We start from the raw sequence: 115,343 nt of genomic DNA on the forward strand, positions 1-115,343 counted from the left end.
GCATAGTGGCAGAAGCCGCTTAGCCAATATGTTGAATTTTTAACGGACTATTATTCTATTCTCCATTACAAATAAGCCAGATGAATTTGTCTATAACAATCAAGTCAAATAAAAGCCTTTAAGTAGACTTGTATTAAAAGCGACATTACTTCATACTCATGTTAATATTTACGTTAAATAAACTCACATCAATATCAGTAATGATAACGTCTGTAAGTTTGTTGCCAACAAGAAATCCCATATATAGCGGAATGGTAAGTATATCTCTATCACGTCCTACATTATATTGTCCCAACTTTATTGCTTTATTGACATGGTACAATCTTATTCTTCAACGATAAAATTACACTTTTTTGAGCAAATAAACCAATGTTTAATATATGTTATCAAGTATCTATGCTTGATAACATATAATTTAACACTGCTGTCCACTAAAAAATGTGGACGATAATATAAAGTTTAACAATTAAAATAAAGTTGATTCACTAGAACCATCAAGTTCATTGACAATATTGTAGTTAGGTTTAGCGAAAAGGTCTATTAAGTCAGTTGTATCTGTAAGTGAGATACTTACAATCTGTAGCATCTCGTAGATTGAGCGTTCGACTCCCATCTTTTTCTGCACGATAGCCATCATACAATAGGCTGTTATTGCAGAGTAAATCTGGATTCTGACGGCATTCTCGGTCTTACCCCAGAATTTTTTAATCCGCAGATGTTGCTTCAACCACTTAAAAAACAGTTCTATCTGCCATCTGTTGTGATATAGCTCGGCTACCATTACAGGATTGATATCAAGTGCATTAGTGAAGAAGATGAATCGACGTTTGTTCTCATCGTCCCAGTAAATGACTCTTCTGATCTTGTCTGGATATTTTTCCATGGTAAACTGTCCTGCCATATATCCTACCGCATCAGAAAGGATACCTGAGTCTTGAGGGAATCGTCTTTTCCATTTCATCGGCTTGAAGTCATTGTTCCGCTTGCCTCTTACGACAAAGTATGCTCCGACACATTCGATGTTATGCAATCGTTTGAAGTCGTTGTAGCCTCTATCAAAGATGTAGAACGAACTTTCTTCGTATGGAATAGCATCCATTGCGTTGCTGTCATGCACTCTCGCAGGAGTGATGTGAAAGAATGTAGGTATTTGTGTTTCAATATCATACAATGTATGAACCTTGACACCTCCTTTCTTCTTTCTGAACAAAGCCCATTCAAATGCACTCAGACACAGGTCTATCGTGGTTGAATCAAAGGCATATACATTTCCTCCAAGCTTGAATATCTCCATTGCTCTGCATTTCCGTGCTTCAGCGACCACTTGATACGCAAACTCTTCGAAGATGTGATAGTCCCTGTTCGTGTTGGCTTTTGAGAGGTTGCTTTTAGTTGCAGACTTACCGAATCCGAGATGATAAGCTTTAGATGCATGTGCCTGGGTCGCAAGTACAAGGTCTCTCAGGCTTTCACGGTTGGAAAGTTGTCCGAACATCAGAACACAAAGTTGATTCCAGCAGGTGAACTGCTTTACGTATTTGTCACCATCATATTTCCTTGCGAGATAGTTGAAATCATTGCGGTCAAGGAAGTCTAAAAGCTGTGAGAACACGTATTTTCCTTTATGCATATGCCATTCTATGTTAGTCTGGCAAAGATAAATTCAAATCGGTTGACTCAAAAAATCTTTGTAACCATCTAACTTTCAATATTTTCAAAGAACTTTTATGATTTTTTAGCGGACACTAATGAAAGCGAAACTCATTATGATTGTACAACTTTTACCCTGATATTTATATAAAAACAACACTAATCAGCAGAATACCATACAAAGAACGTATATACACTTTTCGTTGCAACGATTTTTGCAATCACATTTTATGTATTATATTTGTGTTGGAAATCAAAAAATAGAACGCTATGGAAACTCCATTTATATTTGGAAAGATTGCTACCGAGAAGAATTTTACCGACCGAGAAAAGGAGACAACCGATCTGGTTCAGAACTTTACGTCGTTAATCAATACAATTATTATATCTCCTCGTCGCTGGGGGAAGAGTTCGCTTGTAAATAAGGCCGCAAAGTTAGCAATGGCACAGGAGAGCAACCTCCGGATTTGCCATATCGACCTTTTTAATGTGCGCAGCGAGGAACATTTCTATTCGTTGCTTGCCCAGAAGGTTATTGCCGCCACTTCCACAAAGTGGGAGGAGGCAATCGATAGCGCGAGGAGTTTCTTTTCGCATCTTATTCCCAAGATTTCAATCGGTGCGGATCCAACTAACGAGGTTTCAATCGACTTTGATTGGGAAGAGGTAAAGCGTAACCCCGATGAAGTGCTCGATCTTGCCGAAAAGATTGCCAGGAAAAAAGGACTGAAATTCGTAATTTGCGTAGATGAGTTCCAAAATATCGCGGAATTTACCGATCCAGACTACTTCCAGAAAAAGTTGCGTTCACATTGGCAACTGCACCAAAGTGTAGCCTATTGTCTCTATGGCAGCAAGCGCCACATGATGATGGAAGTGTTTACCGACTCATCCAAACCCTTCTACAAGTTTGGCAATCTGATGTTTCTCAATAAAATTGAGACACCTTGCCTTGTGGAATTTTTCAAGAGTCGTTTCTATGATACCGGCAAGAACATCGACGATGAAGCAAGCCATTTGATTGCAAAGCTCGTAGATAACCATCCATACTACGCACAGCAGCTGGCACAGCTTTCATGGCTCAGAACAAAGGATGTATGCACCGTTGAGATCGTACGTGAGGCGCACACAGCGTTGGTGGAGCAGTTAAGTCTGTTGTTCGTAACAATCACCGAAACATTGACCACACAGCAACTGAACTATCTCAAAGCACTTATTGCCGGCGAAAAAGCCATTAGTTCAACAGAAGTCATGCATCGCTATCAAATCTCTTCAACAACCTCAATATCCCGTTCAAAAGCAGCTCTTATCAAGAATGATATATTGGATAATAAAGCTGGTGAAATCTCGTTCCAAGACCCGATTTATGCCTACTGGTTGAAGACTGAGTACTTTGCAAAATAATAAGACTATGAATAAGAGTAACCGTACATGGATTGCCTTCGCCAATAAGAAAAGATGCAGGCATGCTGATGCTATAAATACCTTAGGGTTTATTTCTTGGAGAATGGGGAGAGCTCGTTTCTCCATAGGCGATATAGTATATCTATTTATGTCCGATGAACGCTATGTTCGTTTCAAAATGATTGTCACAGCAGAGAACTGCAAACGTGAGGATAAAGAGTTTTGGATAGAAAAGGCTCCTGATGATAAAACTTATAAATTAGAATTGCTTGCAGAATCAAATCGTGTTCAATTGACAGAACCCGATTTATTGCAACATGGATTTAAAGGAGGCAAGAGTTTAGAAATTCCCAATTGCAACAATATGGAATTGATAAACTATATTAAATCTGTATTTTGATATTACAACGAATATTATAAAAAATATATCTGCAACAAAATTTTGCATGAATGTCTTTCATGGCTGCATCAAGACATTTTTTATAATATGTTTTGATCCAAGAGGAGGGGCGAAATCTACAGATGAAGCCACTTCCCATAGACATAGATATTCCGCTCAAGATAGAGCGTGTGCAGGTCATATGAGATGACCCACAGACATAACGATCGGTCTCCTCGAAGGCTGAATGTCAAATCACGGAAAGCAGCTATCGGAAAGCGGACGTCCTGCGTGTAGAAGCGGCCCTTGTAACCCGCAGGCATCGCTTCACACAAGTAGACATTAAAAGTGCGAAACAACCAGCGGAGAATCCTCCGCCGGTTCTTGGGGTACAGGCTCTCGACATAAAAGCGATGGTAGTAAATCATCTTCTGCTGCTATCAACGTAAACGACACCTTCGGGCAAAACAGGCGACAACTCCCGGAATGTGCTTTTTGTAATAGGGCTGATTCTCCCGGCACCACGTGGCTAGTTCCTGCTTCGTGGTAAAGGAACGACGCCAGCTGCGTCCCGACATAATACGATCTAACTCGGGAGCCAAGCGCTCGACAAAGTCTCCGACGGTCCAGCCTTCCCGGATGTGTTTCTGAAGGTCAATCATACCAAATCCATTTTGAAGTTTGACATACGTTTTTGGGACCGGCCCATCCAGAAGAGGAAGTGCCGGCCACGGGCCGATACACAGCGGCGGGACCAACCGGAGGCCCTTTTCGGACGATAGAACCCCGACGGGAGGAGATCGTGCGAAAAGGAGGTTCAAGGTGCAGGCACGCCGCTATCTTGGCCCGAGGCCGGCACTTGTGGAGTATCCTCCTACCCCACTGTCAACCATTTTGCTCATCCACTCCGATCACAATCCTGGGAGTACGCCGCAGCGCATTTTGCAGATTGCGCTGGTTGATCCGGTAAACGAGCATCAGCAGATCATAGGCGCTGTACAGGAATTGTCGCCGATAGATCTTGGGGCGGATCAGCCGTTTTTGACGGTAACGGGTCAGCGTTTCGGGGCGAATGCCGAGGACTTCACAGGCCGCATCAGCTGTCAGGAAGAACGGCTCGTCGCTTCGACTGCACAGGTATTCAAAAAGCAGCAGACCTTTACTCAACAGAAAATTCGTCTTGATGAGGCGTTCGAGTTGTTCGGAGGGTACAAGCCGATAGATCCGGGGATTTTGTTTGGTTTCCATGGGTAACAGATTTATTGATTCAACAATTCGAATTTTCCGCGGCGGCGCATCTTGCGGATGAACTCCTGCACTTCGGAAAGCAGGTACATGCGCCGGGTGCCGATGTTGAAGCCGACGAGCAGCCCCTGTTCGCGAAAGCGGCGCACCTGGCGTTCGCTCTGGCGGAGCAACTGGCAGACCTCCGCAAAATCGAGGATCGGATCACCTTCGAGCTGGCTCCGGTGATCCTTCATGAAGTGTACGATCTCGAGGATCTCTTCGACCGTCCGCAAGATGCGGGACAGGTCATCCGTGTGTTGATTTTCCATCTTTGTCGGGTTTGGTTTCCTCGGCAAAAATGGGACAACCCCGGAACTCGTTTATCAGTGTTTGAATCAATTATATGTTTTTCCAGATCCGAAAGCCGGACAACACTTGTCTCCGGCAGTCCATCAGATAGCAGGACCAAAACCTCCACAACTTGCCGATATCGGCAAAAATCATCATTCCGGGTTGAGAATCACCCCTTAACTTGCCGATAAGAAATAGCTTTTTAGGTTCGGTTCTTACTGCAAATTCGGCAAGGACACCATCTGAAGGCTCATGCTATTTAAAGAAAGCATGGCGAGCGGCATTGCTTCCAACATCATCGACAACAAAACGATGTTCTGTGACCAACTGTTCAGACAAAAAATAGTCTTCCAAAATCAGAAAAATACAATAAATTTGCAAACAAATCCGTTTGCGTTTCGTATATTTGCAGATGAAGCCATGAAAAGCAGAATTGACATATTGAAAGGCATCCATCCGGGCAAGATAATCGGCAGGGATTTGAAGAAACGCAATCTCAGCCAACGGTCGTTTGCTGCCTCCATCGGAGAACACAGTCAAACACTCAATGCTGTCATTACGGGGCGACGCAATCTGACGGTCGAGATGGCGTTGAAGATCGAGCAGGCATTCGGATACGAAGAGGGATTCCTGCTGTTGCTTCAGACATACTACGAGATCGCAGAATATAAAAATGGTCAAAAGAGCCGTGCCATATCCGGGACACCGGCAATTCGTCGGTCCCTGTTCTGGGATACCGACTTCGACACACTGGACTGGGGGCGATACCACGAGTCGGTCATTGCCCGCGTCCTGGAGCGAGGTAATGACGCAGAAAAAGCGGAGATTGCCCGATTCTACGGCACCACACTCACGGCCCTCGAAACCGATTCTCCGAAAAACTCATACCGTATAAACACAACATCGCAAAATGGCCGACAATAGCTACCTGCACTATGAAACGGTAACGCCGCTGTTGAAAGAGACACTCGGAATACTGATGAGCGAGGAATCGTTTGCACCCTTCCGTCTGGTCGGAGGTACAAACCTGAGCCTTCGCTACGGGCACAGAAAATCGGTCGACATTGACTTGTTTACCGATGCCGAGTATCGCAGTCTCGATTTTCTGGTATTCGAACGCTTGCTGCAATCTCATTTTCCATATTATGATTGCAGCGACACAACCTCTATTATTGGATTCGGCCGCGGATACTACATCGGACCGTCGGAACAAGAGGCCATCAAACTTGATTTGATGTATACCGATCCGTTTCTCAAAGTTGCAGACTGTATTGATGGTGTTCGGATGGCGAGCATCGAGGACATGATTGCCATAAAGATGAATGTTGTATCGCGAGGTGGACGCAAAAAGGATTTCTGGGATCTGCACATGTTGCTGACCGAATATCCGCTGGCGGAGATGTTTGCACTACACGCCCGCAGACACGAATGGGAGCACAACGCAGACGAACTTCTGGAGCGTCTGACCGACTTTCGCATGGCTGATGAGGATCCTGATCCGGTTTGCCTGCGGGGACTGGACTGGAGCGACATCAAACTCGATCTGGTCGATGCCGTGGAGGTTTTTGCCGAAAACCGATAATCAGTCTCTCAATCTCAATACAACTGCCTACAGAACGAAAACCCAGCAAACAGCTGAAATTAGTACACTCGTCTGAAGGAATGAACCACTTATGCAGCATCACCTATTGTGCTCCACAAAATGACACAAAAGGTCCTCGGTAACCGAAAAGATGGCAAGCATGATGTTCGCTTGTTTGAAAAGCGCAGGATCACTTGATTTGGAAATATCAGATTGGGATCCAGGACCGAATAAGAATATAATCTATTGACTTATTTATATTTACGTAATGTATACCACTCACAAAAATCGGCAAAAAATCCGCAGGTTCGTTTCCAATTTGGTTGCAAAATCAGGGAATTTTTCGTAACTTTGTAACAACCAAGTGAATACAAGGGAAAACAGCGAAAAAAGGTTGTGGCCTATTCGGTGTATCTAAAATTTTTCACAATCATAACACGTTGATATATTGGCGATTACGATATGGGTTCAGTTATCGTCCTACTCCGCCAAGAAACAGCGCAAAAGATTGCAAACCCATGTAAATCACGAATTTACAGGGATTTTTTTATTTTGGCCCAAATGCAGAAAAAGGCATCAAAAAGCAGGTTATCTGTGGCCTATTCGGTGTACTTTTTTCCGGGCCGAAAAAGTACACCGAATTGCTCGTAACAGATTGGTTTACATGCGGTTTATCCATCTTCCATTTCGTGCGACAAGCCAAACAGTTCACTGGAGAGTGCTTCGAGTAACAGTTTCACGAATGGGTCCAGATTCTCTACTTTCTTGATTCCTCAGTAGTTCATCGCATGGCGATACATACGGGTTTTTATGGCTTCTTTGCTGTAATTCTGGGTATTCATTAAAAGACAATTTCAAGTTTATCACTACCTTTACGCATTCCTAAAAAGAATGGTAATGGCCATATATCATCACCTCCATCATCTAATCTAAATGCATATGTACAATCAATTTTACTATATAAAAGGATTAATTTTTTATCGCCATAAAATTTTATTTCATAATCTTGTATTGGTGCTACATGTTCATATAATTTTTTCATTGTGTTGATTTGATCTTCCATTTCCCTGTCACACCCTCCATCTTTGTAATAGTTTGAAAGTCCAATACTTTCATTTCGAATGAAAAATTCTTCTTTAAATGAAGAAAAATCTTTTCTTTCATACATACTTTTTAATTCATTATATTTTTGTACTGCCATTTCTTCTATGTTACTTATCGAATCTAATCTGATGCATTCATCTAAAATAGATATGTTATAAGGAACTTCAGCATCAAATGTACATTCGTATTCATAGTAAGGTATTCCTTTCTTGATTTTAGGTATTGGATTTGTTAAGACAGCTACATAATCATCCAGTGTTTGTCCATCAAGACGTTTTTTTATTTCAATATATAACGGTTCTTCACTGTTTATTCCTAAATCTTCATGTGTATATGCAGGATATAATTCTACTTTTAATTTTTGCGTTCCACTTTTCATAATAAAATGGTTTATAGGATATGAACCAGAATATGCCCCTTCGTCCCAAAAGCCCCAAATAGGAATATCATTTATAAGTATCCTAAAATTACATCCATTACTTGACATAGTCAATAAATAATAATTTTTAGGCTGCTTTTCATCTATAGTAAATGAATTAACTATCTCGTTCTTTTTCTGTGCATTTACACATCCGCAGATATTAATACCCAAAAATCCTAATAAACTCATGATAATAATTCTTTTTATATTCATACTATTTTACTTTGATATAATGTTTTTTTTCTTTTTATTATTTGCGATGTTATCTCCCCAAGTTTTTTCAGGAATTAGCCTTATTCTATGCATATACCATTATCATCCATGCCAAAATACATATTACAAAAATTAGAGGAGTATTTATAACTATCTGTTCCTTGATCGTGATCTATATTGAGACATGATGGAACCGATGCTCATTCTCCTGCCGTTTCATTAGGCCCAATGTATAAATCCGAGGTAAAACATCAGTGCGACATTCACCACGGTCAGGGCGATGGCGATAAGGACTATTTTGGCGAGCTTCCTGCCGGGATGTTTCATCTTTCCGTAATGTTCTCGGAGCGCTTCACGCCGCCCGGCCGTGTAGCGGAACCGGCAGAACACACCGGGAAGAAAGCAGAGTATCATTACTACGGCAAAAGCAACAATCCAGCTGAAACAGCGAAACATCAACGGTGCCCCAAGCGGTATGAGTATCACAAAGAGCCAACACTGGAAGAGCAGCATAGTCCCATTGAGATTGTTATGCTCCCTTTCGCTCCATGTCTCGGCTACAGACCAGATATAGTCGATGAAGCAGATCCGGCATTTGCGATTGTTCTTATCCATCTTGTTACAAAGATAATGTTTTCTACCCACTTAACCATTACTCCATGCTGAAAAACACCATACCCGATATAAAGGACCTCGCCGGCTTGTTCCTGCCAATGGCGCGACTTTACGAAACCCGGAGCCACTGAAAACAAGTCCAAGCAGGGAGTTCCGCCGGAAGAGAAAGCGCCCGAAAATTAGTTAGCGTAAAAAATACCTCAAATACCCGCTCGCCGAAAAGTCCGGATATACCAGATACTTAGACTCAAAAATACGGTATCAGGGGCCTCCAAAAACAACTCAGACATATTTTCGCGAGCCGCGCGGCATCCGGTGTTATGGGTCTAAAACCGCATGTGTGTGCGCACACACGGTGTTTTTTCACAAAAAATTATATAACTTTGCCTTGAACCCGTCTCCCCAAGGCGAACGGAAACAGCACGAACACGACAAGCATTCACAACATAAAACCAACTAACTAATTACAATCATGAAGAAACTATTGACGAAAGTTCATTGGCTGTGTGCCGTTCTGCTGGCGGCAACGCTGCTGCAACCAGGACTAAGCGTCGCCCAGCAAAGTGGGGGGGGGAGAGGATTCACCCTCTCGGGCATTGTCATAGGTGACGGCCAACCCCTCGTCGGCGCGACCATAGTCGAGCCAGGCACGACGAACGGCACGGTGACCGGTGCAGACGGCAAATTTTCGCTTTCGCTTTCGAAACGCGGGGCGTCCATCCAGGTATCCTTTATCGGATATGTGACCAAAACGCTCTCCGCAAACGCCGATTTCCTGAAGGTCACACTCGACTTCGACGCCCAGAAGATCGACGACGTGATGGTCGTTGCCTACGGCACAATGCGCAAACGAGACGTGACGGGCGCCATCACCTCCATCTCGTCGGAGTCCATCGAACGCCGCGCCCCCGCGAACGTCTTCGAAGCCCTGCAGGGACAGGTTGCCGGCGTACAAATTTCCGCAGGTTCGGGACAGCCGGGCGAAGGCTCGCAGATCAACATCCGCGGTATCTCGACCTTCTCTGCCGAAGGCGTGAAGCCGCTCTATGTGGTGGACGGAATCCCGATGGAGGACATCGACGGCATCAACCCCGGCGACATCACCTCGATCGAGGTCCTCAAGGACGCCGCATCAGCCGCCATGTACGGTTCGCGTTCAGCCAACGGCGTCATCCTCATCACAACCAAAGGAGGTCAGGAGGGAGCTCCCCGCATCGACGTGAAATACCTCCACACCTGGGGCAAACTCTCCCACAAACTCGCACAGGCCACGCGCGCCGACCGCCGCAAGTTCGACATCCTGCGCGACATCTATCATCAGGACAATGCGACAGGCTATGTCGACAACGCCAGCAACCAGTTGATCACCGACTCGCTGAACGCTGCGTTCAACGTAGACAACGACTACCAGGATCTGCTCTTCCAATGGGCCCAGAAGGATCAAGTGGACCTGAGCGTTGCCGGCGGCACGAAGAAGATGAAATACTTCGGATCGACGGGCTACTACAACGAGCGCGGTATTGTCCCCAACACGAATTTCCAGCGTCTGACGGCCCGCATCAACGCCGACTACACGGCCAACAGTTGGCTGACACTTCACAGCCGCGTTTCGCTGGGCTACTCCCAAAAGAACGGTATCAACGAAGGCCAACTGATGACCGCGATGCTCTCGCGCCGTCCCTATTTCAACCTCTATTATCCCGACGGCACGCTGGCTGGCGTATTCCAGGGTCAGAAGAGCCCGCTGGCACAGGTGAAATACACCACCGACCGCACGGAGTACTATCAGGGCAACCTCTACCAAGGCTTCGAGTTGAAGCTCGCCAAGGGGCTGACGTTCCAGACCAGCATCAATGCCAACATCTATCTCAACAAGCGCCAGCGCGTCTACCCGAGCATGATCACCGACGAGTGGCAAAAGAGCAACAGCGGCTACGCCGCCGACAACCTCAACTGGAACTGGCTCAACGAGAACGTTATAACCTATAAGAACAAGTGGGGAAACCACAACTTCTCGGCCCTCGTGGGTTTCAGCGAGCAGCGGTGGCGCACCGACCAGAACACTCTGTCGGGCATCAACTCCTCGACGGACTTCATCCCCACGATGAACGCATTTGCCGCCAACCTCACCCTGAACGAGACCGGCACCTGGCAGTCGAATCACTCGATGGCATCGCTCTTCGCCCGCGTGACCTACGACTTCAAATCGAAATACCTGATCCAGGCCACCTTCCGCCGCGACGGTTCGTCGCGCTTCTCGAAAGGCAACCGCTGGGGCAACTTCCCTTCGGTATCGGCCGCATGGCGCTTCTCGGACGAGAAATTCATGAGTTTCTCGCGCCGGGCACTCGACGATGCCAAGATCCGCGTCAGCTGGGGTATCACCGGCAACGAACAGATCGGCAACTACGACTACCTCTATTCCTACGCCACGGGCGACATCTACGATGGCGTGGGCGGAGTCTATCCCGCACGCCTCGCCGTGGACAACCTGCGCTGGGAAGAGACCCGCCAGGTGGACGTGGGTCTCGACCTGAGCTTCTTCAACAGCCGTCTGACCATCACGGCCGACTACTACGACAAGTACACCGACGGACTACTGGCCAACCGTGAGCTCCCGAAGGAGTCCGGATTCCCATCCATGCGCACGAACGTCGGCGAGGTCAGCAACCGCGGTTTCGAGTTCTCGATCGCCGGCGACCTCATCCGCACGAAGGATTTCCGCTGGAATGCCTCGTTCAACATCTCACGCAACTGGAACACCATCGAGAAACTCGCCGAGGGCGAACCTTATCTGGAAAAGGACCTCTGGTGGATGGCCGAAGGCGGTTCGATCGGCGATTTCTACGGCTACAAACAGATCAACATCTTCCCCTACAACGAATCAAACGCCTTCACTCCCGACACATGGCAGCAACTCACACCCGTCTTCGAAAACGGATCGTTCAGCCACTACACGCTCAACGGCCAGGTTTACAACGGCAGTTACGTGCAGAAGAAACTGCCCAACGGCAAACCCTTCCGCGGCGGTGATGTCAACTGGGAGGAATCCGCGGGCTCGCGCAACGGCGTGATCGACGAGAGCGACCGCATGATTATCGGCAACGCGCTGCCGACCTATACCGGCGGTCTGAGTACGAACTTCACCTACAAGAACTTCGGCCTTCTCATTTCGTTCTACTACTCGTTCGGCGGGCAGATCTACAATTACGCCGAGCACCAGCGCAACATGTTCAAATACTCCTCGACGACCCCTTCACCCCACGTAATCAACAACATGTGGATACACCAGGGAGATCAGGCACTCTACCCGCGCCCCTACAACGACGAATACAACAACGCGCGTTACGCCAACTCGTTCTACGTCGAGGATGCCGACTACATCCGCCTGTCGAACGTGCGTCTGTCCTACGACCTGCCGGAGCAATGGCTCAAATCGCTTCGCATCAAGGCGCTGCAGGTCTACATTTTCGGCAACAACCTGATGACGTGGACCTCCTACAAGGGATACGACCCCGAATTTTCGTCGTCCAATCCGCTGCAAATCGGCCGCGACACCTACCGTTACCCCATGAAACGCGAATTCGGCGCAGGTATAAACGTTAAATTCTAAAGGCTTACAACAATGAAAAAGATCAAATACATACTTGCAGCCCTCCTGCTGGCCTCGGGGTTCAGTTCCTGCGAGTCGTTCCTCGACGAACAGCCCGTGAGCGAACTCCCCGCCGACCAGATGTGGGTCTCCTCGCGCGAGGCCAAGGCCGGCGTGAGCCAGATCTACGGATTCTTCCGCTCGGCCATGCGCGAGAACTACTTCTACTGGGGCGAATTCCGCTCAGACGACTTCGCACCCGGAGCCTCGACGGCAGCCGTCCAGCAGCGCGTCATCGACAACCAGCTGACCACCGATCTCAACTGCACCAAGTGGACCGCCCTCTATAAGGTCATCAATCAGGCCAACCTTTGCATCAAATACCTGCCGGGCGTCGATATGCCGTCGGTATCGGACCGCAACGACCTGCTGGGACAGGCTTACGGCATGCGTGCGCTGGCCTATCTCTATGCCGTGCGCGTCTGGGGCGATGTGCCCCTGTTCACCGACCCCAACGAAGAGTACAGTCCGGGGATCTACCGCGAGCGCACCGACATGACCCGCATCCTCCGCGAGGTGGTTCTCGAAGATGCCAAAAAGGCCGAGTCGCTGATCGACCGCACGAAGAACAAGGAGCGCAAGCGCATTTCGGTCTACGGAACGTGGGCGATCATGGCCGACACCTACATGTGGCTCAAAGAGTACAGCCTGGCCGATCAGACCATCGAAAAGATGAAGAATGACGCATCGTTCATGGCTCTCGAAACCGACATCAGTTCCTGGAAGAAGATGTTCGCCGAAGAGCTGAACAACAAGGCCGGCGACAACACCCCCGAGAACGACGAATACAGTACCAAGGAGTTCATCTTCGTCGTGCATTTCAACATGGACGAGGTGGGCACCCACGGTTACAGCTACATGTACCAATGGTTCACGGGCTCGGGCAACCGCGCCGCCGTAATGTCACCGACGCTGCTGGCCAAATACGACCAGGAGAAGGACCTGCGCTTCCCGCTGGTAACGAAGAACTATCAATCGGGCTGGGAAATGCGCAAATTCATCTCAGGCGACATCTCCTCGACGCTCAACAAAACCTGCGAAGTGGGCTACCCCATCTACCGCTATTCGGACATGATTCTGCTGCAGGCCGAGGCGCAGGCCCGCCAAAGCAAGTGGGAAGAGGCCCTCGATCTGGTGAAACCGATCCGCACGCGCGCAGGTCTGGAGACCCCCTCTGCCACTGATTTTGCCGACGAGCAGGCCCTTGTGGATTTCATCCTCGACGAACGCCAGCGCGAACTGGTCGGCGAAGGCCGTCGATGGTTTGACCTCGTGCGCACGGGACGCTGGAAGAGCGTCATGGGACCGATCAACGGCTGTCAGGAGGATGGCAACGAGCTCTTCCCGATTCATTTCTCCCACCTGGACCAGAACAAGAAACTGGAGCAGAACAGCTACTATGCAACGAGTAAATAATTTCTAAAACGACCTGTACCATGAAACATATAATCAAGAAATTGTCGTTGCTTCTGGCGGTTGCGCTGACCGCGGCCTGCGGCGACATGAAACTGCAAACCGACGCCGACTACGACCATTCGGTGCTCGACCCCCACATCCCGATGACGGCGTGGGAGTATTTCGAAACCCGTTCGGATATTTTCAGCGAGTTCATGTCGGCCATCGAATACGCCGGCATGAAGGAATACTACACCCAAACCGGCCACGAATACACCTTCCTGGTGCTGACCAACACGGCCGTCAAAGAGTTCGTGAGCACCTATCCCGACAAGTCGAAGATCACCGACTGCCCGAAGGAAGATGTGCAGAACCTGCTGCGCTACCACATAATCAACGGTTTTTACAGCGGCTACGGAGAGCTTCCCGTGGAAGCGATCTTCGTGCTGACGCTGCGCCGCGGCGAAGAGGGTCTGATGACCATGCTCACCCGCAAGAACCCCTGGATGGCCGACGCCGGAGCGATCATTGTGAACGACACGGGCACGAACGGCAACTCTCCCATGCGCAAGTCAGTGAGTTGCAACATCATGCCGACCAACGGCGTGATTCACGTCTTCGACTCCTACTGCTACTACAAGAAATAGGACATGAAGAACTTCAAAACACCGAAAACCATGAACAAGAGATTATTCACAATACTGGCCGGGGTTTTCGCCGTCATGTCGTTTGCAGCCTGCAACGACGACGAGGGAATCGACCCTTCGACTGCCGAACCGACCATCACCTACGCCTACGACACGCTGGAAGCCAACCTCAACGTGGTGGACAACCTGCCTATCGTCGCCATCGTCAAATCGGAAGCCGGACTCAAAAGCGTCTCGCTCAGCATCAACACCTCAAACGGGGAGATGATTCCCGTGACCACCGTCACCGAGTTCTTCAACGCCAAGAGCTACAGCCTCGCCGAGAAGATCAACTACGAGCCGGAATACACCGAGGCCGTGATCGAGGCCGTGGACCGGCTGGATCGCAAGGCCGAGGCGAAGATGCCGATTTCGATCATCGACGTCGTAGAAGCCCCCTCGATCGTCTTCACGCCCGCAAAGTGGCAGTACGACGAAACCGTCGGCGGCGAGAAGCCCCGCACGCACATCGAAGTGAACACCTCGGCTCTATTGCAGTTGATCGAGATCTCCCGTGTGAAGGACTCGGGGCAGGAGCCCTATACGAGTCTGACATTCACCAACGAAGATCAGCAGAAATCTTGGTCTTTCGACGAAATGATCGAGTTCGACGAATTTGACAGAGGCTTCCGGGTCAAGGCTGTCGACAACTACGGACAGATGCGCATCGAGACAATGCAGATCCTGTACAAAACCGTTCCGCCTCCCGTCGTGACCTTCGCCCAGACAACGATCACAGCCGACAAGGACGAGGAAAAAGCTGTCGAGATAGCCATCGAATCGCAGGCCGGCATCGTCAAGGTCGAGTTGTTCCGCATGGAGGGCACGACCGAAACGTCGGTGAAGACCACAACCTACGAGAAGCTCAACAAGCTGAACTATGCCGAGAAGATGCTCTTCACCAACTCCACGTCGGGCGTCAAGGTGATCATCACGGACAATGTGGGCCGCACAACCACAGCGACGACCAAAGCCTCGGTCAACATGTACTATGTCGAGGAGATTCCGGTCACTACGGCCCCGGCGGGCGACGGAGCTTCGGCTGCCGGTGGTGCGAAACGCCTGCTTTCGCTGGGCGGACAGAAAACCTATTCTGTGAAGGAGTGTCTGGAAAACACCGACTTACAGTCACACGCCGACGTCAAGGTCTACTACATGAACGGCAATGCCCAGTCGGTACGCATCTACTCGATGAAAGAAGCCGACGGCAAAAACAAAGAGTATGCATATGACGGAAAGAATATCAATGATTTCAATATCATCAACGACACTCGGTTCCTGAATCTCGGCGATAAATTTGATTTCGAAAACGCCACGGCCGCCGATATTACCGCGATCGACGCCGGAACCATCCAGTCCGTGAACATCAAGGGCAAAGAGGAGCTGATTGGCACCACGATCGCCTTCAAGACGGGTTCAAAATCCTCAGCCGGAAACGGCAAAGTGGGGCTTATGAAGCTCATTTCGATCAGCGAGAAGATCGGCACCAACGCCAACGCCCGCGTATTCACCTTCGCGGTCAAACTCCCCAAGGAGTAGCCAAATTTTCAGAATCGGAAATTCCTCCGGAGCCATTCTCTGGAGGGGTTTCCGTTCTTCGATAAACCGAACAGTTTGAAACGATGACCCCGTTACGCATTTCACTCGCAACTGCGGTGCTGCTTCTGCTTCCAATGGCAGTTCCGGCGCAGAACGGCAAGAAAATCTACGCCGACTACCACGGCGTCCGCTACACGCGCGCCCACGACGGCAAATTAGGCCGCTGGGAGATGCACGCCGAAACCTCCCGGTCGAAAACCGGACGCAAGAGGCTCTGCTACAACGCCGATTTCATGGACACAGAAGGGCGCCACGATATCGCCGCCGCGGCCTATCCGCAGGCAGGCATGCAGTCGAACCTCGACCCCGACTACATCGAATACCAGATTCTCACGGCCAAGGCCGCCGGCATCGACGGATTCTTCATCGAATGGGGTTTCATGGACCATGAAAATGACAAACTGCTGAAAGCCATGCAGCCCATGGCCGCGAAATACGGTTTCGAAATCGGCGTCAACTGGTGCGACGGCTGGCTCTACTACGACTGGATCACCCGCATGCATCCCGAAATCGACACCCGCGAAGCCAAGACCGAGCATTACGCCCGCTGCTATCAGTATCTGGTGGACAACGTGCTGTCGGGCCCGACAGCCCCGACCGTCAGTGGACATCCGGTCTTCTACCTCTTCGGCCCGGGTGCCAAGCCCGCGGAATACGCCTATGCCGCCTCGAAAGTCCGCCTGCCCGAAGGCATGCCGCAGCCCGCCGTGTTGCGTCGTTGGGCCGAGTGGGGCACGCTCGAAGAGAACCGCTACGTCCCCGTGCGATGGAGCCCCGAGATCCAGTCCTGGAAAGAGTTGGGGATGATCCCCACGGCATGGCTGCCGGCCCGCGTGCGCCCGATGGATGCCACACACCCCCACTGGGACCACTACGCCCAACCGGATGACCTCATCGAATTCATGAAGCCGTTCCGCGACTCGGTGTGGATGAGCGCCAATCCGGCCTACACCGTCAAGTCGGGATTCGTCATGCCAGGCATGGACAACCGCGGCTGCGCCGGCTGGGGCGGACAGCATTTCTACTACATTCCACGGGACGAAGGTCGCACCTACGAACGCATGTGGGAGTTCAACATGGCCTCGCGCGACAGCCTCGACATGGTATTCATTGCCTCGTGGAGCGACTACACCGAAGGGCACGAGATCGAGCCCACGGTGGAGAACGGCGACCGCGAACTGCGCACGACGCTGCATTACGCCGCGCAGTTCAAGGAGATGCCGGAGGACGCCTCGGGTATAGCGCTTGCCGCCCGGCTCTTCGGCCTGCGCAAACGAAGCGAATACCTCGCTGCGGCACGCCGCAAGACGACCGAGGCCAACACCCGGATCGATGCCGCCGCCGCGGCGCTCGCCAAGGGAGCCTATGCCGAAGCCACGGAACAGCTCTCGGCGGTGGAAACGGCTGTCGACGCACTCGAAAAGACTCTCAAAAACCGCACACTGGATGTTCCGGAATCGGAACTGCGTTTCAGCAGCGACGCCGTGTATGGCGTCCGGTACGCTTCGCCCGAGCTGAAAGTCTACCTACCCGAGACGGCTATCCGCTCGCTGATCGCCGCGCGCACCCACATGGGATATGTCGAATTCGAATACTTCGACGACGCCCCGACGGGAGATTTCATCTTCCTCTACTCACGCACCGAACGCCAGCCCAAGAACCTCTTCGCCACAGTTGCCAAATTCAAGACCGACGGTTCGGGCACATGGAAACGAGTGCGGGTCGAACTGGCCCCCGAAAACGTACTTTATGCCACGACGCCTGGCTTTACGCTGCTATTCAAAGGCAAACTAAAACTGCGCAACGTGAGCTTCCATTACACCCTCAGCCGATGATGCGCCGTCTCACCACCCTGCTGCTGACCGCCGTCTGCGCCGCGTGCAGCGGCCCCTCGCGCGACGGCAATGCCTTCACGTTCGACGAGGCGGGTATGACCTACCGCGTCGAGTTCCGCACGGAAAACATCGTGCGCATCCTCGCCCGACCGGCCGGATCGCCCCTCGAGACGCGACGGCTGGTCGTAGATTCCCCGCCGGCAGCTCCCGTCGCGGTGCACCGCGAGGCCATCGATCACGGCCATGCATTCAGCACGCGGCAACTCCGGGTGGTCTTCGACCGCACGCGGGGTCTCTTCTCGTTCCGCGACGCCCGTACGGGAGTCCTGATACTCGAGGAGACCGCCCGTTCGCTCCGTCCCGACACCGTAGGCGGCGAGGCGTGCCATGCCGTGACCCAGCAGTTCGCCGGAACCGACGACGAAGCGTTGTACGGACTGGGCCAATATCAGACGGGAATACTGAACTACAAACGCGACACGGTCTTGCTGTTGCAGGCCAATAAGGACATCGTCAACCCCTACCTGGTCTCCACGCGTGGCTTCGGCCTGCTGTGGGACAACTACTCGGCCTCGGAGTTTCGCGACGGAGGCAACACGTTCGAATTCGCGTCGGAGGTGGGCGACGCCATCGACTATTGGTTCGTCTATGGGGGCGATCCCGCAGGATGCGTGCGCGGCTACCGCACGCTGACAGGTGAGGCGTCAATGCTTCCGAAATGGGCCTTCGGATTCTGGCAGTCGCGCGAACGCTACAAGACCGCCGACGAACTGACCCGCGTGGTCAGCGAATACCGTCGCCGGCACATCCCGATCGACGTCATCGTACAGGACTGGGAGTACTGGGGCGAAAAACCCCGGTGGAATGCCCTCCAATGGGACTCCGTGCGCTACCCTAACCCCAAAGCCGCCATCGCCCGGCTGCACGAGGAGTACGGAGTGCGGCTGCTGGTGTCGGTCTGGCCGGGATTCGGTCCCGAAACTGCCGTATTCCGCGATCTGGAGGCTGCCGGAGCATTGTTCAACGAACGGACGTGGGCCGGGTACAAGGTCTTCGACGCCTACAACCCCGCAGCACGCGACATCTTCTGGCGCCACTTCCGCACGGGACTCTTCGACACCGGCATCGACGGCTGGTGGATGGACGCCACCGAACCCTCGTTCCGCGAGGGATTCACCCAGCGCAAACAGGAGGCCCGGACCAAATCGGCCGGGAAGACCCATTGGGGTGCTTTTCACCGCTATCTGAACACCTATTCGCTGGTGTGGACGGGAGACCTCTACGGCCGCCTGCGCGCTGCGGCTCCCGAACGGCGTCCGCTACTCTTCACCCGCTCGGCATTCGCCGGGCAGCAACGTTATGGAACGGCCGTGTGGTCGGGCGACATCATCGCCTCGTGGGAAACAATGAAACGCCAGCTGGCCGCGGGTGTCAACCTCGCAGCGTCGGGATTCCCCTACTGGACCTTCGACACAGGCGGATTCTACGTCACCGACAACGGCGGCATCTACCCCCGCGGACTGGCTGACCCAGCCTACAAGGAGCTCTACGCCCGGTGGTTCCAGTTCGGGGCCTTCCTGCCGATCTTCCGTGCCCACGGGACCAACGTTCCGCGCGAGGTGTGGCAGTTCGGCGACGAAGGCAGCATCTGGTACCGCAACCAGATCGAATACATCAACCTGCGCTACCGACTGACGCCCTACATCTACTCCACGGCTTACGATGTCGCCACGAACGGCTGTTCGTTCATCGCAGCCGCAGGCATGTCTTTCCCCGAAGACCGCACCGTCGCGGCCTACGAAGAAGCCTATCTGTTCGGTCCCGCACTGCTCGTGCGCCCAGTCTTTGAGCCGATGTCCGCCGGGGCCCGGACCCAGTCGGTCGCAACGCTGCTGCCGCGCCACGACGGCACATGGTGGTACGACTTCTTCACGGGCGAGGCTTTCCGCGGCGGGAAACATGTCACCCGGACGTGCAGCCTCACGGAACTTCCGATCTATGCCCGGGGCGGCTCGATCGTGCCAATGGGCGTGGTGAAGGAGTCGGTTATGGCCGGTCCCGACCGGGAGCTCGAAATCTGTATCTATACCGGGGCCGACGCCCGCTTCACACTCTACGACGACACCGGAGACGGTTACGGCTACGAGCAGGGCGAATACGCCCGCTGCACCCTCCACTGGTCCGAGACGGATGCTGCGCTGCGCATCTCCACACGTGAAGGCTCCTACCCCGGCATGGCGCAGGAGCAGAGGCTCCGCATCCGGGTCTTCCGCCCCGGAGCAAAACCCGCAGAACAGACAGCCCGCTACACGGGCGAACCCCTCGAATGCAAATTCCAATCAACCGAAAACCGATGAAACACATCCGAATCATTCTCAGCCTGACGCTGTTTCTGACCGCCGCTTCGGTCGCGGCACGGGTCAAATACACGATCAACGACGCCTGGCGCTTCACGCAAGGATCACCCTACAACGCCTTCCAACCCACGGTCGACGATTCGGCGTGGGAGGTGGTGAATATACCCCACACGTGGAACGCCGAGGACGCCACAGACGATGTTCCGGGATTCTACCGTGGCCCGGCGTGGTACCGGAAACGAATTGTCCTCCCGGACGGCGCCACCGACAAACAGGTCTACCTCTGCTTCGAAGGGGCCAATCAGGTCGTGCGGCTCTACGTCAACGGCCACTACGTAGGGAAGCACACGGGCGGCTACACGCGCTTCGTGTTCGACATCACGAAATATATCGTCCCGGGCTGCGAAAACCTCTTTGCCATCGAGGTGGACAACGCCCACAACCCCGATATCCCGCCCCTGTCTGCCGACTTCACCTTCTTTGGCGGCATCTACCGCGACGTGAGCCTGCTTCTGACTGACAAGGTGCACGTGGCGCCAACCGACTTCGGGTCGCCGGGTGTCTACCTCTCGACCCCCAAAGTCTCGGCCGAACAAGCCACGGTCGAGGTGCGGACATTGGTGGCCAACGACGGCCTGGAAACCGTCCGGGTGCGCATCAAGCACCGCATCGTCAGCCCCGACGGCCACGAGGTCGCCCACACGGAGGACATGGCGGAAATCGCTGCCGGAAGCAGCTCCGAACAGTTCCGCCGTGACATCACGATCGCCTCGCCCCGGCTGTGGGACATCGACGATCCAAAGCTCTACCGCGTGCTGACGCGCATCGAGACCGAGGACGGGCGCATACTGGACGAGGTTTCCAACCCACTGGGCCTGCGGTGGTTCTCGTTCGATCCAGACAAGGGATTCTCGCTCAACGGCCGACCACGCAAACTCGTCGGCACATGCCGCCACCAAGACTATCTGGGGCGCGGATGGGCGCTGCCCGACGAGATGCACGAACGCGACATACGTCTCATCAAGGAGATGGGCGGCAACTTTCTGCGCGTGTCGCATTACCCTCAGGACCCCGTGGTGATGGAGATGTGCGACCGACTGGGCATCATCACCTCGGTCGAAATTCCGGTGGTCAACGCCGTCACCGAGAGCAAGGAGTTTCTCGAAAACTCGGTACAGATGGTCCGCGAGATGATCCGTCAGGACTTCAACCATCCCTCGGTGATGATCTGGGCCTACATGAACGAAACGCTGCTGCGCCCGCCCTACACTGATGAAGCTCGCACGCAGGAGTATTACGAGGCTATCGAACACGTGGCCCGCACGCTGGAGGAGACCATACGCCACGAGGATCCCTCGCGCTACACGATGATAGCCTTCCACAACGCCCCGGAGCGGTACGCCGCTGCCCACCTGACGCAAATTCCGATGATCCAGGGCTGGAACCTCTACCAGGGGTGGTATGAAAAGGACATCACGAGATTCGAACGTATCCTCGACCGGCTCCATGCGCAGTATCCGAACAAAGTGCTCCTCGTAACCGAATACGGCGCCGACGTCGATCCGCGCCTGCACTCGTTTTCGCCCGAACAGTTCGACTTCTCACAGGAGTATGGACTGCTCTACAACCGCCATTATCTGGAACAGATAAACAAACGTCCCTTCATCGCGGGGTCGTCGCTCTGGAACCTCAACGCCTTCTACTCCGAGCCGCGCGCCGATGTCGTGCCCCACGTCAACAACAAGGGCATCACGGGCCTCGATCGCGAGCTGAAAGACACCTATCTTTTCTACAAGACCGTACTCAACCGCACCCCGCAGCTCATCATCGGCAACCGCGAGTGGCGAAACCGCAGCGGCGCAGACGACGGCACGGGCCGCTGCACACAGCCCGTTCCGGTCTTCTGCAACCAACCGTCGGTGACCCTCACACTCAACGGCCGCAAGATCGGCACCAAGCGTCCGGAGCAAGGTGTGGCGATGTTCAACGTGCCGTTCACCGACGGCGAGAACCGCCTCGTAGCCCGGGCCGGAGCGCTCACCGACGTCCTGACCATCGGATTCCGACTGGCGCAGGCGTCGCCCGAACGATTCACCCAACTGAACGTCATGCTCGGCTCGCCGCGCTATTTCGACGACCGCGAAGCGGGTCTGGCGTGGATTCCCGAACAGCCCTACACCCCGGGCGGGTGGGGATATGTCGGCGGCGAAGTGTTGCGGCGCTCCAAAGCCGGATGGCTCGGCAGCGCATTCGACATCCTCGGCACGAAGAATGACCCCGTGTTCCAGACCCAGCGCGTCGGCATCGAATCGTTCCGCGCCGACGTGCCCGACGGCACCTACTCGGTCTACCTCTACTGGGCCGAACTCGAAGCCGTCCGGCAACGCGAAGCTCTGGCCTACAATCTCGGGGCCGACGGCGCCCAGCAACAGTACACGGAACGCCGCTTCGACGTCACGGTGAACGGCCGAAAAGTGCTCGAAAACTTCTCGATCGCCGCCGAAGCCGGCTTCTCGCGGGCGATGGTCCGCAAAGTGGAGGTTATCGTGTGCGACGGCCAGGGCCTGAGCGTCGATTTCGGACGCATCGAGGGCGAACCCGTACTGAACGCCATCCGCATCTACCGCAAGTACTGACGCCCATGAAACGCACTCTCCTGCTGGCACTGGCCCTGTGTCTCGCCACCGCAGCCTGCGCCCATCCCGACACGGTCTACGTAGCCCACGGAGCCGCACACACCCCGCGCGTCAAACTCGCGAACGGAGATGCCGTAGAACCCCGCTCCATGCCGGGCGATACGCTCACTACCGACGGCGTTTGCTTCGTGCGGCTGCCGCGCCTGCGGCTCGTACTCTGCATCGGGCAATCGAACATGGCGGGCCGGGGGTCGATGGATGCCGAGGCCGCCGCCACGCTCCACGGAGTCTATCTCTTCAACGACTCCGCCCGCTTCGAACGCGCCGCGGAGCCGATGAACCGCTACTCCACCATCCGCAAGGAACTCGGCATGCAGCGTATCGGCCCCGTCGGGAGCTTCGCTGCTCGCTATGCAAAGGCCACGGACGCCCCGGTGGGCGTCGTGGTCAACGCCCGCGGCGGCTCGTCGATCGACAAGTGGCTGCCCGGCTCCGACACGAACTATCTGGCCAAAGCCGTCGAACGCATCCGCGCCGCAGGCGACTGGGGCGACGTCGTGGCCGTACTGTGGCATCAGGGCGAGGCCGACTCGGCACACCCCGAACGTTATGGAGCCAAGTTCTGCCGCCTCGTCACAATCCTGCGCACGGAGCTCGACAACCCCTCGCTACCGGTGATCTTCGGCGAGATCGCCCACTGGAACTGGACGAACCGCGCCGCGGGAACGGCTCCCTTCAACGCCATGCTCCGCAGCCTGCGCATCCCGCACACAGCATGCGTATCAACCGAAGGACTTGCGCCGATGAAGGACGAAACAGACCCGCACTTCTCGGCCGCCAGCCAGCGCGAACTGGGACGCCGCTACGCCGAGGCTCTGCTGAAAATCCGATAAACCAATATCCTAACCTACACTTGCAATGAACAGAATTTTCAGAATCTTCCTTTTCGCGGCCGGAAGCCTCGCGGCGGCCGCATCCTGCACCGACGACACAACCGGAGACAAATCATCCGGAAAGCCCGATCACGACGACCAACCCGAATACAGCTACACGACGGTCGAATATCGCAAGATCCAGAGCGGCAGTTTCAAGCCATGGACCACGGCTGACGCCACGGAGACCCGCACGGTCAAAGGCATGAACTGGTTCTCGCCGGTGGACGGGCACGTCGAAACGGCATGGGGCGGGCGTCTCGACTACGACGAACCCGTCTCCATAACAGGCTCCGAGGGCTATTTTCGCGTGGGCAAGGCCGGCGGCCGCTGGTATTTCCTCGATCCGGACGGTGGAGCCGTCATCCTGCACGGCACGCAGCACGTGCGCCCCGACACCTCGGCCGAGCATGCGGCGGCATTCGGCAGCAAATTCGGCAGCAATGCCAAATGGAGCGCTGAGACGGGCGCAATGCTCGCCTCCTACGGTTTCAACTATATCTCCTACGGCTCGAACCGTATCGAACGCTTCCCGGACGACATGCGCGAAAACCTGCTCAACCCCGGCCAGCGCAAGATGGCCTATGCCGAAAACCTCTACCTGCTGCGCACCTTCATGTGGGACATGAGCGCCAACCTGGGCTACGCCTTCGAGGACGGCACCTACAATCGCCTCGTGCTGGCGTTCGAACCCACATTTCAGGACTACGTCGAGAACGTCGCCCGCGAGAAATGCGCCCTGTTTGCCGGAGACAAACACTTCGTGGGCTACTACCTCGACAACGAGCTGCCTTTCGTGGCCTACGAGAATGCCAACGCGGTGAAAGGTGTCGAGCTGAAGCACTTTCTCGCCCTGCCCGACAGGTACAAAGGCGCTCGAGACTTCGCCAAAACCTTCATGGCACAGGAGGGTATCGCCTCGGCGGAGGCCATCACCGAGGCTGACCGCGAGAAATTCCGCTCGGCCGTCGCCGACCACTACTTCAAGATCACGAGCCAGGCCGTCCGCAAGGCCGATCCTCAGCATCTGATCCTTGGCTCACGCCTCCACGACTGGAGCAAGTACACGCAGGGAATCGTCGAAGCCTGCGCCCGCTACTGCGACGTGGTGTCGGTCAACTATTACGCCCGCTGGCAGCCCGAACCCGACTTCATGGCCAACCTCGCCGTGTGGTGCGCCAACAAGCCCTTCATCATCACGGAGTTCTATGTCAAAGGCGCCGATGCCAACTACAAGGGTCACACCTACACGAACACCAACGGAGGCGGATGGCTCGTGCGCACGCAGAGAAATCGCGGGGAGTTCTACCAGAACTTCTGCCTGCGGCTGCTCGAAACGCGCAACTGCGCCGGATGGATGCACTTCGAATACAACGACGGCTACGGCGGCTCGACGGATTCGAACAAGGGTCTCGTGTCGGTGGAGTACACCCCCTATGCCGACTACCTGAACCTGGCCCGGGAACTTCACACGAACCTCTACCCGCTGGCCTCCTACTACGACGCGGAACGCTGATTCATGCCCGGGGTGCAAACGCATGCGCCGGCCGGAATTTCGCGGCCCGATACGCGGGATTCCGGTTAGCGTAATTCCGGACCTAACACTACTGCCCCGCAATCGCCCCTCAGCTCCTCTGACAGGCACTTTGCAGCGGTATGGTTAGCGTACAAAAGACAATAAGTTTGGATTTACCTTTCCGAATGGATAATTTTACCATTGTAACCTAAACCTGCGACCATCATGTCCATCCAGATGAATCAATCTCTGTCGGTAGACTGCGCCGTCTTCGGCTTCAACGGGAAATCGCTCAAAGTGCTGCTCATCGAGCGGCGCTACTACAAGCCCGACACCCGCCTCGACAAGCTCAAACTACCGGGGGCCATGATCCTCGAAAACGAGACGTTGCCCGAAGCCGCCTACCGCGTCCTCGAAGAGGCCACGGGGCTCAAAAACGTCTACTTGAAACAGATGGACATCTTCTCCGACCCCAAGCGTGTGGCCGGCGAGGAACTGGAGTGGATCAACCGCTACCACGGTATCCAGACCGACCGGGTGGTCACCGTCGGCTACTACGCGCTGGTGAAACTCGACAACTGCACCATTGCCTATACGACGGCTAAAGGGGCACAATGGGTCGATGTAGACTCGATTCAGCGGCTGGCCATGGACCACAAGGCAATCCTTTCGGCGGCCCTCACGATGCTATGCCGCGAGATGTTGCAATCGCCGGTGGCCTTCGAACTGCTGCCGCGCAAATTCACGATCCGGGCGTTGCAGAACCTTTACAGCGCCGTATTGGGCATTGAAATCGACAACCGCAACTTCCGAAAGAAGATTCTGGCCTCGGGATTCCTGACCCCCACCGCCGAAAAGGAGCAGGGCGTGGCCCACAAACCCGCACAATACTACACGTTTAACAAAAATGCCTACAAAAAGGCTCTGAAAGACAAGCTGAAACTAGGATTCATAAACAACTGGAGATATTGACATGAAAACTTTAGGCATAGACATAGGTTCATCTTCGATCAAGGTGTCACTGCTGGACGTCCCGACGGGCGAATGCGTGGCATCGGCCACCAATCCCGCGGCGGAGATGCCCATCGAGGCGCTCCGAAGCGGCTGGGCCGAACAAGAGCCCGAAATGTGGTGGCAATACGTCCGCGAAGGCATCCGCCAAATCGCGGAGAAACACCCCATGCGCGAGGTGGCGGCCATCGGCATCACCTACCAGATGCACGGCCTTGTGGCGCTCTCCGAAGAGGGGGAACCACTGCGCAAGTCGATCATCTGGTGCGACTCCCGAGCCGTCGGGATCGGCGCTGAGGCCCTCAAAGAGATCGGCCGGAAGTTCTGCCTGGAGCACACCCTCAATTCGCCGGGCAACTTCACGGCATCGAAACTGGCGTGGGTAAAGCGCAACGAACCCGAGATCTTTGCGAAGATCCACAAATTCATGCTCCCCGGCGACTACATCGCCTACCGCCTTTCGGGGCGGATGTCCACCTCCGTCAGCGGACTTTCGGAGCAGATTCTCTGGGATTTCAAGGAGGAGCACCGCGCGGACTTCGTGGCCGACCTATACGGCATTCCCCATGCAATGATCCCCGAAGCCGATGTCTCGGTCGGCATTCAGACACACACCAACGCCGAAACGGAGCGCGAGCTGGGCATCCCGGCCGGCACGCCCATCTCCTACCGTGCGGGCGACCAGCCCAACAACGCCTTTTCGCTCAACGTCATGGAGGCGGGCGAGATCGCTGCGACAGGAGGCACGAGCGGCGTGGTCTACGGCGTCACGGACATCCCGAAGGCCGACCCGCAGTCGCGCGTCAATACGTTCGTCCACGTCAATCACACGCCCGAGAACCCGCGTTACGGCATTCTGCTCTGCATCAACGGCACGGGCATCATGAACTCGTGGATACACCGCAATGTCACGCAGCAGACGATGGACTACGCCGCGATGAACCGTCTGGCCGCAAGCGCCCCGGCAGGTTCCGAAGGAGTGCTGGTCGTCCCGTTCGGCAACGGCGCCGAGCGCGTACTCGGAAACCGCTGCACGGGGGCCAGGATCGTCAACATCGACCTCAACCGCCACACCACGGCTCACATCCTGCGCGCCGCGCAGGAAGGCATTGCCTACTCGTTCCGCTACGGCATCGACATCATGCGGGGGCTGGGCCTCTCGCCCGATGTCATCCGTGCCGGACAGGCCAACCTGTTCCTCTCGCCGCTATTCCGGCAGACGCTGGCGACGCTCACCGGGGCCCGCATCGAACTGTTCAACACCGACGGAGCGCTGGGTGCGGCACGCGGTGCGGCGCTGGGAGCCGGGCTTTACAAAACCCGCGAAGAGGCTTTCGCCTCGCTCCGCCGCCTGGAGGTTGTGGAACCCATCAAGACCGACCGAGAGGCTCTCGAAGCGGGCTACAGCGCTTGGGTCGCAGAAGTCGAACGAAAAATTCAAAATTCATAATTCAAAATCATCTACTACTATGGCAACGACAAGCTACTTCCCCACGGTGGAAAAGATCAAGTTCGAAGGCAAGGCTTCGAAAAACCCTATGGCATTCCGCTACTACGATCCCGAGAAGGTCGTGAAGGGCAAAAAAATGAAGGATTGGTTCAAGTTCTCGATGGCATGGTGGCACACCCTCTGCGCCGAGGGAGGCGACCAGTTCGGTGGCGGGACCAAGACCTTCCCGTGGAACGTGGCGGCATGCCCCGTCGAGCGTGCCAAGGCCAAGATGGACGCCGGATTCGAGTTCATGCAGAAGATAGGTATCGAATACTACTGCTTCCACGATGTGGACCTGGTGGACGAGGCTGCCACGACCGAGGAGTATGAGAAAAACCTCCGGGAGATCGTCGCCTATGCCAAACAGAAGCAGGCCGAGACCGGAATCAAACTGCTGTGGGGCACGGCCAACGTCTTCGGACACGCCCGCTATATGAACGGCGCCTCGACCAACCCCGACTTCGATGCTGCGGCCCGCGCCATGTTGCAGATCAAGAACGCCATCGACGCCACGATCGAGCTGGGCGGCGAGAACTACGTCTTTTGGGGCGGGCGCGAAGGCTACATGTCGCTGCTGAACACCGACATGAAGCGCGAAAAGGAGCACATGGCCACGATGCTTCGCATGGCCCGCGATTATGCCCGCTCGAAGGGCTTCAAGGGCAACTTCCTGATTGAGCCCAAACCGATGGAGCCGATGAAACACCAGTACGACGTAGACACGGAGACCGTGATCGGATTCCTGCGCGCCCACGGGCTCGACAAGGATTTCAAGGTCAACATCGAGGTTAACCACGCCACGCTGGCCGGCCACACCTTCGAACACGAGTTGCAATGCGCTGTGGACGCCGGGATGCTGGGATCAATCGACGCCAACCGCGGCGACTACCAGAACGGCTGGGACACCGACCAGTTCCCGATCGACCTCTACGAAATGGTTCAGGCCATGATGGTCATCGTCCGCGGCGGCGGCCTTCTGGGCGGCGGCACGAACTTCGACGCCAAAACCCGCCGCAACTCGACGGACCTCGAAGACATCTTCATCGCCCACATCGCCGCGATGGACGTAATGGCCCGAGCGCTGCTGATCGCCGCCGATGTCCTCGACAATTCTCCCTACGAGAAGATGCTCGCCGAGCGTTATGCCTCCTACGACAAGGGCGAAGGTAAAGCCTTCGAGGAGGGCAGACTTACGCTCGAACAGGTCGCCGACTACGCCCGCAGACACGAACCCGTGCAGCAGAGCGGCAAGCAGGAACTCTACGAAGCGATCGTGAACATGTATATCTAACCGTTCCGGGGGCGCGGCCGCAATGCCGCCCCCCGGAATTTCTGAAAACCCTACGAACCTATGACTTCAAACCAACAAACCGGCAGTCGCCCCTACCTCTTCTCCATCGTTCTGGTGGCGATCATCGGCGGACTGCTCTTCGGTTACGACACGGCCGTCGTGTCGGGCGCCGAACAGGCCCTCGACCGGTTCTTCCGAAGCGCCGCGGACTTCACCTACACGTCGTGGATGCACGGATTCACCGCCTCGAGCGCGCTGATCGGCTGTGTCATCGGCGGCACCCTGTCGGGCCTGCTGGCCTCGCGCTTCGGCCGCAAACGATCGCTCGTCATGGCGGCGGGACTCTTCTTCATCTCGGCCGTCGGATCGTGGTGGCCCGAGAGCGGCATCCTGCCCTACGGCGAGGCCTCGCTTCCGCTGCTGGTGTCGTTCAACATCTACCGCATCATCGGCGGGATCGGCGTCGGGCTGGCTTCAGCCGTCTGCCCGATGTACATCGCCGAGATCTCCCCGGCGAAGATCCGCGGCACGCTCGTCTCGTGCAACCAGTTTGCCATCATCTTCGGCATGCTGGTCGTCTATTTCGTCAACTACCTGATCCGCAACAGTCTTGGCGACACGTCCGAAGCCATACAGACCGCCATGGTCCAGATCGGCTGGCGGCGAATGTTCCTCTCTGAGGCGTTCCCGGCAGGCGCCTTCTTCCTGCTGATCATGCTCGTACCCGAAACCCCTCGGTTCCTCGCCTTGAAGGGTTGCGACGTCAAAGCTTTTGCCGTGCTCGAACGCATCAACGGCACGGTCGAAGCTCGCTCGATACTCAATGAAATCAAGGTCACGGTGCACGAAAAGCGAGAGAAACTCTTCGCCTACGGCACGGCCGTGATCCTGATCGGCATTCTGCTGTCGTTCTTCCAACAGGCCATAGGCATCAACGTCGTGCTCTACTATGCCCCGCGCATCTTCGAGAACATGGGCGCTTCGGGCGACACCTCGATGCTCCAGACCGTCGTCATGGGCATCGTCAACATCATCTTCACCGTCGTGGCGATCTTCTCCGTTGACAAGGTTGGCCGCAAGCCGCTGCTCATCATCGGGTCCACAGGCATGATGATCGGCATGGCGGCCCTTGCGGCACTGTCGTTCACCGACACGATCGGCATCGCGGCGCTGGTGTTCATCATCATCTACACCGCATCGTTCATGATGTCGTGGGGACCGATCTGCTGGGTGCTCATCTCGGAGATCTTCCCCAACACCATCCGGTCGCAGGCCGTGGCCATCGCCGTGGCGGCACAGTGGATCTCAAACTTCCTCGTGTCGGCGACCTTCCCGTCGCTGAGTGCCTGGAGCATCGGCAGCACCTACTGCATCTATGCCCTGATGTCGCTTGTCTCGGCCCTCTTCGTCTGGCGATGGGTCCCCGAAACCAAGGAAAAGACCCTCGAAGAGATGTCCTCCCTGTGGAAGAGCGATGGCACTTCGCGGTAAACACACCCCGCATCGGAAAGCCCCTTCCTTTTTCAGACGACGCTGCAACCTATCCGGTTGCAGCGTCGTCTCTATTTACACCCCCAAATGCAATGTCGGGAGTTTCGGTATTATTCAGTATCGGCATTGAGGATTTGATCAGATGCAAGGGATCTCCAGTAGCAAGGCAATAAGATTCATTCTCTATTCAATTCATTTACCATTAAAAACCCATCCTCTGTTTCCTTTTTACTTTGATATAATGTTTAATGTATTGTTTATAACCTATTAGTTTTTTATATAAAAAGATTTTTAATTTTAGATGTGGAAACATTAGTGTCCAATAAAAATGGACGAGTTAAAAATTTAATCCAAAAGTCCTTCGAAAAGTGGACAATCGAGTTCTTTGACATCATTGAAATTAGTCTTATCGAACAGGTCCCGCAAGTGAGTTTTGTCCGTGAGAGAGATGCTTAAAATCTGTAAGACTTCATAGGTCGAGCGTTTCAATTGCATATCGTGTTGGACAATAGCCACAAGACAGTAAGTGATAATCGCTACACTGATTTGAATACGGATAGCATTTTCCGTTGTACCCCAGAATCTTTTTATCTTAAGATGCTGCTTCAGCCATTTGAAAAATAGCTCGACCAACCATCTTTTCTTATAGAGATTGGCAACGTCCAATGCAGAAATCTGTTTTGCATTCGTCAGGAAAGTGAACTCACAGTCATCCTCTTCATCGTAGTAACGAATGAGTCGGAATGACTCAGGAGACTTCTTCTCCGAGAGATAACCAGTCAGTTTCACCTGAGCATCGATCAGTACATTCTTAGGCACTCTTCGCTTCCACTTAACCATTGCGCAATTCAAGTTCATCTTAGCTCTGACTACGAAAAAGGAACCTGTAAGGTGTATTCTATATAGTTCCTTAAAAGAGTCATAGGCTCTGTCGAATATATAATAAGCATTTGGTTCATAATGGATTGAACACATCGCTGTAGAGGCGTGCTTTGATGCTGTGGTTACAGTATAGAAGGCGGGGACTTGTGCTTCAATGTCATATAAGACATGAGCTTTGACTCCTCCTTTCTTCTTTCGGAACTTCGCCCATGGAAATGTGGCCAGACATAACGGAATGGTTGTTGAATCAAAAGCATACTTCCTTCCTGGAATTTCCAAAATGTTGGTTGCCCGCTTTTCACAAGCTTCCTTCATCGTATAGAATGCGAAGTCTTCGAAGATTCTGTAATCACGATTCTGATTAGCATAAGCGAGAGTGGCTTTGGCAATAGGATTTCGTCACAAACCAAGATGATATTGTTTGGCTCGATGCGCTTCAAAAGCAACAATTAAGTCACGAAGACTCTCGCGATTGCTCAATTGTCCGAACATCATAGCAAGTAACTGATTCCAGCAAGTGAATTGTTTCACGTAACGATTTCCATCATACTTGCGAACGAAGTTGTTGAACTGAGTTCTGTTCAGAAAAGCGGTAAGTTGAGCGAATACGTATTTGTCTTGATTCATAAGCGGCCTTCAATTTGACCGTAAAACTACAAATTCAAATCCGTTTCATTTCAAAATACCGCTTAAAAGACTGTATTTCAATTATTCCAAAGACATATTGGCCAACTTTTATTGGACAGTAGTGAATTCTTTTATTTTATTCTCTCTGTTTTCTGTAAAACTTTGATGTCTATCTCTTGTTGTATTATCTATATCAAATGAATAAATTTTATTTCCTCTGTTTGTTGCAGATATTTTTTCATTTATAATACCAGTTTTTGTCCCATAGTATTCAATATATGCTTGAATATTTGTTCGCCGTATCCAGGATTTGGCCATAATAAACCGAGTCGCGCCTGTTTCCAAACCTCTTGGTGCAGTCCAATCCAACTGCAATATAAGTATAATTTATGACGATGCCAATAGGATGAGCCCTATCGTTTCAAGAAACGGGAAAAACAGCTTTCTGTCGGCGGCAAGTGCCTGCACTCCCGGCGACGGGCAGGCGGTCTTCGTGGCGGGTCCGTGGCGGTCATTGCCCTGTCCTCGGCCGGTGCGGACCAGCCGCCGCGCATCGGGTGCATCGGGTGCATCGCATCGGCTCCGCGGATGTCCGTGAGGCAGACATTGCAGACCAACGCCCGGGACCGCACGCTCGGGCCGATGAAGGCCGCCGCACGCAAAAGGCATCCACGCGTCGTTGTCGCCCGAAAGGCGATCCCCCGATTGGCGACCGGCACAAGCCCGGAAAAATCTGTTTTTTATGAAAACAGTATGAAATAATGAAGAATTTTGCGTATGTTTGTGTAGTGCGTCTCTGAAGAAAATCGGTTCCTCAATTTTTCTTCAGAAAAAACCGTACTTTTCCACAGGCAATACGCCGGCAAAGAGCTGAAAAACAGCCAACTGCAAACATTTTACCATTAAGAAGCCCCAAACCCCCGGTGTATAAAAACAAAATTGACCCCGTATGAAAGAAGCAGCAAACAAAATAGCAGGCGCAACACTGATTCTTGGTATAATCATCACCGTCGGTTACATATCATACTATTATTTTTCGTACTGGGATACCCTCAGTGCCAAGGAAGCCAACACCTCGCTGCTGCAACTGCCGGCCAATCATCCCGACATCACCGATATGAAACCCGAGAAATTCCCGGCCGAGGATGCCTATTGTCTGGCCTGCCATCAGGGAATTGAGCCGGCGCGTCCTCTGGGATCGGCCATGATGAAGCAGATCCTTGAAAAAGGGGAAGCCCTGGGCGATCCGAACGGATGTGTGGTCTGCCATGGGGGGAATCCGAAGGAAACCGCAAACGAGGATGCGGCACACAGCGGAGCGCCTGCAGGCAGCGCCATCAGGGAGTTCACTCCGACTCCGGGGGCATTGCAGGTAAACGCGAACACATGCGGACTATGTCATCAGGACCATACCTACAATGTCCATCGTTCGATAATGAACACGGATGCCGGCAAAATGAAGGCCATAACCTGGAGTTTCGGAATAGATACGGAAAACAGGGACCACATCTATGGCGACCATGATATTGACGACCCGGACGGAGACGAACCCCGATTCGGATCGGAGGCATATAAAGCCTACATGAAGGAAATGGCAGCCCGATTTCCGGGACAATATCCGAAGGAGCTGAAAAAGATTCCGGAAGTTTCGATGGAAGAGCTAAGTCAGATGCCGGAGCAGGCAGCCTTCACCTACCTGCGCAACTGCAATGCCTGCCACCTCAGCAATAAAGGCAAGCAGGGACGGGGATATTACCGCGGATCGGGATGCGCGGCGTGCCACAGCATATACAGCAACGAAGGTTTTTATGAGGGGAGCGATCCGTCCATAAGCACAGACCGACCGGGGCATGTTCTGGTACATGCGATGCAGGGAACACGGAAATCGGGCGTCGTGATCAACGGACACCAGCTCTCGGGCGTGCAGGTATCGACCTGTGCAGCCTGTCATTCGGCCGGACGACGGATAGGACATGCCTATCAGGGGCTGATGGCTTTAGGTCACGGTGAGAACCGGGGTCCGTTCGACTCGCGGGGACTTCCGCAGGAAAGCAATGCCGGATATGTGTTCAAATACATAAAGAATGACGCCCACCACCGGCTGGAAAAGGATGGCAAAACGGTAACAGGACTACTTTGCCAGGATTGTCACACGACAAATGCCATGCACGGAAACGGCAATATCGGGGCGACAACGCTGGCTACGATCGAGATCGAATGCGCCGACTGTCATGGAACCCCGACACATTATCCGTGGGAGCTGCCTCTGGGATTCGGCGACGAGTTCGGCAAGGAGCTTGATGCGAACCGGCCCCGCGGTCTGGCGGAAGAGCCCATGCAGGTGACGCAGCAGTTCGGGACCGTGTATCCGAAGGAAGACGGATACATACTTTCCGCCAGGGGCAACGCCTTGGGCAATGCGGTTCGCCGCGGAGACAAGGTGATCGTCCATTCGGACGGCGGACACGATTTTGAGGTGCCGGTATTGAAGACGCTGGCCCGGCACGATGCGTGGCGGAACCCCGTCAAGGCAAAGACGGCAATGGTGGGAATCCCCAAGCACATGGAAAGTCTGGAGTGTTACGCATGCCACTCGACATGGGCCGCCCAGTATTACGGCTACAAGTATGTCATAGACTATACCCGATCCTCCATCGACTGGCTCGAATCGGCCGAAAAGACGGCCGCAGACGGAACTACGGCCGATTACAACAACAGGCATGTCATGCAGAAGGGCGCCCCGACCTATGGCGACTACAGTCACGTGCGATGGGAGAACCCGCCTCTGGGAATCAACGGCGAAGGAAGGGTCGCTCCGCTGGTGGGAGTAATACAGACCGTCAGCACCGTCATCGGTCCTGACGGAGAGACCATTGTCCATAACCGAGTGGCCAAAACGGCCGAAGGATACAATGCCATGGAACTGGCCCCGCTCAACCCGCATACGACGTCCCTGACTTCCAGAGAATGCAGCGACTGCCATGGAAATTCCGTGGCCAGCGGTTACGGCATGAATCACGGGAAATACGATGCCGAGCCCGAGATCGCAAGATATGCCGATGTGGTCGATGCAAACGGAGGGAACGTAAGCCGCTTCACAAAGGCACAGATAAATGCCATCAAACAGCTGCACGGCGATTTCATGCAGCTCATCGACACAGACGGCAATCAGGTGCAGACGATAGACTCACACTGGCCGACGTCCATGCCGCTGACCGAACAACAGCGCCATGTACTGAACAGGGAGGGGACGTGTCTGGCCTGCCATCAGGATATTCCGGACGGTTCCATCCCGATCCGCATGCTGGGCAAGATCGCAGAGATCGTCAACCTCGATTTTGCATCGGATGAGGCGCACGCAAAACTGCTGCGCGAAAACAACACTCTGATTTCATGGATCAAGGCAGGCGGCATCGTCGCACTGATTCTGATGATACCGTTCGGGGTTGTAATTTATGTCAAGCGCAAAAAAATTATCGGAATAATCAAGCGAATAAAAGGATGAAAATAAAGGTGATTCAGATTTTGGCTTCTTACAGAACCACCCTCTTTCTCTTGGCAACATATGCCCTGCTAATGGCTGCGGCCACGATCATCGAAAAGCAATACGGGACTCCCGTGGCAAAGGGAATCGTATACTATTCGCCCCTGTTTTTCCTCATCCAGATATTGCTGTGCGCCGCCTTTGTGTGCACCAGCATGCGCAGGCGTCTTTTCACGGCAGACAAGTGGCACTACTCGCTGCTCCACGGAGCCTTTATCGTCATCCTTGCCGGAGCCGGCGTCACCCATCTCTGGGGCCGGGAGGGAATCATACACCTCCGCGAGGGAGAAAAAACCCGATTGTTCCGCCTTAAGGGCAGCGAGGCCCATGCGGAATTGCCGTTCGAGCTGGAGCTGCGGAAATTCAACCTCATCCGCTATCCGGGCTCGCTGAGTCCCTCGTCGTATGAGAGTTATCTGACGATACATACGCCGGAAGGGGCGCATGAGGTAAAGATCTGCATGAATCACATCCAGGACATGGACGGATACCGTCTTTTTCAGGCTTCGTACGACGAGGATGAACGGGGAAGCATCCTGTCCGTGAGCGACGACAGCACGGGACGAAGCATCACTTATATCGGATATCTGCTGCTTTTCATAGGGCTGGCGGGGAGTATTTTCGCGCCAAAGTCCCGTCTCATGAGTGCACGCAGGCGCTTGAACAAGCTAACCGGAACCATCCTTCCGGCCGTGATCCTGTGTTTCGGATCCTCGCTGGACTGCCATGCGGGCAATATGCCGCAGGATCACCTCCGGGAATTCGGCAGACTGCCCATGCAGTCGGTAAGCGGTCGCATTATCCCGATAAACACGTTCGCAGAAGAACTTTTGCAAAAAACGGGAATGCAGGATCAGCTATCCATCCCTGCGGAACAGTGGCTGCTGGAGATGATGACATTTGCCCCCAAATGGGCGAATATTCCGATCGTCGCCGTAGAAAACAAGAGCATCAGGCACAAATACGGTTGGGAAAAAGAGCGTATTTCCTACCGGGATGCCTTCACCGGGGAAGGTAAATATCTGTTGGCCGACGAGATTGCCGCGATATACCACAAATCGCCCGAGAAGCGCAACCAGCTGGACAAGGACCTGATAAAACTGGATGAGCGAATAAACATCATACACCAACTGTTCAACTTCCAGCTTCTCCGGATCTTTCCCCTCCCTGACGGCATGTCGAACAACCATTGGGCTGCCGCGGGGGATGACCTGGGTATGATTGCCAAAGAGGCGGCAGCGCAGATCGGACAAATGTTTGCCGATTACCGGCAAGCCGTACGAAACGCATCGGAGAGCGGCAGCTGGGAAGAAGCCGACCGGGCCTTGCAAACGATAAGCAGATACCAGAAAACGCACGCCGCGCATCTTATAAATGACCTGAAGCTGAAAGCAGAGGTAAGCTACAACCACTACAACCTTTCAAACAGCTGCAAGAAAATCTATCTCATAAGCGGCGGCCTGCTGCTATTACTGACTTTCTACTTTTGGTTCAGGCCGGAAAACAGAGCCGGCAAAAAAGGGCGGAATGTATTAATAGCCTGTGTGGCTTGCGGATTTCTGGCACACAGCTACACGATCATTTTACGATGGTATATCTCGGGATATGCCCCCTGGAGCAATTCGTACGAGACAATGGTCACCATGGCCTGGGTCGCCGTAGCGGGAGGACTCTTGTTTGCCCGGCGCGACAGCATGACATGTGCCCTGGCGACACTGTTCGGAGGCATCGCCCTGTTTGTCTCCGAGCTGAACTGGATGGATCCGCAGATAACGCCCCTTGCCCCCGTTTTGAAATCCCCATGGCTGATGTTTCATGTGGCAACGCTGATGGCGGCATATGGATTTTTCGGTATTTGCTGCTTTATCGGAGGGGTGAATCTCCTGCTCTCCGGATGCAGCAAACAATACGAGAAGATAGCAATGCAGATAAAACGCCTGACACTTATAAACGAAATACTGATGATCATCGGGATGGCACTGATGGGAATCGGTATTTTCCTGGGAGCCGTATGGGCCAATGAGTCGTGGGGAAGATATTGGGGATGGGACCCGAAAGAGACATGGGCTCTGATCTCCTTCGTCCTATATGCCCTCGTACTGCATGCGCACTGGTTCTACCCTACTGCGGATCACAAACGATTCAACCTGCTCGCGCAATTGAGTTTCCTGTCGGTCTTAATGACCTATTTTGGCGTAAACTATCTCTTGAGCGGCATGCACTCCTACGGGAATACATCGGGACTGACCGATATAAGCATGGCTATATGGCTTCCCGCAATTCTATTCTTCACCATACCCGCCGTCACGGCCTACACCAGAATCAGCCGCAAATAAGACAGAATCAATTTGCCTTGCAGAAGTTACCCCACCACATGGAGGGTAAATCGCGGCTGTCGGTCAAAGCGCGAGGCTGCATCCGGGATTCCCCGGCCGACAGCCCGCTGGGAAGAGCCTGATCCGGGAAAAAGGTCGGGCTACGGCCCATTACGGCCCGCAAGGGCAGATCATGACGATGCCACAAGGCACAGGCGGGGTGCGGATTCATTTTTCAGGGCGGGGGACGTCACGGACAACAGCCGGAATCGGTCCTTCGCTCCCGGAACGGAGCGGCCCGGAGATAAGCACTGCCCGGAGATGACCGCCGCCCGGAGATAACCGCCCGGAGAAAAGCACTGCCCAGCAGATGACCGCCCGGAGATAACTGCCGCCCGGAGATGACTGCCGCCCGGAGATAAGCACCGTCCGGCAGATAAGCACGGCCCAGAGAAAAGCGCTGTCCGGATAAAAGGCAAGGCCCGGGACGTCGGTATACGTCCGGGCCTCAGCCATCTATTTCCCAGGTCGGCTCAGGAAACGAGACCTTTGCGGGAGCAGTAGCGTTTGCACTGGCCTGTGATGTCGTAGCCGAGCATGGCGCCGAGCATGAAGTCCTCCTCCGGAGAGAGCTCGTTGAGCGGTTTGTGGATGAAGGTCCGCACGGCGTCGAGGCAGAGTCGATTCCCGAAATAGAGATTCACCTTGCTCTCGGTAACGGGTTGCGTCAGGTGGGCAATACCCAGCCGGTCGAGCCGATCGCAGAGCAGTGCGGCACAGGTGCGGCACATGGTGCAGAGAACCAGATGACGAACGCCCTTCTGATATTCGTAGATATTATGCAGAAAGAGCTTCATCGACCCGAAACGGTCGAAATCTTCGGCGCTCATGGATCAACTGTTTTTGAGTTGCTCGCACCATGCGGCAATCCGGGAGTCGGTTTTTTCGGGGGCGCTTTCGTCGACGGCCAGTCCGAGGAATTGCCCCTCGTTGCAGATCAGCGAATTGGTCGCCTCATAACCTTCGGAAGCGCAACTGCCCACGAACGTGCATCCGGTCGCCTGCAGTGCCTCGAAGATCAACCCCACGGCATCGCAAAAAGTGTCGGGATAGGAGCCGCTGTCACCGCATCCGAACAAAGCGACACGTTTGCCGGAGAGGTTCTGCGTCTTCAGGTTTTCGAGGAATCCGTACCAGTCGTCCTGCAACTCCCCGCAGCCCCAGGTCGAACTGCCGAGAATCAGAAGGTCATAGGGCGCAACAGCCTCGGGGGAGACGTCAGCGACATTGTGGATGTCGGATGCGGAGATTCCCATCAGGCGGGCGATGTCTTGAGCGACGGCTTCGGTCGTGCCCGTCGTGCTTCCAAAAAAAATTCCGGTCATAATCGTCTTATTTTCTTAATTTGAAGTTTTGTACAAAGAAACGGTTTTTCGGAAGTCGGGGCAATACCTATTTTTTTGGTTTTTGAGGGTTTCGCCATCCCCTCGTATGGGGATAAGGAAGATGCTTCGGGGAAGATCCGGATGGGAGACGGCCTGAAAAACCGCGAATTGAGGTACAAGCAGGAAAAATATCGCCCAATTGCCCGATGAAACGAAGCGTGGGACCCGCAGGGGTCCCACGCTCGGCACATGTCGGTATTTCTCAGGGAATCAATGGCTCTTCAGGCGGTTCCGGGTCTTCAGGGCCTCTTTCCGGAGTTCCTCGGGTTGCTCCCGCGACGAGAGGATTCTTCCGCACATGGACTCGATGGCCGGCCGCTGCCACGAAATCGGGAACCATCCGAGTGCCTCGACGGCCGCAACGCGCAACTCGAGTTCGAGCGAAGGATCCTCGGCCAGGGCAATCAACCGCGGGACCTCGTCGTGGTGGGGATAGTTGCGGAAATAGGTAATTTCGCCCTTGCGGCGCGCGAACTTGTTCTTCGCATCGGCGATGAAGGCGAACGACTCCCGGAGCTCCTCCTGCGTCGACTCGATGCGGCGCAGAAGAGCCTCCAGACGTTTGTCACCCTCATGGAGGTAGGGCTTCGCCGCAAATCCACGCTTCAGGGCCGCGGAGAGTTGCCCGGGATTGAAGAAGTCGAGCGAATTCTCCAGCTGGAACCGGACGCGAGCCGACAGGTCATCGTCGGTCAGCAGCTCCACCGCGGCCGTGAGCAACGCCTCGTCGCCACTATCGCCGATCAGAATTGCCGCAATCCGGCGAATCAACTCGTAGGAATCGCCCGACGCAACGCGCAGCGCCTCGACCAAACGCGGGTCGTGTCTGGTCGAGAAAAGAAGCAGCGCCTCGAGCCGCACGCTGCCATACGGGGAGTTGCAGATCCGCTCGTAGAGCAGATCGCCGATCTTCGCATATCCGTTCTCGCTCAGACGCCGCAGGGCGATCGCCTCGACATCGGCCGGCATGCCGCCGTCGGCCAGACGCAGCCAGAAGCGGTTGTCGCCACGGCGTGTGGTCAGGGCCGTGCCGAGATCCAGCGACGGCAGGGCACGATTTACGAAGCGGTAGGTCGGGTCGCCGATCAGGTGCGTTTCGAGGTAGTGCACGTGGCGGCCCCACTGGCCGATGCGCAGGCCGCAGTCGAGCAGGCCGATGTAACGCCCGGGCCACTTGTCCTGCAGGGCATTGACCGTATTGCCCTGGGTCACGATCGTCCGTCCCGGGCCGAAGATATAGCCCGACGCGATGCAGTCGTCCTTATGGAACGATCCGTTGAAGCAGGCGTCAAACATTACGAAACGCGGGTTCATCGCCCGGTCGCGGAGGTCTTCCACATGAATATCCATCATGTGGTTGAAGATCGAATCGGCGACAAGCAGCGAGTCGCTGACCGCGCACCACGCCTCGGGAACCCCATAGCGCTCGACGAAATACTTCGTCCGCTCCCGGGGATCCTTGCTCCCGGCGATCTTGCTGCGCAGGTACAGGCGGATGTTCTCGATCGAGGTGTTGATGTCCGATCCACTGCGGTAGCCGGTAATATACTGCAAGGTCGGGGAGCCGTGGTGATGGCACAGCGCAACGTCGACATCGGGCTGGGACATCTTCTCCAGAAGGTAGGGCTTCATCGGCCAACGGCTCTGGAAATCGTAGAAACGCACCTTGTTTCCGGGAGCGAAAAGCCCCGGAAGCTGTTCGCGCAGCGACACCTGCTCGCCCGACCAGGCCTCAAGCGCCTCGGAGTTGTAGCCGTGACCGCGGAAGACGAAGAGGTTGTCCAGCGCATTGGCCTCGCGGTGAGCGGCCACCACCTTGCGCAGGTAGGCACGCAGCAGGTCGACGGAATCGACGCCCGCGCGCTTCGGCGGACGGATCCGCGCCGTATAGATCTGCGATGCGATGTATTGCGGAGACTCGGGCGAAAGCGAATAGTAGAACAGGAGCGGGTTCGCCTCGTCGCGGCGCAGGAATTCGAACTTCAGCGCCGGATCGTCGTAGTAGCGGTCCGAAGGGACGGACGAAGAGGCCCAGTCGCGGGCCTGGTTGGCCTTGAACGCCGACGTGAGGTGTTGTGCGTCGCGGATCATCGGGATGGGGATCTCGCCGATGAAAACCGCCCCTTCGAGCGGCGCCCGGCCTCCGATCATCGCCTCGATCTGCTCACGGATCGGCTCGGGCGAAGCCCATGCGTCAACCAGCAGATAAGTCCCAAGACCCTCGGTCTCGAGAACCGCCCGGTAGGCGTCGATCTCCCGGGCTGCCCCGGCATAGCTGCGACTGTCGACAAAGATGGCGAAAGTCGTGGCGCTCTTTACCCCCGGAGGGGTGATTTGCGGCGCGGCAACCGTCAGCAACGGGAGAACCAGCGCCAAGCATAAAATGCGGAATCGCTTCATATCGCTTGCATTATTTTGAGGTGTTCGGAACCGAGACGGTGCTCTCGAGACGCAAGGCCGTCTGCAGGAGTTCGGCCTTCAGCGACGGCTCGCCGGTGCGGGCGGCAAGGCGGCGGCACGTGTCGATGATCTCGCGACGTCGGGGCGTATGCACGAACCATCCGAGGCATTCGGCCACCTGGACACGCAGTTCGAGCGGTTCGGACGGCGCGGCAAGGAGCTGCAACAGGTCGGGGACATATTCATGGTAGGTATTGTTACGCATGGAGCGCAGGGCCGAAATCCGCGCGGCAAGCGTCTTGCCGTCGTGCAGTTGCTTCCGGTCGTGCTCCTTCATCCGGAAATTCCGGTCGAGGCTCGCCCGCAGCACGCCCTGGATGGAATCCCGGTCCTCCACCGTCGAGGCCGCAACGACCTCCCGCAGCACCGGGTCGACGGACTCCCGGGGTGACAGCAGCAGCCCCTTCCAGGCCAGATAGCAGACCCGCTGCGACTCATCGCCATTGACCAGCGTCCCGACCAGGTCCGGCAGCAGGCCCGGGCGCCCCAGTTGCCAGGCATAGGTCGCTGCATTGCGGCGCAGCAATTCGTAGCGATCGTTCAGTCCCAGCCGGACGCCCTCTTCGAAAGTCGCCTCGTCGCCGAAACGTCCGAGCAGCTTCAGGGCCTCCATGCGCGTGGTGGCACACGGCTCCGCACGCACGATCTCCAGCAGTTCGCCGGGAGTTATCTTGCCCAGATCGGCGAGCATGCGCAGCGACAGGCTCTTCAGATCGGCATGGGGTGTGCTTTCGAGCAGCGCACGCCAGTAGGAGGCATCGTTCCGCCACAGGGTGATCGCCTGCGAGATGTCGTTCTCCACCACAGGACAGAAACGGAAGGCGGGATCGCCCAGCACATGGCCCTCGAGCGTGGCGATCAGGCGGTTGTACTGCCCCACACGAACGGCGTGGGAGAGCAGGCCCACCATCTCGCAGGTCCAGCGGTCCTGCAGCACGTTGACCGTATTGCCCTGTGCAACGACCGTGCGCCCCGGACCGAAGAGGTAGTAGCCGGCGACATTGCCCGGCTTGTGGAACGAGCCGTTGTAGCAGGCATTGAACAGTACCAAGCGCGGCTGGACCGGAAGATCCGCCAGGTCCTCCAGTTCGATGTCGCGAGGGAGTGTTCCCGCGGGCCGTGAGGACTCGGAATCGGTCTGCTCCAGTTTCTCGAAAAAGGCGTCGGTGAGGTGATACTCCTTTTTGAATGACTCGCGGAGCCCCTCCGGATCGGCCTTCCCGCCCCGACGCTTCTCCATGATCCGGGCCCACGAATACGCATCCCGGATGTGTCCGTATATGCCTTCGAACGAGTCGGGATCCGTCACATGGGAGCCCACGTGCTGGGCATCGGGCGACCCGTGCTCGTTGAAGAGGAAGAGATCGACCTCGGGGCGCACCAGTTCGTCGAAAAGGCGGTATTTCATGTAGCCGTCCATCCGGAAATTCAGCTGCCGCAGGCGTGAGGCCTCGCGCGTGTTCGTCAGCGGGAAGTTCTCGTCCATGGCAATGCGCTCGTCCATCCAGCAGATCAGGCAGTCGGAATTGTATCCGTCGCCGGCATAGGTCACCACGTGGTCCAGGCAATCGACGCGCCGGCGCTCGGCGACGACCTTCTCCAGATAACGGGCAATCCCCTCGTATTTGTCGCCGCCCAACTGTTCGGGATAGCGGATGCGTCCCGAATAGAAGGCCGGAGCGAGGCGCTGCACAGAGGTCGGGGACAGCCTGCGGTAGAACCACAGCCCGTTGACCGAGTCACGGGCAATGGGTTCGAACTCCAGATCCGGACAGTCGTAATAGCGGTCCGAGGGCACCGACGACTCGTTGATCGGGAACTTCTCCTCGTCCATCTTGAAAGCCGTGGTCAGGTGTTGGGCGTTGCGGACCAGCACGATCGGAATGTCGCCGACAAAGACCGCACCCTCCAACGGGGCGCGTCTGGAGGTTCTGCGCATCAGGCCGTACAACTCGCCGCGCACCTCCTCGGGCGACTGCCAGTCGTCGCAAAGGATATAGGTTGCCAGCCCGTCGGCCTCCAGCGCATCGCGGTAGGCGTGGAGCTGCGGCAGGGTTTTCCCGTAAGTCGTGCGGTCCACGACGATGACAAAGGAGGTCGGATGACGCCGGAGCGGCTTCTCGACAAGCGGTTTCGCCCGGAGGATGCCGGGCAGCATCAGCACGGCGAGAATGAGACAGTTCAATGTTTTCATGGCGACTTATTTTTTCGATTCCAAACGATTGACCATACGCACGAGCTCCTTGCGGAAAGCCGGCGACAGATCCTCCTGCGACAACAGCTCGCGGCCCGCCTGTGCGATCCGCTCCCTGTGCACCGAGAGGTCGAACCACGCCAGCGACTCGGCCAGACGCGTCCGCAGGGTTTCGGACCGGGACGGATCACGGAGCAGGGCAAGCAGTTCGTCGGTTATCTGATTGTAGGGACGGTTCTTCAGGAAGGCGATGCGCATGAGCTTTATCCGCTCCGGGGTCTTCGGGTCGCGAAGTTCGGCGAGCGTCTCCTCCGCCGGCGAAACCCCTTCGGAGTTCTCGACCTTGCGCAGCAGTTCCTGTTTCAGCGAATCGACATGAAAGAAGGTCTTGTCGGCGAAATAACGCTCGATGGTCTGTTTCGTCTTCGTCTTGTCGAAGCACCGAACCGACTCGCCGATATTGAACACGATGCGCGCGGCATTGCGGTCCCGGGTGTAAACGTCGGTCAGGATGGGGATAAACCGCTCGTCGCCGACGCGCCCCATGCGGGTGACGGCCACGCGGCGGAGGAACTCGAAGCGATCGTAAGCCGCCAGGCACAACGCCTCCCGGTAGGCCTCCCCGCCGAGTGTCTCCAGCAACCGGAAGGCATTGTAGCGGACAATGGCGTAGGGCGACTGCCTCATCTTGTCGAGCAGGCGGCCGGCCAGATCCGGGCAGTCGTTCTCCCAGAGGCGGATCATGGCGAGGTTCTGCACGTCGGGAACCGTGTGATCCAGCTGCGCCAGCCAGAAACCGACGTCGCGATTTGCCGCCATGGCGTTGATATCCAGTGCGGGATGTGCGGCAGCGAACCGATAGGTCGGGTCGCCGATGATGTGCGACTCGAGGATGTGGATGTTCCGGGCCCACGCTCCGAGCCGGAGGCCCTCGCCGAGCAGTCCCAGCAGGTCGAAGGCCGATTTGTCCTGGAGGACGTTGACGCTGTTGGCGAAGGTCGCCACGCAGCGCCCTCCGGAGAAGATATAGTGCCCGGCGATGAAATCGTCCTCCCGGTAATCCCCGTTGTAGCAGGCATCGAAGATCACGAAACGGGCGTTGGGTGCGATATGGGGCACCTCCTCAAGAACGATTCCGCTCCGCAGATCGGCAATCGAGTCGGCACGGAGCTGCTCCGGAGTGTCGGGGGCACAGTACCATGTCGTGTCGAGCCCCAGTTCCGCGGCCTGACGAAGTGCCGAACGGCGGGCCGAATCCGAACGGCGCGCCCGCGCCCGCAGCATGAAGCCGATCTCGGAAACGGCCTCCTCCGCCGAGGAGACATAGGGCGTTCCCGAGAGGTACTGCCGGTCGGGCATGCCGTGCTCGTGGAAAACCATCATGTCGAGGTCGTCGCGCCGCAGCTCGCGGATCACCGTACTCTTCATGAAGGGCTGCATCGAGTAGCGCAGGAACTTGGCGCCGTACGTGCGGCGGAACGTATCGCCGAACTGCTCGTCGAGCAGCATCTGCTCGTCACGCCATGCCACCAGCGAGTTGGAGTAGGAGCCATGGCCCGTGTAGGAGACGAAACGGTCGAACGCCGTAGCGGCCCGATGTTCGCGGACGGCCTTTTCCAGATAGCGGGCGATCTGCGCATAGGGGTCGCCGAATGCCTTCTGCGCCTTGATGCGCCCCGAATAGATGTCGCAACCGATATATTGCGGCGAATCGGGAGCCAGTTCGTAGTAGTGGAACAGCCCGTCGGCCGGAGCTCCCTGAGCCACGAATTTCAGGTCGAAGTCGTCGTAGAAGCGGTCCGAGGGGACCGAGACCTCGTGGATGTCGTATGCATACTCGTTCATCTTGAAGGCCGAGGTGAGGTGCTGCGCCCGGGTGATCATGGCGATCGGAATGTCGCCCACGAAGACGCATCCCTCAAGCCCGTTGCGGGCGTGGAGATCGACAAGGACCCGGCGGACCTGCTCGGGAGAGTTCCAGTGGGCCGAGGCGACGAAGACGGGGAGGCCCTCCTCCTCGAGCACTTGTTTGTAGGCATCGACCTGAGGGCGGCAGCGCTCCAGTGTGGCGGCGTCGATCACAACGACGAACGAGCGCTGTCCCCCGATGGTCGGGGCCTCGAGCGTTTGCGACCGGCCCGCCCCGGCAAACAGCAGCAGGACGATCGCCAAAATGATTCGGTTAAGCGGTTTGTGCATGTGAATGAATGTTATACGGGGATAAAAACAGCACCGGAGAAGAGCCCTTCGGGACCCTTCTCCTGGCACTGCAAGAGCATACGGATATGATTCACGGACATATCAGAAGAGCAATCCTATCTTGAAGCCGGCCAGCAGCCGGTCGTTGAACAGATCCTTGTGGTCCGAAGCCTTGTGATAGCCGGCCATCGCCGAGACGAAGAACGCCCCCCGGTCGCCGAAGAGGCCCGACAGCGAATAGGTCACCTCTCCGCCGCAGGAGGCATATCCCGTGCCGAGACTGTAGAAGTCCCGCAGCGTGAAGTCCCTGTAACACTCCGTATCGGCCTTGTAGCCGTTGTAGTCGATGGCATTGTCCCGGTTCGTCTTCAGCGCCGCATGCACGCCGGCGAGGATGGCGTGGCGGGTGCCGATCCGGAAATTCTTGCGCCCGAAGAGGTTCAGCCGGAAGTTGTCGACACGCTGCGTACTGCGCGGGAAGTAGTAGATGTTGTCCAGCTGCTCGAAATCGAAGCCCAGACCGACCGTCCAGTCGTAGGCATCACGTCCCGTCGTGCGCATGTACTGCAACGATCCCCGCAGGTTGGACGACGTCGTATTCGAGCGGATGTTCTTCGCCTTGACGACCCACTTGGCCACCTCGAACGAGTTGTCGTACTCCTGCACATACTGGATGCCGTCGATGCTGCGATGGTCGTACGAGAGATTGAAGTAGAGCGCATTGGCCTGCGAGAGCGAGAAGCGGGCATTCAACGCCGCGCAATAACGTTCGTCGACCGTCGTGCCGGCCATCTTCGGCTGCGAGTAGCTGTCGGTCACATCCTCCACCTCCTGCGTATAGCTGCCCGACACGAGCAGGTGGACGCGCTGCGTGCGGAAGGTGTACTCACCGCCGACGCCCATGCAGTTGGCATTGTAGATCCGCTGGTTGTCGGCATTCAGCGAGCCGATTTCGGTTTTGATGAAGAATCCCGGGTAGTTCATCACATAGACGGGCTGGTTGACCAGCGTCACGGAGTTTGAGGCCGCACCGTCCTCGCGGCGCGAGTAGTAGTGGTAATAGGCACCCAGGGCATGGTTCTGCCCCAGCAGCACGGTGAAACCCGGATTGATCTCAAACTTCGACAGCGAAGTCAGCGGACGCGGGTCAAGCTGCTTGGCCGCCTGACCGCTCTGATAGGCAAGGTCGACACCCACGACCAGGTGGCGCCACAGCACGGGCGTGGCGGCCTTCACCTCCATGTCGAAGAGCTGATTGATCCAGTCGCTCTTGTTGGGATCGGCCAGGTAGAAGGGCGTGCCCCGCAGCGGATCGAAGAGCGTTGCGTTGTACTCGGCATCCCCGAGGTTTTCACGCGTGTAGGAGAAGCGGCCCCAGACGTAGGTGTCGCGCAGGCCGGCAATGCGTCCGCCGCCGTCCGTCGAGAAGCGGTAGGCGGTGTTGTCGGCACCCTCCTGAACCCGTTTCAACGATCCCTTCTCGCGGTCGAGGCCCAGCATCACCTGGCTGTAATAGTCGATCGGGTCGAGCTGGATGCCCGAAGCGTTTTTCGAATGGCTGAAGTGCAGGTTCTCGATCTTCAGCCGTTCGATGGAGGCCGGAGAATTGTTGCGGGACACGACGTATCCCGCCGCATCTTCCGCCGTCGCGGATTCCGCCACCGGCTCTTGAGCCGACGCCCCGATCGAGATGCAGGAGGCGATCAGCAGACTTCCGGTCAGTTTGAGGTAGTTGTATCTTGTCATAACTCGTCTCGTCTTAGGGTTATTGAATCTTTGCCTGGTTCCATGCCGGCATTTTTTCTCCGTTGCGGCGGAGCATGGGAGGCATCATCACCTCAAAATCGGCCGAAGAGTCGTTCGTATCCTGATAGATCGGGGTTCCGTCGCTCCGATGGTCGATCACCTTGCGGCACACGCTCTTGTTGACATAGGCCTCCTCCACTGAAGCGGCCCCGGCATCCACAAATCCCGGGATGCGTTTCATGTTGAGCGCCGTCGAAGTGGGGATCAACTCCACACCGTCGAGAATCTGCTCGGCAGGGATGCGGGCATATTCGGTCGAACTGCCCACGGGGTGCTGCGTCGTCTCGCCGAGCTTCCAGTAGTTCTTATCCCCGTAGGTGAGTTTACGCCCCGGCTGGTAGAGGCAGAAAGCTCCCCCGAAGACCGACGTCAGCCACTGCGTCGTATTGACGCGGCCCGACCAATAGACATATTTAAGGTTCGGAACGTCGGCGTTGTCGCGCTGTGCATTGCCCGACCAGGCCTCGAACTCCACCTTCGAGTTGTCCATCAGGGCATACTCGCCCGTACCTCCCTTGTTGTTCGTATGATTAGCGGCCTCCTGCGCCACGATGACCGACTCGCCCGGGTGGAGCGGATAATCCTGTCCCTTGCCGGGGAATTGCCAAACGACCATGCCGTAGACGTAGTTGTTCTGTCCGTCCTCGGCCGGCCACTCCGGCAGCGTCGACGTCGCGACATTGGGATGCAGCTGCGCGAAGCAGAGGTTGTCGAGGTAATAGACTTCGTCGCCGTTGTTGTATATCTCGTAGAACTGGTTGCGGAAATAGTATCCCGGGCTACCGCAGTAGAAGATCTCGCGGAAGCAGAGGCTCCCCACCTGGGCCGGGCGGATCGACAGCGAATAGTCCTTCGATGCGGCGGCCTGCTCGGGGGTGACATCGTCGATCAGCGCCTTATTCTGCAACGCCCCGTTGAGGTAGTAGGTGCGCCCCTTGAAGTCGACGCTGCCGGTCACCGAGATCGTGTAGTTGCCCGGCGTTATTTCGGCGACGGCGATTCCGTTGTCGTCGGTCGTCGTCCCGATGACGGCATCCTCATCGTAGTTCACAAAACGGACGTTCAGTCCCGAGGTTTTGAAGTTGGGGTCGATCTGGCCGTTCCCCTCCGAATCGACGAAGCCCGTAACGGCATTGACCTTGACGGCGACACGGATCGGATCGACGATCGCGGCATCGCGTGCGTCCTCCATCATATCGACGCACGAACTCATCCCGAATGCCGCGCCGACCAGGGCTGCAAGGTGAAATATGGATCTTTTTTTCATGATATGGCTCTCTTTGGGATTTATTTTATCTTGATCGACAGGGCTGCTCCGAAGAAGAACGTATTGGAATTCCGACGGATGTACCGCCCCGGATTCTTCCGGCTCTCCCAGATCGGCGTGCTGCGGAACATGTTGTTGGCGAAGAACGAGATGCGCATGAAGTCGCGGATCTCCTTCGTCACATTGACGTTCATGCAGAGGATCGGCGGCATCGCCCCTTCGCGCACGAGACGGCGGGAGTCGAGCGACGGGCGTATGTCGATGCGCTGGAACTCCGGCTCGTCGATCCGTGCCGGGTCGAAGTCGTGGACCCGGCCGTCGAGACGCGAGATGTACTTCACGGGGATCGAGTCATTGCCATAGGCGGTGTAGCTGCGCTCGTGCCACGTGATGCTGGCCGTGAGCGTCACGACGAAACCGATGCGCGGGATATTGTGCGTCGCACGCAGGTTGGTCGCCGTGCGTGTCGCATGGTCGACCCGCGAGCCCGGTTCGAAGACTCCCATGTGGGGATAGCGCTCCTCGACTGTGCTGCCGCCCGGGCGGTTGTCGAACGTGTAGTAGTTCTTCCACGACTTGTACTTCGTCCACGAACCGTTGAGTCCGAACGAGGTGCGGATGGCGTCGATACGCCCGAAGTCGATGTCCAGTTCGACACCTTCGGACGCATAGGCCGAGAAGTTGGTCGGGATGCGATAGTTGAGCAGAATCTTGTCCGAAGACTTGACGCTCAGCACCGGCATGTCGGTAGCATTCTCCGGTTTGGCCGCCTCGTACTGGATGTAGTCGACGCTCTTGAAGGTGTCGAAGGTCTGGCTCAGCATGTAGCCGTTCTCGCAACGGTCGCGGAAATAGGTGACCGATCCGCGGACCTGACCGATCCGGAAGTCGGTGCCCACCTCCCACTTGCGGGTCTTCGAAAGCTCCAGATCGGGATTCTCGGCCGAATAGACGCGCGTCGTGGCGATCTGGAACTTTTGCGCGTCGGAGAAGCCGCTCTGCGCGCTGTTGTCGAAATTCAGGATGTCGAAATAGGCATTGTCGGAATGGAGATAGGCCAGCGAGGGCGTCTTGAAGGTGATGCCGTAGCCGCCGCGAATGCTCCAGTGGTCGGGAATCAGTTCGTAGGAGGCATTCAAGCGCGGAGCGAGGCCGCCTTTCTTCATGCCGAAGACCTTGTCGTAGCGGACACCGGCCGAGACGTCGAAGCGCCGCGCGAGGATCTCCATCGCAAAGTTCTCCTCGAGGAACAGGCCCAGGTGATTCATGAACGGAACATCGCGGAAGGCGCGCTCACGCTGCGTGGCGAAGTTCTCGCCCAGCGCACGGTAGGGAGGATACTCCGGATCGAAGACCTTGCCCCGTCCGAGGTTGCCCGACGAACGGAAGTCGGCTCCGACGCTCAGCGAGTGACGCGTGGGCCCCAGGTCGCCCGAGAAGAGCGCCGAGACCTGGGCGTAGGTCGTGAGCTCCTTGCCGTAGAGGTTGTAGACTTCGGTATAGCTCGACGGAAGACGCCAGGCCTTGCCGCCGGCATCGGCTTCGGGAATATGGGTGATCTTCGTCCCGTCCGCGAGGTAAATGTCCCGGCCCGGGAAGCTCGAAAGGACCGCCCCGTCGGTCTTCGACGAGGAATAGGTCCAGTCGGCGTTCGAGCGCATGTCCTCGAAATAGGTCTTTTTATTGGTATAGTCGACCGAAACCGCATAGCGGAGCGCCTTGAACCAGCCGTTGTTGGCGTTGAAACTTCCGTTGGTGTTGAAGCGCAGACCCAGGTCGCGCTGGTTGGTCGTGCGCAGGTCGTTCTCGTCATCGGGGTTCGGCTCGCCCTTGTCCTTCGTGTAGAAGAAGTTCAGCGACGTATTGGTCGACCATTTCCCGATGAGGTTCGAGTAAGCCAGACGGCCCGTCACCCGGTTGTAGGTGTCGTATCCTTCGGTCATATCCTTCTGCGAGAAGGTGTAGTCCACGCCGTAGTTCAGGACCCCACCCCGAGACCCGAGTTTCACACCGTGGGACACGGAAGCCATGTAGACGTTGGGATTCAGGTCCATCTGGACCGAGAGCGGCGCGTGTCCGGCCGTGCTGTTGACGATCACGGCTCCCGAGGAGATGTCGCCGTAGCGCGCCGAGGCGATACCGCGGATTACCTCCACGGACTCGATGTTGCTGGTGGTGATCGTTCGCATGTCGATGCCCGAATTGGGGGTTGCGATGCTTGTGGCGGCAGCGGATCCGAGCGCCGTGGACATGGTCTGCATGTTGGCGTTGTTCGAAACGGGGGCTCCGTCCATAATGACGGCCGTACCGAAGCTCGAACCGTTGCGCACGGCGAAGGTGCTGGCGTTCTGGAGCGTGATCTCCGAAGAGGTCCGGGTTTCGGCACCCGGAAGCAGCGACATGACGTCGGCCAGCGAGGTGGCCTGGATGTGATCCATGGCCGATTTGGAGATCTTCGAGGCCGTGGAGGCGCCGGTCTTGGTCGACTCGGCCGAGACAACGACGTTTTTCAGGTAGAAAGAGGTGGCTTCGAGCTGGAATTCGAACTCTTCTTCAGCGGGGAGTGTGATCTCCTGCGAGAGGGTCTCGTAGCCCAGCGAGGAGATTTCGACCCGATAGTTTCCGGCATCGATCGACTTGATTTCGAATTGACCATTCACATCGGTGGCGGTAGCCAGGCCGACTTCGGGCAGCGAGACTACGGCATAGGCTAGGGGTACTTTCTCGGATTTGCCCCTCCCGTCGACGGATTCCATCGAATAGATCGTGCCGCGGAAGGTGGTCTTGGTCCGGTTCTGTGCCGACGCGGAGACCGCCCAGCAGAGCAGCAGGAACGATACAACTCTCAATCGGAAAAAATCCTTCATAAGCGGAATGTTTTGGGTTAATTACTGTTATTGGTATATGCTTCTTGTCGATTTGCGGTCCGAACGGACTTCGCCAAAAGGGGCAAGCTGGAGCAAATCGGCGTCGAAGTTAAAAAGATTTCAAAGAAAAAAAATCGGCACCCCCTCAAATTACCTACTTTTAGGTATGCCTCCCGGGAAGGAGGGGCCGTGGCTCCCCCCCCCTCCCCGGGCATCCCGGCGCATTCAGGCGCCCTGCAAAACCCGCAGAATCCGTCGGCTTGTGTGCCGATCGCTTCGTCGGCCTCGCTTTTTGAGACGGTTCATATCAAGGGAGGCGGATTACCAACAGATCCGGGCAGACAACATCCATGTTTTATGCATGACCGAGTGCCGGGATGCCAGCAGATAGCCCAGATCAAAGGCAAAATAGCGCCATTGCAGACCGGTACCGACGGAACCGTAGCGCAGGTCGCTCCAACGATAGCCTCCGCGAAAAGCGAGTGCTCTGAAAAGCTCGTACTCCAGCCCCACGCATCCGCCCAACGACTGGAATTTCGTACTGACCAGATCGGCCGTTACCGTGATCCGATGATTCCCGGACGGGGAAAAATCCATATTTCCTCCCACCCGCAACTCCCACGGCAGGCTGACCTTTTCAGAATTCCAGCACCCGAGGTTCGAAACCTGCATGCCTGCCGCCAAAACAACGCTCCCGGAACAGGCGTGCCGATACAACAGGCCGGCATCCAGAACAACGGAGTGCATCGCATGACCGGAACCGGGATACGAAGACAGATAACGGCACGTAACGGATCCGGAGAAATTGCGGACAATGACCCGGGCGTAAGAGAGATCAAAAGCCATATCGCGAGGATCCAAAGAGCCCAACACGTTGCCTTGATCATCGATCCATTCCGATTCGGGATGCGAAAGATAGCGATACGATACAGCCAGGGCCTGTTTGCGGTCCAGATTCAGGCAAGCCGTCGCAACATGCAAATTCTGACCGGATTGCAAGGACGCCATCCAGGGCATATAGCCGTAGCCGATCCCGACCCGGCCATCGAGAAAGACAAGCTGGGCCGGGTTGCGCAAGGCCGAGAAGGAATCGCCCGGGAGCGCCGCCTTCGCGCCGCCAAGCGCCAGACTGCGGGCATCCGAAGGGATCGTCACGAACAAGGCCGAAGACTGCGACCTGACGACAATCGGGAAAAACAGGAGAATCACCAAAACCGGAATTCTCGAAAAGAAAGCTTTCATCCTGCCTACTGCTTAACGATGGAACGAACAAAAGAGAGATTGCCGGAGCGAATCCGGATGGTGTAAGTGCCTTTGCCGAGCGACGAAAGATTCAGTTCGGCAGGACGCGTCGGAGCAATTTCCGCCTTGCAGGCAAGCACCTCAACTCCCGTCACGTCGTAAACGGACACCTGGATTTCGCCCTCCACATCCCGGCCCATACGGATCTTCAGCAGATCTTTCACCGGATTGGGATACAGATCCAGTTCGCGCGAGTCGTCCCGACACAAGACCGTAAACGAATCCTGCGCTCCGAGCCCGTCCTCATCCATTGCCCGGACGGTGATTTGCGAAACCCCATAACGCAGCGGCATGATCCGGTAACCGCCGTTCCACGGCCGGAGGTGGAGCATATCGCGGTCGTAGTCGATCCGGTATTCAAGCGTCTCGGGAATCTCGTCGGCAAATCCCGCCGAAGGCATGAAATCCGTCACCTCATCAAGCGAACCCAGATAGACCGGCGTAAAGCCTTGTACGAGCCGAGGGGGCTGATTGGGCTGCAGCTCAAACCGAAAGTCGGCACAGGCCGACGCTCCGAAACTGTCCGAGACCGTGATCTTCGCCGTGTATGTACCCGGATTGCGTTTATAGTTGAAGACCGACAACAACAGGCGGTTCCCGTCCTTCGACGGAGTGATGCTCCCCGACGGATCTTCCAATTCGAACGTAAAGCCGAAGCTGTCCGGATCGTTTACCAGAAACGAGACCACCCGGGTCGTATTGTAGGGTATCCGGGGATCCTGCGCATCTTCGGCCTCAAGGACAGGGGGCTGGTTGGCAGGGGTGCCGAACGATATCGACTTGACTTCGGAGCGGTTGCCCCACGGATCCACGGCAAAGATCGCCACCGTATAGCGGGTCTGCTCGGCAATCCCGGTCAGGGTATGCGACATGGGATCCCCCTTCGTCTTTCCCCGTGCCGGGACCTCAACCAGGAAGGTATCGTCGGACAGGTGATCGGGATCGGGATGATTCAGAGTTCCCACACGCCACAGGATGATGAAAGATGTCGCGGAGCCGTCATCCTCATCGGCCGGAACGCTCCATTTCAACTCCACTTCGCCGACCGTATTGCTGTGCGTAAGGTCCGATACGGGATCGGGGGCAATCCCGTGATCCGTGGACAAGGTCAGATAGGCATCGATGAGTCCCGATCCAAGCATCCCCTCATAACCCGGATTGCAGGTCTCGACCGGCCGGGCCTTCCGCTCCAGATAGGCGCGCAGCTTATCCGGAGTGAACCCCGCTCCCCCATGTTTCGAGACGGCCAGGGCCGCAACCCCCGAAACATGCGGACATGCCATGGAAGTACCCTGCATATAGCCGTATGCATTGCCGGGCAGCGTGCTGTATACCGCACATTCGTCGGAATAGCGCCCTTTGTCGCGAAAAGTCCCGCCCGGGGCCGCCACATCCACCCAGTCCGCATAATTCGAGTACCAGCTCTTCCTGTAATCCGGAGCAAGCGCACATACGGCCACGACTTTTTCATAACAGGCCGGATAACTCTTGTAATTCCGATTGTCATTCCCGGCTGCGAAGATCACGATTCCACCCTTCATCGGGCCGACCTGGTTCCCCGCCTCATCGACTCCCGCATATTTGATAAAATAATCGATCGCATCCCTGGTAACCTCCGGCATCTGGAACACATTCAAATAGCCCCAGCTGTTCTGACTGATGACTGCCCCGGCATCCGCTCCGTATTTTATCGCCGCAACCTCGTCCCCGTTGTCATTCCGGTTCTCCGAGAACATCTGGCAACTGATCAATCGGACTCCCGAATGGTCTCCGCGCCCTCCGGCAATCCCGCAGACGCCGATCCCATTGTTGTTTTCAGCACCGATGGTCCCGGCCACATGCGTCCCGTGCTCAACGGGAGTAATCCGGGCGGTACCGTAGGGCGCATCGAAGGTATGAATGAAATTCCACCCATACAGGTCATCGACATATCCATTGTCGTCGTCATCCACCCCCTCGACGCCGTTCAGTTCGGCCCAATTGCCGACATTCCCGGCCAAATCCTCATGTTTGTAGTCAATTCCGCCATCCACCACGGCAACAACGACCTCATTGCTTCCCGTCGTGACCTCCCAGGCCCGAAACAGATCGATATCGGCTCCGGGCAGGGCATCCTCCAACGATCCGTCGTTATAATAGTGCCACTGCCTGGCAAGACCCGGATCATTGACGGGAAACGGTCCGCTCCCCAGAACGGGATTCCGGGGCGCAGCCGCCACAACCGACACGTCACAATCGATGTGACGGGCCGCATACACCGGTTCGACCTTATCAATACAGGGCAAATCGACCAGACCGGACGAGGCTCTCGTAAGCGGAGTTTTGTCGGAGAAACGGATATCGTACCACAGATGGAGTCCCTCCCGACGTGTCCGTTCCTCAAAACGTCCGGCAGGAGGAAACACCCGCTGCATCTGCTCGACTCCAAGGTCGTGAAGCGCCGCATCCAGCACCGAATCGCCCGTATGAAGGCCGCTGCGCGTCGCAAGAATCCGCTCCGGCTCCATGTCCGGGCGGAACTTGATGCGCAACCGTCCCGAATGGCTGTTCGTTGTTGCAGGAGGTTCGATCGCAACCTCGCTCTGCGTAAAATCTTCGGCCGTACATGCCGCAAAAAGCGACAAGGCGCAAAGAATGGCAATGAAACGAAACATAAAAGTTCAGATTTAAGGCCTCAAAGTTAAGTCTTCCAGATCGAAATAAAACCCCAACAAATAGGTATATTTCGCAATTGTCGATTCAGTATTTTTGGCGATTGAAACGCACGGCCGACCAAACTATCTTTGCCGCAAAATTTTTCTCGCACATGCTACGTGCCAACATGGGGATGGAGGGATTATTGCGTAAAACAGGCTGCTTCCTGCTTGTTCTGTCGGTCATCCTGTCCGTCGTACAGACTACCGCCCAAACACCGGGAAAACAGTTCAAACTCGGCGGCCAGGTCCTCGACGAGTCGGACCATCCGGTCGCCGGAGCCAACATCGTCGCCTGCGACCGAAGCGGAACCCCTCATGGAACAATAGCCGATGCACAAGGAAACTTCACGTTTGACTGCCCCCAGGGAGCCACGGAATTTCAGGTCCGCATGTTGGGCTACCAGCCGTTTCGGCAGACGATCGACCGGGCGAAGAACCATTATGAAATAAGGTTGAAGCCCGCCGTGGAGCAGGTGTCCGATGTGGTTGTAACCGGCTATATCGACAAGAAGAAAGAGAGCTATACGGGATCAAGCCATACGGTCAGACGTCAGGAGATCGAGGAAATGGTCCACACGAACGTCTTGAACATCATCCAGCTGCGCACCCCGGGTTTCGGACTCTTCGACGACATCGCCAACGGCTCCGATCCCAACCACATCCCCGACATGGTCCTGCGGGGACGAAGCAGCTTTATCGAAGGCGACCAGACCAACGTCCCGCTGTTCATCCTCGACGGTACGGAGGTCGACATCGGATATGTTTTCGACATACCGGCCGATGACATCGAATCCATAACGGTTTTGAAAGACGCTGCCGCAACCTCGTTTTACGGCTCCAAAGCCGCCAACGGCGTAGTGGTGATCACGACGCGCCCCACGCAGTTCGGACGCCTGCAGGTCAATTACACGGGGAATTTCCAGGTCAGCGTTCCCGACCTGTCGGACTACCGTCTGCTCGATGCGGGCGAGAAACTCGAATACGAACGTCTGGCCGGTCTGTACGGCGACTTTTCGGGAAGTTCAAGCAGCGACGTCGACAAGCAGAAGACCTATTATGAACGGCTCGAAAGGGTCAACGCCGGAGTCAATACCGACTGGATGCGACAAGCCCTGCGAACCGGGCTGAACCACATTCACAGTCTGAACCTCTCGGGCGGAAGCCGGGATTTCCGATACAACGTATCGGGCAGCTACAACGCCACGACCGGAGTCATGGACAAATCCGACAAAACCACGGCGTCCCTGCGCATCAACCTGACCTACGGCAATCTGGAAAAGTTGTTTTTTCAGAACATCATGTCGGTGAGCCGCAACGCCTCGAACGATGTGCCTTACGGCAGCTTCTCGGACTATGCCAGACTGAATCCCTACGATGCACCCTATCTCGAAGACCGGTCGCTGAACAACAACCTGGCCTTCAACGCCGCCAACCCGCTCTACGAGAAGCGGCTGAACAGCTATATCCGAAATGCCTCGGGATATTTCATCGACACGTTCCGCATCCGCTGGAACATACGCCCCTCCCTGCGGGTGGAAACCTCGATCTCGTATGTCAGATCGACCACCGAGGGCGAAACCTTCCATTCGCCGCTATCCAAGCGATTCTACGATCGGGATGCGGCCAAACGGGGCAGTTTCAGCGTGGCCAACGGAACAAACAACACCCTGTCCGGCAATGCATTCATCGTATGGAACATTCCGTGCGGCGCGTCGGACGACGGACTGCTGTCCATGACCGCCGGGGTCAACATCGAATCGTCGCGGTCTGAAAGTCATTCGTTCGAGGCCCTGGGCGTCCTTTCCGACAAACTGGAACATCCGTCCATGGCAATCGGCTATGCGGAAAGCGGACGCCCCGGCGGAAGCGAGGAGCTTTCCCGGATGTTAGGCGGATTTTTCAGCGCCAATTACAGTTGGAAAAACCGCTACTTCATCGATGCTTCATTCCGATACGAAGGGTCCTCGAAATTCGGGGCCGACAACAAATTTGCCCCGTTCGGTGCGATCGGCATCGGATGGAACCTCCATCGCGAGCGTTTTTTCGAATCATCCCCCTTCTCGCTGTTCAAACTCAGAGCCAGCATCGGACTGGTGGGCAACGCGGGCTTCAATGCCTATCAGGCACAACTGGCCTATCGCTACGACGCCGGACTGCTCTACAACGGCAGCATAGGGGCCGTCCCCGTATCGATGGTGAATCCGAGGCTGAAGTGGGAGCGGAGCATCAAACGGAACATAGGTCTGGATATCGGCTTGTGGCAGGATCGCATCAACGGAAGCATCGACATCTATTACGACACGACCAACAATCTGGTCATGGCCATCGCAAAACCCGACCACATCGGATTCCCCAATGCCATGGAGAACCTCGGCAAGATCCGCAACAGCGGTATTGAAATCTCCGTGAGAGGCAATCTGTTCCGGAAAAAAGACGCGAGTCTGAATCTCTATGCCAACATGAGCCACAACCGGAACCGCATCGTGGCCATCAGCGATTATTTGAAAAACAAGAATAAGGAAAACGAGGCGAATGCCACTTCGTCGCTGCCCGCAGCCTTTTACGAAGAAGGCGAATCCATGACGGCACTGAAGGTCATGCGCTCGGCAGGAATCAATCCGGCCAACGGTCGGGAAGTCTTCATCACCCGCGAGGGCCGGCTGACCTACGAGTACGACTATCGGGACAAGCAGGTTGTCGGGGATACGGCTCCCAAAGTCCAGGGTGCGATAGGCCTCTCGTTCGATCTCTACGCCTTCAATCTCTCCGTAAGTCTGGGATACAGACTCGGCGCAACGGTATACAATCAGACCCTGGCCACCAAAGTCGAGGGAGCGGATCCGACGGCCAATGCGGACCGGAGGGTTTTTCACGACCGATGGAAGGCCCCCGGAGACCGCGCCCGCTACAAAAACATAGCCAACCGGGAGACGACTCCCCCAACCGACCGCTTCATTGCGACCGAATATGCTCTCGAAGGCTCTTCAATGAAGTTGTCGTATCTCCTCCCGAAGCATTTTTGCCGCCGAATCGGCCTGCGGCAAATACGCATCGCCGCCTCCGTAGGCGATCTCTTCAACCTGTCAACGGTCAGGCGGGAACGGGGTCTCGACTATCCGTTTGCCCGGGTATTTCAAATGTCTCTCACCGTGAATATCTGAGTTATGAAGCACTTTTGCCTTGGTTACGCCTGCTGGAAGGGTTGGATGATCGGATGCGTCTGGATGTTATCGGGATGCGGATTTCTCGACATCGAAACTCCGGGAATCGTCAACAACGACAAGATGTTCGAAAACGAGCAGGGATTCATCGACGCCATGAACGGCGTATACGCATCGTTGGCCGACGGAAGTCTCTACGGGAAACAGCTATCATTCGGATTCGTGGATCAGATCGCGCAACTGTACTACAACGATTACGAAACGAGCGAGACGACGCTGACCCGCACCTACGACCTGAAATACAGGGACGAAGACGTGCGGGCGCAGATCGACGCCATATGGTCCAAGGCCTACAACACGATCGCAGCCGCAAACAGCATCCTGGACAACATGCCGGGACGGAACTTTCCGAACCTGCCCCGCATGAAGGGCGAAGCGCTGGCCATACGGGCTTTCGTCCATTTCGATCTGCTGCGACTCTTCGCCCCCGGGTTTGAACGAAAAGAGGAGGCGGCCATCCCCTATGTCAAACACTTTTCGATCACTCCGGTAGCCCGAAGCACCGTTTTTGAGACATACCGAGAGATCGTCGCCGATCTCACGGAAGCGCATGCGCTGTTGCGCGAGGCTGCGCCCATGAGCGGCCGTACTCCCCGCGAACTCTACATCACGAGCCATGCGACGGCGGCCTTGCTGGCCCGGGTTTACAATTGGGCCGGAGATCATGCGGCCGCTGCACGCTACGCCCGCGAAGCGTTATCCGGCGACTTCTCGCTGGTGAGGGAGGAGCAGGTCAAAAATCTGTTCATGGGCTACACGGCCCAAACCGAGTGTCTGTGGGGATTGCATGCCCCCAGAGCCTATCTGGATGTCCGCACCTGTTTGTGTCCGCCCCGGCTGACCGGAAAATTCGGCATGGTGCGCAATAATTACCAGTCCATCTTCCGGGTGGGATCGTTTACCGCAACCCATAACGACTACCGCTACCAGGCGTATTTCACCCGCACGAAATGGGAGCGCTCGGTGGTTCTGCTGACCAAGCTCTACGACAAGCATTACGATGACGAACAGGCCATCCCGGCCGGACGCACCCCCGGCATCAATCTGATACGGATTCCCGAGCTCTACTATATTTTAGCCGAATCGACATACGGTCAGGATCCGGCCCGGGCTCTGGATTTCCTGAACGAGGTGGTGACCGCACGGGGTCTGCATCCGCTGCATCCGACGGATATCGCCACCCCGAACGCATTCCGCGAAATCCTGATCAACGAGATCGTCAAGGAGTACTGGGGCGAGGGACAAATATTTTTCACATACAAACGCTTCGGGTTGCCCCTGGACGGAGTCAACGGCAACGATCATCCGGCTACGGATGCAACCTATGTTTTACCCCTGCCCGAAAGCGAACAAGCCGACGGAATCAATTGATCGATCATGAAAACAACCCTGCGCATACTCCTCGCCCTGCTTACCGCGGCATCGGCCTTTTCGTGCAATCGGTCCGAGAGTTTCACCTACACCGACACGGCAAGAATCAACTTCACGTCCGATTCCCTCTATTTCTCATTCGGCGCAGAGCCCTTCTCGATAACCGACACGACCTTGCGGATCGGGGTTGAGATCATCGGAACGCCCGTCGGCTACGACCGCGAATTCCGGATCGGGATCGATGCCTCGCGGACAACCGCCCAGGCCGGGATACATTATGACCCGCTGCCGTCCGATCCGGTATTGCCGGCAGGGGCTTCGGCCATGTCGCTTCCGATTCGGATCCACCGCCTCCGTCTGGAAGACGACAAGGTCCATACGCTCTCGATATACATGGAGGAATGCGCCAACTTCAAGCTCGGAGTATCGGAATACACAAGCCTCAGGGTTTGTTTCACCAATCGCCTCGACTGCCCCAACTGGTGGAACGAACTGTCCCGATGGATCGGGGAGTACGACATACGCAAATACCAAAAATTCATCGAGTTGTACGGCAGGCCCGTTTCGGACCAGGACATCCGGGAAAACAAATTCGCCATCCTCCGGGTTTTCAAGGAGGTACGGGAGTATTTCGCCCGTCACCCCGAATATGGCGTCCTTTTTCCCGACACGGAATGGCCCGTATGAGCATGGACTTCAGAAACGCATTATAAAAATCTAAACCCATGAGAAAAAATTATCTATTATTGCTGCTCGGAGCCTTCATCAGCCTGGGCCTGACAGCCTGCAGCAAAGACTCGGACGAAAAGCACGTTCCCACACAGGTCGAAGCCGTAACGGGACTCGAGACCTCCTATTCCCGGGGATTGCACGAATACCTGCAGATAAAGCCGGAGGTGCGGCTTTCTTCAGAAACAGCGTCGGATGTGACCTACGAATGGAACATCGGCTATAAAACCGTGAGCACGGAGAAGGAGCTTTCGTTCAAGTGCGATGAGCTGGGCGAATTCAACGGCTATTTCAAGGCCAGCAGCCCGACCGGTGCCAAAATCGTCGACTTCACATTGCGGGTTTCGTCCCCCTACGACCGCGGCCTGTTGCTTCTGAGCGAAACGACCCGGGGAGCGATGCTCTCATTCAAACGGCTCGATATCATGGAGACACCCGTCAGCCCCCATGCCTTCAAGGATAACAATCCCACCCTCGCCCTGGGTCAGAATGCGCTTGCATTGTGTTGGAAAGGCGAAGGTATCACACAGCCGACCGCGGCATCGGTCGAAAACGGAGATTTTGATGTGGTGATCAGTTCGTCCAATCCGACCAAAGTCTATACGCTCAACACGAACGACATGAAAGTCAAGACCGAGATCACATACGACGGAAACGGGGAGTTTCATCCCAACAGGATCCACTGCCCGCTGGGTGTGCAGGAGGCTCTGTGGCAGGGCGAACTCTATTTTACGGGTGCCGGCCAAGAGTATATCATGTCATCCGAAAAGACGTTTGTACGGCCCGGGGAGTACGAAAAGTTGCCCGACGGAGCCCGAATCGCGGATTATACCTGCTCGATGATCACCGAATACGACGATCGGGTGCGTGTCTATTTCGATTTGGAAAAGAAAAAACTGCTCTATGTCCCGATCGTGCTGGGCTCGGCCGTGCTGGAGAGCGAAACGACATGCAACGGAGACGCAATCGGCTTATTCGCATGCGACGGCCTGTATTACAACGGACGCTATGACCCGGGACATGTCATGGCCATTACGGCCAACGGGAATCAGGTCACGGTATATCGTTTTTCCGCTCCGGCCGATCTTATGGGGGTCGAGGAAGAGACTCTCGGCACGATCGATGCTTCGGGGCACATATTGCCGACCTCGGCTTTGGGCGTGAACCCCATCAAACCCATTCTCTACTATTCCAGGGGAAATGCCATCTACCGGCTCAACTACGACGGCCAAAATTTCGACACGGCACCCTACATTGCCATCGAAGGGAATTATGAGATCAAACAGATCGTCTTCAATCGGTATGATGTCAACACGCTCTATGTGGCCGCAGAGAATGCCGATGAACCCGGCGAGATGAAAGCGTCGCTCTTCATTTACGACATTTCGGACAATTCGTCGGCCCGCCTGCTTTTCGAAGACCACCGCGTCGGAGGTTCCGTCAGGCAGTTGCTCTACAAGGGAAATGGCAAGGAATACGAATCGGTCATGAAGGAAAAGTCACTTTTGCACAAATTCATCCAATAACCCGAAACGGGACGGATTTTTATCCGTCCCGTTTTTTTATCGACGGATGCCATGCCTTGCGGCCGGAATCCCACACTCCGCATCGAAGAGAGACAGATCCGCGAAAATCCGGAGTCCCTAAAGCCGGCTTGCGTCAGCGGGGATCACACGGCCGATCGGTTGAATCGGCCCCGGAAAAGATAAAGGCTCTTTGCAAAAAAACAGGCCCGACGATCGGATTTTCGCAAAAAAGCAGTACCTTCGATCAAAATTATCCGCCCGAAGGCCCGCAGAAAAGGCCCGCAGGCGGCATCAACGACGCAAGACAATGAAAGGTATCGTACTGGCCGGAGGCTCGGGCACACGCCTGTATCCCATCACGAAAGGCGTGAGCAAGCAGTTGCTGCCCATTTATGACAAGCCCATGATCTATTATCCGATTTCGGCGTTGATGCTGGCCGGCATCCGCGAGATACTCGTGATCTCGACACCGGCCGACCTCCCGGGATTCCGGCGGCTGCTGGGCGACGGCTCGGACTTCGGCATAAGCATCGAGTATGCCGAGCAACCCTCGCCCGACGGACTGGCCCAGGCGTTTCTGATCGGCGAGGAGTTCATCGGCAGCGATTCGGTCTGCCTAGTGCTGGGCGACAACATCTTCCACGGGGCGGGTTTCACGGGCATGCTCCGGGAGGCCGTGCGCAACGCCGAGGAGGCGGACAAGGCGACGATCTTCGGCTACCGGGTCGAGAACCCCGAGCGGTACGGTGTCGCTGCGTTCGACGAGGCGGGCAACTGTCTCTCGATCGAGGAGAAACCCGCCGTTCCCAAGTCGAACTACGCCGTGGTGGGGCTGTACTTCTACCCCAATAAGGTCGTGGAGGTCGCCAAAACGATCAGACCTTCGGCACGCGGCGAGTTGGAGATCACCTCGGTGAACCAGGCCTTTCTCGCCGACGGAGCTCTGAAAGTGCAGCTCCTCCAGCGGGGATTCGCATGGCTCGACACGGGCACGCACGACTCGCTGGCCGAAGCCTCGATCTTCGTGGAGGTGATCGAGAAGCGGCAGGGGCTGAAGATCGCCTGTCTCGAAGGCATCGCCTTCCGCAACGGCTGGATCACGGAGGAGAAGTTGCGCGCACTGGCCGGGCCGATGCTCAAGAACCAATACGGGCAGTATCTGTTGAAGGTAATCGAAGAATCGAAACGATGAAAGCGATCAAAACGGAGATCCCCGGCGTGGTACTCCTCGAACCGGAGGTGTTCGGCGATGCAAGGGGCTATTTTATGGAGCGCTTCTCGCAGCGGCGCTTCGACGAACTGGTCGGCCCCGTGCGCTTCGTGCAGGACAACGAGTCGAAATCGCACTACGGAGTGGTCCGGGGCCTGCATTTCCAGAAGGGGGAACATGCCCAGGCGAAGCTGGTGAGCGTGGTCCGGGGGCGGGTGCTCGATGTGGCGGTGGACATCCGCCGCGGATCGCCGACCTTCGGGCGGCACGTCGCCGCACTGCTCGACGAGGAGAACAAGCGCCAGCTGTTCATCCCCCGCGGATTTGCCCACGGATTCGCCGTATTGAGCACCGAGGCCGTCTTCCAGTACAAATGCGACAACTACTATGCCCCCGGCAGCGAGGGCGGCATCGCGTGGAACGACCCCACACTTGCGATCGACTGGCAGCTTCCGTCCGGCGAAATTCTCCTCTCGGAGAAGGACCGCCGGCACCCGCAGCTGGCCGACGCACAGGAACTTTTCGAATACGACAGACCATGAACATACTCGTAACGGGCGCCAACGGCCAATTGGGCCGTGAAATGCAGCGGCTGAGTGCCGTATCGCCCAACAACTACACCTTTACCGACGTGGCGGAACTCGACGTCACCGATGCCGGAGCCGTCCGGCAGGCCGTGGCGCAGCTCCGCGCCGAAGTGATCGTAAACTGTGCGGCCTACACCAACGTGGAGCGCGCCGAGGAGGACGAGCAGGCGGCCGACCTTCTGAACCGCGGGGCGGCGGAGAACCTCGCCCGGGCCGCCGCAGCCAACGGCGCAACGCTGATCCACGTATCGACGGACTACGTCTTCGACGGCACGGCCCATCGCCCCTACACCGAAGAGGCCCCGACAGCTCCGCTGAACGCCTACGGACGCACGAAACTCGCCGGAGAGCGGGCCGTCGCGGAGTCGGGATGCAAATACCTGATCTTCCGCACGGCGTGGCTCTATTCCGAATACGGAAGCAACTTCCTGAAAACGATGCTCCGGCTGACAGCCGAAAAGGAGCACCTGAGTGTGGTTTTCGACCAGACGGGAACGCCGACCTATGCCGGGGACCTGGCCATGACGATCTTCTCGATCGTCGAAGGGGGCTATTTCGCCGGGAACGAGGGTCTCTACCACTTCACGAACGAGGGAGTGGCCTCGTGGTACGACTTCGCCGCGGAGATTGCCGCAGCCGTCGGGCACGACAAATGCCGCATCCGCCCCTGCCGCACGTCGGAATTCCCGACCAAGGCCGCCCGTCCGGCCTACTCGGTGCTGGACAAAAGCAAAATCAGGGAGACATTCGGACTGGAAATCCCCCACTGGCGGGAGTCGATGCTCTACTGTCTGAAAAACATGCTGTGATGAAGAACAACACCCCAATCCCCAAGACCATCCATTGGTGCTGGCTGAGCGGCGAGGACGTTCCGCCGTTTTTACAGGAGTGTATGGCAAGCTGGAAGCGCCGCATGCCGGAATACACGCTCAAATGCTGGACACACGAGAATTTCGACATCCATGCCGTCAAATGGGTCGAAGAGGCCGTCGCCGAACGCAAATGGGCCTTCGCGGCCGACTACATCCGCCTCTATGCCCTCTACACCGAGGGCGGCATCTACCTCGATTCGGACGTGGAGGTACTCCGATCGTTCGACAGCCTGCTGGGCTACGACTTTTTCACCGGAAGCGAATACAATCCCAGCGAATACAAATATGCGGATGTTCCGGTCGATGCGCAGGGCGTTCCCGTCGACCGCGACGCCTTCGTCCCGGGATACGGACTCCAGGCAGCCATCATGGGCGCGGCAAAAGGCTCCGGGTTCATCCGCGAATGCATGGACTTCTACGAGGGGCACCATTTCCGCGAGGAGGACGGCACGTTGCACACCGAGCTGACCATGCCGCTGGTCATCGCCAAGGTCGCCGAACGCCACGGATTCCGCTATCTGGACAAGGAGCAGGTGCTCGACGGGGGGGGGATCTACATCGGCGGCAACAGCCTGCTGCCAAGCAGCATCTGTCTGCTCCGATTCCGGACCAGGGCCTTCCACCACTGTGCCGGGAGCTGGCTCGACCCGAAATACCGTCTCAAACGGGAATTGATCGGCTGCCGACGCATTCCCCTGATCCTGAAATACACCGCCAAAATGTACTGGTGGCGCCGACGGAAAAAACGCATGGCACGAAAACGACTGAATCAACAAAAAGCCCCGAGATGAAACGCAATATCCTGATCACCGGCGGCGCCGGATTCATCGGCTCGCACGTCGTGCGGCTCTTCGTCGCGAAGTACCCCGACTACCGGATCGTCAACCTCGACCGCCTGACCTACGCCGGCAATCTCGCAAACCTGCGGGACATCGAAAAGCAGCCGAACTACACGTTCGTCAAAGGCGACATCTGCGACTACGACGCCATGCGTAGCCTCTTTGCGGAGTACGACATAGACGGGGTCATCCACCTCGCGGCCGAAAGCCATGTCGACCGCTCGATCCGCGATCCGTTCACCTTCGCGCGAACCAACGTGATGGGGACGCTGACACTACTGCAGGCCGCGCGGGAGCATTGGGACGGAGCCTGGGAGGGCCGACGCTTCCACCACATCTCGACCGACGAAGTCTACGGGGCCCTGCCCTTCGACGACACGCTCTTCACCGAGCAGACCCGCTACGCCCCCCACTCGCCCTACTCGGCATCGAAAGCCTCGTCGGACCACTTCGTACGGGCGTTCCACGACACGTATGGCTTCCCGACCGTGGTGACGAACTGTTCGAACAACTACGGGCCCTATCAGTTTCCGGAGAAACTCATACCGCTGTTTATAAACAACATACGCCATAAAAAGCCGCTACCGGTCTACGGCCGGGGTGAAAACGTCCGCGACTGGCTCTATGTCGAGGATCATGCCCGGGCCATCGACCTCGTCTTCCACAAGGGGCGCGACGGCGAGACCTACAACATCGGCGGCTTCAACGAGTGGCGGAACATCGATCTGATCCGGGTGATCATCCGGACGGTGGACCGCCTGCTGGGGCGGCCCGAAGGGGCTTCGGAGAGGCTGATCACCTATGTCACCGACCGGGCCGGACACGACCTGCGCTACGCCATCGACTCGCGCAAGCTCAAGGAGGAACTGGGCTGGGAGCCTTCGCTGCAGTTCGAGGAGGGCATCGAAAAGACCGTGCGGTGGTACCTTGCCAACCAGGAGTGGATGGACGACATCACCTCGGGAGAATACGAGCGCTATTATCGGGAAATGTACGCCGGAAGGTAGCCGGCAGCAGAAGGCGCCGCGCAGCATGGTCGGCCGCAGACAGGACCCGGAGCCAAGGCGGCGAGCCGGGCAACAGGGCCGGCCGGGATTGCCGACCCGCCAAGCCCAAGAAGCATGATCCGATTAGGCGGATGCCCCGATTATTCTTTGCGGCTGATCGGGACGAATGTCGCCCGGACGCAGGCCGCCAGATCCGAAGGGGCAATCCGGAGCTGCAGCCCCCGCACCCCCGCACTGATATAGATAAAAGGCAGATCGGCGGCCGAAGTATGGATGTAGGTCGGAAAGGCCTTTTTCATGCCGATCGGCGAACAGCCCCCGCGGATGTAGCCCGTCACGGGCAGCAGTTCCTTCATCGGAATCAGATCGACCTTCTTGTTGGCGGAGATCTTCGCGGCGGCCTTCAGGTCCACTTCGTGGTCGCCGGGCACGACGCAGACGAAATAGCCCGTGCGGTCGCCCTTCAGAACGAGGGTCTTGAAAACGGTCGCGATGTCCTCGCCCAGCTGTTCGGCGACGTGCGTGGCGGCAAGGTGCTCTTCATCCACGCGGTATGGAACCAGTTGGTAGGCGATCTTCGCGCGGTCGAGCAGCCGCGCGGCATTCGTCTTTTCGACTTTTACGTGTGCCATATTGTTCTCTTCGTCTTCTTATCTGCCGCAAAGGTAGTTTAAATTACACGAATACATTCATTTTTTGCTAAATTTGTCTGATCATGCTGCAACGGACACTCATATTGCTCGCCGGACTTCTCTGGGCCGCAGGCGCTTCGGCGCAGACTACGCGTGTTCGTGGACGGGTGACCGATGCCGCGGACGGAAAGCCCCTGCAATTCGTCAGCATCGTATTCCCCGGAACCACCACCGGAATCACCACCGACGAGCAGGGAATCTACGCCCTCGAAACCCGCGACACCGTCAGCCGCGTGCAGGCCTCGATAGTCGGCTACGCCACACGGACCCTGCCGCTGACAAGGGGAGCCTTCAACCACGTGGATTTCGTCCTCGAAGCCGTGGAGTTCGGCATCGGGCAGGTGGTCATCACCCCCGGAGAAAACCCCGCCTACCCCATTCTCGACGGTGTGATCCGCAACAAGCCGCGGAACGACCCCGACCGCTACGACACCTACAGCTGCCGCACCTACACCAAGATGGAGCTGGACCTCACGAACATCAAACCGCAGTTCCGGAGCCGCCGCCTCCAGCGCAACTTCGGCTTCGTCTTCGACTATGTCGACACCTCGGCGCTCACGGGCCAGGCCTACCTCCCGGCGATGATCTCCGAATCCACGGCCGACCTCTACCACAGCAGCCGTCCGGCCTTCAAGCGCGAGGTGATCCGCGCCAGCCGCATCTCGGGGGTCGAGAACAGTTTCGGCGTGGCCCAGTTCACGGGAGGCATGCATGGCGACGTGAATTTCTACGACAACTTCATCGACATCTTCAACGTGCGCTTCGCCAGCCCGCTTGCCGACGGAGGGCGCGCGTTCTACAACTATTTTCTGGTCGACAGCATGATGACCGACGGGCGCAAGGTCTACAAAATCCGCTTCCATCCCAAGCGCCTCACCACCCCGGTGCTCGACGGAGAGATCAACATCGACTCGGCGTCCTACGCCCTCCAGTCGGCCTCGGCGCGCATGCCCAAGGGTGTGAACGTCAACTGGATCAAGCACCTGATGCTCGACAACGAGAACCGACCGTCGGACAAGGGCCGCTGGTTTCGCGACCGCGACCGCGTGTCGGCGGAATTCTCCATCTCGGCGGCCGATTCGTCGAAACTCGTCTCGTTCATCGGCACACGCGAGGTGGCTTACAGCGACGTGCGCATCGACGAGCCGATTCCCGACGAGGTGCTGCACATGGACAACAACGTCGTGGTGCGCGACGAGCAACCCGAACACAGCCGGGAGGAGTTCTGGGAGCAGGTGCGCCCCTACAATCTGAGCGAAAAGGAGAAAGGCATCTACGCGATGGTCGACTCGGTGCAGCACGTGCCGCTCTACCGCAACATCTACACCTTCATCAACACGCTGATCGTCGGCTACTGGAACACGAAATACATCGGCATCGGCCCCTACTACAAACTGGCCAGTTTCAACAAACTGGAGGGATTCCGCATGCAGCTGGGCGGGCGCACGACGACCAACGTGAGCCGCAAGGTGCGCATCGGGGCCTACGTGGCCTACGGCACGCGGGACGAGGACGTGAAGGGCGGCGGCAGTGTCGAAGTGGCCTTCAACCCCCACCTCACACGCAAACTGACCCTCACGGCACGGCACGACGTGATGCAGCTCGGATCCGGACAGAATGCGCTGACCGAGAGCAACATCCTCTCGTCGCTATTCTCGCGCGGCGACCAGCGGCTCTCGATGGTCAACCGCGGCGAAGCGGTCTACGAACACGAGTGGTGCCACGGCGTGAGTACCTTCGCCGGGGTGCGCATGCAGCGCATCTTCGCCAACCGCTACGTGCCGATGCTGCGGCCCGACGGCACGCCCGTCAACTCGGTTTCCGACGCCGCGGTGCACGTTGGCCTGCGGCTCTCGAAAAACGAAACGATCTACCGCATGCCCTTCGACAAGCAGTCGATGGGGTCGGTCTACCCCATCCTGACGCTCGAAGTCTCGGCCGGAATTCCCGATGCACTGCACGGCAGCTGCGAGTACTACCGCCTTGAAGGGAGCCTCAGCTACCGCCCGGAACTGCCGCCGATCGGGTATTCGGACATCACGGTGCAGGGCGGACGCATCTTTGGCAAGGTCCCCTACCAGCTGCTCAAGCTCCACGAGGGCAACGGAACCTATTTCTACGACCCCTACGCCTTCTCGTGCATGAATTTCTACGAGTTCGCCTCCGACGCATGGGTATCGTGGTTCTGGGAGCACCATTTCAACGGCGTGCTGCTGGGCCGCCTGCCGCTGATCAAGAAGCTGAAATGGCGCGAGGTGCTGGTCTGCAAGGGCGTATGGGGAACGCTCTCGCGCGAAAACAACGGAGCCGCGGCCGAAACACAGGCCGACCTCCGCTTCCCCGCGGGCATGACCTCGGTGTCGGATCCTTATGTCGAGGCGGGGTTCGGTGTGGAGAACATCTTCAAGCTCTTCCGCGTGGACTGCATCTGGCGGCTCACGCACCGCGCACCCAAACCCGGGCAGGACATTCAGAACTTTGCCGTCAACGTGAGCCTGCGGCTCAAATTCTGAGGGATCCAAGCCCTGCGTGTCGGGGATTTTGCCTATCTTTGGGACCGGAAAACGAAACCGACGATGAAGAAAGCAGTTATATTCGACATGGACGGCACGCTGGTCGCCAACACCCCGGTACACATCCGGGCCTTCGAAATCTTTTGCACGCGCCACGGCGTCACCGACTGGAAAGAGAAACTCGCCAACGGGTTCGGCATGGGCAACGACGACATCATGCGGCTGGTGATGCCCGAGGAGGTGATCCGCGAAAAGGGCCTCGCAGCCCTGGCCGACGAAAAGGAGGCCATCTACCGCGAAATATACGCCCCGGAGATCCGCCAGGTGGCAGGACTGACGGAACTGCTCGAACGGCTCCGCGCAGCAGGGATTCCGTGTGCCGTAGGTTCGTCGGGGTGCAAGGCCAATGTCGATTTCGTGCTCGACAGCTGTGCGCTCCGGCCTTATTTCGGGGCGGCAATCTCGGGCGACATGGTCTCGCACTGCAAACCCGACCCGGAGATCTACCTCAAGGCGGCGGCCGCACTGGGCGTTTCGCCCGCCGAGTGTGTGATCTTCGAGGATGCACGGGCGGGATTCGAAGCGGCGAAGCGGGCCGGTGCAGGCCGTATCGTGGCCCTTACGACCACCCTGCCGCGCGAAGAACTGGAACGCGAGCCGCTGGTCGACCGGATCATCGACTCATTTGCCGACATCACCGATACAGACATCCTGCTGGCCTGAACCGGCCGGGCGACGGTGGGAACAGGCCGCGCATCGGCCACGCCCAAACCTGCCGACAGCCACAAACCCGCATTTTCAGGCCCCTCAACACGGCGGCTCCTGCCCCAAAATGCAGCCCCCGAATCGCGGAATACCGCAGGGGCGGTCGCAGAAATGGCACGCGGCGATTGGCACGCGGCATGTATCGACACAGCGCACAGTGCGGCGCGGCCCGCTGTGCGTTGCATTGACGGCCGACGCCCGACAAAATCACCGATCGCCACAGTGTATTTTACCGCCGGGAGGAGATCCTATCGAATAATTTGCTACTTTTGCGCCGTTTAAAAATCTGTATCCTATGTTTCGGGGTTTTGCCACCGTTCTGCTGCTCGTCGTCTCCAACGCCTTCATGACGCTGGCCTGGTACGGACACATCGCATTCAAATCGCGGCTCGAACGCTTCGGGCTGGCGGCTATCGTCCTGTTGAGCTGGGGCATCGCGCTGTTCGAATACTGCTTCCAGGTCCCCGCCAACCGCATCGGAAGTGCCGAATTCGGAGGTCCGTTCTCGATCTGGGAACTGAAGGTGATCCAGGAGGTCGTATCGCTCTCGGTCTTCACCCTCTTCGCACTGGTCTTCATGAAATCCGACACCCTGCGCTGGAACCACCTCGCGGGATTCCTCTGCCTGATTTTAGCCGTCTATTTCATCTTCCGCAAATAGGGCCGACATTCGGCGCCGCATCGCCAATCAGCGGCTCCGCCCCATCGGGATGGCTGCCGCCGATGTACGGAATCCCGGATGGCCTTTGTGGCCGGCGCCGCGCCACGATGCGGCAGATCTCGCCGGCAATCAGGCCCCGCCGAGTTACAACCGATCTATTTCGTCAAAGTTGCCGGTATGTGAATGATCTTTTTGCCTGCCAAATCGGTAGGTGATATTCATCTTGACCTGCCGCGACTCGCTTTTACCCCAGTTCCACAACCGAAAGCCGCTGAACGACCTGTAATTATCCCATCTGCTGGTCCAGAAAATATCACTCATGGCAAGATTGACGGTCCACGTTTTGTTTGCAAAACTCTTGCTGAAACCGATATCGACATATCCCGAAGGATCCATCCGCTCATTCGAGGCTCCGAGACGCCGGGTTGCATACGAACCGTTCAACTCCATCTGCACGTGCCAGGGTAATCTGAGCGTGTTCCGTATGGCGAATATCCCGGCAAACCCATCGAGATTGAATGTTCGGTATCGGTCAAACGCGATGTCGTTTTTTACATAATAGCCCGTCAGGTTCAGATTCATCTCCCACCAGCGTGCAATATGAATCCCCTGATACAGGGTAAGCGAAGCCCGTTGCTGCTTCCCGATGTTTCTGGGGTCATAATCACCTTATTGACCGCAAGCGTATCCGTAATCTGGGCCTTGTAATCCTTCAAAAAGGAATAGGTGGCCGTGATTGCAGTCCGCTTGCAGGAGTAGGTCAAAGCCGCCTGGCGGGCTTTCTGAGGGGTCAGAAACGGATTTCCTTTCCAGTAGGACAATTCATCGAGCAGGTACTCGAACGGATTAAGGTCCTGATAGGCCGGACGGTCTATGCGACTTGCATAGCTTAGGGTCAGTGCATGGTTGTCGTTTATCGAATAGTTCAGATGGAATGTCGGGAACAGATCGAAATAGTCCCTTTTGTTGGCTTCATCGCCGCCGTCGATCGAACGCAGCAGACCGTCGGAAAAAGTATATTCGCCACGCAGGCCGGCTTCCAGGCTTATCTTGTCGCCCAGCGAATGAGTATACAAAACATATCCCGCCAGAATCCGCTCCCGGTAGTCGAAGTCGTTCGACTGGGATTTGTCCATTGTTTCCTGACCGTTTTTCACATCATAGAACCGATATCCGTTATCAGCATTGACCGACGAGAACTTCAGTCCCGATTTCAATTCGCCGTTCCACAAAGGATGCTTCTGATCGTATGACACGGCGTAGATATGTATATCCCTGCTGTTTACCGATTTATAGAGCTTGTCCTGCAAGACGGAACCGTCGGGCGACACCTGTTTATTAGGCTGCCGGTTACCCGACCCTCCGTCAAACCACGCATAGTTCAGGTCCAACGTGTAGCTGACCCCTTCCCTGGGAGTTGCCATGTAGTAAAGGGTTCCGCCATATCTGTTTCCCTTCTGCATATAATAGTCATTGCCCGCATAGAGCATCTGCTCCAGCTGCCGGGTGTCCGCATCCCTGATCTCGGTCAGCGTGTTGGTCTGCCCGGGGCCGAACAGCGTATTCGCATCGACTCTCGCACCGATCAGATGTTTGTCATTCAAGCGGTACTCCATACTCAGATTCCCCGATATGGTCTTACGCTTGTCCGTGTCCCGTGTGGGACTGTAATAATCCTTCCCCTCCTGAATACGATGCATGCCATAGTCCATGTTGTAATATCCGAAGGCATGGTTGTAGTTTCCCGACAGGCTGAACCGGCTTTTCGTATAGCTGAAAGACAGCTCCGTGTTCTCCCTCAGATTTTCCCAATACGAGACTCCGTTGTTCAGAGAAAAGAAGAAACCTTCGGCTTTCCGTCTATCCAGGTTGATGTTTATGATACCTCCCGACCCCTCGGCGGCGTATTGTGCCGATGGGTTGTGCATCACCTCGACAGACGAAACGGAAGACGACGGGATCGCTTTCAGAAGTGTCATCAGTTCATCCTTCTGCATGTATGTCTGCTTGCCGTTCAGGATTACCTGCACACTGTTCTTGCCGCCGATACTGATGTTGTTCTCCCCGTCCACAAATATGCCCGGAGTTTTCTTCAGGACTTCAAGAGCCGTACTTCCGGCCAGGATACTGCTGTTTTTGGGGGTAAATATCATCTTTCCGTTCTCGATCTTCACGGACGGAGTTTGTTTTTCTCCGATCACGACGACGTCCTTCAATAAAAAATCTTCAGGAGCCAATTTGACCGTAGTCAATACCGTATCCGATGAGATGATAAATGGCGGACTCACATATTGCCTGTATCCCAAACAACCGACAAGAAGCTGCACCTCCCCTTCCGCTCTTAAATTGTATTGCCCCTTCGTCGTTGTAATACCTTGTTGCAACGGCATTCCATTTTGGGGATGCATCAAGGCAACGACCGCCGACCCTATTGGCTCACCGATCGAATCGGTAACCAAACCGCTAACTTTGAATTGCGCATGTGAGACAACCGCCTGCAACAGCAACGCAAAAAACAGCAATATTCTTTTCATTGAACTTCAAAATTGTAGTACTCATCGAAACAGGGCCCCAAAATCGAATGGACAACTCCCCAAAATCAATCGTAAAGATACACAAACCTTTTGAAAAGACCTTTATGGATCCCATGAAATTATTCACGGCAAGACCGAATCGCATCGGATTTCGCCGCGGAGAATGCAGCATTTCGCGCGATCCGAAACCCCGACCTCTTCCGCCCTCGGACCACGGCGTTCCGTTGGGAAACGAACGCTTTGGAACAGTTCTTGCGGCATGCAAGCCTGCAATACAAAGTTCCGAACCTCAAGATGTTCAAGGAAGGATTTCTGTTCACGTTCATATCCGCCTTCATGGCTCTGTTCCCGGTGGCCAATCCCGTGGGATCCGGATTTCTGGTCAACGGACTGCTGTCGGGATTGAGCGACGAGGACCGCCGGTCGATCATCCGCAGGATCGTCACCGACTACCTGCTCGTCGGGCTGGGAAGTCTGGCCGTGGGCCATTTTGTGCTGTCGCTCTTCGGCCTCTCGCTCCCGATCATCCAGCTGGGCGGAGGGGTACTGATCTGCCGCACGGCCCTGCAATGGCTTGGCGATTCGGACTCCTCGGTAGGACGGACCCAGGGCAAGGACATCAACCCCATCCACAAATCGGCCATCGAGTCGCAGATCTTCTACCCGATCACCTTCCCCATCAGCATCGGCCCGGGCAGCGTCTCGGTAATACTGACGCTGATGGCATCGGTCAGCATGAAGAACGGCTGGGCACGGGGCCTGCTCTCCTACGCAACCATCGCGCTGGTCATCGTCCTGATGTGCCTGATCCTTTACCTGTTCCTGTCGCAGGGCGAACGGATCATCCGAAAAATCGGCAACAGCGGCAGCATCGTCATCAACAAGATGGTGGCCTTCTTCACCTTCTGCGTCGGTGTCCAGATCATCGTGACGGGCATCGCCAAGCTGTTCCACTTGCATATCTGACCCCAAACCCGTCCCGACCAACCGCACCATCCCGCCCTGGTGTCTCCGGCAACGGCGGGGCATCAGGCGGCGCTGCTGTCGCCCGCCGATGCGCAGGGAGAGGTGGGGATGCAAAGGGCTGCGCGATCGGATGCCGGGGAGCACGGGGATCGAACACCAAGGGGTGCAGGGGCGAATGCGGAGAGGTACACAACCGGACGCGGTGAAGTTCGCGATCGAATGCCGGGAAGGATGGGGGTCGAACACCAAGGGGTGCAGGGGCGAATGCGGAGAGGTACACAACCGGACGCGGTGAAGTTCGCGATCGAATGCCGGGAAGGATGGGGGTCGAACACGGATAAAAGTCCCCTGCCGCAGTCCTATTTCAAATTCCTTTCAGATTTTCAGCTCAATTTTGCATCGCGGTTTCCCGGGCTCTGCATATTTTTTGTACTTTTGTCCGACATGCAACCGAAAGAGGTTTAACAGAAAGAGACGATGAAAAAATTTCCGATCCTGCTCCTGCTGACCGTCTGCTGGTCACTGGCCGCGGCACAAGAGAAGCCGCAGGCTCCTGCGGCACAGAAACGCAGCTTCCTCTCCGCGATCATCATGCCCGATTCGACCGGCGAACTGTTGGCACAGCTGCGCAACATGCCCAATATCGAAGTCGGCAGGGGCATCACCTTCCGGCCCAAAAACAACTGGTTCGAACTAACGATGCGCTTCCGCATGCAGAACCTCCTGTCGCTGTCGTTCGACGACGACTTCACGCTCACCAAGACCGAAGCCCGGGTCAAACGGTTGCGGTTGCGTTTCGACGGTTACATCTATTCGCCCAAACTGGTCTACTCGATCCAACTGGGATTCACCTCCTACGACACGGAGCCGCTGCCCGACGGCGACATGAACATCGTGCGCGACGCCATTGTTTACTACGTGCCCAACGCCACCTGGAACATCGGCTTCGGACAGACCAAGATCAAGGCCAACCGTGCGCGGATCAATTCGTCGGGCGCCCTGCAGTTCATCGACCGGAGCATCGTCAACAGCGAGTTCAACCTCGACCGCGACTTCGGACTCTTCGGCGAATACAACATGCACCACGGCGAGGGCTTCAACCTCTCGGCCAAGGGCTCCATCACGCTGGGCAAAGGCCGCAACTGGGGCAGTTCGCCGAACGGAGGACTGGCCTATACGGGGCGTCTGGAGCTCTACCCGCTGGGGCGCTTCAAGTCGAAGGGCGATGTCATCGAGGGCAACTACGAGTTTGAGGAGCGGGTGAAGATTCTGCTCGCCGGAGCCTACTCCTACAACCACAAGGCCTCGCGGCTGAGGGGGCAGCGGGGCGCCGTGATGCCCGGCGACGCCACACGCGACCTGGGCTCCTATTTCGTCGATTTCATCCTCGAATACCGGGGCTTCGCCTTCTACACCGACTTCATGGGCCGTTCGTGCAGCGACCCGCTGTTCAGCCCCGAAACCGGAGCCTTCGTCTACAACGGACAGGGTCTCAACGTGCAGACCAGCTACCTGTTCAACAAAAAATGGGAAATCGCCCTACGCAACTCGACGCTGTTCCCGGACAGCGAAGTGCAGCCGTTGGCCGGATACCGCAACTGGAACCAGACGACGCTGGGCATCACGCGCTACATCATAGGCCACAGCCTCAAAGTGCAGGCCGACATGTCGTACAATACCCGGAGCAGGTCCGTAGACCCCCACTACAACCGCTGGGAGATCCGCTTCCAAGTGGAACTGGGTCTTTGACCGGGGAGGGGAAGCCGTCCCGCGACAAGTCACCGAAAAATTCACCCCTGCCGAGGACTTCCGGCAAGGGTGAATTCGTAAAAAACTGTCTTGGCGGGCGGCACCCGCAGATCACAGGATTTTCAGGGCAATCCGCGCGCACGCCTCGGCGTCGGCCAGTGCGTGGTGGTGGTTTTCGAGGTCGAAACCGCAGGCCGCGGAGACGGTGTGCAGCTGATGGTTGGGCAGGCGGCTGCCGAACGTGCGGCGCGAGGCACGACAGGTGCAGTGGAAGGTATAACCGGGCCAGGGCATGCCGTAGAGCTCGAAGACTGCCCGCAGACAGCCTTCGTCGAAGGGCGAGTTGTGGGCCACGAGCGGCAGCCCCTCGATGCGGGGTTCGATTTCGCGCCAGACCGACACAAAATCGGGGGCATCGGCCGTATCTTCGTAGCGCAGGCCGTGGATGGCCGTCGTGAAATGGGTGTAAAAATTGGGCCGGGGACGGATCAGACGATACAACGTATCGACCACCTCGCCGTTGCGCACGACGACGACACCCACCGAGCAGACGCTCGAGCGTTTCCCGTTGGCCGTTTCGAAATCTATGGCTGCAAAATCATTCATCGTATTCGGTATATGCGAGGTGCAAATATACGCATTTTCGCGCACTGATCCGGCATGCGCCCCACTCCTGCAGGCCCGTCAGTGTGTCCTTTATTTCTTCATCCGCACCTCGTACAGGTCGCTGCGGCGATCCTTGAGGTTGCGCACGCTGCCGTAGGTATGCAGTTCGTTCAACAGGTTCAGGTTGATGTCCGAGATAAGGATCATCTCCGTATTGGGCGTTGCCTCCGCACGCCGTCCGTCCGTCGGAAAGGCGAAGTCGCAGGGTGTGAAGACTCCGGAGCGGGCATACTGGATGTCCATGTTGTGCACCTTGGGCAGGTTGCCCACACTGCCGGCGATCACGACAAAGCATTCGTTCTCGATGGCCCGGGCATGGGCGCAGACCTGCACGCGCGAATAGGCATTCTGCGTATCCGTGAGGAAGGGCACGAAGAGAATCTGCATCCCCTCGGAGGCCATAATGCGCGAAAGCTCCGGGAACTCCACGTCGTAGCAGATCAGTACGCCGATCTTCGCACAGTCCGTCTCGAATGTGCGGATCGTCTTGCCGCCGCTCAATCCCCAGCACTTCATCTCGTCGGGCGTAACGTGCAGTTTTTCATACATTTCGTAGGTTCCGTCGCGGCGGCAGAGGAATCCCACGTTGTAGAGCTGCCCGTCGGCTTTGATCTGGGGCATGCTGCCCGTGATGATGTTGATGTTGAACTTGATGGCCAAGGCGATAAACCGCTCCCGGATTTCATCCGTATATTGGGCCAATCCGCGAATGGCCTCCGATTCGCTGACATCGTTGAACCGCGCCATCAGCGGGGCGTTGAAGTATTCGGGGAACAGGACGAAATCGCTCTGATAGCCGCTTACGGAATCGACGAAGAACTCCACCTGCTCGAACAGGTCGTCAAGGGTCTTGTAGCTGCGCATCTGCCACTGTACGATGCCTATGCGCACCGTGGTTTTAGGCAGGACATACTCCTCGGTCGGAGCCTGGTAATAGATGTTGTCCCACTGGAGCAGGCAGGCGTAATGGCGCGACTCCTCGTCGTTGGGCAGATAGTTGCGCATCACCTTACGGACATGAAAATCGTTCGAAAGCTGGAACAACAGCACCGGATCGACAATTTCGCGCTGGCGCACCTTGTCTATATACTCCTTGGGGCGCATCTGTTCGGCATACTTGTGGTAGTTGGGCAGACGGCCCCCGAACATGATGGCTTTCAGGTTGAGTTTTTCGCACAGCTCCTTGCGGTATTCGTACATGCGCCGCGCCAGGCGCAGCCCCCGGTAGTCGGGATGGATGAAGACCTCGATCCCGTAGAGGATGTTCCCCGTGCGGGTGTGGGTGTCGAAGGTTTCGTTCCCCGTAACCTGGGCATAGGTGTGGTCGTTCTTCACGTCATCGTAATTCACGATGATCGAAAGTGCACAGCCCACGATCTTGCTGTCCACAACGACGACGATCTGCCCCTCCGGGAAGATGCGGATCAGTTTGTCGATTTGCTCCGGCGTCCAAAAAACGTCGCTTCCATCGGCATAGACACGGGTAAACGAGTTGGCCAACTGGTCGTAATCTTCACGCTGCAGGTTGCGGATCTCTACTTTGTTAATTTCCAACGATTCCATAATTTCGTTTTTGAACCTACAAATGTAGGAAAATAAAGCCTGCAAAGGAACAACGATCGGCTCTTTTTCTCCGACACCGGAGCGTCACCGCACACACCTTACGGCCGGCAATCCGACTTCGGCGGGGCATCCGTCCCGAAAAATTTCACCCCGAAAACTCGCAACCGAAACCTTCAGCCCCGAAAAACCCGTCCCCGAAAGACTTTAGCTCCAAACCCTTCGCCGTCGGGCGCCCTCCGGCGGGCAGCGGAGGTCTTCCTGCAAACGGCAGCGGTATTTCGGCGAGCGACGAGGAGTTTCCAGCGGGCAGGCGCTTTCAGGATTTTCGGCAAGCGACGACGAGCTTCCGGCGGGACGGCTCTTTCAGGATTTCGGGCAAACGACGACGAGCTTACGGCGGACGGCAATCGGAACAGGCGCAATGCCCGCCGCGGACTGCCATGCGGAGCGAGGCGTCCGGAGAGGCAAAAACAACCGTGACAACAGTCTGAAGACCGCCGTCCCGGTTGCAATCCGTATTTCACGTCAACCGCTCCGTTTCCATGCGTTCCGAGAAACGCAGCGCACGAAGGGTCATCGGCCCCGCATCCTGCCGCAGGCATCGGACCTGACAGAAGGTCTCCTGCGGATGCGGCCCGTTCCCGGGGCGGGAATCCCCTACTCCCACTCGATGGTTGCGGGCGGTTTGGAGGAGATGTCGTAGACTACGCGGTTGACCCCCTTGACCTTGTTGATGATGTCGTTCGACACGTTGGCCAGGAACTCGTAGGGCAGATGGACCCAATCGGCCGTCATGCCGTCCGTAGAGGTCACGGCACGCAGGGCCACGCAGCTCTCGTAAGTGCGTTCGTCGCCCATCACTCCCACGCTCTTCACCGGCAGCAGGATCGCTCCCGCCTGCCACACCTGATCGTACAGTCCGGCTGCGCGCAGCGAGTCGATATAGATTTTGTCGACATTCTGGAGGATTTCGACCTTCTCGGGCGTGATGTCGCCCAGAATGCGGATCGCGAGGCCCGGTCCCGGGAAGGGATGACGGCCGATCAACTGCTCGGAAATACCCATCGAACGGCCCACGCGGCGCACCTCGTCCTTGAACAGCAGGCGCAGCGGCTCGACGATCCGGAGATTCATCTTCTCGGGGAGCCCTCCGACGTTGTGGTGCGATTTGATCGTGGCCGAAGGGCCGTTGACCGAACACGACTCGATCACATCCGGATAGATCGTACCCTGTGCCAGCCACTTGACGTCCTTGATCTGAATGGCCTCCTCGTTGAACACCTCCACGAAGTCGCGGCCGATGATCTTGCGCTTCCGCTCGGGGTCCGTAACACCCGCCAGGTCGCCCAGGAACTTGGCCGAGGCATTCACGCCCTTGACATTCAGCCCCATGTGCTTATAGGATTCCAGCACCTCCTCGAACTCGTTCTTGCGCAGCAGGCCCGAGTCGACGAAGACGCAGTAGAGGTTCCGGCCGATGGCCTTGTGCAGCAGCACGGCCGCCACCGACGAGTCCACACCGCCCGAAAGCGCCAGCACGACCTTGTCGTCGCCCAGCTTCTCGCGCAGCTCGCGCACGGTAGCCTCCACGAAACTCTCCGAGGTCCACGACTGACTGCAGCCGCAAATGTCCACGACGAAGTTTTTGAGCAGCTGCGTGCCGTCGGTCGAATGGTAGACTTCAGGGTGGAACTGGATGCCCCACGTCTGTTCGCCACCCACGTGGAAAGCGGCGACACGCACATCCTCGGTGCTGGCGATCAGCTCATAGTTGTCGGGCACGCGCGTAATGGTGTCGCCGTGCGACATCCACACCTGCGTGCGGGCCGGAAGGCCGCGCATCAGTGCGTCCGACGCATTACCCACGGTGAGCATCGCACGGCCATATTCGCGGCTGGGTGCCGGCTGCACCTCGCCACCGAAGGCCGAGGCCAGGAACTGTGCGCCGTAGCAGACGCCCAGCAGCGGCAGTTTGCCCTTGAAGGCCGAAAGGTCGGGAGTCGGGGCCTGTGCATCCCGCACGGAGAAGGGACTGCCCGAAAGGATCACACCCCGAACCGATGCGTCTATGGCCGGGATCTTGTTGAAGGGGTGGATTTCGCAATAGACATTCAGTTCGCGGACGCGGCGTGCGATCAGCTGCGTATATTGCGATCCGAAGTCGAGAATCAGGATTTTTTCCATCTATCTTGGTTTTACTTTTTCTTGTGCAACATGCGAAAAGCGGCGTAGCGGGCCACGGCCGCCGTAAGCGGGTGCAGCAGGGCGAAAGCAGCCGGCTGTCCGACGAAAGGCAGGTCGACAGCCCCTCCCCACGGAGACAGGCACCGCAAGCCTTTCGCAGCGGATCCGTCCATTCCGCCCGATCATCGCCCCCTATCGTTCGCTCGAATAGTTGGGCGCCTCGCTCGTGATGGCCACGTCGTGCGGATGGCTCTCCTGCATGCCCGAAGCCGTGATGCGGATGAAGCGGGCCTGCTTGAGCGCCTGGATGTCCTTCGCGCCGCAGTAGCCCATGCCCGAACGAACGCCGCCGATGAGCTGGTAGACCGTCTCGGAAAGCGAGCCCTTGAACGGTACGCGCGCGGCGATACCTTCGGGAACGAGTTTGCTGATGTTGCCTTCGCAGCCCTTCTGGAAGTAGCGGTCGGCCGATCCAGCCTTCATGGCGTCGATCGAACCCATGCCGCGGTAGCTCTTGAACTTGCGGCCGTTGAAGATGATCGTCTCGCCCGGAGCCTCCTCCGTACCGGCGAACATCGAACCGATCATCACGCAGTCGCCACCCGCAGCCAGCGCCTTCACCAGGTCGCCCGAATAGCGCAGTCCGCCGTCGGCAATCACCGGGACGCCGCTCTCGCGGGCCACGCAGGCCACGTCGTAGATGGCCGTCAGCTGGGGAACACCCACTCCGGCGATGATACGCGTCGTGCAGATCGAACCGGGACCGATGCCGACCTTCACGCCGTCGGCGCCGTTCTCGATCAGGTAGCGGGCGGCTTCGCCCGTGGCGATGTTGCCCACCACGACGTCGAGCGACGGATAGGCCTCCTTGATCCGCTTGAGCATCGTGACGATGTTGGCCGAATGGCCGTGTGCCGAGTCGAGCACCACGGCGTCGACATCCTCGTCGACCAGTGCCTTCACACGCTCCATCGCATCGGGCGTGACGCCGACGCCGGCCGCCACGCGCAGACGGCCCTTCGCGTCCTTGCAGGCATTGGGATGATCCTGCACCTTGGTGATGTCCTTATAGGTGATAAGCCCCACCAGACGACCTTCGTCGTCCACCACGGGCAGCTTCTCGATCTTGCTGTTGAGCAGTATTTCCTGAGCGTGGGCCAGTTCGGGGTTGTGCGTCGTCACGAGGCGGTCGCCGGGCGTCATCACCTCCTCGATGCGGCGCTGCATGTCGCGCTGAAAGCGCAGGTCGCGGTTGGTGACGATGCCGATAAGCATCCGGTCCGAATCGACCACGGGAATACCTCCGATACGATTCTCTTTCATCAGGCTCAGGGCATCGCCGACGGTGTGGTCCTTGGAAATGGTCACCGGATCGTAGATCATGCCGTTCTCGGCACGTTTCACCTTGCGGACCTGCGCGGCCTGCTCGGCAATGCTCATGTTCTTGTGGATCACGCCGACACCACCTTCCCGCGCCAGGGCAATAGCCAGCGGCGCTTCGGTTACCGTGTCCATGGCGGCGGACACAATGGGGATGTTGAGCGAGATATTTCGCGAGAAACGGGTCTGAACATTGACCTCTCGCGGCAACACTTCCGAATAGGCGGGTACAAGCAGCACATCGTCGAAGGTAAGTCCTTCGGGCTGAACCCTTTCATTGATAAAAGACATAATGAACGTGGATTTTTGTTGCTCGCAAATGTAGTGTTTTTTTTCGAAACGGCCTAATTTCCGGCCCGGTCCGTCGCTTTTTTTATCAACAAAATGCAAAAAGGGAAACGGACCCGTGCCGTTTTCCGACCGCAGCACCGCGCGCATCGTGCGAAATCCCCGGACAGGGCGCAACGACGAGCGGCCTGTCCGGGGATTCGACGAAGGTGCGGCAGTCGGAGCGCCGCTATGGGCAAAAATCAGTATTGCTCTTTTTCGTTGGGGAAATCGCATCCCTTCACATCGCCGACATAGCGCCCCACGGCATCGGTCATCACCGTATGCAGGTCGGCATAGCGGCGCAGGAAGCGCGGCGAGAAGCCCTTGTTGATGCCCAGCATGTCGTGAATCACGAGCACCTGCCCGTCGCAGCCACCACCGGCTCCGATACCGATCGTCGGGGTCGGGATCTCGGCGGTCACGCGCGAGGCCAGCGCCGCGGGAATCTTTTCGAGCACGATGCCGAAACAGCCCGCGTCACTCAGCAGGTGAGCGTCGTGCAGCAGCTTTTCGGCCTCGGCCTCCTCCTTGGCACGGACGGTGTAGGTCCCGAACTTGTGGATCGACTGGGGCGTCAGCCCGAGGTGTCCCATGACGGGAATACCCGCCGAGAGAATGCGCTGAATCGACTCGAGGATCTCCTCGCCGCCCTCCATCTTCACGGCGTCGGCCTCGGTCTCCTTCATGATGCGGATCGCCGAGTCGAGCGCCACCTTCGAGTTGCCCTGATAGGTTCCGAAAGGCAGGTCGACGACGACCAGCGCCCGCTCCACGGCGCGCACGACCGACCGGGCGTGGTAGATCATCATATCGAGGGTGATGGGAAGCGTGGTTTCGTAACCGGCCATCACGTTGGCAGCCGAGTCGCCCACGAGAATCACGTCGATACCCGCAGCATCGACGATCTTGGCCATCGAATAGTCGTAAGAGGTGAGCATGGCGATCTTCTCGCCCCGCTGTTTCATCTCCGTCAGGCGGTAAGTCGTTACCGCACGGACGGTGCTTTCTACTGACATTTTTTTCGGATTTTAAATTTTACAACGCGGCAAAGTTAACGCTTCGGACGGATTTGACAAAAGAAGTCCCACAAAATGACTCCCCCGGCCACCGAGACGTTGACCGAATGCTTGGTCCCGGCCTGCGGGATCTCGATGGCCCCGTCGCACCGGTCCACCGCCTCCTGCCCCACACCGTCGACCTCGTTGCCGAAGACCAGCGCGTATTTCACGCCCGGCGCGGCACGGAACGCATCGAGCATCACGGCACCCTCGACCTGCTCCACGGCATAGACCGCATATCCTTCGGCATGCAGCTGTGCAATGCACTCCGCGGTCGAAGCGCAATGGCTCCAGGGCACGGTCATCTCGGCACCGAGGGCCGTCTTGTGGATCTCGCGCGAGGGAGGCGTGGCGGTGATGCCGCACAGAAGGATCCGCTCCACGGCGAAAGCGTCGCCCGTGCGGAAAAAGGCCCCGACATTCTGGGCTGAACGGACGTTGTCCAGCACCACCGTGACGGGCATCTTTTCCATCGCGGCAAACTCCTCGACCGAAGGTCTGCCGAGTTCTTCGTTGGTAATTTTGCGCATAATGGGTTCGAAACGATTGATTTCGGGGGCAAAAGTAAATAAAATTGAAATCTTTTCCTTACTTTTGTCAGCTATATTCCGTCGAGACCTATGAAAAAACTCTTACTCTTGCTCGCCTTTTCCGGATGCGTCGCCACAGGACACGCACAGGAGATTCTGCTGGGAACCGATTTCAAAATGTATTTCGACAACAAGGAATTCGGCAGCAACGAGTTTGCCGTGCCGGGCCTGGACATCGAATCGGGCACGGACTTCGCGGCCCGGCTGACGCCCCGCATCGGCATCCGGTGGGACGAGAAAAACACGCTGGTCGTCGCCGCGGACATGATCAAGAACTTCGGATCGGCCGAATCGGCCTATCTGTCGGAGATCAAACCCGTCTTCTACTACCAGTTCCAGACACCCCGGGTGACGGCCGCGGCCGGTATCTTCACGCGCGACATGATGCACGACGACGACTATTCGACGGCTTTCTTTTCCGAGTCGGAGCGTTTCTTCCACAACCGCATGAACGGCGTGCTGGCGCAGTACAACGGAAAAAGAGACTCCTACGTCGAGTTCGTCTGCGACTGGGAGGGCATGTACTCCACCCTCTCGCGCGAGAAATTCCGCATCCTGCTCGCAGGGCGCCACTACCTCGACACGTTCTACTACGGCTTCAACTACTCGATGTTCCACTATGCGGGACAGAAGGGGGCGCCGATCGAAAACGTCGTCGACCTGCAGCTGCTCAACCCCTGCATCGGCGTGCGGTTCAACGCCTTCTTCGACTTCGACATCAAACTGGGGGCTTTGCTCTCGGCCCAGCGCGACCGCAGCTTCGGCCATTCGTGGGAAAAACCCTGCATGGGCGAGTTCGCCTTCCGGATCAGCCGCTGGGGACTCTCGCTCGACCAACGTCTCTATGTCGGGGAGAACCTCCACCCCTTCTTCTACGGGCACCAGCTCGAAGACGGCACACCGCTCCCCTACGGACGCGAACTCTACCCCGCCGAAAGTTTCTTCCGCACCGACCAGAAGGTATACAGCCGCACGGCGCTCTCCTTCCGCCGGTCGTTCTTCGACGACACGGTCTCGGTCCGCGCGGAATTTGCCGCCCATCACGACGGCACGGCCCTGGGAACCCAGCAGATGCTGGTCGTGGGGGTGAAACTGCTCAAAACCGTTTACAACAGCAAGAATCACAAAAAATAACATGGCAAGCGAAACAAACGAAACTCGGGAGAAGTCGCTGAACTTCCTCGAAGAGATCATCGAAGAGTCGATCGCCAAGGGCGAAACACGTGTACAGACCCGTTTCCCGCCCGAGCCGAACGGCTACCTGCATATCGGCCACGCCAAGAGCATCTGCATCAACTTCGGACTGGCGAAAAAATACGGCGGCAAGTGCAACCTGCGCTTCGACGACACGAACCCCGTCAAGGAGGATGTGGAGTACGTCGACTCGATCAAGCGTGACATCCAGTGGCTCGGCTTCCAGTGGGAGCTGGAGCGCTATGCGTCGGACTATTTCGACCAGCTCTACGAATGGGCCGTCGTGCTGATCAAGAAGGGACTGGCCTACGTCGACGACCAGACGCAGGAGGAGATCCGCGAAAACCGCGGCACGGTATCCGTGCCGGGAACGCCCTCGCCGTGGCGCGACCGCTCGGTGGAGGAAAACCTCGATCTGTTCACCCGGATGAAGAACGGCGAATTCCCCGACGGGGCCAAGGTCCTGCGCGCAAAGATCGACATGGCCCACCCGAACATGCTGTTCCGCGACCCGATCATGTACCGCATCATCCACGCCGAGCACCACCGCACGGGCAACAAATGGTGCATCTACCCGATGTACGACTACGCCCACGGCCAGAGCGACTCGATCGAGCGCATCACCCACTCGATCTGCACCCTGGAATTCGACGTCCACCGTCCGCTCTACGACTGGTTCATCCAGGCGCTCGACATTTTCCCCTCGCACCAGTATGAGTTCGCGCGCCTGAACCTCACCTATACGATGATGTCGAAGCGCAAGCTGCTGAAGCTCGTGCAGGAGGGCGCCGTGATGGGCTGGGACGACCCCCGCATGCCGACCATCTGCGCCCTGCGCCGCAAGGGCTACACGCCCGCCTCGGTGCGCAACTTCGCCGAGATGGTGGGCGTCGCCAAGCGCGATAACGTCATCGACCTCGGAAAGCTGGAGTACTGCGTACGTGAGGACCTGAACCGGGTTGCCCAGCGCCGCATGGCCGTGCTGAATCCGCTGAAGGTGGTCATCACGAACTACGAGGACGACAAAACCGAGCTGTTCACGGCCATCAACAACCCCGAAGACGAAGCTGCCGGCACGCGGCAGGTTCCCTTCTCGAAGGTGATCTGGATCGAGCGCGACGATTTCATGGAGAATCCGCCCAAGAAGTTCTTCCGCCTCTCGCCAGGCGGCGAGGTGCGCCTGCGCTATTCGTACCTCATCAAGTGCGAGGAGGTTGTCAAGGACGATGCGGGCAACATCACCGAACTGCACTGCACCTACGACCCAATGTCGGGCGGAGGTTCGTCGAGCGACGGCCGCCGTGTGAAAGGCGTTATCCACTGGGTGTCGGCCAAAGACGCCGTGGAGGCTGAAGTCAGGCTGTTCAATCCGCTCTTCACGAAGGAGGATCCCGACGATGTGGAGGAAGGACAGACCTGGGAGGACAACCTCAATCCCGAATCGATGGTAAAAATCACAGGCTACCTCGAACCTTCGCTGCGCGACATCCCCGTCGGTCAGGCCGTACAGTTCGAGCGCGTAGGCTACTTCTGCCCCGATACCGATTCGACTCCCGAGCATCCGGTGTTCAACCGCACGGTGACACTCAAGGACTCGTGGGCCAAAATCAACAAATAGAAAGGGCTGCACCAATAAAAAAAGACATCTGGCATGGTCCGGATGTCTTTTTTTGGCATTTATCGTTCCACGTTGCCGGATTCGCCCCGGGGAGAGGGCAGAAGAGGCGGGAGCAGCGCCATCAACCGAAACAGGCTCCGGGAGAACCGGACGGGTTTGCGTCCTCCTGGCCGTCCGTGCCGGCAGGCTTGGGAACCATCTCGCAGCAGGGAGGGAAGGGGCCGGACGCTGCCAGACTCCCTTTCGGCGCTTGCGCACTTTCCCGTCAGCCCATCATGTCGCCGAAGGTCCGCCGGCCGAAAAGGTAGCGCAGCACCACCGAGCCGCGGTAGATGTTGTCCGCGGCCGAAGCCTTGCGGCTTTCGCGGATCGAGCGGCGTTTGCGAGCCAGTGCCCCATGCCAGCGGATGAAGTCGCGGTAGGCGCGGAACACGGCGTGGAAGTTGTCCCAGTGCCCCTGCATGAGGTAGGACAGCGCGGCAAGCAGGTCGAGTGCCGGGCGCACCACGGCCACGAAAAGCCGCTGTGCGGGCGAGGCACACTTGTAAAGCATGGCAAGGTTGTTCCGGTGATTGTAGAAAACCTTGGCCGGGGAATCGGTCTGGAGCGTACCGCCGCCCAAGTGGTAGACCCGGCTCCGGGGCACGATCCGCACCCGGTAACCCGCCAGCTGCATCCGCCAGCAGAGGTCGATCTCCTCCATGTGGGCGAAGAAATCGCCGTCGAAGCCGCCCAGCGCGCGGAACACCTCAGCCCGGCAGCAGAATGCCGCACCGCTCGCCCAGAAAACATCGCGTTCGTCGTCGTACTGCCCCCGGTCCTTCTCCACACGGCGCAGGATGCGCCCCCGGCAGAAGGGATAGCCCAGGTAGTCGATAAAGCCGCCCGCAGCCCCGGCATACTCGAACTCCGTGCGGTCGGCAAAGGAGATCAGCTTCGGCGCGACGACCGCCACATCGGGATTCCGGTCCAGGCAGTCGAGAATCGGCGCAAGCCACCCCTCGGGGGTCTCGACATCGGAGTTCAGCAGCAGGTAATAGTCGGCCTCGACGCGCTCCAATGCGCGGTTGTAGCCCCCGGCAAAGCCGTAGTTGCGGTCCATGCGCAGGACCGTGACCGACGGGAATTCGGCGGCGAGCAGCCCGAGGGAGTCGTCCGTCGAACCGTTGTCGGCGACGATGACTTCGACCCCGGCGGGAGCCGCAGCCACGACCGACGGCAGGAACCGACGCAGGTGTTCTGCGCCGTTCCAGTTGAGTATGACGATTTTAGCTATCGGCATGAGTTCGTTTGTGCTTCCAGCGGCGGTGCGACCACATCCACAGTTCGGGACACTCGCAGATCATCCGCTCCAACTGACGAACGTAACGCTGCGTGATTTCGTATTCGGCGACCTCCTCTTTGCCGTCATAAATAAGTTCGAAGGATATTTCGTAACGTCCCCGCCGCAGACGGTTCATCTTCACGAAATAGACCGGGAGGTTGCAGCGCAGGGCCAGTTTCTCGCCGCCGTCGAAGAAGATCGTATCCTGATTGAGGAAGCGGAACCAACGGCTGTCGGGACGCCGCGGGGGATTCTGATCGGCGATAAGCCCCATCACGAGGTTCTTGCCGTCGATGCCCTTGGCCCGGTTGCGCAGGTAGAAACGCAGGCTCTCCTTCATCGAGACGGTCATCGAATTTTCGTAATTGCGCAGCCGCCGGTAAAGCTCCTCCATCACCTTGCTGCGCAGCGGGTGGTAGACGGCGACCAGCATCTGCGACCGCTCATAAAGCCCCCAGTAGGAGCAATACTCCCAGCAGCCGAAATGGGCCGTCATGGCGATCCAGTCGCGGCCGTGCACCGCTTCCACATGCTTCTCCAGATCTTTGACGGTGAGCACCGTCCGGCCCTTCTCCTCGCTCATGTAGGCCATGTTGATCGTGTCGACGAAGATTTCGGACAGCGTGCGGTAGAACCGTCTCCGTATGGCGGCCAGTTCCTCGTCGCTCTTCTCGGGGAACGAGTTCCGCAGGTTGGTCTTCACAACCTTCATGCGGTAGCGCAGGCAGTAGTAAAGCAGGCCGAAAAGCAGATTCTCAACGACATAGTACTTGAACCAGTAAGGCATCACGGCGAACACGCGTGCGCCCAGCCAAAGGGTCTCCAGCCAAAAGTGCTGCAAAAGGGTCAGATCGGTTCGTTTCATGCCTGTCGCCCGGCTTAGGGTTCCACGAAGAGTTTGACGTTCTCGACCTTGGTACGGATTTTCAGCCAGCGGATCAGCGTGTCACGGTCGACCGGAAGCGCCGAATCGCGGGGTGTCACCACACACACGAGCGTCGTATCGCCGGGCGTACCCTCAACGTCGAAGGTGATGCCCTTGGTCAGCGAAATGGCCCCGATGTTGCCCATCATGGCCCCCACTTCGCGCGAAATGTCGTTCACCTCGACATTGGTCACCCGGTAGCGTTTCAGCAGCGAGGACATCTCGTCGATCCGGCGGTTCTTCTCCTCCAGCAGCTCCTGATAGCTCTTCTGGAGCGAAACCACATCGACCTTGTCCTCCGTATTGGCCTGCCGTACAACCAGTTCGGCCGTCTCCAGCCCAAAGCTGCGCATCTGCGTCCGGGCGTTTTCGATCACCTCCTCGCCCAGCGGCTCGCCCACGAGCAGCAGCTCGATCTGCGAGGGATTCTCGCCCCGCGCATAGTGTTTGTTGCACTCGATCACGCGGGTATGCGGAAAGTTGAAGACCTGCGACACGTATTTGTCGGCCACAGCCTCGAACAACGAGACGCGGACCATGTGAAAACCGATGAAGACGCTCGGGATGAAGGTCACCAGCGTGATGATCATCATCAGCCGCTTGACCGTGCGCTCGCGGGCCTTGTCGATGAAGACCTTCTTCTCATATTGCAGGAAACGCACCATGGCATAGGTAGCCAGGGCGATGAACACCGAGTTGATGAAGAAGAGGTAGAAGGCACCTATGAAAAAGCGGAACTGCCCCGTGGCCAGTCCGAAGCCCGCCGTACAGAGGGGCGGGATGAGGGCCGTGGCGATGGCCACGCCGGGAATGACGGTCGACGTGCGGTCCTGCCGCGTCTGCGCCACGATGCCCGCCAAGCCACCGAACAGGGCGATTAGCACGTCGTAGGTCGTAGGCACGGTGCGCGCCAGCAGCTCGCTGCTGTTGGACGAGAGCGGTGAGAGGAAGAAATAGAGTGTCGAGGTGATGATGGCGACGATGAACATCAGCACCAGATTGCGCAGCGACTTCTTGAACAGTTCGAAATCGTTGATACCCAGCGCGAGGCCGACGCCCATGATCGGCCCCATGATCGGCGAAACGAGCATCGCGCCGATGATCACCGCGGCCGAATTGACGTTCAGACCCAGCGAAGCGATCATCGTGGCAAAGATCAGCACCCAAAGGTTGACGCCGCGGAACTCCACGCCCTTCGAGATGGAGGCCACAACCTCGTCGCGCTGCGCCTTGTCGTCGTCGAGGCTGAAACGGCCCTTCATGAATTCGCGCAACTCCCCGAGCCACGTTGAAAACGAACGTTCTGTCTTTTGTGTGTCGTCTGTACGGTTCTCTTCCATCAAATGTGTTTTGTTTTTGGGTTATTACTCCTCGCCGTCCTCCCGGACGCGGCGGACTTTGGGCTTTCCGGCCACAACAATCACGAACTCACCCTTGGGTTCGGTCGTGCGGAAATGGTCGAGCACCTCGGCGACGGTCCCGCGCACGGTCTGCTCGAACTTCTTGGTGATCTCGCGCGATACCGAGACCCGGCGGTCTTCGCCGAAGACCTCGGCCAACTGCTCGAGGCACCGGACCACGCGATAGGGCGATTCGTAGAAAATCATCGTGCGCTCCTCGTCAGCAAGGGCCTGCAGCTGCTTCGTGCGCCCCTTCTTCTGGGGCAGGAAGCCCTCGAAGCAGAACCGGTCGCACGGAAATCCGCTCTGCACCAACGCCGGAATCAGCGCCGTGGCGCCGGGCAGCGTCTCGACCTCGATCCCCGCCTCGACACACGTGCGCACCAGCAGGAACCCCGGATCCGAAATCCCGGGAGTCCCGGCGTCCGAGACCAGGGCGGCATTGCGTCCCGCGGCGATCGCCCCGGCGACCATTTCGACCGTGGCGTGCTCGTTGAACTTGTGGTGCGAACGGAGTTTCTGCTCGATGCCGAGGTGCTTCAGCAGGAACGACGTCGTGCGCGTGTCCTCGGCCAGGATGAAATCCACCTCGCGCAGGACGTTCACCGCGCGCAGCGTGATGTCGTCCAGATTCCCGATCGGCGTAGGTACGATATAGAGCTTGGCCATCGTGTTAGGCAAATTTACGTTCGAGCAACTCCATCATGAACTTCGCGCCGTCCGAATTGGGATTCCAGGCATAGTTCTCGGCGATATGGATCATGCACTCATCGAAATCGTCGAAGGCATTGAGCGCCCCGATCGCCTCTTCGTAGGCCTCGCCGTCGCCGTCGAAGAGATCGCGGATCAGCAGGAACTTGTCGTTGATGCCGATGGCGTGGCGCAGGTCGGTGATCGGCTCGCTGCGGCGCAGTTCCGACGCCATGTCGGGGCGCGGAGCAATCGTGTCGGCCAGCGTCTGCACGTCGTGGTTGATCACCTCGCCCAGCACGGCTCCGACAGGAAGCGCAACCTCCTTTGTTTCGAATGCGGCCTCCTCCGGCTCTGCGGCAACAGACTCCTCCCGAACAAAGACGGGTTCTGCCGCGGGCTGGGACCCGGGCATTCCGGACTGCAGCCCGGCATTTGCGGATGTAACCGCCGGCTCGGGCATCGCCACGGACCCAGCGTAGGAAGCGGGTTCGGACGCCGCTACGGATTCGGGAGCAGCAACGGGTTCGGGAGCAGCAACGGGTTCGGGTGCTGCAACGGGTTCGGGGCGCCCCACCGGTCTTCCCGCCGCTTCGGTCCTTGCAGGCTTTGCAGGCTTTTCAACGGATGCAGGCGTGTCGTAGAGCGACATGATGACGCGCTGTTTGTGCCGATGGCGGACGGTCTCCTCCTCCAGTCCGAACAACGTGGGCGCGATGTATTGGGGTTTCTCCGCGGGAGTGGGTTCCGGAGCCGGAGCGGGCGCCGAAACGGATGTCGGAGCGGATTCCGAAGCGGGAGCCGGAGCAACAGCCGATTCCGACGCGGCGGCTGGTTCAACAGCCGGCACGGATGCGGCAACCGGTTCGGATTCGGGAGTTGCGGCCGACACAACAGCGGGTTCCGAAGCGGGCACCGGAGTAACGACCGGTTCCGACGCGGCGGCTGGTTCAACAGCCGGCACGAATGCGGCAACCGGTTCGGATTCGGGAGTTGCAACTGACACAACAGCGGGTTCGGATTCGGGAGTTGCGGCCGGCACAACAGCCGGTTCGGCCTCGGCGGCTGGTTCAACAGCCGACACGGATGCGGCAATCGGTTCGGGAGCTGCGCCCGACTCGGGTTCTTCGGCGACAGATTCGGCCTCGGAAGCCGCGGCCGGAGCAGGCACAATGCCGGATCCATCCGCATGTTGCGGTTCGGGATCCGCCACCGCAGGCTCTGCCATTTCGGGCGTCTCCACAACGGGTTCCATACCGGCAAATACCGCGGCGGAAGCGGATCCATCCGTTGCACCGGACTCTGCAAGCGGCTCCGCGGGTTCCGCCTCCGCATCGAATGCGGCGTCGGGCTCGGGAACGGGTTCAAATACGGCGTCGTCCGTCGGGTCGAGCGAAAGCACCGCCCCCAGGTCAATGGGCACAGGAGCCGCCGTGGGCTCCGCCTCCGCAGCCGGGAATTCCGGAGCGGATGCCTCCTCCGTAAAGCGCACCGCATCGTAGAGCGTCCGCAGTTTTTCCAGTGCCAGGTCGCGTTCGAGGGACGGAATTTCCCCGGAAGGCTCCCAGCCGTCGACAAGCGCGGTCAGCTTGTGCAGTTCGGCACGTATCGTCTTCAAATCCATCATTGCGTACAGTTTTGACCTCCAAAGGTAGCAAAAATTTGCGAATGCCCAGCCATTCCCCGAAACCTTTTGTCCGAAACGGCACCGAAGGGGTTTTCCCGAAACACTACCCCGTCCGGCGTCCGCGACGCGGGCATCGTCCGGCAAGGCGGCAGGCTGTCGTTTCGCCAAAGCCGCCCGCAAGATGTGCCCGCACGGCATGCACACCCGCCCGACGGGATAAAGGACGACACCCCGGCGCCATGCCCCCCGGCCGAACTGCCGCAACGGCAATCAACCGGACCTCGGTCATGCCACCCGACCAGACCTCGGTCATGCCACCCAACCAGGCCCCTGCCATGCCTCCCAATCGGAGCACCGCCACGACAAAATGCTATTTTTTCATCGGTAAAAGGCCGAAAAGCCGTGCGAAGATAGTAAAAAAAGCCTCAAAAAAGGGGTTGAAACGGAATAATCGGCGGACGTGGAGGGGAAAGTTCCGGCCCAGCCACAGGTAAATCGGCCGAAGTCCATCGGGATATGAAAAGAAATTCGTATCTTTGTGGGCTTGTTTCACAACAGGCGCAATTTGTCTGACAGCAATATAAACAAAACGAATAAATGGCGTTACAATGCGGCATCGTCGGTCTGCCGAACGTGGGCAAATCGACCCTTTTCAACTGCCTGTCCAATGCAAAGGCTCAGGCGGCAAACTTTCCTTTCTGCACCATCGAGCCCAACGTGGGCGTAATCACGGTCCCCGACCAGCGGCTGATCCGTCTCGCGGAGATCGACAACCCCAAGCGCGTGATCCCGACGACGATCGAGATCGTCGACATCGCGGGTCTGGTGAAGGGCGCCTCGAAGGGCGAAGGTCTGGGCAACAAGTTCCTGGGCAACATCCGCAACACCAATGCGATCATCCATGTCCTGCGGTGCTTCGACAACGGCAACATCACCCACGTCAACGGCACGATAGACCCCGTGCGCGACAAGGGCATCATCGACACCGAATTGCAGCTGAAGGATCTCGAGACCATCGAGAACCGCCTCTCCAAGACCCAGAAGCAGGCCACTTCGGGCGGCGACAAACAGGCCAAGCGCACCGTGGAGCTGCTCCTGCAGTACAAGGCAGTGCTGGAACAGGGACTTTCGGCCCGCACCGTGGAGCTCGACAAGGAGGACCGCAAGCTGGTCTCCGACCTCAACCTGCTGACCGACAAACCCGTACTCTACGTCTGCAACGTCGACGAAAAGAGCGCCGCGACGGGCAACGCCTACACCGAGGCCGTCCGGGAGTCCATCGCCTGCGAACGGGCCGAAATGCTCGTCATCGCCGCCGCCACGGAGGCAGACATCGCCGAACTGGAGGACTACGACGAACGGCAGATGTTCCTCGAAGACCTAGGGCTGGAGGAGTCGGGCGTGGCGCGCCTGATCAAATCGGCCTACAAATTGCTCGACCTCGAAACGTTCTTCACCACCGGGGCCGACGAAACCCGCGCCTGGACCTACCTGCGCGGCATGAAAGCACCGCAGACGGCCGGCATCATCCACACCGATTTCGAAAAGGGATTCATCCGCGCCGAGGTGATCAAGTATGACGACTACACCACTCTGGGATCGGAGAAGGCCTGCCGCGATGCGGGCAAGCTGTCGATCGAAGGCAAGGAATATGTCGTCGAGGACGGCGACATCATGCACTTCCTGTTCAACGTCTGATGCCGCAAACCGGGACCGTAAAAAAATGAAAGATACAGCTATGGAAAGACCTGTTCGGGTGCGCTTCGCGCCCAGCCCCACCGGACCGCTGCACATCGGCGGCGTCCGCACGGCTCTGTACAACTACCTGTTCGCCCGCCGGCACAAGGGAACGATGATCCTGCGGATCGAGGACACCGATTCGCAGCGTTTCGTACCCGGAGCCGAGGACTACATTCTCGAGTCGCTCAAATGGTGCGGCATCGAGATCGACGAAGGCGTCGGCGTCGGAGGCCCTCACGCCCCCTACCGCCAGAGCGAGCGGCGCGAGATCTACCTCAAATATGCCCTGCAGCTCGTCGAGGCGGGCTGGGCCTACTATGCCTTCGACACCGCCGAGGAGCTGGACGCCCTGCGCAAGGAGGCCGAGGCGCGCGGCGAGGCCTTTGCCTACAACTATGCCGTACGCGAAAAGCTGGCCACGTCGCTGGCGCTGCCCGCCGAGGAGGTGAAGGCACGCCTCGACCGCGGCGACCAGTGGGTGATCCGCTTCCGGATGCCCGAAAACGAAGTGGTCGCCATGGACGACCTGATCCGCGGCCACGTGGAGGTCAACACCTCGACGCTGGACGACAAGGTGCTCTACAAATCGGCCGACGCTCTGCCCACCTACCACCTGGCGAATATCGTCGACGACCGGCTGATGGAGGTATCGCACGTCATCCGCGGCGAGGAGTGGCTGCCGTCGCTGCCGCTGCACTACCTTCTGTACAAAGCCTTCGGGTGGACGGACGTACAGCCCCGCTTCGCCCACCTGCCCCTGCTGCTCAAGCCCACGGGCGGCGGCAAACTCTCGAAGCGCGACGGCGACAAGATGGGATTCCCCGTATTCCCGCTCTTCTGGACCTCGCCGAACGGAGAGACCGCACACGGCTACCGCGAGGACGGCTATTTCCCCGAGGCGTTCATCAACATGCTGGCGCTGCTGGGCTGGAACCCCGGCACGGAGCAGGAGATCTTCTCGATGCAGGAGCTGATCGACAGCTTCTCGCTCGACCGCGTCTCGAAATCGGGCGCCCGCTTCCAGCCCGACAAGGCACGGTGGTTCAACGCCCAGTACATGCACCACAAGACCGACGCCGAACTGGCGGCCCTCTACCAGCCCGTCCTGCGCAGCCACGGCATCGAGGTGTCGGACGCCGTAGCCGGCCGGGCCGCAGGCATCATGAAGGAGCGCGCGACGTTCACGACCGATTTGTGGGACCTCACGTCGTTCTTCTTCGAGGCACCCCGGGAGTATGAGGAAAAGCAGGCGCGCAAGTACTGGAAGGGGCAGAACCCCGCCATGCTCGCCGAGTTGCGCGAAGTGCTGGCCGGCATCGAAGATTTCTCGCTGGAGAACACCGAGCGCATCGTGCACGCCTGGATCGAGGAGAAGGGATACGGCATGGGGCAGGTGATGAACACCCTGAGGCTGGCCCTCGTGGGCGCCGGAAAAGGCCCGGGCATGTACGACGTAACGTCGTTCATCGGCAAAGAGGAGACCCTGCGCCGCATCGACAACCTGCTGACCAACCTAAAACCCGCAATCGAATAAAGCCCCCTGGAAGAGGGGGACTCGGAACGATTGTCACGAGCCCCGTTCCCGAAAACGCCGCAAGGCAAGCCGGAGGAGCGGGGCTACGGACAAAATCGCTCCGAAGCGAAAACCGACAGAACCGCCGAACTTATTGAAACTATGGTACAAATCGAACAACACGTCTGGGGCATGACCCCGGAGGGCGAGGCAATCATCCTCTACACGCTGCGCAACGACTCGGGAGCCGAGGTGCAGTTCACGAACTACGGCGCGGCGATCGTCTCGGCAAAGATGCCCGACCGCGAAGGCCGCATGGCCGACGTGGTGTTGGGATACAAACACCCCGAAGGCTACTTCTTCGACGGAGCCGCCTCGGGCAAGAGCGTGGGACGCTGCGCCAACCGCATCGCCTTCGGGCGCATGACCGTCGAGGGCAAGGAATACGCCCTGGAGGTCAACAACGGCGCGAACCACCTGCACGGAGGAACGAAGAACTTCGCCAACCGCATCTGGGAAAGCCGCGTGGAGACCAACCGCGTGGTGATGTCGCTCATTTCGGAGGACGGCGACCAGGGCTACCCCGGAGAGGTGTACGTCGAGGCCGCATTTGATTTCGACGACGACAACGCGCTGGAGATCACCTATCTCGCCCGGACCGACCGGACAACCGTGGTGAACCTCACCAACCATGTCTATTTCAACCTCGCGGGCGAAGACAGCGGATCGGTGCTCGACCACGAACTGCAACTGAACAGTTCGAAGATTCTGGAAATGAACGAACGCCAGATCCCCACGGGCAAGCTCCTCGACGCAGCCGGAACCCCGCAGGATTTTACGCAGTTCCGCGCCTTCCGCTCCGGCATCGACTCGGAGTTCAACCACATCCGCGACTTCAAGGGCTACGACCATCCCTTCGTCATCGACAGCTGGAGGCCCAACATTCTGGGCGAGGTCGGCTGTCTGCGCGAACCCCGGTCGGGCCGCAAGGTGACGGTGCTCTCGTCGCAGCCCAGCGTGATGATCTACACGGGCAACTGGCTCGCGGGCGGATGCCCCGAGACCAAGTCGGGCGGCCGCTATGCCGACTACGCCGGCGTGGCGATAGAGTGCCAGAACTATCCCGACGCCGTGAACCATCCCGAATTCCCCTCTCCGCTGCTCCGGCCCGGCGAAACCTACTGCCAGAAGATCGTTTTCCGGTTCGGAACAATCTGAGGATCAACAGCGATACGGAAAAAAGGCGGAAAGTCTGCGGACTTTCCGCCTTTTTTCCGTATCTTTGCCGCCGATATTTCAAAGGGGTGCCTTACTGTCAGGCTGAGATTATACCCATTGAACCGGAGACGGGTAATGCCGAGACCGGGACGAAGCGTAATCAACAACACATACCCCTTTTCAGTCTATTAACTCAACAAAGTTTAACGATGAAAAGGATTCTTCTGATTCTTACGGCTGCCGCGCTCTGCACGGCCACCCATCTGCGGGCCGAAGCGCTCGCCGAACAGGACGAACAGCGAAATGCGGGTCCGAACGCCGAAACCTCCGGAGAGGATTCGGTCAAAATGTACCGTCTGCAGGAGGTCGAGGTGACCGCCACACGCGCAACCCCGACCACTCCGGTTGCCTACTCCGACATCCGGCGCGAAGAGATCGTCCGCAACAGCTACGGAACCGACATCCCCTCGCTGCTGGCCATGACCCCCTCGATGATCGCCACCAACGAAACGGGTATCGGCATCGGCGGTACGGCCGTGCGCCTGCGCGGTACGGACCCGACGCGTCTCAACGTCACGATCAACGGCGTGGCGATGAACAACCCCGACTCCCACTCGATGTACTGGTACGACACCCCCGACCTGATCTCGGCCGTGGGAAGCATCCAGGTACAGCGCGGTGCCGGCATCTCGACCAACGGCACGGGAGCCTTCGGCGGAGCGATCAACATGACCACCGACGCCCTGCAAACCGAATTCGGCGGCGACGCATCGCTCTCCTACGGCTCGTACAACACCAACAAGCAGGCCGTGCACATCTCCTCGGGCCTGATGGGCGGCCACTGGACCCTCGACGCGCGTCTGACGCACATCGGATCGGACGGCTACATCGACCGCGGAGCCACCGACCTCAAATCCTACATGTTCCAGGCGGGCTACTACAACGGCAACACGATGCTCAAGTTCGTTTCGTTCGGCGGCAAGGCCAAAACGGGCCTCACCTACACGGGTGCGACGAAAGAGGAGATGCGCCTCAACGGCCGCAGATTCCACACCGAGGGCATGTACTACACCTCGAACGGACCGCACTCCTATTATTATATGGATGGCGACGAGCGGCAGCGCGCCACGGTAGACTATTACGACGACCAGACGGACAACTACCTGCAAATCAACAACCAGCTGGTGCTCTCCCACCGTTTCAACGAAAAGTGGAGCCTGAATGCCACGGGATTCTACACCTACGGCTACGGCTTCTACAAGCAGTATAAGGACGGACGCACGCTTTCCGAATACCTCAATATCCCGTCTGACGTGGCCGCCGGCAAGGAGGCCGACCTGATCCGCGAGAAGATCATGCGCAACCACCTCGGAGGCCTGAACGTCTCGGCAGCCTACTCGGTCCGGAACCTCGACCTCGCCTTCGGCGGTTCGTACAGCTACTACTCCTGCCCCCACTGGGGTGTGCTCGACTGGGTGAACGGGCTGGAAAGCAACCAGATCGGCGGCCGCTGGTACGACAACGACGTGGACAAGCACGACGCCAACCTCTTCGCACGCGCCAACTGGTCCGTGGCCAAAGGGCTGCGACTCTTCGCAGACCTCCAGTACCGCTATGTCAGCTATCAGGCATGGGGCGTCAACGACAACTTCATTTCGGAAGAGACAGGCATGCAGCCCATCGACGTGGACAAACAGTACCACTTCTTCAATCCCCGCGCGGGTGTGAGCTACACGCTCGCCGAGCGCAACAACTTCTATCTCTCGTTCGCCGTGGCACAGAAGGAACCCACGCGCAGCGACTTCACCGACCGCTACAAGTTCGCCGAGGTGAACACCTACCCCTCGTCAGAAAAACTCTACGACTGGGAGCTGGGCTACCAGTACACGGCACCGCGTCTCTCGCTGGGAGTGAACCTCTACTACATGAAGTACAAGGACCAGCTCGTGCCGACGGGCATGGTCAACGACGGCAGCGACGCCCTCAACACCAACGTTGCGGACAGCTACCGCCGGGGTGTGGAACTGTCGGCTTCGTGGCGCGTAACCGGATGGTTCACCGCGGGGGCCAACGCCACCTTCTCGCAGAACCGCATCGAGAACTACGTCGATGCCCTGAAGGACAGCCCCACCTACGGTAAGGAACTGGGCGACATGACCATCGCCTATTCGCCCGACGTCATCGCCAACACCTTGCTGAATTTCCACTACCGCGGTTTCGAAGCCGTGTTCCACACCCAGTATGTCGGCAAGCAGTATTTCACCAACAACGAGAACGACGCCCTGTCGCTGGATTCCTACTGTGTGACCAACCTCAACCTGGCGTACACGTTCCGCACCCGCACGGCGCGCAGCGTACGGCTGGGTCTGCTGGTCAACAACCTGTTCAACACGGAATACGAGAGCAACGGCTACGGATATTCGTACATGGACACCTGGAGCGGCTCCACGCCGGTACGCATCGACGAGGCCTACTACTTCCCGCAGGCCCCGCTGAATGTGCTGGCAAACGTCACGGTGAAATTTTAACCGACACAGGGCGTCGGATTTCGATGTCTCCGGACGGATTCCCGGCCTTGAGCCGACCTGCCCGGCGCCCGTAATGAATGACAACGATGGACTGGAAACTCATCCTGCAAATCGCCGGGGTTGCGCTCGGACTTCTCTACCTGTGGCTCGAATACCGCGCCGACATCCGGCTGTGGATCGTGGGGCTTATCATGCCCTTGATTCACGGGGCACTCTACTACAAATCGGGGCTGTATGCCGACTGCTCGATGCAGGCCTACTACGTGCTGGCGGGGCTGTACGGATGGCTCGTGTGGCGCAGAAGGGGCCGAAAAGCAGAGGCCGGGCAGAGCGGCCGTGAAGATACGGCGGGTCTCGGGCCAGCCGAGGCACTGCGCATCGCCCACACGCCCCTGCGGACGGTTCCAGCGCTCGCGACAGTGTACGTTGCGGCGCATGCGGCGCTCTACCTGCTGCTGACCCGCTTCACGGACAGCACCGTGCCCTTCTGGGACGCGGGGACCACGGCGCTGTCGATCGTGGCGATGTGGATGCTTTCGCGCAAACTGGTCGAGCAATGGCTCGTATGGCTGGTCGTGGACCTGGTGACCGTCGGGCTGTATCTCTACAAGGACCTGCCCTACACCGCAGGACTCTACGCCCTCTACTCGGCGCTGGCCCTGGCGGGTTACATCCGCTGGCGGCGACAGGCTCGGGCTTAGAAAAAGTCCGTTTTACAGACAAGCAGGCGAACACGGGTCAGAAGCCCATGTTCGCCTGCTTCGTATTCGGAGAGAGGGTGGGGGGGGGCAGAGTGAAACTGCCGGCCGCAGTCTGCACACGGATCAGTGATGCCAAGAACACTGCCGGCCCATCGTCACCGCATCGTCATCGGAGCCGGAGATGGAGTCGGAGTTGAAGTTGAAGTCAGAGCAGGAGTTGGGGTCGGAGCCGAAGTTGAAATCGTCACCGGAGCCGGAAGGATCATTCCGGCAGCCCGTGCTCTTCGACATGGCGCAGGATCTCCTCGCGCAGACTCCGGGGTGTGACGCTCTGCCGCAGAACCAGCAGGTAGGAGTTGCGGATCTGCTCGCGAATGAAGGCGTCGGGCAAGTCGCCCGCGGTGCGGATGCCGTTCCAGTGCCTCTTGTTGAAATAGCGGGCCGGGCCGACCTCCTCGTAGCGCTCGCGCAACCGGACCGCCTCGTCGGGGTCGCACTTCACGGCCACCTGACCGAAATCGTTCATATCCGCACAGGCGTACATCTTCCCGCCGATCTTGTAGACCAGCGTCGTCTCATCGAACGGCGTCGATTCCTCCGTGAGGGGCAGCGACAGGCAATAGTCGCGGAAACTCAAAACATCCATAACGGGTTCTTTTTCCCAAAGATATGCTTTTTTTGGCACATCTATTGCGTGCCGAAGTGAAGTAAAACCAAAATCAGGGTAAAAAATGAAAAAAATTCTCCTCTGTGTACCGCTGCTGACGATCTTCGCAGCAGGATTTCTCGGTTGCTCGCAACAGCGGCAATGGAACCACGAACAGCGCAAGGCGATGCGCGAAGCGCTGCGCAGCTACCGCCAGATGGTGTACCTCGACGACCTGAACGATGCCGAATTTGTGCTCTTCACCGACCAGGTGGCCGGACAGCTCGAAAACAGTTATCCCGTCTACGTGGAGTTCGTCCAGATGCAGGGCGTCGACGACACGGTGGACATGGTGGTTGTTTCGACGATTGTCGACGAACTGAATGCCGACGCCCACAACATGCGGCACATCTTCCCCTACAAGGATCTCGTGGCGCAGGGTGTGCTCCCCGCAGGGCTTGACCACGAGCAGCAGAAAGCCTTTTACAACTGCTTCGCGGCGAAGGTCAATGCGACGTACTCCACGATGGGCCAGTTCTTCAACGCCATTCTGGCCGACACGAGCGACATGTCGCAGATCCGCCAACTGGAAAGCCAGTGCGCCAACGACCTTTTCAGCTGGGTGGTGACCGAAGTGGAGGTCATCGAGACCGTCCCGGAAGGCCCCTCGGCACAGGCACAGACGCAGTCCCCGACAACCCCGGCCAAGGCTCCGGCAACCCCGGCCAAGAAATAGCCCCGGAATCCGTTCCGACAGAAACAAAGCGGTGCGCACCTCACGATGCGCACCGCTTTGTCGTACATGCGACGGTCTGTCTATTTATCCGCGAACAGCGACCGGGCGATGCCCAGCTCCAGTCCCCGCAGTTCGGCCAGGCCGCGCAGACGCCCCAGGCACGAATAGCCCGGATTGGTCTTCTTCTTCAGATCGTCGATCATCTGGTGGCCGTGGTCCGGACGCATCGGAATCGAGATGTGCCGACGCTGCTGGATCTCCAGCAGGGCCTTCATCACGTCGTACATCGGCACGTCACCCTCCAAATGGTTGGCTTCGTAGAAATTGCCCTCGGTATCGCGCTGCGTCGAACGCAGGTGGACGAAATTCACCCGGTCGCCCTGCCGCAGCATCATCCCCGGCAGATCATTCGCGGCCGACACGCCGAACGAACCGGTGCAGAGACACAGGCCGTTCGAGGGGTTGGGAACCGCCTCGACCAATTTCTGAAAGTCCGATTCGGTGGAGAGGATGCGGGGCAGCCCGAGGATCGGGAATGGAGGATCGTCGGGATGGATCGCCAGTGCCACTCCCACCTCGTCGGCCACGGGAGCCACCTCGCGCAGGAAAGCCACGAGGTTTGCACGCAGTGTCTCGGCCGTGATATTCGCATAACGGTCCAGCTCCCGCTGGAACTGCTCCAGCGTGAAGCTCTCCTCCGAACCGGGCAGACCCGCGATCATGTTGCGGGTGACAAGTTCCTTTTCCGCATCGTCCATCCCGCGGAAACGGGTCTCGGCAGCGGCACGCTCGGCCTCGGAATAGTCCTTCTCGGCACCGGGGCGCTTCAGGATGAAGAGGTCGAAGGCCACGAACGCCGCACGCTCGAAGCGCAGGGCCCGCGAACCGTCGGGAAGTTCGTAGGCGAGGTTCGTGCGCGTCCAGTCCAGCACGGGCATAAAGTTATAGGTGACAATCCGGATGCCGCATGCCGCAAGGTTGCGGAGCGTCTGTTTGTAATTCTCGATATAGCGTCCGAAATCGCCCGTGCGGGTCTTGATATGCTCGTGGACGGGAACACTCTCCACGACCGACCAGCAAAGACCGGCATCGGCGACCATCTTCCGGCGTTTTTCGATCTCCCCGACACTCCACACCTCACCGTTGGGGATGTGATGAAGAGCCGTCACGATGTCGGTGGCCCCGGCTTGACGAATGTCCTGAAGGCTTACGGGGTCGCCGGGACCATACCAGCGCCAGGACTGTTTGCAAAGATACATGGTTGTTTTGTTTTCAGGTTTTCAAATTGGTTTCACATACGCGGCTTGCTCCGCCGCAGGCTCCCCTTCGTCCGCACCGCTGCAAGCGCTTCGCCGGGCGTCCGCTCCGAAACGGGCGCCTGCCCGCGGAACGGAACTTACCCCGCAAGAACGGCGCGCGGCTGGCCGGGGAGCCGGATGTTGCCACCGGGCCGATCCCGCGCCGTCAAATCGAGAAGGCATCGAAGCCGCCGTCGACAACGACCAGTGCACCCGTCACGAACGACGAGGCGTCGCTGACGAGGTAGTGGATCGTCCCCAGCAGCTCCTCCGGCTCGGCGAAGCGTCCGGCGGGCGTGTGCGCGATGATCGACCGCGCACGGTCGGTGTACGAACCGTCCTCGTTGATCAGCAGCGCGCGGTTCTGGTTCGTCAGCAGAAAGCCCGGAACGATGGCGTTGACGCGCATCTCGGGGCTGAATTTCTGTGCCAGTTCGGCAGCCATGTACTTCGTATAGTTGCCGATGGCGGCCTTGGCGGCTCCGTAGCCCACCACACGGGTCAGCGGACGCAATGCCGATTCGGAGCAGAAGTTGACGATCACACCCTTCTTGCGGGCCGTCATGGCCTCGCCGAAGACCGTCGTGGGCAGCACCGTGCCGAACAGATTGAGGTCGACGACCTTGCGGAAGGCTTCGATCTCCAGGTCGAGGAACGACTTGTCGGGAGCGATCGTCGCACCGCCCATATTGCCGCCCGCGGCATTCAGGAGGATATCAATCTGCCCCCAGGCCCCGAGGATCGCCTCGCGGTTCGAGACGAGCACCTCGCGGTTCAACACATCGGTTGCAAAGAACAACGCATCGCCACCCGCGACGCGAATTTCGTCGACGAGCGCTTCGCCCGCCTTCTCGTCGCGGTCGAGCACCGCGACGCGTGCGCCCTGCTCTGCGAGGTAGGCGCAGATCGAGCGGCCCAGAATTCCGGCACCTCCCGTCACGACGACGACACGGCCCCGGATGTCAAAGAGATTTTTCATGTTTTTCAGATGATGTTGTTGGTATAATACGGTATGTTCTCTTTCAGCAGAATGTCGATGGGCATGTTGTTGACCCTCGCCGGAGCGCGGCCCTCGACAAACCATTCGCACAGGGCCATCACCGCACGGTAGCCCTGGGCCTCGGGACGCTGGGCCACGAGCGCCGTCACCACGCCTGCGGAGAGCATCTCCCCGTTGCGGCGGATCACATCGTAGCCCACCAGCCGCACGCCCTCGAGCCGCCTTGCCGCCAGATAGCCCGCCAGAATGTAACACGTCGAATTGAAGGTCACGGCCCCGGCGACCTGCGGATGGCTGCGCATCAGTTCGTCCAGCACGCGGGTGTTGTAGGTCTCGTCGTCTAGCCGCAGCGCAGCGTAGTGCAGCCGGCCCCGGAATCCGTGTGCTTCGAGGTAGCTGCGGAATCCCGCCTCGCGGTTGCGCCACTGGTTCGAACCGCCGTCGCCCCGGGGAACGATCCGCCCCACGACGATGTCGGCCTCGGGATCGAGCCGGTCGGACAGCAGCCGCGCGGCGACCGCCCCGGCGTCGAACGACGATGTGCCGAAATAGGCCAGCCGGTTGCAGGCGGGGATGTCCGAATCGACGAAGACATAGGGCACACCCCGGGCATCGAGTTCACGGGCAAACGGCTCGACCCGCTCCGCAAAGAGCGTGGCGATCACCGCGCCATCGAACTCCTCGCACCGCAGCGTCTCCAGCAGGTTATCGAACGACGTCCGGTCGTACTGATCGAAGTAGAAACGGCGGACCACGACGTTGTAACGCATGGCCTCGGCCTCGGAACGGGCGATTCCGGCCTCGAAATCGGCCCAGTATTCGCCCGGCGCGAAGCGGGGCATGACCACGCAGATCGTATACCTGCGGCCCGATGCCAGCGAGCGGGCGATCAGGTTGGGACGGTAGTCGACCCGCCGCAACACCTCGTTGATGCGCGCGAGATTCTCTGCCGAGACCTTGCCGCGGTTGTGGATCACGCGGTCGACCGTCGCTGCCGACACCCCTGCCATGCGGGCGATGTCGACGATGCGGACTGTGGTATGGTTGTTGTCGGACATGGTTTACGCAGTTCTTTGGCGTTACATCGGCAAAGCTATGCAAATTTTTCGAAAATATCAAGTGTGTGCGCACACACTTGATATTTTTAAGCAAAAAAAGCCGGATCCGACAAGGATCCGGCCCTCTTTTTTCATGGGAGCGCGCTACCCTGCCGGGGTCTCGGCCACGACCGCAGCACAGCGTTCGTAGAAATCGCGGGCCACGACAATGCGGATGGCCCGGTGGAGAATAGAGAATTCGAGCGGCGTATGTCCCAGCGGCTCCCCGTCGATCTCGACCGACACCTCGGGCGAAGATTCGATGCGGATGCGGCCGCCCCGCTCCTGGAGGATGTGGCGGATGCGGTAGATGCCGCCGTTGAACAGGTAGTGGAAGCGGAACAGCAGGTGCCAGAAGTGCACCGGGCGAATCAGCGACAGATCGAGCATGCCATCGTCGGCCACGGCCGCCGGCAACTGCTGAATACCCCCGCCGTTGAACTTGCAGATGCCGATGGCGGCCGAGAGCAGCAGGTTGTTGTAGACCAGCCGGTCGTCGACCCAGACCTTGACGCCCGTGGACTTGTAGCGGAAGAAATTCTTCACCAGACACCACGTATAGCGCCAGCGGCTCCGGTGTCCCTTCTTTTTCAGGTGCGAGAGCTTGCGCACGACATGCGCGTCGAACCCCGCCCCGGCGACGTTGGCCATATAGCGGCTCTGGCGGTAGTGCGCTTCCTCGTAAGAGACCACCCCTACATCCTGCAGGAAGGAATAACCCTCGCTGATGGCCTTCACGGCGTCCTGGTAGCGGTTCGAAATGCCGAACGTGCGGACCCAGTCGTTCCCCGTGCCCACGGCCACCACGGCCACGAGCACCTCGTCGGGGCGCACCTCCTGCTGGATGAACAATCCGTTCACCACCTCGTGCAGCGTCCCGTCGCCGCCCACGACAATGATCCGGCGATAGCCTTCGCGCACGGCCGTGACGGTGAGCTCCGTAGCATGGAACTTATGCTCCGTGAAGACCGGTTCGCAGAGGATGTGGGCATCGCGCAGGTGTTTCGAAATCTGGGGAAAATGGTCGAGCCCGCGGCCGCTTCCGGCCACGGGATTGACGATAACGAACCATTTTCCGGAATCGGTCGCCACGCTGCGATTATTTTTCGGGAATGTTACGCAACGTGTCGACCAGGAAGTCGTAGAACTTCCCGACCGAGGCGATCTCCACCTTCTCGTCGGGCGAGTGGGGATAGCAGATCGTCGGACCGAACGAAATCATGTCCAGATCGGGATAGGTGCTGCCGATGATGCCGCACTCCAGACCGGCGTGAATGGCCGTCACGGCGGGTTTCTGCCCGTAGAGCTCCTCGTAGGAGGCGGTCATTGCCTTCAGGATCGGCGACTCCATATTGGGATTCCAGCCGTTGTAGGCGCCCGTGAGTTCCGTCTTGGCCCCGGCCAGAGCGAAGAGGGCCGCGATGGCCTCGCCTAGCGCCTTCTTCTCGGTGTTGACCGAACTGCGCAGCAGGCACTGGAGTTTCACCGTCCGGCCGTCCGACACCACGCGTGCGAGGTTCGTCGATGTCTGCACCAGTCCGGGCATGGCCATCGACATGCGCTGCACCCCGTCGGGGCAAGCCACCACGGCCTTGATCAGCCGTCCGGCAACCTCCTCGGGCAGCATTTCGGCCGGCATTTCAACCTCCCCGACCTTGATCGACACAGCGTCCTCGATACCGGCATACTCGGCCCTTATGGTCTTTTCGTAGAGTTCCACCGCCCGGGCAAGCGCCTCGTAGTCCCCGGTCTTGACCAGCACCACGGCCTCGGCCTCGCGCGGAATGGCGTTGCGGAGACCGCCACCGTCCACCGAGGCCAGCAGCACGGCGCACGGCGCGGCATGGAGCAGACGGAATAACACCTTGTTGGCGTTGGCGCGCTGGCAGACGATCTGAATGCCCGAATGGCCGCCCTTGAGCCCCTTGACACTGATCTTCGCTGCGGTATAACCGCTCGCGGGCGTCGGCACGGCCTTGTAGCCGAAGGTTATGTTGGCATCGAGTCCGCCGGCGCAGCCCACATAGAGCTCGCCCTCCTCCTCGGAGTCGAGGTTCAGCAGGATGTCGCCGTGCAGCAGACCCTTTTCCAGTCCGTTGGCTCCGTCCATGCCGGTCTCCTCGGTAGCCGTGAACAGGGCCTCCAGCGGTCCGTGCTCCAGCGTCCTATCCTCCAGCACCGCGAGGATCGCCGCCACGCCGATACCGTTGTCGGCGCCCAGCGTCGTGCCGTCGGCCGTCACCCAGTCGCCGTCGATGTAGGCATCGATGGGATCTTTCGTAAAATCGAATATCTTGTCGTTGTTCTTCTGCGGAACCATGTCGAGGTGGGCCTGCAGGATCACACCCTTGCGATCCTCCATCCCCTTCGAGGCGGGTTTGCGAACGTAGACGTTGTGTGCCGCGTCCTCCTTGCATTCGAAGCCCTGCGCACGGGCGAAATCGAGAATATAGCGGCGAATCTCCTCCTCGTGGTACGAGGGGCGCGGGATGCGAACGATCTCCGCGAAATGTTTCCAGACAAGCGCCGGTTTCAGCGCGACCAAATTACGGTCCATAATATCGAAGTTTAAATGTTATATACCTTATTAAAATCTTTCGGGCTTTCGGGCTCTCTTTCGGCCTCTCGGTCTTTCTTTCAGCCTTCCAAGTTCGCAAGTTCTCGGGCTCTCGGGCTCTCTTTCGGGCTCTCAAGTTCGCAAGTCCTCGGGCTCTCGGCCTTTCAAGTCGCCGGGGCTCCAACTTTTGGGCTCTCGGCCTTTCAAGTTCTCCGGCTCGGCTCCGTCCCCTCCGCTGCCGGGCGGCAGCCGCCGCAAGCGACCAGTTCAAACGACCAGTTCACCGGAAAGGGAAACGGCCGCTCCGTCCCGGAGCACGGCGGGGGTCAATGCTCCCCGGTCCCTTCCGTTTCGGTTCCCCGGTCAAACGCCTCGACGATGTGTTTCACGAGCGGATGGCGAACGATGTCGCGTTTGTCGAACTCCACGATGCCGATGCCGTCGACTCCCCGCAGGATCTCCATCGTGCGCACCAGACCGCTGTCCGACTTGCGCGGCAGATCGATCTGCGTCACATCGCCCGTGACGATGAACCGCGCATTGCGGCCCATGCGCGTCAGGAACATCTTGATCTGCGACAGAGTGGTGTTCTGCGCCTCGTCCAGAATGACGAAGGCGTTGTCCAGCGTGCGGCCGCGCATGTAGGCCAGCGGGGCGATCTGCACGGTCCCCTCCTCGAGGTACTTCTGGAGCTTGGCCGGCGGGATCATGTCATTCAGCGCGTCGTAGAGCGGTTGCAGGTAGGGGTCGAGTTTCTCCTTCAAGTCGCCGGGCAGGAATCCCAGCTTCTCGCCCGCCTCGACGGCCGGACGCGTGAGGATGATGCGCTTCACCTGCCGCTCCTTCAGCGCACGGACGGCCAGTGCAATGGCCGTATAGGTCTTGCCCGAGCCCGCGGGACCCACGGCGAACAGCAGGTCGTTCCGGTCGTAGAGTTTGACGAGCCGCTGCTGGTTGACGGTCCGGGCGCGGACGATTGTGCCGTTGTTGCCGTAGACGATCACATCCTTGTCGACCGGAGCGTCGTCCGGCGCGATGCCGCCCGCGAAGCTCTGCTCGATGACCTCGGCCGAGACGTGCCCGTACTTGAGGTAGTAGGCCGCAAGCCCCTCCATGCGTTTGGCGAAGCGCTGCGTGTCGGCCTCCGGCCCGAGGACCTTGAGCGACTGTCCGCGCGCAACGATCTTCAGCGTGGGGTGCAGCGATTTGATCTGCTCGAGGTAGACGTTCTGCGCCCCGTATAATTCGCGGGGATCGACACCTTCGAGCGTGATTTCCTTTCCGACAGCTTCCGTCATAGACCGATCAGAATAAATAGCCGAAGCTGAGCGCCACGTTGTATGTACGGAGTTTGTCGAGCTGCCGCCCGTCGGGCAGCACCACATCGTGTTTTGAGCGGAACTGACCGTTGTAGCGCAGGTCGATCAGCAGGTGGCGCATCAGCACGATGCCCGCACCCACGGTGTACGACACCGAGGGACGCACGCGGCCGAAGTCCAGCAGGTCGCCGCCCGACTTCTGCTTGCAGTCGTTCATCACCGTGAAGACCGGGCCGACATAGATCCGCACGGGATTCAGCAGCCGCAGCGACGCCAGCACCGGAACGTCGATCGAGTTGGACTTGAGGTTGACCTCGGGCTCGCCCTCGGGACGGATGCGGAGCCCTTGGCGGACGTAGAGTATCTGCGGCTCGATGGCAAAGGCTCCGAGGTTGATGGCCGTCGTGATACCGGCCTGCCAGCCCAGCTTGTCCTTCACGTCGGTGCTCTTCATGTTGGTCGAATAGTCGGGGATGTTGATACCCCCGATCACGCCCCACTCCACCCGGGCGCGGGGCCGTTGTGCGACGGCAACCGCCGCAACAAGCGTCAGAAAAACGGTTAGCAGAATTTTTCGCTGCATCATATCATTCAATTTTAATTCCTTTTTCTCAATTTGACGGAGGCCCAGAGCATGTAGGCCACACACGCGGCGACGAAGAGCATGCCCAGGTGCGGGTTGCCCCAGGCGCGGATGATCGCCCCGCAGACGGGGCCCGAAACCGCCCCGGCCGCAATGGCCATGATCATCAGCCCGGCCACCTCGTTGGCATGCTCCGGCACGGCCTTGGTGGCCACGGCGTAGAACGTGGCGAAGACGCATGCCATGGCGAAGCCCAGCACTCCCACGGCGGCGTAGATCGCAGCCTCGTTGCGCACGAACAGCAGCGCCGCGCACAGCGCCAGCGCCCCGGTCATGTTCCAGGTCAGGTATTTCACGTCGGAAACCTTCACCAGCACCCATGCGCCGACCAGTGTCCCGACGATGCGGCAGGCGTAGAAGCCCGTGGTGGTGAGGATCGACGAGGGGTTGTCGATCAGCCGCACCGACAGGAAGCCGACACCCACGTCGGCGGCGATAAAGCACGCCACGCCCAGCACGGAGAGCAGCACGACCTTGTTTTTCAACAGACGGAAGCAGTCGGACAACCCGGCAACACGCCCCGCCTGCGCGGGTTCCGGAACCGCCGTCAGCTGGAGCCAGACACCCCCGGCAACCGTGAGGGCCGCGTAGATCGGCAGCAGGAGCCGCCACGAACCCGTCGCGGCGATCAGCCCCGTGACGATGGGCGCCAGCAGCAGAAGCGACGTATTGCGGAAGATCTGCCCGACGGTGAGGTAGCTGGTCATCCGCTCGCCGGGGACGATGGTCGCCAGCAGGGGGTTGACGGCCACCTGGATCGCCGTGTTGCCGATGCCCAGCAGGCCGAATCCCGCGAAATACCAACCCAGGGCACACTCCGCGCCGGCAGCATAGGGAAGCATCAGCCCCGCGACGGTGAATCCGTAGCCCAGAAGCGCCGTAGCCTTGCGGCCCCAGCGGTTCATCAGCGCCGCAACCGGAGTCGAGAGCACCAGAAACCACAGGAAAACCATCGTCGGCAGGAAACTCACGGCAGCCTGCTGTTCGGGCGGAAATTCGGCCGCGATGCGGCCCGTGATCGGGGCCACCATATCGCAGAAGCCCATGATGAAGAAGCCTCCGAGCACGGGGCCGAGCAATCGTTTGTCTACTTTGTCTATACTCATCCGAGACGTATTTTCGGGTTCCAAATTTTTCAAAGTTACATTTTTTTCCGCAAAAATCGTGTTTCCGGCGGCGATTATTTCACAATCGCCCCGCTTCGCCGCGCGGCAGACACGGCCCAATAAACAAAAAACGTGCGAGATACGCAACGGCGGCAAAGCCTATCGCCGCAACGGGCCGGCCCGAACCGCCTGCCCGCCGCAGGGCCCATCCATTGGAACAGAGCGAAGATGCCGCCGCAGAAACCGCAAAGCCCAACCGCAAGGCCCCCGTAGTCGCCGCGGGACCGCCGCAAAACCCGCCCACAGAGCCGCAGCCCGCGAAAAAGCGGCCGACAAGCCGACAGATCGGTCCGTAGCGCGCGAAAACGCCCGCGGCGTTTGGCGGGAACCGCGGATTTTATTATATTTGGTGTCGCAACGGCACCTTTATCCGTCGGAACGCCCCGCACAACCGCGTTGGATTCGGTTTTGCGCCTCCGGCCTTCATGTGCCCCAGCCACAAAAACAACACGCACCCATGCTGCTTTTCGCACACATAAACCTGACGCTGCCGCTCGAGGACCCGATCCTGAAATTCCTGCTGATCCTGGTCATCATCCTCGCGGCTCCGCTTCTGCTGAACAAACTCAAAATCCCCTATCTGCTGGGGCTGATCATCGCAGGCGCCGTGATCGGCCCCCACGGGCTCAACCTCGTGCTGCGCGACAGCAGCATCATCCTCTCGGGTACGGCCGGACTGCTATACATCATGTTCCTCTCGGGGCTGGACATGGACATGTCCGATTTCCGCCACAACAGTTGGCGCAGCCTCGTCTTCGGAGGCTACACCTTCTGCGTCCCGCTGATCTTCGGCATCCTGGCCGGCTATTACATCCTCGGATTCCCGATCTATTCGTCGATCCTGCTCGCAGGGCTGTTTGCCTCGCAGACGCTCATCGCCTACCCCATCGTCAGCAAACTGGGCATAGCCCGCGACAAGGCCGTCACGATCGCCGTCGGCGGCACGGTCATCACCGACACGCTGGCCCTGCTGCTGCTCACCGTGATCGTCGGCATGGCCACGGGCAACGTCGACGACATGTTCTGGTGGCGGCTCGCAGGCTCCGTCTCGCTCTGCATCGCCATCATCGTCTTCCTCTTCCCGCTGCTGGCCCACTGGTTCTTCAAGCAGGTCAGCGACAACGTCTCGCAGTACATTTTCGTGTTGGCGATGGTCTTCCTCGGAGCCTACCTCGCCCATCTGGCCGGACTGGAACCGATCATCGGCGCATTCCTCTCGGGACTTGCACTCAACCGCCTGATTCCCCGCACCTCGCCGCTGATGAACCGCATCGAGTTCGTCGGCAACGCCATCTTCATCCCCTTCTTCCTGATCGGCGTAGGCATGCTGATCGACTACCGCGCCTTCTTCCGCGGCTGGGAGAGCCTCGAAGTGGCGGCCATCATGATCGTGCTGATCACGGTGGCCAAGTTCGTCGCCGCATGGCTCACGCAGAAGACCTTCCGCCTCTCGCCCGACCAGCGGACCGTCATCTTCGGCCTCAGCTCGGCCCACGTGGCCGCGACGCTGGCCGCCGTGATGGTCGGCTACAACATCATCCTGGGACACACGCCCAACGGCGAACCGATCCGTCTCCTGAGCGAGAGCGTGCTCAACGGCACGATCCTGATGATTCTGGCCACCTGCACCGTGTCGACCTTCGCCACGCAGCGCGGCGCCCACAACATCGCCATGCGCAGCTCGCAGGACTCCGAAGACAGGCAGTCGCGCCGGGAGGAACACATTCTGATCCCTGTGGCCGACGAACGCACGGCCGACGAACTGGTATGGCTGAGTTCGATGCTCAAGCGCGCCAAGGAACCCAACGGGCTCTATGCCCTGCACGCCATCGACAACCGGGTGGAGGACCCGAATGTCGAGAAACGCGCCCAGAAAATCCTCGACGCCGCAGCGACGGCCGCCGCCGCGGGCGACATCTACCTGCAGGAACTGATGCGCTACGACGTCAACATCTCGAACGCCATCGTCAGCGTGGTCCGCGAACGCAACATCACCGACATCGTGATGGGCATGCACCACGCCTCCCCGGCCGTGGCGGGACTGACCGGCATCCCCGGGGCTCCCTGGCCCGGCATCGGCAAGATGGCCGCCGACGTCCTGGCGCAGAGCAACGTCACGACCTTCATCTACCACCCCGTGCAGCCGCTGAACACCATCAAGCGCCACCTGATCGTCGTCCCCGAAAAGGCCGAGCAGGAGGCGGGATTCCAGATGTGGCAGCTCCGCATCCGTCGTCTGGCCGAAAACTCGGGGGCCCGAATCGTCGTATTCGCCCCGGAGGCGACGCTGCAATACCTTCGTCCCAAGGGCCGCAACCACCCGGCGAACATCGACTTCGTGCCCTTCGCACAGTGGGACGACCTGCCGTCGCTCGAACACGACATCCGCGCCGACGACTGCCTCTGGTTCGTCATGAGCCGCCGCGACCGCGTCTCCTACAACCCCGTGATGAGCCGCATCCCGGCCTACCTCGAACAATTCTTCTCCGGATACAGCTCCGTACTGCTCTACCCCGTGCAGGCGGGCGACACCGAAAGCCGCTATATCTGACGCCCCGAAGTGTAAAATACGCGAAAAAATTTTCCCGCTCGCGGATTTGCGCTATCTTTGCAAATAAATCCCGGCACCATTCCGGGCACAAAGCGCCACGGACCCTCCTCCGGGAGAGGTCCGGGAAGGAACCGGCCCCGTGAACGTGGCCAAAGACCGCGACATCGGTCGCCCGCATCCCGGAACAGAAGCAGACAACAAAACAAGAAAGAGATAAAACAAAATATTATGAGCCTTGTAGCAATAGTGGGCCGTCCGAACGTCGGCAAAAGCACCCTCTTCAACCGCCTCGTGGGCGAACGGAAGGCTATCGTCGACGCGACGGCCGGAACCACCCGCGACCGCCATTACGGCAAGACCGACTGGAACGGCAAGGAGTTTTCCATCATCGACACG

At 58.0% G+C, this 115,343-nt stretch carries 80 protein-coding genes, 3 pseudogenes and 1 riboswitch (1 of these 84 running past the window's edge); of the genes and pseudogenes, 44 read left to right on the forward strand and 39 right to left on the reverse strand.

Going from position 1 to position 115,343, the window contains the following annotated elements; all coding sequences use genetic code 11:
* Positions 1 to 466: 466 nt before the first annotated feature.
* Complete coding sequence (locus QZ460_RS04815) at positions 467 to 1,630, reverse strand: IS4 family transposase (protein WP_290540451.1); 1,164 nt, start codon at positions 1,628 to 1,630, stop codon at positions 467 to 469.
* A gap of 290 nt (positions 1,631 to 1,920) precedes the next feature.
* Between QZ460_RS04815 and QZ460_RS04820 the strand changes: the two genes are divergently transcribed.
* Both QZ460_RS04820 and QZ460_RS04825 read left to right on the forward strand, forming a co-directional pair.
* A complete protein-coding gene (locus QZ460_RS04820) occupies positions 1,921 to 3,054 on the forward strand; it encodes an ATPase (RefSeq protein WP_290540452.1) in 1,134 nt (377 codons plus the stop codon).
* A 7-nt stretch (positions 3,055 to 3,061) separates the two neighbouring features.
* Entirely contained in the window at positions 3,062 to 3,454 is a 393-nt protein-coding gene (locus QZ460_RS04825; protein WP_290540453.1) for a hypothetical protein, read from the forward strand.
* Positions 3,455 to 4,318: 864 nt separating this feature from the next.
* Here QZ460_RS04825 and QZ460_RS04830 read toward each other — a convergent pair.
* Both QZ460_RS04830 and QZ460_RS04835 read right to left on the reverse strand, forming a co-directional pair.
* A complete protein-coding gene (locus QZ460_RS04830) occupies positions 4,319 to 4,681 on the reverse strand; it encodes a hypothetical protein (protein ID WP_290540454.1) in 363 nt (120 codons plus the stop codon).
* A gap of 11 nt (positions 4,682 to 4,692) precedes the next feature.
* Positions 4,693 to 4,989, reverse strand: coding sequence for a helix-turn-helix domain-containing protein (locus QZ460_RS04835; RefSeq protein WP_290540455.1), 297 nt, complete (start codon positions 4,987 to 4,989; stop codon positions 4,693 to 4,695).
* 274 nt (positions 4,990 to 5,263) lie between these two features.
* Here QZ460_RS04835 and QZ460_RS04840 point away from each other — a divergent pair, with 274 nt between their 5' ends.
* Together QZ460_RS04840 and QZ460_RS04845 are read left to right on the forward strand one after the other, a co-directional pair.
* Positions 5,264 to 5,935, forward strand: coding sequence for a HigA family addiction module antitoxin (locus QZ460_RS04840; protein ID WP_290540456.1), 672 nt, complete (start codon positions 5,264 to 5,266; stop codon positions 5,933 to 5,935).
* Positions 5,922 to 6,593 (forward strand): nucleotidyl transferase AbiEii/AbiGii toxin family protein, encoded by a 672-nt coding sequence (locus QZ460_RS04845; protein ID WP_290540457.1) that lies wholly within the window; start codon positions 5,922 to 5,924, stop codon positions 6,591 to 6,593. The genes QZ460_RS04840 and QZ460_RS04845 overlap by 14 nt, the downstream gene beginning before the upstream one ends.
* An 841-nt stretch (positions 6,594 to 7,434) precedes the next feature.
* Here the strand turns inward: QZ460_RS04845 and QZ460_RS04850 are convergent.
* Positions 7,435 to 8,307, reverse strand: a complete 873-nt coding sequence (locus tag QZ460_RS04850; protein WP_290540458.1) for a hypothetical protein — start codon at positions 8,305 to 8,307, stop codon at positions 7,435 to 7,437.
* 243 nt (positions 8,308 to 8,550) lie between these two features.
* Complete coding sequence (locus QZ460_RS04855) at positions 8,551 to 8,946, reverse strand: hypothetical protein (protein ID WP_290540459.1); 396 nt, start codon at positions 8,944 to 8,946, stop codon at positions 8,551 to 8,553.
* A 472-nt stretch (positions 8,947 to 9,418) separates the two neighbouring features.
* Here QZ460_RS04855 and QZ460_RS04860 point away from each other — a divergent pair, with 472 nt between their 5' ends.
* The 13 genes from QZ460_RS04860 to xylE all read left to right on the forward strand — a co-directional run bounded on the left by QZ460_RS04860 (position 9,419) and on the right by xylE (position 30,839).
* A complete protein-coding gene (locus QZ460_RS04860) occupies positions 9,419 to 12,559 on the forward strand; it encodes a TonB-dependent receptor (RefSeq protein WP_290540460.1) in 3,141 nt (1,046 codons plus the stop codon).
* 12 nt (positions 12,560 to 12,571) lie between these two features.
* Positions 12,572 to 14,014: a RagB/SusD family nutrient uptake outer membrane protein gene (locus QZ460_RS04865; protein ID WP_290540461.1), complete on the forward strand. Its 1,443-nt coding sequence runs from the start codon at positions 12,572 to 12,574 to the stop codon at positions 14,012 to 14,014.
* Positions 14,015 to 14,034: 20 nt separating this feature from the next.
* A complete protein-coding gene (locus tag QZ460_RS04870) occupies positions 14,035 to 14,640 on the forward strand; it encodes a fasciclin domain-containing protein (RefSeq protein WP_290540462.1) in 606 nt (201 codons plus the stop codon).
* 30 nt (positions 14,641 to 14,670) lie between these two features.
* The gene (locus tag QZ460_RS04875; RefSeq protein WP_290540463.1) at positions 14,671 to 16,218 is read left to right on the forward strand and encodes a hypothetical protein; all 1,548 of its coding nucleotides are present in this window, start codon (positions 14,671 to 14,673) and stop codon (positions 16,216 to 16,218) included.
* Between the two features lie 83 nt (positions 16,219 to 16,301).
* Positions 16,302 to 18,113, forward strand: a complete 1,812-nt coding sequence (locus tag QZ460_RS04880; RefSeq protein WP_290540464.1) for a glycoside hydrolase family 71/99-like protein — start codon at positions 16,302 to 16,304, stop codon at positions 18,111 to 18,113.
* Positions 18,110 to 20,470: a TIM-barrel domain-containing protein gene (locus tag QZ460_RS04885; protein ID WP_290540465.1), complete on the forward strand. Its 2,361-nt coding sequence runs from the start codon at positions 18,110 to 18,112 to the stop codon at positions 20,468 to 20,470. Before QZ460_RS04880 ends, QZ460_RS04885 begins: the two co-directional genes overlap by 4 nt.
* Positions 20,467 to 23,106, forward strand: a complete 2,640-nt coding sequence (locus QZ460_RS04890; protein WP_290540466.1) for a glycoside hydrolase family 2 TIM barrel-domain containing protein — start codon at positions 20,467 to 20,469, stop codon at positions 23,104 to 23,106. The genes QZ460_RS04885 and QZ460_RS04890 overlap by 4 nt, the downstream gene beginning before the upstream one ends.
* Before the next feature lie 5 nt (positions 23,107 to 23,111).
* Positions 23,112 to 23,999, forward strand: a complete 888-nt coding sequence (locus QZ460_RS04895) for a sialate O-acetylesterase (RefSeq protein WP_290540467.1) — start codon at positions 23,112 to 23,114, stop codon at positions 23,997 to 23,999.
* Between the two features lie 25 nt (positions 24,000 to 24,024).
* Positions 24,025 to 25,554 (forward strand): hypothetical protein, encoded by a 1,530-nt coding sequence (locus QZ460_RS04900; protein ID WP_290540468.1) that lies wholly within the window; start codon positions 24,025 to 24,027, stop codon positions 25,552 to 25,554.
* A gap of 225 nt (positions 25,555 to 25,779) precedes the next feature.
* Positions 25,780 to 26,526: an NUDIX domain-containing protein gene (locus tag QZ460_RS04905; RefSeq protein ID WP_290540469.1), complete on the forward strand. Its 747-nt coding sequence runs from the start codon at positions 25,780 to 25,782 to the stop codon at positions 26,524 to 26,526.
* Position 26,527: 1 nt separating this feature from the next.
* On the forward strand, positions 26,528 to 28,015 hold the full coding sequence (locus QZ460_RS04910) for an FGGY family carbohydrate kinase (protein ID WP_290540470.1): 1,488 nt from the start codon (positions 26,528 to 26,530) through the stop codon (positions 28,013 to 28,015).
* A gap of 19 nt (positions 28,016 to 28,034) precedes the next feature.
* Positions 28,035 to 29,348, forward strand: a complete 1,314-nt coding sequence (gene xylA / locus QZ460_RS04915; RefSeq protein ID WP_290540471.1) for a xylose isomerase — start codon at positions 28,035 to 28,037, stop codon at positions 29,346 to 29,348.
* A 60-nt stretch (positions 29,349 to 29,408) separates the two neighbouring features.
* A complete protein-coding gene (xylE, locus tag QZ460_RS04920; RefSeq protein WP_290540472.1) occupies positions 29,409 to 30,839 on the forward strand; it encodes a D-xylose transporter XylE in 1,431 nt (476 codons plus the stop codon).
* A gap of 345 nt (positions 30,840 to 31,184) precedes the next feature.
* Here xylE and QZ460_RS04925 read toward each other — a convergent pair.
* Positions 31,185 to 32,348: pseudogene (locus tag QZ460_RS04925) on the reverse strand (IS4 family transposase).
* Between the two features lie 108 nt (positions 32,349 to 32,456).
* Positions 32,457 to 32,717 (reverse strand): hypothetical protein, encoded by a 261-nt coding sequence (locus QZ460_RS04935; protein ID WP_290540474.1) that lies wholly within the window; start codon positions 32,715 to 32,717, stop codon positions 32,457 to 32,459.
* 189 nt (positions 32,718 to 32,906) lie between these two features.
* Here QZ460_RS04935 and QZ460_RS04940 point away from each other — a divergent pair.
* From QZ460_RS04940 to ccsA, 3 genes and pseudogenes are all read left to right on the forward strand, one after another.
* A pseudogene (locus tag QZ460_RS04940) lies at positions 32,907 to 33,110 on the forward strand (hypothetical protein); the annotation flags it as partial.
* Positions 33,111 to 33,297: 187 nt separating this feature from the next.
* The gene (locus QZ460_RS04945; RefSeq protein WP_290540475.1) at positions 33,298 to 35,853 is read left to right on the forward strand and encodes a hypothetical protein; all 2,556 of its coding nucleotides are present in this window, start codon (positions 33,298 to 33,300) and stop codon (positions 35,851 to 35,853) included.
* An 8-nt stretch (positions 35,854 to 35,861) separates the two neighbouring features.
* On the forward strand, positions 35,862 to 38,228 hold the full coding sequence (ccsA, locus tag QZ460_RS04950; RefSeq protein WP_290540476.1) for a cytochrome c biogenesis protein CcsA: 2,367 nt from the start codon (positions 35,862 to 35,864) through the stop codon (positions 38,226 to 38,228).
* 512 nt (positions 38,229 to 38,740) lie between these two features.
* On the opposite strand, the gene QZ460_RS04955 is transcribed toward ccsA, so the two are convergent.
* The 10 genes from QZ460_RS04955 to QZ460_RS05000 all read right to left on the reverse strand — a co-directional run bounded on the left by QZ460_RS04955 (position 38,741) and on the right by QZ460_RS05000 (position 56,401).
* A complete protein-coding gene (locus tag QZ460_RS04955) occupies positions 38,741 to 39,097 on the reverse strand; it encodes a DUF2023 family protein (protein WP_290540477.1) in 357 nt (118 codons plus the stop codon).
* Positions 39,098 to 39,100: 3 nt separating this feature from the next.
* Entirely contained in the window at positions 39,101 to 39,592 is a 492-nt protein-coding gene (locus QZ460_RS04960) for a flavodoxin (RefSeq protein ID WP_290540478.1), read from the reverse strand.
* Positions 39,593 to 39,862: 270 nt separating this feature from the next.
* Positions 39,863 to 42,052, reverse strand: a complete 2,190-nt coding sequence (locus QZ460_RS04965; RefSeq protein WP_290540479.1) for a HEAT repeat domain-containing protein — start codon at positions 42,050 to 42,052, stop codon at positions 39,863 to 39,865.
* A gap of 10 nt (positions 42,053 to 42,062) precedes the next feature.
* The gene (locus QZ460_RS04970; protein ID WP_290540480.1) at positions 42,063 to 44,306 is read right to left on the reverse strand and encodes a HEAT repeat domain-containing protein; all 2,244 of its coding nucleotides are present in this window, start codon (positions 44,304 to 44,306) and stop codon (positions 42,063 to 42,065) included.
* Positions 44,307 to 44,312: 6 nt separating this feature from the next.
* Positions 44,313 to 46,505: a HEAT repeat domain-containing protein gene (locus QZ460_RS04975; RefSeq protein WP_290540481.1), complete on the reverse strand. Its 2,193-nt coding sequence runs from the start codon at positions 46,503 to 46,505 to the stop codon at positions 44,313 to 44,315.
* 102 nt (positions 46,506 to 46,607) lie between these two features.
* Positions 46,608 to 48,251, reverse strand: a complete 1,644-nt coding sequence (locus tag QZ460_RS04980; protein ID WP_290540482.1) for a DUF6850 family outer membrane beta-barrel protein — start codon at positions 48,249 to 48,251, stop codon at positions 46,608 to 46,610.
* Positions 48,252 to 48,270: 19 nt separating this feature from the next.
* Positions 48,271 to 49,578 (reverse strand): DUF4876 domain-containing protein, encoded by a 1,308-nt coding sequence (locus QZ460_RS04985; protein WP_290540483.1) that lies wholly within the window; start codon positions 49,576 to 49,578, stop codon positions 48,271 to 48,273.
* Between the two features lie 20 nt (positions 49,579 to 49,598).
* Positions 49,599 to 52,445, reverse strand: coding sequence for a TonB-dependent receptor (locus QZ460_RS04990; protein WP_290540484.1), 2,847 nt, complete (start codon positions 52,443 to 52,445; stop codon positions 49,599 to 49,601).
* A gap of 321 nt (positions 52,446 to 52,766) precedes the next feature.
* Complete coding sequence (locus QZ460_RS04995) at positions 52,767 to 53,687, reverse strand: PorV/PorQ family protein (RefSeq protein WP_290540485.1); 921 nt, start codon at positions 53,685 to 53,687, stop codon at positions 52,767 to 52,769.
* 5 nt (positions 53,688 to 53,692) lie between these two features.
* On the reverse strand, positions 53,693 to 56,401 hold the full coding sequence (locus QZ460_RS05000; RefSeq protein ID WP_290540486.1) for a S8 family serine peptidase: 2,709 nt from the start codon (positions 56,399 to 56,401) through the stop codon (positions 53,693 to 53,695).
* A gap of 152 nt (positions 56,402 to 56,553) precedes the next feature.
* On the opposite strand from QZ460_RS05000, the gene QZ460_RS05005 reads away from it, so the two are divergent.
* The 9 genes from QZ460_RS05005 to rfbB all read left to right on the forward strand — a co-directional run bounded on the left by QZ460_RS05005 (position 56,554) and on the right by rfbB (position 67,805).
* Complete coding sequence (locus QZ460_RS05005) at positions 56,554 to 59,604, forward strand: SusC/RagA family TonB-linked outer membrane protein (protein ID WP_290540487.1); 3,051 nt, start codon at positions 56,554 to 56,556, stop codon at positions 59,602 to 59,604.
* A gap of 3 nt (positions 59,605 to 59,607) precedes the next feature.
* The gene (locus QZ460_RS05010) at positions 59,608 to 61,035 is read left to right on the forward strand and encodes a RagB/SusD family nutrient uptake outer membrane protein (protein ID WP_290540488.1); all 1,428 of its coding nucleotides are present in this window, start codon (positions 59,608 to 59,610) and stop codon (positions 61,033 to 61,035) included.
* A 6-nt stretch (positions 61,036 to 61,041) separates the two neighbouring features.
* Positions 61,042 to 61,722 (forward strand): DUF4843 domain-containing protein, encoded by a 681-nt coding sequence (locus QZ460_RS05015; RefSeq protein WP_290540489.1) that lies wholly within the window; start codon positions 61,042 to 61,044, stop codon positions 61,720 to 61,722.
* A gap of 38 nt (positions 61,723 to 61,760) precedes the next feature.
* Positions 61,761 to 63,290: a hypothetical protein gene (locus QZ460_RS05020; protein WP_290540490.1), complete on the forward strand. Its 1,530-nt coding sequence runs from the start codon at positions 61,761 to 61,763 to the stop codon at positions 63,288 to 63,290.
* Positions 63,291 to 63,597: 307 nt separating this feature from the next.
* Entirely contained in the window at positions 63,598 to 64,482 is an 885-nt protein-coding gene (rfbA, locus tag QZ460_RS05025) for a glucose-1-phosphate thymidylyltransferase RfbA (protein WP_290540491.1), read from the forward strand.
* The gene (rfbC, locus tag QZ460_RS05030) at positions 64,479 to 65,042 is read left to right on the forward strand and encodes a dTDP-4-dehydrorhamnose 3,5-epimerase (protein ID WP_290540492.1); all 564 of its coding nucleotides are present in this window, start codon (positions 64,479 to 64,481) and stop codon (positions 65,040 to 65,042) included. Before rfbA ends, rfbC begins: the two co-directional genes overlap by 4 nt.
* Complete coding sequence (rfbD, locus tag QZ460_RS05035; protein ID WP_290540493.1) at positions 65,039 to 65,896, forward strand: dTDP-4-dehydrorhamnose reductase; 858 nt, start codon at positions 65,039 to 65,041, stop codon at positions 65,894 to 65,896. The genes rfbC and rfbD overlap by 4 nt, the downstream gene beginning before the upstream one ends.
* Positions 65,896 to 66,750, forward strand: coding sequence for a glycosyltransferase (locus QZ460_RS05040; RefSeq protein ID WP_290540494.1), 855 nt, complete (start codon positions 65,896 to 65,898; stop codon positions 66,748 to 66,750). The genes rfbD and QZ460_RS05040 overlap by 1 nt, the downstream gene beginning before the upstream one ends.
* The gene (gene rfbB / locus QZ460_RS05045; protein WP_290540495.1) at positions 66,747 to 67,805 is read left to right on the forward strand and encodes a dTDP-glucose 4,6-dehydratase; all 1,059 of its coding nucleotides are present in this window, start codon (positions 66,747 to 66,749) and stop codon (positions 67,803 to 67,805) included. The genes QZ460_RS05040 and rfbB overlap by 4 nt, the downstream gene beginning before the upstream one ends.
* Before the next feature lie 140 nt (positions 67,806 to 67,945).
* On the opposite strand, the gene ybaK is transcribed toward rfbB, so the two are convergent.
* Entirely contained in the window at positions 67,946 to 68,437 is a 492-nt protein-coding gene (gene ybaK, locus QZ460_RS05050) for a Cys-tRNA(Pro) deacylase (protein ID WP_290540496.1), read from the reverse strand.
* An 83-nt stretch (positions 68,438 to 68,520) separates the two neighbouring features.
* Between ybaK and QZ460_RS05055 the strand changes: the two genes are divergently transcribed.
* From QZ460_RS05055 to QZ460_RS05065, 3 genes are all read left to right on the forward strand, one after another.
* Positions 68,521 to 71,010 carry a DUF5686 family protein gene (locus tag QZ460_RS05055; protein ID WP_290540497.1) on the forward strand — a complete coding sequence of 830 codons (2,490 nt, stop codon included), beginning with the start codon at positions 68,521 to 68,523 and terminating at the stop codon, positions 71,008 to 71,010.
* A 63-nt stretch (positions 71,011 to 71,073) separates the two neighbouring features.
* Positions 71,074 to 71,733, forward strand: a complete 660-nt coding sequence (locus QZ460_RS05060; RefSeq protein ID WP_290540498.1) for an HAD family phosphatase — start codon at positions 71,074 to 71,076, stop codon at positions 71,731 to 71,733.
* Positions 71,734 to 72,070: 337 nt separating this feature from the next.
* A complete protein-coding gene (locus tag QZ460_RS05065; protein WP_290540499.1) occupies positions 72,071 to 72,436 on the forward strand; it encodes a DMT family protein in 366 nt (121 codons plus the stop codon).
* Positions 72,437 to 72,580: 144 nt separating this feature from the next.
* Here QZ460_RS05065 and QZ460_RS10210 read toward each other — a convergent pair.
* A pseudogene (locus tag QZ460_RS10210) lies at positions 72,581 to 74,970 on the reverse strand (outer membrane beta-barrel family protein).
* A gap of 294 nt (positions 74,971 to 75,264) precedes the next feature.
* Here QZ460_RS10210 and QZ460_RS05075 point away from each other — a divergent pair.
* Positions 75,265 to 75,936 (forward strand): MarC family protein, encoded by a 672-nt coding sequence (locus tag QZ460_RS05075; protein ID WP_290540560.1) that lies wholly within the window; start codon positions 75,265 to 75,267, stop codon positions 75,934 to 75,936.
* Between the two features lie 477 nt (positions 75,937 to 76,413).
* A complete protein-coding gene (locus QZ460_RS05080; RefSeq protein WP_290540500.1) occupies positions 76,414 to 77,685 on the forward strand; it encodes a porin in 1,272 nt (423 codons plus the stop codon).
* A gap of 111 nt (positions 77,686 to 77,796) precedes the next feature.
* On the opposite strand, the gene QZ460_RS05085 is transcribed toward QZ460_RS05080, so the two are convergent.
* The 6 genes from QZ460_RS05085 to QZ460_RS05110 form a co-directional block, all read right to left on the reverse strand.
* Positions 77,797 to 78,291, reverse strand: a complete 495-nt coding sequence (locus tag QZ460_RS05085) for an exonuclease domain-containing protein (RefSeq protein ID WP_290540501.1) — start codon at positions 78,289 to 78,291, stop codon at positions 77,797 to 77,799.
* Positions 78,292 to 78,381: 90 nt separating this feature from the next.
* Positions 78,382 to 79,914, reverse strand: coding sequence for a carbon-nitrogen hydrolase family protein (locus tag QZ460_RS05090; protein WP_290540502.1), 1,533 nt, complete (start codon positions 79,912 to 79,914; stop codon positions 78,382 to 78,384).
* 657 nt (positions 79,915 to 80,571) lie between these two features.
* Positions 80,572 to 82,098 carry a glutamine-hydrolyzing GMP synthase gene (guaA, locus tag QZ460_RS05095; protein WP_290540503.1) on the reverse strand — a complete coding sequence of 509 codons (1,527 nt, stop codon included), beginning with the start codon at positions 82,096 to 82,098 and terminating at the stop codon, positions 80,572 to 80,574.
* A 192-nt stretch (positions 82,099 to 82,290) separates the two neighbouring features.
* Positions 82,291 to 83,769, reverse strand: coding sequence for an IMP dehydrogenase (guaB, locus tag QZ460_RS05100; protein WP_290540504.1), 1,479 nt, complete (start codon positions 83,767 to 83,769; stop codon positions 82,291 to 82,293).
* A gap of 239 nt (positions 83,770 to 84,008) precedes the next feature.
* Positions 84,009 to 84,824: a 3-methyl-2-oxobutanoate hydroxymethyltransferase gene (panB, locus tag QZ460_RS05105; RefSeq protein WP_290540505.1), complete on the reverse strand. Its 816-nt coding sequence runs from the start codon at positions 84,822 to 84,824 to the stop codon at positions 84,009 to 84,011.
* Between the two features lie 35 nt (positions 84,825 to 84,859).
* Positions 84,860 to 85,396, reverse strand: coding sequence for a TrmH family RNA methyltransferase (locus QZ460_RS05110; protein ID WP_290540506.1), 537 nt, complete (start codon positions 85,394 to 85,396; stop codon positions 84,860 to 84,862).
* 90 nt (positions 85,397 to 85,486) lie between these two features.
* Between QZ460_RS05110 and QZ460_RS05115 the strand changes: the two genes are divergently transcribed.
* Both QZ460_RS05115 and QZ460_RS05120 read left to right on the forward strand, forming a co-directional pair.
* Positions 85,487 to 86,590, forward strand: a complete 1,104-nt coding sequence (locus tag QZ460_RS05115; protein ID WP_290540507.1) for a hypothetical protein — start codon at positions 85,487 to 85,489, stop codon at positions 86,588 to 86,590.
* 1 nt (position 86,591) lies between these two features.
* Positions 86,592 to 88,268, forward strand: a complete 1,677-nt coding sequence (locus QZ460_RS05120; protein WP_290540508.1) for a glutamine--tRNA ligase/YqeY domain fusion protein — start codon at positions 86,592 to 86,594, stop codon at positions 88,266 to 88,268.
* A 265-nt stretch (positions 88,269 to 88,533) separates the two neighbouring features.
* On the opposite strand, the gene QZ460_RS05125 is transcribed toward QZ460_RS05120, so the two are convergent.
* From QZ460_RS05125 to QZ460_RS05145, 5 genes are read right to left on the reverse strand one after another with little or no spacing between them, the layout of a single operon-like run.
* On the reverse strand, positions 88,534 to 89,550 hold the full coding sequence (locus tag QZ460_RS05125) for a glycosyltransferase family 2 protein (protein WP_290540509.1): 1,017 nt from the start codon (positions 89,548 to 89,550) through the stop codon (positions 88,534 to 88,536).
* Positions 89,537 to 90,457, reverse strand: coding sequence for a lysophospholipid acyltransferase family protein (locus QZ460_RS05130; protein WP_290540510.1), 921 nt, complete (start codon positions 90,455 to 90,457; stop codon positions 89,537 to 89,539). The genes QZ460_RS05125 and QZ460_RS05130 overlap by 14 nt, the downstream gene beginning before the upstream one ends.
* Positions 90,458 to 90,471: 14 nt before the next feature.
* Complete coding sequence (locus QZ460_RS05135; RefSeq protein WP_290540511.1) at positions 90,472 to 91,857, reverse strand: TIGR00341 family protein; 1,386 nt, start codon at positions 91,855 to 91,857, stop codon at positions 90,472 to 90,474.
* A gap of 24 nt (positions 91,858 to 91,881) precedes the next feature.
* On the reverse strand, positions 91,882 to 92,586 hold the full coding sequence (rsmI, locus tag QZ460_RS05140; RefSeq protein ID WP_290540512.1) for a 16S rRNA (cytidine(1402)-2'-O)-methyltransferase: 705 nt from the start codon (positions 92,584 to 92,586) through the stop codon (positions 91,882 to 91,884).
* 4 nt (positions 92,587 to 92,590) lie between these two features.
* A complete protein-coding gene (locus tag QZ460_RS05145; RefSeq protein WP_290540513.1) occupies positions 92,591 to 94,234 on the reverse strand; it encodes a hypothetical protein in 1,644 nt (547 codons plus the stop codon).
* 597 nt (positions 94,235 to 94,831) lie between these two features.
* Here QZ460_RS05145 and ychF point away from each other — a divergent pair.
* The 5 genes from ychF (at position 94,832) to pnuC (ending at position 101,934) form a co-directional block, all read left to right on the forward strand.
* Complete coding sequence (ychF, locus tag QZ460_RS05150) at positions 94,832 to 95,932, forward strand: redox-regulated ATPase YchF (protein ID WP_290540514.1); 1,101 nt, start codon at positions 94,832 to 94,834, stop codon at positions 95,930 to 95,932.
* Positions 95,933 to 95,972: 40 nt separating this feature from the next.
* Positions 95,973 to 97,508: a glutamate--tRNA ligase gene (gene gltX, locus QZ460_RS05155; protein WP_290540515.1), complete on the forward strand. Its 1,536-nt coding sequence runs from the start codon at positions 95,973 to 95,975 to the stop codon at positions 97,506 to 97,508.
* A 141-nt stretch (positions 97,509 to 97,649) separates the two neighbouring features.
* Entirely contained in the window at positions 97,650 to 98,705 is a 1,056-nt protein-coding gene (locus QZ460_RS05160) for an aldose epimerase family protein (RefSeq protein ID WP_290540516.1), read from the forward strand.
* A gap of 72 nt (positions 98,706 to 98,777) precedes the next feature.
* Positions 98,778 to 98,872: riboswitch (TPP riboswitch) on the forward strand.
* A gap of 42 nt (positions 98,873 to 98,914) precedes the next feature.
* Complete coding sequence (locus QZ460_RS05165; protein ID WP_290540517.1) at positions 98,915 to 101,233, forward strand: TonB-dependent receptor; 2,319 nt, start codon at positions 98,915 to 98,917, stop codon at positions 101,231 to 101,233.
* Positions 101,234 to 101,319: 86 nt separating this feature from the next.
* The gene (pnuC, locus tag QZ460_RS05170; RefSeq protein WP_290540518.1) at positions 101,320 to 101,934 is read left to right on the forward strand and encodes a nicotinamide riboside transporter PnuC; all 615 of its coding nucleotides are present in this window, start codon (positions 101,320 to 101,322) and stop codon (positions 101,932 to 101,934) included.
* A gap of 262 nt (positions 101,935 to 102,196) precedes the next feature.
* On the opposite strand, the gene QZ460_RS05175 is transcribed toward pnuC, so the two are convergent.
* Positions 102,197 to 102,580, reverse strand: coding sequence for an MmcQ/YjbR family DNA-binding protein (locus QZ460_RS05175; RefSeq protein WP_290540519.1), 384 nt, complete (start codon positions 102,578 to 102,580; stop codon positions 102,197 to 102,199).
* An 85-nt stretch (positions 102,581 to 102,665) separates the two neighbouring features.
* Here QZ460_RS05175 and QZ460_RS05180 point away from each other — a divergent pair, with 85 nt between their 5' ends.
* Positions 102,666 to 103,316, forward strand: a complete 651-nt coding sequence (locus tag QZ460_RS05180) for a hypothetical protein (RefSeq protein ID WP_290540520.1) — start codon at positions 102,666 to 102,668, stop codon at positions 103,314 to 103,316.
* Positions 103,317 to 103,396: 80 nt separating this feature from the next.
* Here the strand turns inward: QZ460_RS05180 and uxuA are convergent, their stop codons facing one another.
* The 8 genes from uxuA to QZ460_RS05220 form a co-directional block, all read right to left on the reverse strand.
* Positions 103,397 to 104,575 (reverse strand): mannonate dehydratase, encoded by a 1,179-nt coding sequence (gene uxuA, locus QZ460_RS05185; RefSeq protein WP_290540521.1) that lies wholly within the window; start codon positions 104,573 to 104,575, stop codon positions 103,397 to 103,399.
* Positions 104,576 to 104,780: 205 nt separating this feature from the next.
* Positions 104,781 to 105,593, reverse strand: coding sequence for an SDR family oxidoreductase (locus QZ460_RS05190; protein ID WP_290540522.1), 813 nt, complete (start codon positions 105,591 to 105,593; stop codon positions 104,781 to 104,783).
* 5 nt (positions 105,594 to 105,598) lie between these two features.
* Complete coding sequence (locus QZ460_RS05195) at positions 105,599 to 106,672, reverse strand: LacI family DNA-binding transcriptional regulator (RefSeq protein WP_290540523.1); 1,074 nt, start codon at positions 106,670 to 106,672, stop codon at positions 105,599 to 105,601.
* Positions 106,673 to 106,816: 144 nt separating this feature from the next.
* The gene (locus tag QZ460_RS05200) at positions 106,817 to 107,803 is read right to left on the reverse strand and encodes a diacylglycerol kinase family protein (protein WP_290540524.1); all 987 of its coding nucleotides are present in this window, start codon (positions 107,801 to 107,803) and stop codon (positions 106,817 to 106,819) included.
* A gap of 7 nt (positions 107,804 to 107,810) precedes the next feature.
* A complete protein-coding gene (locus QZ460_RS05205) occupies positions 107,811 to 109,268 on the reverse strand; it encodes an aminoacyl-histidine dipeptidase (RefSeq protein WP_290540525.1) in 1,458 nt (485 codons plus the stop codon).
* A gap of 326 nt (positions 109,269 to 109,594) precedes the next feature.
* Positions 109,595 to 110,566 carry a PhoH family protein gene (locus QZ460_RS05210; protein ID WP_290540526.1) on the reverse strand — a complete coding sequence of 324 codons (972 nt, stop codon included), beginning with the start codon at positions 110,564 to 110,566 and terminating at the stop codon, positions 109,595 to 109,597.
* Between the two features lie 7 nt (positions 110,567 to 110,573).
* Positions 110,574 to 111,170 carry a porin family protein gene (locus tag QZ460_RS05215; RefSeq protein ID WP_366934988.1) on the reverse strand — a complete coding sequence of 199 codons (597 nt, stop codon included), beginning with the start codon at positions 111,168 to 111,170 and terminating at the stop codon, positions 110,574 to 110,576.
* 14 nt (positions 111,171 to 111,184) lie between these two features.
* Entirely contained in the window at positions 111,185 to 112,336 is a 1,152-nt protein-coding gene (locus QZ460_RS05220) for an MFS transporter (protein ID WP_290540528.1), read from the reverse strand.
* Between the two features lie 517 nt (positions 112,337 to 112,853).
* Between QZ460_RS05220 and QZ460_RS05225 the strand changes: the two genes are divergently transcribed.
* Positions 112,854 to 114,947: a cation:proton antiporter gene (locus tag QZ460_RS05225; protein ID WP_290540529.1), complete on the forward strand. Its 2,094-nt coding sequence runs from the start codon at positions 112,854 to 112,856 to the stop codon at positions 114,945 to 114,947.
* A gap of 225 nt (positions 114,948 to 115,172) precedes the next feature.
* Positions 115,173 to 115,343: the 5' portion of a ribosome biogenesis GTPase Der gene (gene der, locus QZ460_RS05230; protein WP_290540561.1), read on the forward strand. Its footprint extends 1,137 nt past the window's final position; 171 of the gene's 1,308 nt are visible here — the first part of the coding sequence; its start codon is at positions 115,173 to 115,175; the stop codon falls past the right edge of the window.

It is taken from the genome of Alistipes sp. (assembly GCF_020026455.1).
GTDB lineage: Bacteria > Bacteroidota > Bacteroidia > Bacteroidales > Rikenellaceae > Alistipes.

What these genes read in the sequence shown, in the direction of transcription:
- QZ460_RS04880 (WP_290540464.1), top strand. Translation starts at nt 16,302, where the DNA reads ATGACCCCGTTACGCATTTCACTCGCAACTGCGGTGCTGCTTCTGCTT.
- QZ460_RS04985 (WP_290540483.1), bottom strand. Translation starts at nt 49,578, where the DNA reads ATGAAAAAAAGATCCATATTTCACCTTGCAGCCCTGGTCGGCGCGGCA.
- rfbA (WP_290540491.1), top strand. Translation starts at nt 63,598, where the DNA reads ATGAAAGGTATCGTACTGGCCGGAGGCTCGGGCACACGCCTGTATCCC.
- QZ460_RS04995 (WP_290540485.1), bottom strand. Translation starts at nt 53,687, where the DNA reads ATGAAAGCTTTCTTTTCGAGAATTCCGGTTTTGGTGATTCTCCTGTTT.
- QZ460_RS05130 (WP_290540510.1), bottom strand. Translation starts at nt 90,457, where the DNA reads ATGAAACGAACCGATCTGACCCTTTTGCAGCACTTTTGGCTGGAGACC.
- QZ460_RS05055 (WP_290540497.1), top strand. Translation starts at nt 68,521, where the DNA reads ATGCTGCAACGGACACTCATATTGCTCGCCGGACTTCTCTGGGCCGCA.
- QZ460_RS04970 (WP_290540480.1), bottom strand. Translation starts at nt 44,306, where the DNA reads ATGAAAACATTGAACTGTCTCATTCTCGCCGTGCTGATGCTGCCCGGC.
- rfbD (WP_290540493.1), top strand. Translation starts at nt 65,039, where the DNA reads ATGAACATACTCGTAACGGGCGCCAACGGCCAATTGGGCCGTGAAATG.
- QZ460_RS05005 (WP_290540487.1), top strand. Translation starts at nt 56,554, where the DNA reads ATGCTACGTGCCAACATGGGGATGGAGGGATTATTGCGTAAAACAGGC.
- QZ460_RS05195 (WP_290540523.1), bottom strand. Translation starts at nt 106,672, where the DNA reads ATGTCCGACAACAACCATACCACAGTCCGCATCGTCGACATCGCCCGC.
- QZ460_RS04870 (WP_290540462.1), top strand. Translation starts at nt 14,035, where the DNA reads ATGAAACATATAATCAAGAAATTGTCGTTGCTTCTGGCGGTTGCGCTG.
- QZ460_RS04885 (WP_290540465.1), top strand. Translation starts at nt 18,110, where the DNA reads ATGATGCGCCGTCTCACCACCCTGCTGCTGACCGCCGTCTGCGCCGCG.
- QZ460_RS04890 (WP_290540466.1), top strand. Translation starts at nt 20,467, where the DNA reads ATGAAACACATCCGAATCATTCTCAGCCTGACGCTGTTTCTGACCGCC.
- rfbB (WP_290540495.1), top strand. Translation starts at nt 66,747, where the DNA reads ATGAAACGCAATATCCTGATCACCGGCGGCGCCGGATTCATCGGCTCG.
- panB (WP_290540505.1), bottom strand. Translation starts at nt 84,824, where the DNA reads ATGTCAGTAGAAAGCACCGTCCGTGCGGTAACGACTTACCGCCTGACG.
- QZ460_RS05000 (WP_290540486.1), bottom strand. Translation starts at nt 56,401, where the DNA reads ATGTTTCGTTTCATTGCCATTCTTTGCGCCTTGTCGCTTTTTGCGGCA.
- QZ460_RS04905 (WP_290540469.1), top strand. Translation starts at nt 25,780, where the DNA reads ATGTCCATCCAGATGAATCAATCTCTGTCGGTAGACTGCGCCGTCTTC.
- QZ460_RS04875 (WP_290540463.1), top strand. Translation starts at nt 14,671, where the DNA reads ATGAACAAGAGATTATTCACAATACTGGCCGGGGTTTTCGCCGTCATG.
- gltX (WP_290540515.1), top strand. Translation starts at nt 95,973, where the DNA reads ATGGAAAGACCTGTTCGGGTGCGCTTCGCGCCCAGCCCCACCGGACCG.
- QZ460_RS05085 (WP_290540501.1), bottom strand. Translation starts at nt 78,291, where the DNA reads ATGAATGATTTTGCAGCCATAGATTTCGAAACGGCCAACGGGAAACGC.
- QZ460_RS05210 (WP_290540526.1), bottom strand. Translation starts at nt 110,566, where the DNA reads ATGACGGAAGCTGTCGGAAAGGAAATCACGCTCGAAGGTGTCGATCCC.
- QZ460_RS04965 (WP_290540479.1), bottom strand. Translation starts at nt 42,052, where the DNA reads ATGAAGCGATTCCGCATTTTATGCTTGGCGCTGGTTCTCCCGTTGCTG.
- ychF (WP_290540514.1), top strand. Translation starts at nt 94,832, where the DNA reads ATGGCGTTACAATGCGGCATCGTCGGTCTGCCGAACGTGGGCAAATCG.
- QZ460_RS05080 (WP_290540500.1), top strand. Translation starts at nt 76,414, where the DNA reads ATGAAAAAATTTCCGATCCTGCTCCTGCTGACCGTCTGCTGGTCACTG.
- QZ460_RS05180 (WP_290540520.1), top strand. Translation starts at nt 102,666, where the DNA reads ATGAAAAAAATTCTCCTCTGTGTACCGCTGCTGACGATCTTCGCAGCA.
- QZ460_RS05220 (WP_290540528.1), bottom strand. Translation starts at nt 112,336, where the DNA reads ATGAGTATAGACAAAGTAGACAAACGATTGCTCGGCCCCGTGCTCGGA.
- QZ460_RS05225 (WP_290540529.1), top strand. Translation starts at nt 112,854, where the DNA reads ATGCTGCTTTTCGCACACATAAACCTGACGCTGCCGCTCGAGGACCCG.
- QZ460_RS05135 (WP_290540511.1), bottom strand. Translation starts at nt 91,857, where the DNA reads ATGGAAGAGAACCGTACAGACGACACACAAAAGACAGAACGTTCGTTT.
- QZ460_RS04975 (WP_290540481.1), bottom strand. Translation starts at nt 46,505, where the DNA reads ATGCACAAACCGCTTAACCGAATCATTTTGGCGATCGTCCTGCTGCTG.
- QZ460_RS04845 (WP_290540457.1), top strand. Translation starts at nt 5,922, where the DNA reads ATGGCCGACAATAGCTACCTGCACTATGAAACGGTAACGCCGCTGTTG.
- QZ460_RS04955 (WP_290540477.1), bottom strand. Translation starts at nt 39,097, where the DNA reads ATGAGCGCCGAAGATTTCGACCGTTTCGGGTCGATGAAGCTCTTTCTG.
- QZ460_RS05145 (WP_290540513.1), bottom strand. Translation starts at nt 94,234, where the DNA reads ATGATGGATTTGAAGACGATACGTGCCGAACTGCACAAGCTGACCGCG.
- QZ460_RS05165 (WP_290540517.1), top strand. Translation starts at nt 98,915, where the DNA reads ATGAAAAGGATTCTTCTGATTCTTACGGCTGCCGCGCTCTGCACGGCC.
- QZ460_RS05120 (WP_290540508.1), top strand. Translation starts at nt 86,592, where the DNA reads ATGGCAAGCGAAACAAACGAAACTCGGGAGAAGTCGCTGAACTTCCTC.
- QZ460_RS04850 (WP_290540458.1), bottom strand. Translation starts at nt 8,307, where the DNA reads ATGAGTTTATTAGGATTTTTGGGTATTAATATCTGCGGATGTGTAAAT.
- ybaK (WP_290540496.1), bottom strand. Translation starts at nt 68,437, where the DNA reads ATGGCACACGTAAAAGTCGAAAAGACGAATGCCGCGCGGCTGCTCGAC.
- QZ460_RS05075 (WP_290540560.1), top strand. Translation starts at nt 75,265, where the DNA reads ATGTTCAAGGAAGGATTTCTGTTCACGTTCATATCCGCCTTCATGGCT.
- QZ460_RS04825 (WP_290540453.1), top strand. Translation starts at nt 3,062, where the DNA reads ATGAATAAGAGTAACCGTACATGGATTGCCTTCGCCAATAAGAAAAGA.
- QZ460_RS05015 (WP_290540489.1), top strand. Translation starts at nt 61,042, where the DNA reads ATGAAAACAACCCTGCGCATACTCCTCGCCCTGCTTACCGCGGCATCG.
- QZ460_RS05060 (WP_290540498.1), top strand. Translation starts at nt 71,074, where the DNA reads ATGAAGAAAGCAGTTATATTCGACATGGACGGCACGCTGGTCGCCAAC.
- QZ460_RS05125 (WP_290540509.1), bottom strand. Translation starts at nt 89,550, where the DNA reads ATGCCGATAGCTAAAATCGTCATACTCAACTGGAACGGCGCAGAACAC.
- uxuA (WP_290540521.1), bottom strand. Translation starts at nt 104,575, where the DNA reads ATGTATCTTTGCAAACAGTCCTGGCGCTGGTATGGTCCCGGCGACCCC.
- QZ460_RS05040 (WP_290540494.1), top strand. Translation starts at nt 65,896, where the DNA reads ATGAAGAACAACACCCCAATCCCCAAGACCATCCATTGGTGCTGGCTG.
- pnuC (WP_290540518.1), top strand. Translation starts at nt 101,320, where the DNA reads ATGGACTGGAAACTCATCCTGCAAATCGCCGGGGTTGCGCTCGGACTT.
- QZ460_RS04855 (WP_290540459.1), bottom strand. Translation starts at nt 8,946, where the DNA reads ATGGATAAGAACAATCGCAAATGCCGGATCTGCTTCATCGACTATATC.
- QZ460_RS04960 (WP_290540478.1), bottom strand. Translation starts at nt 39,592, where the DNA reads ATGACCGGAATTTTTTTTGGAAGCACGACGGGCACGACCGAAGCCGTC.
- xylE (WP_290540472.1), top strand. Translation starts at nt 29,409, where the DNA reads ATGACTTCAAACCAACAAACCGGCAGTCGCCCCTACCTCTTCTCCATC.
- QZ460_RS05010 (WP_290540488.1), top strand. Translation starts at nt 59,608, where the DNA reads ATGAAGCACTTTTGCCTTGGTTACGCCTGCTGGAAGGGTTGGATGATC.
- QZ460_RS04835 (WP_290540455.1), bottom strand. Translation starts at nt 4,989, where the DNA reads ATGGAAAATCAACACACGGATGACCTGTCCCGCATCTTGCGGACGGTC.
- guaA (WP_290540503.1), bottom strand. Translation starts at nt 82,098, where the DNA reads ATGGAAAAAATCCTGATTCTCGACTTCGGATCGCAATATACGCAGCTG.
- guaB (WP_290540504.1), bottom strand. Translation starts at nt 83,769, where the DNA reads ATGTCTTTTATCAATGAAAGGGTTCAGCCCGAAGGACTTACCTTCGAC.
- rfbC (WP_290540492.1), top strand. Translation starts at nt 64,479, where the DNA reads ATGAAAGCGATCAAAACGGAGATCCCCGGCGTGGTACTCCTCGAACCG.
- QZ460_RS04840 (WP_290540456.1), top strand. Translation starts at nt 5,264, where the DNA reads ATGCTATTTAAAGAAAGCATGGCGAGCGGCATTGCTTCCAACATCATC.
- QZ460_RS05205 (WP_290540525.1), bottom strand. Translation starts at nt 109,268, where the DNA reads ATGGACCGTAATTTGGTCGCGCTGAAACCGGCGCTTGTCTGGAAACAT.
- QZ460_RS04830 (WP_290540454.1), bottom strand. Translation starts at nt 4,681, where the DNA reads ATGGAAACCAAACAAAATCCCCGGATCTATCGGCTTGTACCCTCCGAA.
- rsmI (WP_290540512.1), bottom strand. Translation starts at nt 92,586, where the DNA reads ATGGCCAAGCTCTATATCGTACCTACGCCGATCGGGAATCTGGACGAC.
- QZ460_RS04980 (WP_290540482.1), bottom strand. Translation starts at nt 48,251, where the DNA reads ATGACAAGATACAACTACCTCAAACTGACCGGAAGTCTGCTGATCGCC.
- QZ460_RS05110 (WP_290540506.1), bottom strand. Translation starts at nt 85,396, where the DNA reads ATGCGCAAAATTACCAACGAAGAACTCGGCAGACCTTCGGTCGAGGAG.
- QZ460_RS04990 (WP_290540484.1), bottom strand. Translation starts at nt 52,445, where the DNA reads ATGAAGGATTTTTTCCGATTGAGAGTTGTATCGTTCCTGCTGCTCTGC.
- QZ460_RS04910 (WP_290540470.1), top strand. Translation starts at nt 26,528, where the DNA reads ATGAAAACTTTAGGCATAGACATAGGTTCATCTTCGATCAAGGTGTCA.
- QZ460_RS04945 (WP_290540475.1), top strand. Translation starts at nt 33,298, where the DNA reads ATGAAAGAAGCAGCAAACAAAATAGCAGGCGCAACACTGATTCTTGGT.
- QZ460_RS05090 (WP_290540502.1), bottom strand. Translation starts at nt 79,914, where the DNA reads ATGGAATCGTTGGAAATTAACAAAGTAGAGATCCGCAACCTGCAGCGT.
- QZ460_RS04820 (WP_290540452.1), top strand. Translation starts at nt 1,921, where the DNA reads ATGGAAACTCCATTTATATTTGGAAAGATTGCTACCGAGAAGAATTTT.
- QZ460_RS05020 (WP_290540490.1), top strand. Translation starts at nt 61,761, where the DNA reads ATGAGAAAAAATTATCTATTATTGCTGCTCGGAGCCTTCATCAGCCTG.
- QZ460_RS04900 (WP_290540468.1), top strand. Translation starts at nt 24,025, where the DNA reads ATGAACAGAATTTTCAGAATCTTCCTTTTCGCGGCCGGAAGCCTCGCG.
- QZ460_RS04815 (WP_290540451.1), bottom strand. Translation starts at nt 1,630, where the DNA reads ATGCATAAAGGAAAATACGTGTTCTCACAGCTTTTAGACTTCCTTGAC.
- QZ460_RS05160 (WP_290540516.1), top strand. Translation starts at nt 97,650, where the DNA reads ATGGTACAAATCGAACAACACGTCTGGGGCATGACCCCGGAGGGCGAG.
- QZ460_RS05175 (WP_290540519.1), bottom strand. Translation starts at nt 102,580, where the DNA reads ATGGATGTTTTGAGTTTCCGCGACTATTGCCTGTCGCTGCCCCTCACG.
- QZ460_RS05115 (WP_290540507.1), top strand. Translation starts at nt 85,487, where the DNA reads ATGAAAAAACTCTTACTCTTGCTCGCCTTTTCCGGATGCGTCGCCACA.
- QZ460_RS05190 (WP_290540522.1), bottom strand. Translation starts at nt 105,593, where the DNA reads ATGAAAAATCTCTTTGACATCCGGGGCCGTGTCGTCGTCGTGACGGGA.
- QZ460_RS04860 (WP_290540460.1), top strand. Translation starts at nt 9,419, where the DNA reads ATGAAGAAACTATTGACGAAAGTTCATTGGCTGTGTGCCGTTCTGCTG.
- QZ460_RS04895 (WP_290540467.1), top strand. Translation starts at nt 23,112, where the DNA reads ATGAAACGCACTCTCCTGCTGGCACTGGCCCTGTGTCTCGCCACCGCA.
- QZ460_RS05215 (WP_366934988.1), bottom strand. Translation starts at nt 111,170, where the DNA reads ATGCAGCGAAAAATTCTGCTAACCGTTTTTCTGACGCTTGTTGCGGCG.
- QZ460_RS04865 (WP_290540461.1), top strand. Translation starts at nt 12,572, where the DNA reads ATGAAAAAGATCAAATACATACTTGCAGCCCTCCTGCTGGCCTCGGGG.
- xylA (WP_290540471.1), top strand. Translation starts at nt 28,035, where the DNA reads ATGGCAACGACAAGCTACTTCCCCACGGTGGAAAAGATCAAGTTCGAA.
- QZ460_RS05065 (WP_290540499.1), top strand. Translation starts at nt 72,071, where the DNA reads ATGTTTCGGGGTTTTGCCACCGTTCTGCTGCTCGTCGTCTCCAACGCC.